The sequence below is a fragment of the Halomonas denitrificans genome, from assembly GCF_003056305.1.
Lineage (GTDB): Bacteria > Pseudomonadota > Gammaproteobacteria > Pseudomonadales > Halomonadaceae > Halomonas > Halomonas denitrificans.
Genome location: NZ_PYVX01000001.1, coordinates 1 through 113,162, shown reverse-complemented (window position 1 = coordinate 113,162; position 113,162 = coordinate 1). Strand labels below are relative to the sequence as shown.

The window sequence follows — 113,162 nt, the reverse complement described above, 5'->3', positions numbered from 1 at the left end:
CGGATCGCTGTCGACGCGCGCCTCGCCGTTTTCGAGCGCCACGTAGAAGCAGCTGCGCCGCCCGCTGTGGCAGGCCGGCCCGGTCTGGTCCACCTGCAGCAGCAGGGTGTCGCCGTCGCAGTCCAGGGCGGCGGCCTTGAGGTGCTGCTGCTGGCCGGAGCTTTCGCCCTTACGCCACAGCTTGCCTCGGGAGCGCGACCAGTAGCAGACCCGGCCGGTGCGCAGGGTCTCGTCCAGGGCCTCGCGGTTCATCCACGCCATCATCAGCACCTCGCCGCTGTCGTGCTGCTGGGCGATGGCGGGAATCAGGCCGTCGGCATTGAAGCCCACGGCGTCGAGGATCTCGGCCAGGGGGCGGCGGCTGTCGCGAGGGGCCCGCTCGAGGGCCTTGAAGGTCGTGCTCATGGGGACTCCGCGGAAACGGCGTGGGAGAGGCTCTGCCGGCAGGCGTCGCACTGGCCCAGCAGCTCGATGGTCTGGCGCTGGACCTCGAAGCCGAGCTCCCGGGCGCGTCGTGTCAGGTGATCGTTGACCTCGTCCAGATGGAGCTCCTCGACGCGGCCGCAGTGGCGGCAGATCAGCAGCTGGAAACCGTGGGCGTGCTCCGGGCAGGGGCAGGCCACGTAGGCGTTGAGCGACTCGATGCGGTGCACCAGTCCCTGGTCGATCAGGAACTCGAGGGCCCGGTAGACGGTGGGCGGACGCGCCGCCGCGTGTTCGGCCGCCAGTCGGTCGAGCAGCTCGTAGGCCTTGAGTCCGCCGCGGGTGGTAGCGATCAGTTCCAGCACGCGGCGGCGGATCGGCGTGAAGCGTGCGCCGCGCTGCTGGCACTGCTGCTCGGCCTGGCGGATCATGTCGCGTGGGTCGGTCATGGCACCCGGGGCGGTGGCTGGAGGAAGCGCATATTCTACGCGGCCGCCCGGTGAGGGGCCAGCCGGCGCCTCAGGCCGTCTCGCGAAGCTCGCTCGAGCGGGCGAAGTGGTGCTGCGAGAAGACGACGCGCTCCTCGGGGGACACGCCGTCAGGCTGGCGTTCGATCAGGTCGAGCCGAGAGCGTAGCCCCTCGCCGTTGGCCATCTGGATCGCCAGGCCCGGCCGGGCGTTGAGCTCCAGCAGCATGGGGCCGTGGGCGCGATCGAGCACCATGTCGGTGCCGAGATACCCCAGGCCCGTCATCTCGTAGCAGCCGGCGGCGAGCATCAGCAGGGTCTCCCAGCCGGGGATGTGCAGGCTGGCGAGCTCGTGGCCGGTGTCAGGGTGGTCGTGACGGGTGCGGTCGAACTGCACGCCGCGAATCGCCGTGCCGCTGGCGATGTCGATGCCCACCCCCACGGCGCCCTGGTGCAGGTTGGCCTTGCCGTCCGAGGCCGCCGTCGAGAGGCGCATCATCGCCATCACCGGGTAGCCCTTGAAGACGATGACCCGGATGTCGGGCACCCCCTCGTAGGTGTACTCGGCGAAGGAGTCGTCGAAGTTGATCAGCGCCTCGACCAGCGCCACGTCGGGCGAGCCGCCCAGCGAATAGAGCCCCGAGAGGATGTTGGAGACGTGGCGCTCCACGTCCTCGAGGCTCAGCCGGGCGCCGCTCGGCTTGATGTAGCGGTCGCCCTCGACCCGCTCGATGACCAGGATGCCCTTGCCGCCGCTGCCCTTGGCCGGCTTGATCACGAAGCCCGAGTGGCCGGCGAGCATCTGGCGGATGTGCTTGACGCCGAACTGGGTGGTCACGGTGCCGATCAGGGCCGGCGTGGTGATGCCGTACTTCTGGGCCAGCAGCTTGGTCTTGAGCTTGTCATCCACCAATGGGTAGAGCCGCCGGTTGTTGTAGCGGCCGATGTAGCGGATGTTGCGCCGGTTCATGCCGATGATGTCCTTGGCACGCAGGCGCGCGGGGGTCGTCCACATGCCTCAGTCCTCCGTGACTGGCTTAAAGCGGCGCAGCTCGAGCAGGCGGTAGCCGGTGTAGTTGCCGAGCAGCAGGATCAGACCCATCAGCATCAGCTGCACGCCGAGGAAGTTGAAGGTGATGTGGCGGATCCAGGGGTTGTTCATCGCCAGGTAGGCGAGCACCGCCGTCATCAGGCTGCCGCCACCCTGGATCAGCACCTGCTTGGGTCCTTCCTCCTCCCACAGGATCGACATCCGTTCTATGGTCCAGGAGAGGATGATCATCGGGAAGAAGGTGATGGTCAGGCCGGCGTTGAGCCCGAAGCGGTAGGAGAGCACCGAAAACACCGAGATGATGGCGATGACCGTGATGATCACCGCCGTCACTCGCGCCACCAGCAACAGGTTCAAGTACGACAGGTAGTTGCGGATTACCAGCCCCACGGCGACCACCATCAGGAAACCGACCAGGCCGGTGATCAGGGTGGTCTGGATGAAGGCCAGGGCGATCAGCACGGGCATGAAGGTGCCCGAGGTCTTGATGCCCACCAGCACCCGCAGCAGCACCACCACCAGCGCGCCGATCGGAATCAGCAGGATGGTCTGGAACAGCGCCTGCTCCTCGAGGGGCAGGCTGTGGATCGAGAAGTTGAGCAGGGTATCGTCGGCCAGCTGGCTGCGCACGGCGGCGGCGGCCGGCTGGTTGCGCGAGAGCATCGAGAAGTTGATGCGCGAGTTGGTACCGCCCTGGACCTCGAGCACCGCCTGGCCGGCGGATTCCCAGAGCAGCAGGTTGTCCGGCCGTCCCTGCTCGCCGGTGCGCGGGTCGAACAGCGCCCACTGGTCCTCCTCGAAGACCTGGATCCACGACGTCAGGTTCTGGCGGCGCCGGCCGTGGTCCAGCATCAGGCCGCTGACCTCGCGCGCCGGCACCCCGGCCTGGTTGAGCAGGCGCACCAGCAGCGGCGTGCGGTCGAACTGGGTCAGCAGCAGCCGCGCATTCTCGCCCTGACGCTCGTCGGTGAAGTCGTGGATCAGCTCGCGGGCGAAGGTGAAGTGGTCGGCGCTACGCGCCCAGGCGCGATCGATCACCTGGCTGGCCGCGGTGTCGTAGGGCGACTCCCACAGGATGTCGCGGCGCAGGGGAGGGGGCTCGCTCTGGGTGGTGCGCGCCTCCGGGGCCACCAGGGCCTGGACGCTGTAGTACAGCTGCTGGTCGCCGACGGCCTCGCGGGTGGACCACTCGGCGCGGCGTCCGCCTTCCTCCTCGAGGAACGCCAGGCCGTAGCCGGGCGAGGCGGTATGCTCGGTGAGGATGCGATAGCCCCGCTGGCTCGAGGGCAGCGCCATGTTGACCTTGGCCGGCCCGCCGTCGGCGGTGAAGTTGACCTGGGCCTCGATCTCCCAGACCTGGCGCAGTTCGCCCGGCGTCCAGGGCACCTCGAACTGCACGTGGCGATGGATGCTCAGGGCGGCGCCGGACACCAGCAGGAGGGTGACGATCAGATAGAAGGGCAGTCGTGACATGGATCTTCCTTGGGGGGAGACGGACGGTCCGGGTCAGGCCCGGACGAAGGCGTCAGCCCTCGGGGTTTGCGTCAGCATCGGTGGCTTCGTCGGCGCCGGCGTCCGCTGCCGGACGCCCACCCGGGAACTCGGGGCGCGCGTGGAGATACTGCTCGGCGACGTCGATGATGGCGATATCGAGCAGGAAGCGGCGGCCAAGCAGGACTGGATGATCGAGATGCGTGCGGTCGTTGAGGGTGAACTGCACCTTCTCGCGCAGCGGCCCGAGGGTCATCAGCAGGCTGATCACCGGCCGGGACTCCTCACCGGTGGCCTGGATGATGCGCACGCGGCGATCCACCGGCGCCTCGATCCACTCGCCGCGGACGTCCTCGACGACGATGTCGTCCTCATTGAGTCCCAGCTTGAAGCGCACCCAGTCTTCGCCATCGCGCTCGAAGCGCGTGATCTCGGTGGCCGAGAGCGAGGACGTCGTGGCGCCCGAGTCGATGCGCGCCTTGAGATAGGTGCCCACGTCGGGCAGGCCGATCCATTCGCTGCGCCCCAGGATCTCCTTGTTGTTGAGGCTGGTTTGTTCGGCGTCGGCGCACTGGCGGGTCGAGGCACGCGGCGCGTCATTCGGGCCGAGCCGTGCGACATCGCCGCGCAGTTGGCGCAGCAGGCTGCCGACCTCGCGCACGTCGGCGGTCAGCGCCTGCTGGTGGCGGAACTGGTGATCCAGGCGCGCTTCCTGGCGCGCATCGCAACGGGCGATCAGCGAATGCTCCAGCTGCGAGACGCGCGCCTCGAATTCCGCGCTGGTCACCGGAGGCGGTGACGGCGCACGTTCGGGAAGATAGGTGCAGCCACCGAACAGCAGGGAAGCGAGGGCGAGGGTGCCGGCAAGCGGCAGGCGTAGACGCATGGACAAGGCTCGAACAGCAGAGTGATGCATGATGATAAGGAGTCGCCGCCAACCTTGTCCAACGTCGACACGCGGCGACAGTATGGTTGCGCTCATTCCACAGGGTGACATCATTTAACATAATATACATTATGCGACTAGCCGGGTCCCCGAATCTGCCGCTCGCCAACGTGCTCTTCACGATCACCTCGATGGTGACCGGATGGCACCGTCGTCGTCGATCCGCTAGCCTGGGCTGTACCTGAAATCGAAACTGGATAGATCATGTACAAGATATTGCGCTTCCGCCTGCTCTTCCTGCTGCTTCTGCTACCGCTACTCGTCGGCTGCAGCAGCGTCGACGTCGAGCGCTACGCCGGGACCACGCCGCGGCTGGACATCGGCGAGTACTTCGACGGCGAGACCCGCGCCTGGGGCATGGTGCAGGACTACCGCGGCGAGGTGCAGCGCCGCTTCACGGTGGTGATCGACGGCACCCTCGAGGGCGACACCCTGACCCTGGACGAGCGCTTCATCTACCAGGATGGTGAGACGGATCGCCGGGTCTGGACCTTCGAGCGCCAGGACGATGCGACCTGGCTCGGCCGCGCCAATGACGTCGAGGGCCCCGTCGAGGCACGCCAGGCCGGCCACGCCTTCAACATGCGCTACCGCCTGCCCGTCGAGGTCTCGGGGCGCGAGCTCACCTTCACGATGGACGACTGGATGTACCTGCAGCCCGACGGACGGCTGATCAACCGCACGGCCATGAGCAAGTTCGGCGTGACGCTGGCCGAGATCACCATCGTCTTCGACCGCGCGCCCTGACGCCAACGCCCCCGGGACTGGGCCGGGGGCGTTGGCGTCTCGCTGGCAGGCGACGCGATCAGAGCGGGGTCTTGTCGTCCGGCTCGTTGGCCGGCGCGTAGGAGCCGTCCTCGCGGTGGACTTCCTTGCCGGTCAGGCCCGGCGTGAAGACGCAGGCCAGGTGCATGGTCTTGCTGGCCCGCAGCAGGTGCTCGTCGTGCTGGTCGAGGATGTAGATGTCGCCCGGCTTGATCGGCCAGATCTTGCCGTCGGCGAGGGTCTCTACCTCGCCTTCGCCCTCCATGCAGAACACCGCCTCGAAGTGATGCTTGTAATGGATATGAGTCTCTGTGCCCTCATGGATCCGGGTGATGTGGAACGAACAGTTGCCGCCATCGTCGGCCAGCGACAGGCGGGTGCTGTCCCAGTTGCCGTTCTCGGCCTTGACCAGGCGGTCGGACTTGCGGGCTTCCTCGAGATTGCGAACGATCATGAATACTCTCCAGTAATGTCGATGGCGAACCGGCCGAGTCCTCGGCCGGTCGAGGACCGGACCGCCCCTCCTCGTGATCGGGCGGTCCTGTCAGCGTATCAGCTCAGCGCTTCGCGCGCGCTGCTCTCGAGGATATCGAGGCCGCGGGCCAGCTCCTCGTCGGTGATGGTCAGCGGGCAGAGGCACTTGACCACCTCGCCGTCCTGGCCACTGGTCTCGATGACCAGGCCGTTCTCGAAGGCCTTGTGGGTGATCTTGTCGGCGATATCGCCGCTACCCACATCGATGCCGCGCATCAGACCGCGGCCGCGCTCGCTGGCCTCGAAGCCCATCTCGTTGAGCATGCCGGCGATGCGTTGGAAGCGCTTGGCGACCACCTCGCCCTTGCGCGCCACTTCCTTCTCGAAGGCGTCGTCGGACCAGTAGGTGCGCAGCGCGGCGGCGGCGGTGGTGAACGCCATCGCGAAGCCGCGGAAGGTGCCGTTGTATTGACCCGGCTTCCAGACGTCGAGCTCCGGGCGCATCAGCACCTGAGCGAACGGCAGCCCCAGGCCCGAGAGCGACTTGGAGTTGGTCACGATGTCCGGGGTGATGCCGGCGTGCTCGAAGCTGAAGAACTTGCCGGTACGCCCGCAGCCTGCCTGGATGTCGTCGGCGATCAGAAGGATGTCGTGGGCGCGGCAGATCTGCTCGAGACGCTTCAGCCACTCGAGGCCGGCGACGTTGATGCCGCCCTCCCCCTGCACGGTCTCGACGATCACCGCGGCCGGCACGTCCAGGCCGCCGGACTTGTCGCCGAGCAGCTTCTCGAAGTAGTCCAGGGTGTCGGCACTCTCGCCCATGTAGCCGTCGAACGGCAGGAAGCTGCCGCCGACCGTCGGCACGCCGCCGGTGGCCTCGCGGAACTTTCGGTTACCGGTGGTGGCCAGCGCGCCCATGGTCACGCCGTGGAAGCCGTTGGTGAAGGTGACGATGTTGTGGCGCCCCTTGGCGTTGCGCGCCAGGCGGATGGCCGCTTCGACGGCGTTGGTGCCGGTCGGCCCCGGGAACTGGACCTTGTAGTCGAGCCCGCGGGGCTTGAGGACGATCTCCTCGAGGGCTTCGAGGTAGTCACGCTTGGCGGCGGTCCAGAAGTCCAGGCCGTGGATGATGTTGTCCTCGGCCAGGTACTCGAGCAGCGCCTGCTTGATCTGCGGGTTGTTGTGGCCGTAGTTCAGCGTGCCGGCGCCGGCCAGGAAGTCGATGTACTCGCGGCCGTCTTCGGCGGTCAGGCGGGCGTTCTGCGCCTTGGTGAAGACCACCGGGAAGGAGCGAGAATAGGTCCGAACGTCGGATTCCATGCGTTCGAGAATCTGGGTCTGCATGTGCGACCTCCTGTGGGTCATGGGAAGGTGAAGAGGACATCTGACCGCGGATGCGGTCGGTAGAAACGCAGGGGCCCGGGCTGCCCGTCGGGCAGCCGGTCCCATGAGAAGCGGATGATCAGATGCGATCGGTCTGGAAGGGTCCGATGCGCACGAGGTTTTCCGGGTCGTGCTCGCCGCCGAGCTGGTCGGTGGAGAAGTACTCGCGGCTGTTGAGCGGGGCGTGCCAGCGATCGGCCAGCCGCCGGAACAGGCCCCAGGAGGCCTGGTTGTCGGGGGTGATGGTGGTCTCGAGGTGGTGCACCTCGGCCATTTCCGGGCGGGACATCACGGCTTCCACCAGGCGGCGCGCCAGGCCGGTGCCACGGGCCTTCTCACCCACCGCCACCTGCCAGAGGAAGTAGGTGTCGGGCGCATTGCTCTTGACGTAGCCGGAGACGAAACCGACCACCTCCCCTTCCTCGTTGGTGGCCAGGGCGCAGCTGTCGCGGAACTGGGTCGCCAGCAGCAGGTAGGCGTAGGCGGAATTGACGTCCAGCGGGGGGCAGGACTTGACCAGCTCGTAGATGCCCCAGCCGTCGTCGGGGTTGGGCTTGCGGATGAACAGCGGCGAGGCCTCGTGGCCGACCACGGCATCGGCCACGGTGGGCCGCGCCAGGTCGGCGGAGGGCGTGAAGGGTTCGGTGGTTGCGGTCATGTCGGTGGTTCGCTGTAGCGAATTTGAGCGGGATTATAACAGCGCCTTATTGCTAATTCAAAATCATGGTTATCCTGGCGCTCCATAACCATAAAATATCATTATGCCGAAGGGGCCAGGCCCGCCATGGCAGGCCTCGGCGCCCGAACGCCACGCCTTCAGAATAGCCCATGGCGAGGTCGGTATAGCGTTGAGGGGCCCCAACGCAAACGGGCCACCCCTGAGGGTGGCCCGTTGGTGACACAGCGTCGCCGATCGCGCTCAGCGGCGGGTCGGGGTGCGCATGGTGACGAACTCCTCGGCGCCGGTGGGATGGATGCCCACGGTGGCGTCGAAATCGGCCTTGGTGAGCCCCGCGCGCACGGCCACGGCGATCCCCTGGATCACCTCGCCGGCCTCCTCGCCCACCATGTGGGCGCCGACCACCACGTCGCTCGCCTCGTCGACGATCAGCTTCATCAGGCAACGCTCGCTGCTGCCCGAGAGGGTGTGCTTCATGGGGCGGAAGTCCGCCGTGTAGACCCGAATCTCGCCGCAGGCCTCGCGGGCCTCGGCCTCGGAGAGGCCCACGGTGCCGATGTTGGGGTGGCAGAACACCGCCGTGGGGATGTGGCGATAGTCCAGCGGGCCCGGCTCGCCCGGCTCGAAGTGATGACGGACCAGCTGCATCGCCTCGGCCAGCGCCACCGGCGTGAGCTCCGGGCCGCCGGTCACGTCGCCCAGCGCCAGGATCGACGGCACCGAGGTCTCGAAGCGCTCGTTGACGGCGAGGTGCCCACTCTCTGTGCGGGCCACGTCCAGCGCCTCGAGGCCGAGCCCCTCGAGATGCGGCCGCCGACCGGTCGCCGCCAGTACCGCGTCCACCTCGAGTGTTTCACCGCTGGTCAGGGTGACGCGCAGGCCGCCCTCGACCTTCTCGATCGCCTCGATGTTGGCGTCGAAGTGCAGGTTGACGCCCTTCTTGGCCATCTCGTCCCGGGTGAACTCGCGCACCTCCTGGTCGAAGCCGCGCAGGAAGAGATCGCCGCGATAGACCAGGTGCGCCTCGCTGCCGAGCCCGTTGAAGATGCTGGCGAACTCCACCGCGATGTAGCCGCCGCCGAGCACCAGGAAGCGCTCGGGGAAGGTCTCGAGATCGAAGACCTGGTTGGAGTCGACCGTAAGCTCCTTGCCGGGGAAGTCCGGGACCCAGGGCCAGCCACCGACGGCCACCAGGATCTTCTCGGCGCTGACAGTCTCGCCGCCGACCTCCACGTGATGGGTGTCCACCACCCGGGCCCGGGCGTTGATCAGGCGCACCCCGGCGTTGTCCAGCAGCCGCCCGTATATCCCGTTGAGCCGCTTGATCTCGCCGATCTTGTTGTCGCGCAGGGTCGCCCAGTCGAAGCGCGGGGCCTCGGCCAGGTGCCAGCCGAAGCCGCCGGCGTCCTCGAAGGCCTCGTGGAAGTGGGCCGCGTAGGAGTAGAGCTTCTTGGGCACGCAGCCGACGTTGACGCAGGTGCCCCCCAGGTAGCGATCCTCGGCCACGGCGACCCGGGCGCCGGTCGCCGCCGCGGTGCGGGCGGCGCGCACGCCGCCGGAACCGGCGCCGATCACGAAGAGGTCGTAGTCGTACTCGGACACAGTAGTCTCCTGATGGTCGTGTCGATCTGGTCGGGCGCGATCATACCAGTCGCGGCCTGGGCCAGGGAGGGCCGCTCCATTGACCCTGGCTATGCCGGTGATCAGAATGCGGACGTCCCATGGCCCGTTCTTCAGAGAAGCCCTCCCATGAAAACCGAAATGCAGCAGCTGCTCGAGCGCAACCGTGACTGGGCCGACAGCGTCCGTCGCCAGGATCCCGACTTCTTCGCCCGGCTGTCGCAGCAGCAGAATCCCGACTATCTGTGGATCGGCTGTTCCGACTCCCGGGTGCCGGCCAACCAGATCATCGACCTGCCGCCCGGCGAGGTCTTCGTCCATCGCAACGTGGCCAACCTGCTGCACCACAACGACATGAACGCCCTCTCGGTGGTCCAGTTCGCGGTCGACGTGCTCAAGGTGAAGCACATCATGATCGTCGGCCACTACGGCTGCGGTGGGGTCAAGGCGGCCGTGACCGGCGACGAGTGCGGCATGGTCGACTACTGGCTGCACTCGGTGCGCGAGCTCTACAGCCGCCATCGCGGCGACCTGGAGTCGCTGCCTCTCGGCGAGCAGGTCGATCGCATGTGCGAGCTCAATGTCCAGGCCCAGGTCAACAACCTGTGTCGTACCAAGATCATCCAGCGCGCCTGGCAGCGCGGCCAGCCGCTCGCCGTGCACGGCTGGGTCTACGGCCTGAGCGACGGTCGCGTCACCGATCTGGAGTGCAGCGTCTCGGGGCTCGACCAGGTCGCCACCCTCTACCACATCGGCCGCCTGACGCCGACCAGCGAGGACTGATGCATCGTTCGCCCGGCGGCCTCATTCGCCGGGCGCATGGCGCCTGTCAAAATTTCGATTGGGCAGGGGCCGCCGGGCTCTCTATGTTGTGGGCTGGACCTTAGCGGTCATGACACCAATAACAAGTCACCCGGCATGGAACGACACATGACTCTCAAGAAGACCCTGCTGGCGAGCGTGATCGGCGCCGCCATGACCACCGCCGTACTGCCCTCCGTGGCCACCGCCGAAACCAGCCTGCGCATGGCCTACGACGCCGACCCGGTGTCGCTGGACATCCACGAGCAGCTCTCCGGCGGCATCCTCCAGCTCTCCCACATGACCTTCGACCCGCTGGTGCGCTGGAACAAGGACCTCTCCTTCGAGCCGCGTCTGGCCACCGACTGGGAGCAGGTGGACGACACCACCATGCGCATGACCCTGCGCGATGACGTGACCTTCCACAGCGGCAATGCCTTCACCGCCGAGGACGTGGTCTGGACCATCGAGCGCCTCAAGCGCAGCCCGGACTTCAAGGCGATCTTCGAGCCGATCGCGAGCGTCACCGCCGTCGACGACACCACGGTGGAGATCACCACCACCAAGCCCTACCCGCTGCTGCTGAACCTGGCCACCTACGTCTTCCCGATGGACAGCGCCTTCTACAGCGGCACCGACGAGGACGGCGACCCCAAGGACGAGATCGTCAAGAACGGCAACTCCTTCGCCTCGAGCCATCTCTCCGGCACCGGCCCCTACGTGGTCACCGAACGCCAGCAGGGCGTGCGCATCGCCTTCGAACGCTTCGATGACTACTGGGACGAGGAGTCCCCGGGCAACGTCGACGAGATCGTCATGACCCCGATCAGCGAGAACGCCACCCGCGTGGCCGCCCTGCTCTCCGGCGACGTCGACTTCATCGCCCCGGTGCCGCCCAACGACCTGGATCGGGTGCGCGAGGACGAGGACGTCCAGCTGGTGACCATGTCGGGCACCCGCATCATCCTCTTCCACATGAACCAGGAGCGCGTCGAGGCCTTCCAGGACCCGCGGGTGCGCCAGGCCTTCGCCTACGCCATCAACCAGGAAGGCATCGCCGATCGCCTGATGAAGGGCTTCGCCACCCCGGCCGCCCAGTTCTCGCCGGAAGGCTACGCCGGCCATGTCGAGAGCCTCGAGCCGCGCTACGACCTGGAGAAGGCCAAGCAGCTGATGGCCGAGGCCGGCTTCGAGGACGGCTTCGAGATCACCATGATGGCGCCCAACAACCGCTACGTGAACGATGCCAAGATCGCCCAGGCGGTCGCCGCCATGCTGGCGCGCATCAACGTCACCGTGGATCTCAAGACGCTGCCCAAGGCCCAGTACTGGGGCGAGTACGACGATCGCGTCGCCGACATGATGATGATCGGCTGGCACTCCGATACCGAGGACTCGGCCAACTTCCACGAGTACCTGACCGCCTGCCCGGACGCCGACACCGGGGCCGGCCAGTACAACGCCGGCAACTACTGCAACCCGGAGCTCGACAAGCTGATCGCCGAGGCCAACCTCGAGGTCGACCTCGAGAAGCGTGCCGAGATGCTCCAGCAGGTCGAACAGGCGCTCTACGACGATGCCGCCTTCCTGCCGCTGCACTGGCAGGACCTGGCCTGGGCCTCGGCCGCCAACGTCGACATCGAGCCGATCCTCAACGTGATGAATTTCCCCTACCTCGGGGACCTGGTCATCCACGAAGAGTAACCCCCGCCGCGCGCCGGCCCCTCGCGGGCCGGCCCTTCGAAACCCTGACCCCTGTGGCGCGCTCGATGCTCGAGTGCGTCACCGCGTGTTGCACACGGGACGCCAGCCATGATCGCTTTCCTGATCAAGCGCCTCTACCATGCCCTGCTGGTGATGTTCGTCATCAGCATCATCGCCTTCGCCATCCAGGACAACCTGGGCGACCCCATCCAGCAGATGGTCGGCCAGTCGGTGCCCGAGAGCGAGCGCGAGGCCCTGCGCGAGGAGCTGGGGCTCAACGACCCCTTCCTGGTCCAGTACCTGCGGTTCGCCGGGAACGCCGTCCAGTTCGACTTCGGCTACTCCTACACCTTCAACCAGCCGACCACCGAGGTCATCATGCGCCACCTGCCGGCGACCCTCGAGCTGGTGGCGGCCAGTACCTTCCTGATCATCGCGCTGTCGGTCCCGATCGGCGTGTACAGCGCCATCCGGCCCCGGGCCTGGCTGTCGCGCTTCTTCATGGGGGTGTCGATCGTCGGCATCTCAATCCCGGTCTTCCTGACCGCCATCGTGCTGATCCAGATCTTCGCCATCGGGGTGAGCGTCTCGCCCTTCCCCGCCGATACCGGCTGGGGCGCCTGGCTCAATGAGGCGCTCTCCACCGACGGCGGCATGCCGGCCTACGGGCGCGGCGACCCGGTCAACGTCTTCGGCACCTGGGACACCAATTTCGCCTCGCTGACCGGGCTGACCTACCTGGTGCTGCCGGCGGTCTCGCTGGCCTCGATCATGCTGCCGCTGTTCATCCGCCTGATCCGCGCCGAGATGCTCGAGGTGCTGCAGTCCGAGTACGTGAAGTTCGCCCGCGCCAAGGGCATCTCGCTGCGCCGCATCTACTTCATCCATGCGCTGAAGAACACCATGCTGCCGGTGATCACCGTGGGCGGGGTGCAGATCGGCACCCTGGTGGCCTACACCATCCTCACCGAGACGGTCTTCCAGTGGCCGGGCATGGGGCTGATGTTCCTCAACGCCATCCAGCGCTCCGACGTGCCGCTGATCGTGACCTACCTGATGATCGTGGGCCTGATCTTCGTGATCACCAACACCCTGGTCGACCTCATCTACGGCCTGGTCAATCCCACCGTCAAACTGACAGGGAAGCCCGCATGACTACCACGAACTCTTCCATGGCAGCCGCGCCGGTGGCGAGCCGCTGGTCGCGTTTCCGCGGCTCCTACCTGCTCTACAGCTTCAAGCGCGACCCGGTCGCCCAGCTCAGCCTGCTGGTGTTCATCATGCTGGTCGGCGTCGCGGTGCTGGCCCCGTGGCTGGCGCCGATGGACCCCTACGACCTGGCGCAGATCGATATCCTCGCCTCGGAGCTGCCGCCCTTCTGGATCGACGGCAGCGATCCGGCCTACGTGATGGGCACCGACGCCCAGGGGCGCGACCTGCTCTCGACCATCCTCTATGGCGCCCGGGTGTCGCTGATCATCGGCTTCGGCGCCGTGGCGCTGCAGGCCCTGCTCGGCGTCAGCTTCGGCCTGCTCGCCGGCTACCTCGGCGGGCGCGTCGACGCCTTCCTGATGCGCCTGGCCGACATCCAGCTGTCGTTCTCTACCCTGATGGTGGCCATCGTTGTCGGCGCCCTGGTCAAGGCGGTCTTCGGCGGCGCCACCTACAGTGACTACGCGGTGCCGCTGCTGGTGCTGATCATCGGCCTGGCGGAGTGGCCGCAGTACGCGCGCACGGTGCGCGCCTCGGTGCTCGCCGAGCGCAGCAAGGAGTACGTCGACGCCGCCCGGGTGATGGGCTTCACCAGTCGGCGCATCATGTTCCGCCACATCCTGCCCAACACCCTGTCGCCGATCTTCGTCATCTCCACGGTGCAGGTGGCCAACGCCATCATCTCCGAGGCGGCGCTGTCGTTCCTGGGGCTCGGCATGCCGGAAACGCACCCGTCGCTGGGCTCGCTGATCAAGTCGGGCTTCGACTACATCCAGTCGGGCTCCTGGTGGATCACCCTGATCCCCGGGGCCGTGCTGGTCATCCTCGTGCTGGTGATCAACCTGCTCGGCGACTGGCTGCGCGACGTCCTCAATCCGCGACTCTACAAGGGCTGATTCCCATGGCACTCCTCGACGTAAACAACCTCGACGTGCGCTTCGCCCTGCGCCGCGGCGACGTGCAGGCCCTGCGAGACGTCTGCTTCAGCCTGGAGCGCGGCGAACGCCTCGGCATCGTGGGCGAGTCCGGCGCCGGCAAGTCGGTGGCGGCCTTCAGCCTGCTCAACCTGATCGCCAAGCCCGGCTACATCGCCGGCGGCAGCATCCGCTTCGATGGCCAGGAACTCACCGACATGAGCGACCGCGGCCTGCGTCACGTGCGCGGCCACCGCATGTCGATGATCTTCCAGGACCCGATGATGACCCTGAACCCGGTGCTGACCATCGGCGAGCAGATGGTCGAGTGCCTGAAGGCGCACCGGCGGATCTCCACCAGGGAGGCCCGGGCGATCTCGCTGCGCAAGCTCGAGCAGGTGCAGATCCCCTCCCCCGCGGCGCGCCTGGACCAGTATCCCCACGAGCTCTCCGGGGGCATGCGCCAACGGGTGATCATCGCCATCGCGCTGCTGCTCGACCCGGACATCATCATCGCCGACGAGCCGACCACGGCGCTGGACGTGACCATCCAGGCCGAGATCATGGCGCTGCTGCTCGAGCTCTGCGAGAAGCACAACGTCGGCCTGATCCTGATCACCCACGATCTCGGCGTGGTCAGCCAGGTCACCCAGCGCATGCTGGTGATGTACGCGGGCCGGGTGATCGAGCAGGGCCCGACCCGGGAGATCATCAACGATCCCCAGCACCCCTACACCCAGGGGCTGATCAATGCCCTGCCGCAGATGGCCACGCCCGGCGCGCGCCTCAACCAGATCCCCGGCAGCATGCCGTCGCTGGACAACCTGCCGAGCGGCTGCGCCTTCCATCCGCGCTGCGGCTTCGTCGAGCGCGCCGACGGCTCGACCCGCCACGCCTGCACCGACGACGTGCCCGACTTCGTGACTTCCGGCAACTGCCGGGTCGCCTGCCACATGGTCGCCGAGATGCTCGATCGCGAGCGCATCCCGGCCGAGGAGATCCGCTGATGAGTTCGACTGCCCACGCCACCGCCGCCGAGCCTGCCACCCCGCTGCTGGAGATTCGCGGCGTGGAGAAGCGCTTCTCGCTCTCCGGCGACTTCCTCGAGCAGCTCAAGTTCAAGGGCGGCAAGCTGGTCCGCGAGCAGAAGCACGTGCACGCCATCAACGGCGTCGACCTGGAGATCCAGCGCGGCGAGGCGCTCTGCGTGGTCGGCGAGTCCGGCTGCGGCAAGTCCACCGTGGCGCGCACCGTGATGGGGCTCCTCCATCCCAGCGCCGGCGAGATCCGCTACGACGGCGAGCGCATCGATGATCTCTCCCACCAGGCGCTGATGCCCTATCGCCGCCGCATGCAGATGATCTTCCAGAACCCCTATGCGTCGCTGAACCCGCGCATGACCATCCAGCAGACCCTGGAGGAGCCGATCCGCCTGCACCACCCGGACTGGTCGGCGCAGCGGGTCAAGGACCAGGTCGCCGAGGTGATGGACTCGGTGGGCATCGCCGCCGACTGGGGGGGCCGCTACGGCCACGAGTTCTCCGGCGGCCAGCGTCAGCGCATCGCCATCGCCCGGGCGCTGGCGGTGGACCCGGAGTTCATCGTCGCCGATGAGCCGATCTCGGCGCTGGACGTGTCGATCCAGGCCCAGGTGCTCAACCTGCTGATGGAGGCCCAGCAGCAGCGCAACCTGACCTACCTGTTCATCACCCACGACCTCGCCGTGGTGGAGCACTTCGGCACCCGGGTGGCGGTGATGTACCTGGGGCGGGTCTGCGAGGTGGCGCCCACGGCGACCCTCTTCGCCCGGCCGCGCCACCCCTACACCCAGGCGCTGATGTCGGCCATCCCGCGCCTCGAGGACGACCGTCCGCAGCACATCCGCCTGCAGGGCGAGGTGCCCACGCCGGTCAACCTGCCGTCGGGCTGCGTCTTCCACGGGCGCTGCCCCCACGCCAACGAGCGCTGTCGCAGCGAGATCCCGGCGCTGATCGCCACCGACGACGGCGGCCAGGTGGCCTGCCATGCCGTGGAGGAAGGGCGCATCGACTGATGCCCCGAGGGGTATGGCACAATGCCGGGTGTGACACCCGGCCCTGGCTCGAGGATCGACATGGAACTGCGCTGGCTGGAAGACTTCATTGTCCTGGCCCGGACCCAGCACTTCTCGCGGGCGGCGGAGGAGCAGAACGTCACCCAGCCGACCTTCTCGCGGCGCATCAAGCTGCTCGAGGAGGGCATGGGCACCACCCTGATCAACCGCCAGACCCTGCCGCTGACGCTGACGCCGGCCGGCGAGGAGTTCCTGGCGCTGAGCCTGGAGGTGACGCGCCGGGTCGCCGCGACCCGGCAGCGGCTGTCGCAGCTGGCCGAGGAGCAGGCCAGCCAGCTGCGCCTGGCCGCGCCCCAGAGCCTGCTGGCGCACTTCCTGCCGGCCTGGCTCGCCAGCTTCACCAACCCGCCGCCGCTGACTCCCTACCTGCGGGCTACCGGCTGGCTGGCCAGCGACTTCTTCGAGGCACTGGCCCGCGACGAGTGCGACCTGGTGCTCACCTACTGGCCGCGGGTCGAGGGGCCCCAGATGCCCGAGACCGACGGCCTCGAGCACTGCTGCCTCGACCGCGAACGCCTGGTGCCGGTGTCGCTGCCCGAGGCCGACGGTCGGCCCCGCTTCTCGCTGGCGGCGGGCCCGCGTGCCAGCCTGCCGCTGATCGCCTACCATCCCCGCGGGCTGACGGACATGGCGCTGCGCCGCCATCTCGAGAACATCCCCGGGGCGCCGGACTTCCGGGTGCTCCACGAGAGCATCCAGAGCGGTAACATCCGCGAGCTGGTCGGCCTGGGCTATGGGCTGGGCTGGCTGCCCGAGCGCGTGGTGCAGGAGACGCTGGACGCGGGCACCCTGGTGCGCGCCGGCGACGCCCGCTGGGACGTGCCGCTGGAGATCCGCCTCTATCGCCGGCGGGGCGTGGACCATGCCGCCATCGAGGCGCTCTGGGAGGCGCTGGCGACGGACAGTGAGTCGCGCCGTGCGCTCTGAGCGACGGTTGGCCTGATATCCTGTGACCCCGCCCCCACCCTTGTTCGCTGGCGCACGTGGAGCCCCTCATGGACGAGCCCTGGCAGATCGCCGACTTTCGCGCGCCCCCGGGGCTTGGCAATCGCCACGTCCAGACCCTGCTGCCGCGGGCCCTGCCCCGTGCCGCAGTGCAAACCCGCGGCGAGATCCTCGAGCTGCCCGACGGCGACTTCGTCGAGCTGGCCTGGGCCCGGCCGGCGCCGGTCGAGGCCGAGGCGCCCGTCATGGTGCTCTTCCATGGGCTGGAGGGCTCGCTCGACTCCCCCTATGCCCCGGCGCTGTTGAAGGTCGCCGCCGGACTCGGCTGGCGCGCCGTGCTGATGCACTTTCGCGGCTGCGGTGCGCACCCCAACCGCCTGCCGCGCGCCTATCACAGCGGTGACACCGCCGACGCGGCCTTCCTGATCGACCGGCTGGCGCAGCGCTATCCCCTCGCCCCGAAGGTCGCCGTGGGCGTCTCGCTGGGCGGCAACATGCTGGCCAAGCTGGTCGCGGAGCGGGGTGGCCCGGGATTCGACCTGGCCGGGGCCATCGTCATCAGCGCGCCCCTGGACCTCGCCGCCTGCGCCGACACCCTGAGCCGGGGCTTCTCCCGGCTCTACGAGCGCCACCTGCTCGCCTCGCTCAAGCGGAAGATGGCCGAGCGCCTGGCGCGCGAGAGGCTGCCGCTGGCGATTGGCCCTGGCGAACTCGCCGCGCTCGAGAGCCTGCGCGCCTACGACGATGCCGTGACCGCCCCGCTGCACGGCTTCGACGGCGCCGCCGACTACTACCGGCGGGCCTCGGCCGGCCCCCTGCTGGGTGACGTGATGCTGCCGATGCTGGTGCTGCACGCCGACGACGATCCCTTCATGCCGCCGGCGCTCTTCAGCCGCTTCCCGAGGCCCTCCCCCGCGGTGCGCGTGGAGCTCGCCCGCCACGGCGGGCACGTCGGCTTCGTCGAGTGGCGCGATGGCCGCCCCGCCTCGTGGCTCGCCAGGCGCGTCGCCCTCCAGCTCGCCGCCTGGCACGCCCCGCGCTCGGACCGGTGATGCCCCGGCCGGCGCGAGGCGCGGCGACGAGAAATGTCGCGACCTTAACCCATGTTGTCGCCGATGCCCGGCGAGGGTGCCTAGTCTGCTCCCATGGCGAGGCCGAGCCCAGCAGAGCTCCGCCTGGATTCATCCCACAGGAGGGAGCTCATGGACCTGTCGAACCAAGCGCCCATGCTGCCCGCGGAACTGCTCCAGGCGGTCGTCGCGCATGAAGACCGAGAAGCGCAACGCTACCGCTGGCGGGCACTGCGCTTCCTGACCTACCACCCCGGCCTCAGTAGGCTGATGGAGGCACTGGCCGACGAGAGCCGCGATCGACGCGAGGTGCTGATCGAGGCGCTGACGGGGGAGCGCCCGGCCGCGCCCGGCCAGGCCGCGGCGCCCGGGGAGTGCGCGAGTCCCGGCGCAGCGCACTTCTTCATCGTCGACGACGACACGGCACTCCTGGAGCTGAGCCGCAGCCTGCTGGAGGCGCGGCGAACGGCGCGTTTCTATGCGCGGCTGCGACGCGGGGGCGCGATCCCGGGCGTGGACGGGCTGCTTGGCGACTGCGTCACCCAGTGTCGGGCGCATGCCCGGCTGCTCGAGGAGACGCGCCGGGCGCTTCCCGTCCGCCGCCGCTCGCTGGGAAGCGTCGCGCGCGGCCGTCGATGCCGCCGGCGCATCGGCTGAGGGCATCGCCGGGCGCTCACGCGTTCGGGCTTGGGCATGGCGCTATAGTGAACAGGGGACGCAGGGTCGCGCTGGCCATCGTCCCGCCGTTCCCCTCACCCGCCGAGGTTCATGCATGCCCCCCGTCCCCTACTTCCAGGCCGCCATGGGCCGCTATGTCGCCCTGGGCGACGACGATCTCCGGCTGCTCCAGCGGCTCGAGCGGCACACCGCCGCGGCCGGCAAGGACCGGGTGCTGTGGGGACACGGGGAGCGGGTCCGGAACCTGTTCATCCTGCAGAGCGGCTGGGCCTGTACCGTGCGCGACACCGTCGAGGGAGAGCGCCAGATCATCGAGCTGCTGCTGCCGGGCGATATCATCGGCTTGCGGGAGTTCACCTTCCGGCGGCACGGCAGCGAGGCGCGGATGATCAGCGCGGGGAGCGTCAGCTCCTTCACCCACCGGAACATCGTGGATCTCGTCGCGGCCTCCGCCGCCCTGGCGGTCGCCCTGTTCGCCGCCATCGGGCGCCAGGAGGCGCTGCTCACCGAGCGCATGCTGGTGACGCTGCATCGCTCGGCTCGGGTCCAGGTCAGCCACTTCGTGCTCGAGACCTACCTGCGCCTGAGCAAGCTCCAGCCCGTCGACCCCGCTCGAATGCCCTTTCCCGTCTCGCAGCGCCTGCTGGGACAGATCCTCGGGCTCTCGCCCGTGCACATCAATCGCACCCTGTCGGCGCTGGAGCGCGACGGCGTGCTCGAGAAGCACCGCGCGCACGTCGTCATCCATGATCCCCGGCGCCTGCATGCCGAGGCGGATTTCGACGACGACTACTTGAGCGATCGCGTGGACGGGCTCGGCCGGCGCCTCGCGGAGTTGCGAGACGGCGCCGGTCCCTTCGGCCTCAGCCGATCGGGCAGTTGACCCCGGTGCCCTTCAGCCCGCAGTAGCCGTCGGGATGCTTGGCCAGGTACTGCTGGTGATACTCCTCGGCGTAGTAGAAGGCCTCGAGCGGCTCGATCTCGGTGGTGACGGGTCCCTTGCCGGCGCGTGACAGCGCCTCGCCGTAGGCCGCGCGGCTCTGCTCGGCGGCCTCCTGCTGCGCGTCGCCGGTGGTCAGGATGATCGAGCGGTACTGGGGGCCGATGTCGTTGCCCTGGCGATTGCCCTGGGTGGGATCGTGGGCCTCCCAGAACACCCGCAGCAGCGTCTCGAGGTCGACGACGCGAGGGTCGAAGACCACCCGCACCACCTCGGCGTGCCCGGTGCGGCCGCTGCAGGTCTCCTCGTAGGTCGGATTCGGGGTCACGCCCCCGGCATAGCCCACGGCGGTGACGTGAACGCCGGGCAGCTCCCAGAACAGCCGCTCGGCGCCCCAGAAGCAGCCCAGGCCCAGCACGATCTCCTCCAGGCCGTCGGGCCAGGGGGGACGCATGGCATGACCGTTGACCAGGTGGGTGCCGCTGATCGGCAGCGGCGTCTCGCGCCCGGCGGGCGCGTGAACGGGATGGAGTGGCATGGGATTCGCTCCTTGTCGGTGATCGTCCGCCGCCCTCGCGGCGTCGCGGGGGCGGGCGTCATGGCGCTTCTGCCGGGCGGGCCGCGGGCCGATCACGGCGACGGCGGTTTCCCCGGCAGGCTGAAGGTATAGATCATGTCCACCGCCTGGGCGGCGCCGGAGACCGCCTCGAGGTAGAGGTTGCGCCACAGCTTGTAGCGCAGGGTGAGCTCGGCGATGGGCGAGAACACCCCGACGCCGTAGCCGATGCTCAGCCGGTCGGTCAGGTTGCCGGTGACCACCACCTGGCTCTCCTCCCCGGTCCCGGCGGTCGAGAGGCTGAGGTCCTCGATGCCGAAGGCCTCGCCGACGGCCCCCACGGCGTTGCCGGTCTTGCCGATGGTCAGGCCGATCAGCGCCGAGGTCAGCACGCCGTCTCCACCGCCGCTGCTGTCCGGCGCGCGCCCGCGCAGCAGGTAGGAGAGCGCCCTGCCCTCGTTCATGGCCGGCTCCGAGAAGATCTTTAGGCTCGGCGCCGACGCCTCGCCGGTCACTCGCAGGCCGGCGATCACGTCGTCCTCGGTGGCGGCGGGGTTGCGGATCGCCTCGAAGTCGAGCCGCGGCTGTCCCGGCGGGCCGCTGAAGAAGATGATGCCTTCGCGGATGACCAGGTCCTGGCCATAGGCCAGGAAGCGGCCGTCGACCAGGCTGACGTCGCCGAACAGCTGGACCGGACCGCTCTGCTGTCGCACCTCGAGGTTGCCCACGAGTTCCGACTCCAGGCCGTAGGCCTCCAGCTGCATGTCCGGACCGAGCATCAGGGTGATCCGGATGTCGGTGGCCATGCCCGCCTTGGCCATGGCCTCGGCGGTGGATTCGCCGGGCTGGCGTTCCGCCAGGGCCTCGGCGGCGCGGCGGTCATCCTCCTCGGTGATGATCACCTCGTCGGGACTGGGCGCCTGCGCCGACTTGGGCACCTCGCCCACCTTGAGCCTCGCCCAGGGGATCGCGACGGTGCCGCGTACCTGCAGTCGTTCGGGGTCGGCGCGCACGCTCAGCTCCGGGGCCAGGCGCAGGCGCCCGAAGCTCGGCAGGGCCGCCAGCAGGGGGTCCTCGACGGCGCTCAGGTCGATGGCTGCCTGCCATCCGCCGTCGGCCGGCCAGCGGGCGTCGCCGTCGATGGTGAGACGCCCCTGCTCGGCGGCCAGGAAGCCGTCGAGGTCGGCCCGGTCGCCGGCCAGCTCGACGATGAGTTCGCCGTCCCGCACCTCCAGGGGCAGATCGAGGCCGCCGGCCCGCAGTCCGCTCAGGGCGAGCCGGCCGTCGAGTCGCGGTGCCTGCTGACTGCCGGTGATGCGGATGTCGCCGTCCAGGCCGCCTTCGAGGGTCTCCAGGCCGGCGACCAGCGGGCGATAGGGTGCCAGGCGCAGGTCATCGACGCGCAGCTGGCCGTCGAGCGTGCCCTCGCCCAGCGGATCGACGATGCCGAGCGCCAGGCGCACCTCCCCGGTGTCGGCCAGGCCGACGACCAGCGCGAGGTCCGCCCGGGCCTCGCTGGCTTCCACCGTCACGTCGAGGGTGGTGCCGGGTACGGCCCAGGGCTGGCCGTAGGCGTCCTCGCCGGTCACCTCGGCGCGGCTGTCGAGGTCGGCGTCTAGCCGCCAGCGCTCGCCCCCGCCCGACCAGCGGGCGGAGAGGGTGCCGGCGCTCTCGCCGTCGATGCGCCATCCGGAGGGCATCACGCTGTCGACCAGGTCCATCGGCAGGTCGCGGATCTCGAGGGCGGCGCGCCCGGCCTCGGCCGAGGCCTCGAGCGGCTCGACGAGGCAGACGTCGCCCCCCTGCCGGCGGTTCAGGCAGAAGGGCGATACCTTAGCCGAGCCGTCGGGCAGGTTGGCCTCGAAGGCCAGCGCCTCGGCGAGGCGGATGTCGCCGAAGTCGCTGTCGACCTCCAGCGGCGACAGGCTGCCCCGATACTGCTCCCGGGCACGGTCCAGCCCCCCCTCGAGGGTCAGGGCCAGCCGCGAGACCGGTAGCCCCTCGCCGCCGTCCATGGCCAGGCGCAGTCGATGCGCCGTCTGCTGTCCCTCGAGGTCCAGCGTCAGCGCGGCGATCCGCTGCCCGCCGGCGGCGATGTCGCGGGCGTCCAGGGTCACGTCGAGGTCGGGATCCTCGAGGCCGGCGACGCGTACCGCCAGCTCCAGGCGCGACAGCCGGTTGTCGTTGAAGGCGAGCTCGCGCCCGGCCAGGTCGAGCTCGAGCTGCGGCGCCTCGAGGCTGCCCTGGGCGATGAAGGTGCCGTCGAGGACGCCCTCGAGGCCGGGATAGAGGCTCTCCATGGCCGGCAGGGCGAGCTCGCCCTGCAGGTCCAGCGACGACGGGCTGACCGTGCCCGCGGCGTTCAACCGGTTGCGGCCCTGGGCGAAGTCGAGGGTCTCGAGTGTCCAGTTCATTTCGCTGTCGCCGGCCAGCGCCGCCTCGAGGGAGAGTGGCCGGTCGTCCAGCACGCCCTGAAGGTCGAGGGACGGCACCTCGACCCGCCAGCTGTCGGCGTCCTGGGCGAAGCTCACCTCGGCGCCGCCGCCCAGGCGCCCCTCGAGCCCCGCGACGAAGTTACCCGGATCGATGCCGTCCAGGGAGAGCGTGGCCGTGGCGTCGAGGCCCTCTTCCCAGTCGACCCGGCCGCGACTGACGATCACCCCGCCCTGCTGATTCAGGGTCAGCGGCGACCACGCGAACTGGCTCAGGTTGCCGCTGCCCGTCAGCGACAGGTCGGTGGGCGGCAGCGACGGGCCCGAGGCGGTCACGGCGAGCTCGGCCCGGTAGTCCACCAGGCTGCCGGAGAGCTGCAGCGAGAGCCCCTCGGCCCGCCAGGGCTTAGGCGGCGGCTCGGTCGGTGCGTCACCTGCAGGCGCCTCCTCCTGCGCGTCGTCCGACGCTGCCTCGGACGCCGGGTCCGGCGACGACGGCGCGCCCGGCAGTGGCCACTGCAGGACCTCGCTGTCAAGCGAGGCCTCGAAGGGCAGCGTCGGATCCAGGGCGTCGAGACGCGCCGTCAGACGTGCCGCGACCGGCCCCTCCAGGGCCAGGTCGATCTCGAGATCGGCGAGGCTGCCGGCGACGTCGAGGTCGATGCGCTCGCCGGCGAGCGCCGGCAGTCGCTCCGGCAGGTAGAGCTCCGCGTCCAGGCGCGCCTCGAGGGGATAGTCGTCCCTCAGGGCCAGCCGCGCCTGGAACTCGGCGTCGGCATCGGGGCTCGCCAGCCTCAGCGGGTCGATGCGGATCTCCTGATCACGGGCGCTCAGGCGCAGCCGCAGGCGCTCCACGCCGGCCTCGACGGCGCCCCGGACGGCGAAGTCCTCGACCAGCAGCTCCGGCACCTCCACCGCCAGCGGCAGGGTCACCTCGGGCAGCGCGCGGCGCGGCTGCTCCGCGAGCGGCAGGCCGGCCACGCCCTGAAGCTCGGCGGCGGCCTCGGCGGGCAGCGGCGAATTCACGGCGATGGCGGCATCGATGGCCGGGGCGGTGAGCCTCGGCCCCTCGTGGTCGGCCTCGCTCAGGGCGAGACGCGTGCCCGCCGAGAGCGGCAGGGTCAGTCGGGTGCCGGCGAGCCGCGTGGGCAGCAGGGTCAGGGTGCCCTGCTCGGCGCGCAGGGCACTGGTGAAGGAGTCCCAGGCGAGCCGCGTGCCGTCGGCGAGTCGCAGGTCGACATCGTTAAGCGACAGCTCGCGCAGCTCGAAGGGAAACGGCAGCTGGATCGGGCCGAGCGGCTCGCCGCCCGGGGCGCTCTCCTCGGGGGGCTCCGGGGCGGCGGGCGCCGTCTCGGTCAGGCGGACATCGGCGCCGTCCAGGGCAAGACGCTCGATGCAGAGCCGCCCCCTGAGCAGGCAGTCCTCGGACCAGGCGAGCTCCAGGCGCGACAGGGCGATGCGGGCCGGGCCCGCCTCCAGGCGCAGGTCCTTGAGCACCAGGCGATCCAGCGGCGCGCCCTCGACCGCGCCCAGCTCATAGAGGCCGCGCTTGGCGCCCTGCTCGAGCAGCAGGCCGGTGCCCCAGGGGGAGAGGGCCAGGCCCAGCAGCAGCAGCACGAGGCCGATGAGCCACAGGGGCAGAAGGATCAACAGGCGGGCCAGGGCCCAGGTCACGGCGCGCTTTCTCAAGACGTTGGCTCTCAGAATTCCGGTCCGATGGAGAAGTGGATGCGAAAGCTATCCTCGATATCGAAGGGGTGGGCGACGTCGAAGCGGATGGGACCGACCGGCGAGATCCAGCGCACGCCGAGGCCCGCGCCGGTCTTCAGGTCGCTCGGCCACCAGTCGGTGAAGGCATCGCCGGTGTCGATGAAGGTCGCCAGCCACCACTTGCCGGCCACCCGCCGCTGGGCCTCGAGGCCGACGGTCAGCAACTGCTCGCCGCCGACCAGCTCGCCCTCGCTGTTCTCGGGGGCGATGCTCTCGTAGGAGTAGCCGCGCACGCTGCGATCGCCGCCGGTGAAGAAGCGCAGCGACGGCGGGATGTCGGCGAAGTCGTCGGTGGTGATGCTGCCGAACCCGACCCGGCCGACGAAGCGGTTGTCATCGCCCAGCATGCGGATCCATTCGCTGTCGCCGGTGATGCGCAGGAACTCGGCCGCCGACCCCCAGGCCTCGCTGGAGTACTCGACCGCCAGCAGCTGGCGATCCCCCCAGGTGGGAAAGGCGGGGTTGCGGGTGCGGGTGCGCGTCCAGCTGATGCCGGGATAGAGCAGCAGGACCTCGTTGGAGACGCCGGCCTGGGTGAAGTCCTCGTAGGTGCCGCGCAGGTAGAGCGACTGCTCCCAGTCCCTGGCGAACGACCAGAAGTCGTCGGCCGCCCAGTCGCTGTCGAACTTCCAGCGCCGCGCGATCTCCACGGTGCTCTCGAGGGTCTGGGTATCCTCGTTGTCCTTGTTGCGCAGGCCGTACTGGAGGCGATAGCTGTCGCGTAGCGGGTTGTCCAGGGGCATGGTGTAGAGGCCGGAAAAGCGCTGCTCCGGCCCCGAGAGGTAGAGGTCGTGGTCGAGGCCGTGGCCGAAGCGATTGATCCAGGGCTGATCCCAGGAGAGGCGGATGCGGGGCCCCACGTCGGTGGCGTAGCCCAGGCCGACCTCGAACTGATGGCGATCCGCCGGCGTCACCGTGACGTCGATGGGGGCCTCGGCGGGACGCAGCAGCGTGCTGGCCGCGACCAGCGCCTCGGCCTCGATGCGCGGCGCCGGAGGCGCCGGCTCCCGGCCCTCGAGATCGAGGGCCTGCCACCAGCCGGCCTCCTCCTCGGGCAGCGCCAGTCGCTCGATGTCGCGATCGAGGCGCGGCCGCACGCTCAGCGAGGCGAACCACTCGGTCTGGCCCAGGCGCTCGTTGAGCCTGGCCACCTGGCTGGCCAGGTAGGGATCGCCGCGCTCGAAGGTCGCCAGGTTCTCGAGCCGTTGGGTCTCGATGTGGTGGCCCTGGAAGGTCACCTCGCCGAAGCGGTAGCGCGGGCCGCTGTCCAGCGCCAGATAGAGCCGGGCGCTCTGGGCATAGGGGCGCACTTCCATGCGCCGGTCGGTGAAGGCCCAGTCGAAGTAGCCGCGCTGCAGGGCGAGGTTGGCCAGGGTGCTGCGCAGGCTGTCGAAGGGCGCATGGCGCAGCCGGTCCCCCTTGGAGAGGGGGAAGGCATCGATGGCGTCGACGAAGGGCGGATCATCGGCGGCGTCGCCAGTCACCGAGAGCTCGAGGACCTCGATGCGCACCGGCGCGCCGGGATCGATGACCAGGGTCACCTCCTCGGGCGCCTCGGGGTCGTCGAAGCGCGTGCGAATATTGGGCGAGTAGTAGCCGTAGACCCGCAGGGCCTCGCTGCTGCGCCGCAACACCTCGCTCTTGAGGCGTTCGGGGCTGTACTGCGCGGCCTCGAGCTCGTCGAGATAGAGCCGGACGTTCTCGGCCAGCTCGTCCTCGACGCCCTCGATCGTTGCCTCGAGGGCCTGGGCGCCGGGTGCCAGGCCGAGACACAGCGTGGCCGCCGCGAGGCGCGTCATCGCGCGATTATCCATGGGCATCGATCCCTGACGGGGGGATGTCACTGGCGCAGGGCCTCGAGCTGGGCGCTCAGGGCGAGCTGGGACTGGCGCAGTTCGCGCAGTCCGGCGCTCATCTCGTCAAGCCCGCTCGCCAGCGCTTCCATTCGTTGGCGATCATCATCGCGTGATCCGCTCACGGCTTCAACTTGGCCGTCGAGCTCCGTCAGTCGTGCCTGCTGGGTCTCGAGGCGCTCCCGGAGTGTCGCCATGCCCTCGCTCAGGGCCTCGTGCCGCTCGGCCTGCCGCTTCCGGGCCTGCTCGAGGGTCGCCAGCCGCTCGCCCAGCGCCGCGCGCCCCTCCTCGCCGGCCCGCTCCAGGGCGTCCAGGGAGGTGCGGGTCGCGGCCAGGGTGGCGTCCCGGGTCTCGGCCTCCTCGTCGAGCGTGGCGAGGCGCGCCTGCTGGCGCTCCAGGCGCTCCTCGAGGGGCGCGAGTCGCTGCGCCCGTGCGCGCTCGAGGTCGCTCTTGAGTTCGGTCTCGAGCTCGCTGTCGAATTCCGACAGGCGGCGGTCGATGACCGCGTCGATCTCGGCTTCCAGGTTGGAAAGCTCGTCCAGGCGCGTCTGCAGGGCCTCGAGGGCCTCTCCCCTGCCCTCGTCGGCATCGAAGCGCGCGTGCACGTTGGAGAGCTCGCCGCTGACCCGGGAGAGCTCGGCCTGCAGGCGAGTCCGTTCCTGCCAGCCGGCCCAGGCGAGCGCCGCGCCGGCGGCGATCAGCAGCAGGATCAGCAGCCACAGCGGCCAGACCCGCGGGGGCGCGGGATAGCGGGCGCGCGGCGCCGAGAGGCTGGCATCCGGGTCCGGCACGATCGGTCGGGGGTGCCGGCGGTCATCCGGGTGCTCTGCCATGACGAACTCCTTCTCTCGGGGTGGTTGGCCGGGGCCGACGGCCCGGCGGCGCGCAATTGGCGGCCCCCGGGCCGAGTGCTATGATGCCGCGACAGCACCGACACATCGTCCTGATAGTGTAAGGTTTTTTGTCATCGGAACGCACGGTTCCCGGTCAACATCGACGAGGGAGTCTTGAATCCCGGCGTCCCGATGCCCACCATGAGGTGCTGTTACGACACCGCTGACGACAAGGAGAGACTCGATGGCATTTGAACTGCCCGCACTGCCGTACGACAAGAACGCTCTGGAACCGCACATCTCGGCCGAGACCCTCGAGTATCACTACGGCAAGCATCACCAGACCTACGTGAACAAGCTCAACGAGCTGACCGACGGCACCGCCGAGGCGGACAAGTCCCTGGAAGAGATCATCAAGTCTTCCTCCGGCGGCCTGTTCAACCAGGCGGCGCAGGTCTGGAACCACACCTTCTACTGGCACTGCCTCTCTCCCAACGGCGGCGGCGAGCCGACCGGTGCCCTGGCCGAGGCCATCAACGCCAAGTTCGGCTCCTTCGAGAAGTTCAAGGAGACCTTCAACGCCCAGGCGGCCGGCAACTTCGGCTCCGGCTGGACCTGGCTGATCAAGACCGCTGACGGCGGCGTCGACATCGTCAACACCAGCAACGCCGACACCCCCATCGCCCACGGCCAGACCCCGCTGCTGACCATCGACGTGTGGGAGCACGCCTACTACATCGACTATCGCAACGCGCGTCCGAAGTACCTCGAGAACGTGTGGAGCGTCCTCAACTGGGACTTCGTCGCCCAGAACTTCAGCTAAGCCCGGACGTCAGGTACGCCTGACCGTCAGCCAGGGCAGCGGCGCCTCGGCGCCGCCCGCTGAACGACAACGGCCCCGCCATTTGGCGGGGCCGTTGCGTTGCGTGTCGCAGGCGCAGGGCGGAGATGCGGGACGCGTCAGGGGTCGGCGCGGCGCCCGATCCCGCGATAGTGCAGGCCGCAGGCCGCGACGTGGGCCGGGTCGTAGATGTTGCGGCCGTCGAGCAGCAGCTTCTCGCCGAGCAGGTCGGTCAGCCGCGGCCAGTCGGGGTTCCAGTAGGCCTTCCACTCGGTGACCAGCATCAGCGCGTCGGCGTCCTCGCAGGCCGCCAGCGGGTCGGCGGTGAACACCTCAAGCAGCGGGTGCTCGCCGACCTCGGCGAGGACCGCGGGGATCGCCGCGGGGTCGTGGAGGCGCACCCGCACTCCCTGGGCCCAGAGGGCGCGCAGCAGCGTGAGCACCGGCGCCTGGTCGATGCGCGCCGTGCCGGGCTTGAAGGCCGCGCCCCAGATCGCCACCGTGCGGCCGCCCAGGCGGCCATGGAAGTGGGACCAGAGCTTGCGAAACAGCGTCTCCTTCTTGTGCTCGTTGATGTCGAGCACCTGGTCGAGCAGCGCCGAGTGGCGACCGCTCGCCGACTGGACGTGGGCCAGGCGCATCAGGTCGCGGGAGAAGTTGGGGCCGCCGAAGCCGCAGCCGGGATAGAGGTACTCGTAGCCGATGCGCGAATCGGCCCCCATGCCCTGGCGCACGTGCTCCACGTCCACGCCGAGGCTGTCGGCGAGCCCGGCGATCTCGTTCATGTAGCTGATGCGGGTCGCCAGCATGCCGTTGATGGCGAGCTTGGTGAGCTCCGCGGCGCGCCGCGGCATGCGCTGGATCACCTCGCGGCGACGGTTGAAGGCGCGCAGCAGTTCGCGCACCTGGCCCGCGGCCCGGTCGTCGTCGCAGCCGAGCAGCCAGCGCGAGGGCCGGGTGAAGGTCTCCCAGGCCCGCCCCTCCTCGAGCAGGTCGGCCAGCGCCACCGCGCGGCAGCCGTCCAGGCGCGCCTCCAGCTGCTCGGTCTCGCCGACCGGGAAGGTGGAGTTGTTGATCAGCACGGCCCCGGGACAGAGGCTCGCCATCCGCGTCTCCACGCAGGCGGCGGCATCCGGGCGCTGGTCCGGCGAGACGGCGAGCCACATCACGTCGAAGGGCTCGTCGTCGAGGTCGTGGTCGTCCTGGGCGAGGATCCGCAGGCTGCCCTGGGTCAGCCCCTCCTCGAGCCGGCCCATCAGCTCCGGCTCGCTCAACAGCCAGCGACTCTGCGCGAGGGCCGGCCAGTCGGCCGAGGCGTGGGGCAGCCAGGCCACGCGGTGGCCCACCCAGGAGAGCGCGGCCGCCGCGGTGGCCGCGGCCAGCTCGCTGCCGTGGATCAGAACCCGCATGGCATCACTCCTCGTCCGCGTAGCGCGAAAGCAGCTCGCGAAAGCCCTGCCCGTAGCGGGCATGGCGACGGCCGTAGGCGAGAATCGCCTCCAGGTAGCCGAGCTGATGGCCGCAGTCGTAGGTCTTGCCCTGCATGCGGAAGGCGTCGACCCCCTCCTCGCGGCGCAGGGTCTCGATGGCGTCGGTGAGCTGGATCTCGTTGCCGGCTCCGGGCGGCGTCTCGGCGAGCAGCGGGAAGATGCGCCCGGGCAGGACGTAGCGGCCGATCACCGCGAGGTCGGAGGGCGCCTCGTCCACCGGCGGCTTCTCGACCACGCCGGCGATCGGGCGCGACTCGCCGGGGCCCGGCAGCTCGCCGCCGGTATCGACGATGCCGTACTTGTGGACCAGCGCGTGGGGCACCTCCTCGACCATCAGCTGGCTGTGCCCGGTCTTCTCGAAGGAATCGATCATGCCGGCCAGGTCGTTGCGTGCGAGACCCTCGCCGTCGACCAGCACGTCGGGCAGCAGCACCGCGAACGGCTCGTCGTCGCCCACCACCGGGCGGGCACAGAGCACGGCGTGGCCGAGGCCCAGCGGCTCGGGCTGGCGCACGCTGATGATGTTGACGTCGGCCGGCACGATGGAGCGCAGCTCCTCGAGCAGATCGGTCTTGCCCTTGGCCTCGAGGCTCGCCTCGAGCTCGAAGTGCTTGTCGAAGTGGTTCTCGATGGCGCTCTTGGTGCCGTGGGTCACCAGCACGATATCGCGGATTCCCGCGGCCACGGCCTCCTGGACGACGTACTGGATCACCGGTCGATCGACGATGGTGATCATCTCCTTGGGAATGGCCTTGGAGGCCGGGAGACAGCGCGTGCCGAACCCGGCAACGGGAAGAACGGCCTTGTGGATCATGGTGCGGTCCCTGTCACGGTGGAGTGTGGCTCGCCGGAAAGCGTGGGAATGGCCTCCGGGGAGCGGGTACAATGGCCATGATACCGAACCCAGGCCGGCCTGACAGCGTGTCGGCTAGGCGACACCAGGGAGAGAATAGATGAGCGCAAGCCACCCGCAAGCGGGCAACGTCGACCAGGCGGAGATCGCCAAGTTCGAGGCCCTGGCCGACCGCTGGTGGGATCCGCACGGCGAATTCAAGCCGCTTCACGATATCAACCCCCTACGGCTGGACTTCATCGACGCCCGCTCGGGGCTGGCCGGCCGGCGCGTGCTGGACGTCGGCTGCGGCGGCGGCATCCTCGCCGAGGCCATGGCCCACCGCGGCGCCGAGGTCACCGGCATCGACCTGGGCGAGGCGCCGCTGGCCGTGGCCCGGCTGCACGCCCGGGACCAGGGCGTCGGCGTCGACTACCGCCACATCAGCGCCGAGGCGATGGCCGAGGCGCATCCCGGCGAGTTCGACGTGGTCACCTGCCTGGAGATGCTCGAGCACGTGCCCGACCCGGCCTCGGTGGTGCGCGCCTGCGCGGCGCTGGTGAAGCCCGGTGGCCAGGTGTTCTTCTCGACCCTGAACCGCACGCCCAAGGCCTATGCCCTGGCGGTGGTCGGTGCCGAGTACGTGATGCGCATGCTGCCCCGCGGCACCCACGACTACAGCCGCTTCATCCGCCCGTCGGAGCTGGCCGGCTGGTGCCGCGAGGCGGGCCTCGCCGTGCGCGAGCAGAACGGCCTGGTCTATCACCCGATCACGCGCCAATTTTCGCTCTCGACCCGCGATGTCTCGGTCAACTACCTGATGCACTGTCGCCGGGAGACGACGTGATGCCCAAAGTGCGCCCCGAGGCCCTGCTCTTCGACCTGGACGGCACCCTGGTGGACACCGCGCCGGACCTGGCCCGGGCGACCAATGCCCTGCGCGAGCATCACGGCCTGCCCGCCCTGCCCTATGCGACGATCCGCGCCCAGGTCTCCAACGGCGGCAGCGCCCTGGTGACCCTGGCGCTGGGCCTCGAGAAGCAGGCCCCGGGGCATGACGCGGCCCGCACCTTCCTGCTCGAGGCCTACGGCCAGGCGGTGGCCGAGGAGAGTCGCGTCTTCCCTCCGCTGGACCGTCTGCTGGACGCCTGGGCCGCGGGCGAGGGCCGCTGGGGCATCGTCACCAACAAGCCCCGCGCCTACGCCGCCCCCCTGGTCGAGGCCCTCGGTCTCGCCCCCGGGGTGTTGCTCTGTGCCGACGATCTGCCGGTCAAGAAACCCGATCCCGCCCCGCTCGTCGAGGCGGCGCGACGCCTCGCGGCCTCGCCCGTGCACTGCTGGTACATCGGCGATCACCTGCGTGACATGCAGGCGGCCCGGGCGGCCGGCATGGCCGCCGTGGCGGTGGGCTATGGCTACATCGAGGAAGAGGACGACTACCGGCGCTGGCCGGCCGACCTCTGGTTCGATACCGCCGAGGCGCTGGTCGCGGCGCTGCTGGAGGGAGAGTCCGAGGGCTAGCACGCCAGCCGCGCCCCAGACACGACGAAGCCCTCACGCCTGGCCGGCCACGCCGTGCCGGCGCGAGGGCTTCTTCTTGCTGGCCTCACCGTTCGGCCTGGCCCCTCAGGCCCCCTTGGGCGGCTGGGCGTCGAACTGCTCGCCGTTGTGGCCCCGGCTCTCCGGGCCCATCAGCCACAGGTAGGTGGGCATGATCGCCTCGGGGGTCCGCAGCGTCAGCGGGTCCTCGCCCGGATAGGCGGCCTTGCGCATGGCGGTGCGCGTCGCCCCGGGATTGAGGCTGTTGACCCGCAGCGTGCCCAGGTGCTCGACCTCGTCGGCCAGCACCTGGACGAAGCCCTCGGTGGCGAACTTGGAGACCGAGTAGGCCCCCCAGTAGGCGCGGCCGCGGCGCCCCACGCCCGACGAGGTGAACACCACCGAGGCGTCCGGCGAGCTCTTGAGCAGCGGCAGCAGCGCCTGGGTCATCCAGATCGGCCCGTTGATGTTGACCTGCATCACCTGCTCCCAGAGCTCGGGATTGTACTGCTCGAAGGGGGTGATGCGGCCGAGCATCCCAGCGTTGTGCAGGATGCCGTCGAGGCGGCCGAACTCCTTGTCCAGGGTCTCGGCCATGTCGTGATAGTCCTTGAGCACGGCCCCCTCGAAATTGAGCGGGAAGATCGCCGGCTGGGGACCGCCGGCGGCCTCGATCTCGTCGTAGACCTTCTCCAGCTTGGCGATGGTGCGCCCGAGCAGGATCACGGTGGCGCCATGTCCGGCGAAGGCCAGCGCCGCTTCCCGGCCGATGCCGTCGCCGGCACCGGTGACCAGGATGATGCGGCCGTCGAGCAGATTGGGCGCGGGCTGATAGTCGATCTTGCAGGTCATCTCGGTTCCTCAGTTGCCCGTCTGGCGCAGGAAGTCATCGGCCAGTCCGGCGGCGCTGCTGTCGGGGTACTCCTCGCGCACCCGCTCGAGCAGGGCCCGGCTCTCTTCCGGCCGCCCGCGGCGCGCCTCGAGCAGGCCCAGCTTGTAGAGGGCGTCGGGCACCTTGCTGCTCTCGGGGAAGTCCTCGAGCACCCGCCGGAAGGCCGCCTCGGCCGGCTCCAGGTTGGACTCGGCGGAGTGCAGCTCGCCCAGCCAGTAGTGGGCGTTGGCGGTCAGCCGCGCGTCGGGGTATTGGCGGACGAAGGCCTCGAAGGCGCTGATCGCCTCGCCGAACTCGCGGGCCTGGACGTGGCCGAAGGCGGCCTGATAGGCCTGCTGGGTGCCGGCCTCATCGCCGCGCGGCGATGGCGTCTCGGCCACCTCGCGGGCGCTCTGCTCGTCCACGGGCGGGGCGGCCTGGCCGACGCCGCTGCCCGCCGCCATCAGCCGATCCTCGATGTCGAGGTACTGCTGGCGGGTCTGGCGACGCAGCTGCTCGAGCTGGTGGCGCAGCTCTTCCACCTGGCCACGCAGCTGGCGGATCTCCTCCTGGTGCTGCTGCACCTGGTTGAAGATCACCAGGCTGCCGCCGGCCTCCTCGCGGGTCGCCGTCTGGCTGTAGAAGCCCCCTCCCCGCTGGTTCTCGGTGAGGTCCTCGATTACCGGCTGCTGTGCCGCAACGGTCAGCGGGAGCACCAGGGCTCCCGCGCCGCACAGTCTCTTCAGACCGTGTCTCATGACTATCTCCCTCGTCGTGTGGGCCTGGCTCAGTAGGCGAAGACCACCCGACGGTTCTGGGCGTAGGCCTGCTCGTTCGCGCCACGCGCGGCGGGCCGCTCCTCGCCGTAGCTCACCACCTCGACCTGGGAGGGGGAGACGCCCTGCACGTTGAGGTAGCGCTCCACGGAGCCGGCACGACGCTCGCCCAGGGCCAGGTTGTACTCGCGGGTGCCGCGCTCGTCGGTGTGGCCCTGCAGGATCACCGTGGCGCTGGGGTTGGCGCGCAGGAACTGGGCATGGGCGGTGAGCACCGGCTCGAACTCGCTGCGGATGGCGTCGCTGTCGTACTCGAAGTAGATGGTGCGGGTCGCCGGGATGCGGCCGTCGGCGTCGGTCATCTGGCCGGCGCGGTCGCCGTTGACGCCGCTACCCCCGGCGGTGCCGGTGGTGACGCCGCCGCTGCCGCCGGCGAGGCCGCCGTCCAGGTCGCCATCCTGGCTGCCGCCCGTGCTGGAACAACCGGCCACGACGGCCAGGGAAAGCGCGATCGCCAGGGTTCTGGCGTGGGACTTGAGCTGCATCGAGAAACTCCTTTTTGGGGACATCAGTTCAGAAACGGGGACCACGCGGGTTCGCGGACATCACCCTGTGCCGCCGGCAGCCGGAAGGAGGCGCGCCCGTCGGCGGACACGCCGCCCAGCACGCCGTTGCCGCCCTGCTGGGTGGCGAAGATTACCATGGTGCCGTTGGGCGCGACACTGGGGGATTCGTCCTGACGCGAGTCGGTCAGGGCCACCAGGCGGCCGCTCTCCAGATCCTGGCGCGCGACCTGGTAGCCGTTGCTGCCGCGGTGGATCAGGAAGATCGACTCGCCGTCCGGCGCGAAGCGGGCCCGGGCGTTGTAGTTGCCGGTGAAGGTGATGCGCTCGGCCTGGCCGCTGCCGAGCTCGAGGTGATAGATCTGGGGCCCGCCGCTGCGATCGGAGGTGAACACCAGGCTCTGGCCATCCGGCGACCAGGCGGGCTCGGTCTCGATGCTGGAGCCCGTGGTGACCCGCTCGAGGTTGCGCGAGCCGATGTCCATCACGTAGATGTCCGGCTGGCCGTCCTTGGAGAGCGACATCGCCAGGCGCCGGCCGTCCGGCGACCAGGTCGGGGCGCTGTTGAGCCCCTCGAAGGAGGTGGCCCGCACGCGGCGACCGGAGGCGATCTCCTGGATGTAGATGGCCGGGCGTCCGGTCTCGAAGGAGACGTAGGCCAGCTTGCTGCCGTCCGGCGACCAGGAGGGCGACATGATCGGCTCGTCGGAGGCCAGGACCTGCTGGCTGTTGCGCCCGTCGGCGTCGGCCACGTGCAGCGCATACTGGGTCTGATCGCCCAGGCCCGTGGAGGTCACGTAGGCGATGCGGGTCGAGAAGGCCCCGCGGATATCGGTGATCTCCTCGAAGATCTGGTCGCTGATGTAGTGGGCGGCGTCGCGCAGCCCCTGACGCCCGGCGGTCACGCTCTCGGCGAGCATCCGGCTGCCGCCGCTGACGTCCATCAGCTCGTACTCGATCCGGTAGTTCTCGCCCTCGCGGCTGACACGGCCCACCACCAGGTAGCGTACGTCCAGGGCGCGCCACTCGCCGTAGCGGACCTCGTCGCTCGAGGCGGGACGCGCGAACATGGCCTCGCGCTCGAGGGGTTCGAAGTAGCCGCTGCGCTCCAGGTCATCGGCGACGATCTGGGCGATGTCCTGGGGCATCTCCTCCCCGTCGGCCAGCGGCACCACGGCAATGGGCGTGGCCCGGTCGCTGCCACGGGTGATCTCGATGGTCAGGTCGGCCTGGGCCAGGCCGGTGACCAGCATCAGCATGGCGGCCAGCCAGGTACTCTTCAGAATCTTCATCAGCGGATATCCCCCGGTCTGAATCGCAGATTGAATTGACGGTAGTCGCGTTGCACCGCCGCCGGCAACTGGCGAAGCTCGGCGAAGGGGGCGGCGGCCTCCACGGCCTGGACCGCGGAGCGGTCGAAGGCCCCGTTACCACTGCTCTGACCGATGGAGGCGGCAAACAGCTCCCCCGACGGCCCGAGTCGTACCCTGACCTGGGCTGCGGCGCCCGGCGGCACGTTGGGCGGAATCACCCAGGCCTGCTCCACCGCGCGACGCACCAGGTTGATGAAACCGTTGGCAGCCTCGTTGGCCTGGCGGGCATTGGCGACGCTCTCGCTCTCGCCCTCGATGGCGCGATCCAGCCCCTGGCTCGCCGCCTCGGCGGCGCGGCGGGCGGCCTCCTCGGCCTGGCGCTGCCGTTCGGCCTCCGCCTCGGCCTGGCGCTGCCGTTCGGCTTCCGCCTCGGCCTGGCGCTGCCGTTCGGCCTCCGCCTCGGCCTGGCGCTGCCGCTCGGCTTCCGCCTCGGCCTGGCGCTGCCGTTCGGCTTCCGCCTCGGCCTGACGCTGCCGTTCGGCTTCCGCCTCGGCCTGGCGCTGCCGTTCGGCCTCCGCCTCGGCCTGGCGCTGCCGCTCGGCTTCCGCCTCGGCCTGGCGCTGCCGTTCGGCTTCCGCCTCGGCCTGACGCTGCCGTTCGGCTTCCGCCTCGCGGCGACGCTCCGCCTGGGCCTCCGCCTCGGCGGCGCGACGGGCGGCCTCCTCCTCCGCCTCGCGGCGGGCGGCCTCGCGGGCCTCGGCCTCGGCTTGGCGTTGCGCTTCGGCCTCAGCTTCGGCTTCGGCTTCGGCCTCAGCTTCGGCTTCTGCCTCGGCCCGGCGGGCGGCCTCCTCCTGCTCGGCCTGGCGTGCCGCCTGCTCCGCTTCCTCGGCTTCGGCGCGCTCGGCCTCCTCTTCCGCCTGGCGCGCGGCCGCCCGGGCCCGCGCCTCCTCGGCGCGCTGGGCCTGATCGGTGGTGGTCTCGGTGCTCACCAGGGTCGCCTGGACGATGTTGGTGCTCGGCGGCGCGACCTCCTCCTCGGGAAAGCGCAGCACGCTGGCCACGAGGATCGCCAGGTGCAGCCCGATGGCGAGCAGCAGCGGCAGGCCGTAGCCCACGCGTCGGTCATGTCTGGCCATGGGCGCTCCTCAACGGTCCCCGGGGGGCGGTTCCGAGATCAGCCCGACGTTGCTCACCCCGGCGGTCTGCAGGGTGCTCATCAGGGTCACCACCTGGCCGTAGGGCACGTTGCGGTCGCCGCGCACCATCACCGGGGTGCCCGGCTGGCGGTCGAGCAGGATGATCACCCGCTCGCTGACCTCGTCCAGGCTGACCGACGTCTCGTCGCCCCCCAGGGAGATGTAGTACTGGCCGTCCTTGTCCACCGAGACGACGATGGGGTCGCGATCCTCGGTCTCCTGGATCGGCTCGGAGGTGACCTGGGGCAGGTCGACCTGCACGCCCTGGGTGAGCATCGGGGCGGTGATCATGAAGATCACCAGCAGCACCAGCATGACGTCGATGAACGGCACGACGTTGATCTCGCCCATGGGGCGGCGGCGCCCGGCGCGATTGAAGGGTCCCAGCATGATGGCCTCTCCCTCAGTCGGCGCCGGCGTCGGTCCGGCCCTGCAGGTTGCGGTGCAGGATGGAGTGGAACTCCTCGGCGAAGTCCTCGTACTTGCCCAGCAGCCGGCCGGATTCGGCCGAGAGCCGGTTGTAGAAGATCACCGCGGGAATGGCGGCGAACAGGCCCATGGCGGTGGCGATCAGCGCCTCGGCGATCCAGGGCGCCACGGTGGCCAGCGTCGCCTGCTGGGCCAGGGAGAGCGACTGGAAGGAGCCCATGATGCCCCAGACGGTACCGAACAGCCCGATGTAGGGGCTCGCCGAGGCGACGGTGGCCAGGAACACCAGGTGCAGGTTCAGGCGGTCCTCCTCCCGGGACCAGGCCACGCGCATGCTGCGCTGGACGCCCTCGAGGATCGCCTGGGGGCTGCGGGTCTTGGCCAGCAGGCGGTTGAACTCGCGAAAGCCTGAGCGGAAGACGTGCTCGGCGCCCTGGGTCTCCTGCTCGGCCGGGGTCTCGCGGTAGAGCTCGTTGAGGTCGACGCCGGACCAGAAGCGGTCCTCGAAGCGGCGGTGCGCCTTGCGGGCCCGGCGCATCACGAAGGTGCGCTGGAAGATCACCACCCAGGAGAGCAGCGAGCCGATCATCAGGATCAGCATCACCGCCTGCACCACGCCGCTGGCGTTCATGATCAGGTGGGGAATGGACAGGGAGTCGTTCACGGGCATCCTCGTCGGTCTTGGTCGGTCATGAATGGGGAAAGCGTGGACTACTCGGGCGCCCGCTCGTGGGGCGCCATATCGAAATGCGCCCAGGCCTGGCGGGTCACCACCCGCCCCCGGGCGGTGCGCATCATCAGACCCTGCTGGATCAGGTAGGGTTCGATGACGTCCTCGATGGTGTCGCGCTCCTCGCCGATGGCCGCGGCCAGGGAGTCGATGCCCACCGGGCCGCCGTCGAACTTCTCGATCATCGCCAGCAGCAGGCGGCGGTCCATGTGATCCAGGCCGTGGTGGTCGACGTGCAGCATGTTCAGGGCCAGGTCGGCGATCTCGGCATCGACGCGTCCCTCGGCGCGCACCTGGGCGAAGTCGCGCACCCGGCGCAGCAGCCGGTTGGCGATGCGCGGGGTGCCCCGGGAACGGCGTGCGACCTCCCGGGCGCCGTCGCGATCATTCTCGACGCCCAGCAGGCCCGCCGAGCGGGCGACGATCTCGGTCAGCTCGTCGATGCTGTAGAACTCCAGGCGCTGCACGATCCCGAAGCGGTCGCGCAGCGGCGAGGTCAGAAGGCCCGCTCGGGTGGTCGCCCCCACCAGAGTGAAGGGCGGCAGGTCGAGCTTGATCGAGCGTGCCGCCGGCCCCTCGCCGATGACGATGTCGAGCTGGAAGTCCTCCATGGCGGGATAGAGGATCTCCTCGACCACCGGCGAGAGGCGGTGGATCTCGTCGATGAAGAGCACGTCGCCGGGCTGCAGGTTGGTGAGCATGGCGGCGAGGTCGCCGGCCCGCTCGAGCACCGGCCCGGAGGTCGACTTGAGGCCTACGCCCATCTCGGCGGCGATGATGTTGGCCAGCGTCGTCTTGCCGAGCCCCGGCGGGCCGAAGACCAGGGTGTGGTCGAGGCTCTCGTCGCGGCCGCGGGCGGCGCTGATGAAGATCTCGAGCTGCTCGCGGACTCGGGGCTGGCCGATGTAGTCGGCCAGGCGCTTGGGGCGGATGGCGTGGTCGACGCTGCCCTCGCCTTCGCCCTCCCGGGCGTCGGCGGCGATCAGGCGGTCACTCTCGAGCATGGCGGCGATCCGGTGTCAGGTGGAGAAACGGCGATGGCATCGGCTCACCCCGCCAGGCGGCGGCTCAGCGCCGCCTTGATCATGGCCTCGGTGGACTCGGCCTCCTCGAGGCCGACCAGCATGCGCGCGGCCTCGGCGGGCTTGTAGCCCAGGCTGACCAGCGCCGCCTCGGCGTCGGCGACGGGATCCGCCGTGGCGACCGGCGCGCTGCCGGGCGTGCCCTCCATCCCCACGGCCAGCTCGCCGGGCTGCTGCCAGTGGGGAAAGCGGTCGCGCATCTCGATGATCAGCCGCTCGGCGGTCTTCTTGCCGACGCCGGGCAGGCGGGTCAGCGCCTTGGCGTCGTCGTCCATCACGCAGCGGATGAAGGCATCCTCGTCCATGCCGGAGAGGATGCCGAGGGCGAGCTTGGGGCCGATGCCGTTGACCTTGATCAGGGCGCGGAACAGCGCGCGCTCCTGCTCGCGGGCGAAGCCGTAGAGCAGATGGGCGTCGTCGCGGATGGTCAGGTGGGTATAGAGCGATACCGGCTCGCCGGTGCCGGGCATGGCCACCAGGGTGGTCATGGAGGCTTCCAGTTCGTAGCCGACGCCGGCCACGTCCACCACCATCCAGGGTGGCTGTTTCTCGAGCAGGGTGCCTCGCAGGCGTCCGATCATGGAAATGGTCTATCCCTTGGGGTTGGAGTCCTGAGCGGCCCGGGAGCCGTCACCGGGCCACTATACTGTTCGCCCGGGTGCCTTGCCAGTCCGCGAGAACAGCGTTCGACAAGGCCCGGGCGTCGCCTTGTGGCGACGCGTTCAGGGGCGGAAATCCCGCCAGGTGCCGCTCTTGCGGCGGCCGCGATGGCCGCCGAAGCTGCCCTTGTTGAGTAGCCCCAGCCGCGCATGGGCATGGGTCAGCGCGATGGCCAGGGCGTCGGCGGCGTCGGCCTGGGGCGTGGCCGAGAGGCCCAGGATCGCCGTCACCATGTGCTGCACCTGGGCCTTGTCGGCGGCGCCGCCGCCGGTGACCGCCTGCTTGATCTGCCGCGGGCCGTACTCGCTGACCGGCAGGCCGTGGTTGGCCGCGCAGACGATCGCCGAGCCGCGGGCCTGGCCGAGCTTCAGCGCGGAGTCGGCGTTCTTCGACATGAACACCTGCTCGATGGCGAACTCGCCAGGGGCGTGCACGGCGATCAGCTCGCTGACCCCGGCGTAGACCTGGGCCAGCCGCTGGGCCAGGTCGTCGGCCTGGATGCGGATGCAGCCGCTGGCCACGTAGCGCGGCGTGGGGGTGGTGACGTCCAGCACCCCGTAGCCGGTGATCCGCGAGCCGGGATCGATGCCGAGGATCAGCATGACGCGCCCGCTGCACGAGCTCGGTGCGCCATACCTGTGAGGGCGAGCGTCGGGGGCAAGGCGAAGCGAGGGTCTTTTGCCCATGGATGGCAAAAGTAGCGCCCATGGATGGGTTCACAGCGCCCTCGCGATGGTGCGGCACCCCGGGGCTTGTCGCCGAAAAAGCTCATCATTCTCCTCGATCTCTCGATAGCGTGCCGCTCGTCCGTGATGGCATCGTCGCCGGAGTCGCCGGATCAAGAGCGCGCTGGTGCCCTGCCTTACTCCTGCAGCTCGTCCATGATGGCATCGTCGAAGTCCGCGTTGGTGTAAACATTCTGCACATCGTCCAGATCCTCGAGCCGGTCGACCAGCTGGAGGATGCGTCGCCCGAGGTCGACATCGTCGATGCGGGTATAGGTGTCGGGGAAGAGCCCGACGTCGCTGGCCTCGGGGGCGATGCCCGCCTCGATCAGGGCGTCCTTGACCGCGCCGAAGCGATCCGGGGTGGTCACCACCTCGAGCCGGCCGTCCTCGAGGGTCTCGATCTCCTCGGGCTCTGCGGCGAGCGTGGCCTCCATGGCGGCCTCCTCCTCGAAGCCTTCCGGCAGCGTCAGGCGGCCCTGCTTGTGGAACAGGAAGGCCACCGAGCCAGAGGTGCCGAGGTTGCCGCCGTGCTTGTTGAAGGCATGTCGCACCTCGGAGACAGTCCGGTTGCGATTATCGGTCATCGCCTCGACCAGCACCGCAACGCCCTCGGGGCCGTAGCCCTCGTAGACGACCTCCTCCATGTCGTCGCCGTCGGTGTTACCGGCGCCGCGATCCACCGCCCGCTGGACGGTGTCCTTGGGCATGTTGCTGGCCAGCGCCTTGTCGATGGCGGCGCGCAGGCGCGGGTTGTCCTCGGGCTCGCCCCCGCCCTGGCGGGCGGCGACCGTGAGCTCGCGGATCAGCTTGTTGAAGATCTTGCCCCGCTTGGCGTCCTGGGCCGCCTTGCGGTGCTTGATGTTGGACCATTTGCTATGGCCGGCCATGACAACCTCCTCTGGTGGCTCTAACTCTGCTCGAGGCCGTGCCGGCGACAGGGCGATGAGGAGCCTTCCCTGCGGCGCTCTCACATCCTGCGCCGCTAGCAGGGCCGGAGCGGGCCATCCATGGCCCGCCCGTTCGGAGCAGTGCTCCTCACCCCTGGCGTAGGACCTCCTCGTCGCCCTGCCCCCGGCGCCTCTCGTGTCGGGTAGAAGCGCGATTCCCTTCTCAAGGTTGCGAGACGCCACCGGCGCCTTGGGGCGCCGGTGGGATGGTGCTGGGTGGGGCGATGCGGCTTACTCGCCGGCGCCCTCGGCCTTGGCCTTCTGGCGCAGGCGGATGTTGAGCTCCTTGAGCTGCTCGCCGCTCACCTCGCCCGGCGCCTCGGTCAGCAGGCAGGATGCGCTCTGGGTCTTCGGGAAGGCGATCACCTCGCGGATGGTCCTGGCGCCGCTCATCAGCATCACCAGGCGGTCGAGGCCGAAGGCCAGGCCGCCGTGGGGCGGTGCGCCGTACTGCAGGGCGTCGAGCAGGAAGCCGAACTTCTCGCGGGCCTCCTCCTGGTCGATGCCGAGCACCTCGAGCACGGTCTGCTGCATCGCCTGGTCGTGGATACGGATCGAGCCGCCGCCGAGCTCGGTGCCGTTAAGCACCATGTCGTAAGCGCGCGAGAGCGCCCCGGCCGGGTGGGACTTGAGGGTCTCGACGTCGCAGGACGGCGCGGTGAACGGGTGGTGCAGCGCCTGCAGGCGCGCGTTGCCGTCCTCCTCGAACATCGGGAAGTCGACCACCCACAGCGGTGACCACTCGGCGGTGTAGAGGTCCAGGTCCTCGCCCAGGCGAACGCGCAGCGCGCCCAGGGCCTCGTTGACGATGCGTGCCTTGTCCGCGCCGAAGAAGATGATGTCGCCATCCTCGGCCCCGACGCGATCGAGCAGCGTCTCGACCACGCCTTCCATGAACTTGACGATCGGCGACTGCAGGCCCTCGAGGCCCTTGGCGCGCTCGTTGACCTTGATCCAGGCCAGGCCGCGGGCGCCGTAGATGCCGACGAACTTGGTGTACTCGTCGATCTCCTTGCGCGACAGCTTGGCGCCGCCGGTCACCTTGAGGGCGGCCACGCGGCCGTCGTCGGCGTTGGCCGGGCCGGAGAAGACCTTGAAGTCGACGTCCTTCATCAGGTCGTCGACGTCGGTGAGCTCGAGCGGGATGCGCAGGTCCGGCTTGTCGGAACCGAAGCGGCTCATCGCCTCGGCGTAGGGCATGCGCGGGAACTCCGGCAGCTCGACATCCAGCACCTGCTTAAACAGCCGGCGGATCATCGACTCGGTGATCCCCATGATGTCCTCCTCGTCGACGAAGGAGGCCTCGATGTCGATCTGGGTGAACTCCGGCTGGCGGTCGGCGCGCAGGTCCTCGTCGCGGAAGCACTTGGCGATCTGGTAGTAGCGGTCGAAGCCGGACACCATCAGCAGCTGCTTGAAGAGCTGCGGCGACTGCGGCAGGGCGAAGAAGCTGCCCGGATGGGTGCGGCTCGGCACCAGGTAGTCGCGGGCGCCCTCGGGGGTGGCGCGGGTCAGGATCGGGGTCTCGATGTCGAGGAAGCCCTGCTCCTCGAGGAAGGCGCGCACGCTGTGGGAGATCCTGGAGCGCAGGCGCAGCTTGTCGATCATCTCCGGGCGGCGCAGGTCGATGTAGCGGTGCTTGAGGCGCACCTCCTCGCCCACCTTGCCGTGCTCGTCGAGCTGGAACGGCGGCGTGGCGGCGGTGTTGAGGACCTCGACCTCCTTGGCCAGCACCTCGATCAGCCCGGTGGGCATGTTCGGGTTCTGGGTGCCTTCCGGGCGCAGCCGGATCCGGCCCTGGATGCGCAGCACGTACTCGCTGCGGGCGCGGTCGGCATTGGCGAAGGCCTCGGCGGTGTCGGGGTCGACCACGACCTGGGCGATGCCGTCACGATCGCGCATGTCGAGGAAGATGACGCCCCCGTGGTCACGGCGGCGATGGACCCAGCCGCACAGGGTGACCGTCTGGTCCACCAGGGTCTCGTTGAGCTGGCCGCAATAATGGCTGCGCATGTCGTATCCTGTTCCGTTACGTGAAGTGGTGAAAAGGCAGCGCGGGCGGCTCAGGCGACCGCTCCGTCCTTGCCGGTTGCCGCGGCGGTCTGGCCGCCCTCGCTGCCGCCGGCCAGGTTCTTCTTGCTGCCGGTCTTGAAATCGGTCTCGTACCAGCCGCCGCCGGCCAGGCGGAAGCCCGCCGCCGAGATCAGCCGGTTGAGCTCGGCGGCCTCGCAGGCCGGGCAGTCCGTCAGTGGCGCGGCGCTGATCTTCTGCAGCTTCTCCAGGCGGTGGCCGCAGGCCTTGCACTCGTATTCGTAGATGGGCATGGTTTGCTCACTCCCGATATCTGTCATGTCCCATGGGGCAAGCGCTTGCCGGGCATTCGCCGGGGCGCGCTGGCGCGGTACGATATAGGGCCGGCCCGCGGATAATCCAAGCCTGCCTCGAAAGCCGGGTATTATAGCCTGCCGCGCCCGGCCAGGCCCAGCCCCGGCGGGACGCGACATCCGATGCGGCCGACTCGACAAGGAACCTGCCATGAAAGCCGTCATTCTCGACGCCGCCAGCCTCGGACCGGGCATCGACCTGGCCCCGATCCGCGAGCAACTCGACGCCCTGGACGTGCATCAGCACACCGCCCGCGAGCAGATCGCCGCGCGTCTCGCCGAAGCCGAGGTGGCCATCGTCAACAAGGTGGTGCTCGACGCCGACACCCTGGCCGCGCTACCCGAACTGAAGCTGATCTGCGTGCTGGCCACCGGCACCAACAACATCGACACGGCCGCCGCCGAGCGCCTCGGCATCGCCGTGCGCAACGTCACCGCCTACGGCACCGCCAGCGTGGCCCAGCACACCCTGATGCTGATGCTCGCCCTGGCCACCCGCCTGCCCCGCTACCAGCGCGACGTGGCCGAGGGCCGCTGGGGCGAGAGCCCCTTCTTCTGCCTGATGGATCACACCACCCTGCAGCTCGAGGGCAAGCGGCTGGTGATCGTCGGCCAGGGGGAGCTGGGCTCCAAGGTGGCCCGCCTCGCCCAGGCCTTCGGCATGCACGTCGACTTCGCGGCCCGGCCCGGCAACGAGGCCCACGACAGCCGTCCGGGCCTGGGCGCGCTCGCCCCCGAGGCGGACGTGATCAGCCTGCACTGCCCGCTCACCGAGGCCACCCGCCACCTGGTCGACGCCGACCTGCTGGCGACCCTCAAGCCCGGGGCGCTGCTGATCAACTGCGCCCGGGGCGGCATCATCGACGAGGAGGCCGCCCTCGCGGCCCTGCGCGAGGGCAGCCTCGGCGGGCTGGCGGTCGACGTGCTGCCCACCGAGCCGCCCCGTGACGGCCACCCGCTGCTCGACGCCCTGGAAGAGCCGCTCAACCTGATCGTCACCCCCCACAATGCCTGGATCACCCCCGAGGCACGCCAGCGCATCGTGACCCTGACCGCCGACCACCTGCGCCACTGGCAGGCCGACTGATTGCAAGAGGACGACATGCTGCACAATTTCGGGTCCATCAACCTCGATCACTTCTATCGCGTATCCCATCTGGTGAGACCCGGCGAGACCCTGGCCAGCCGCGACTACCGCGTCGGCCTCGGCGGCAAGGGGGCCAACCAGTCCCTGGCCATGGCCCGCGCCGGCGGCCGGGTCAGTCACTGGGGGCGCCTGAACCACCGCGATGCCTGGGCCCGCGAACTGCTCGGTGAGGCCGGCGTGGAGGTCGCCGGCATCGCGCTGGTGGACGCGCCCAGCGGCCATGCCGTCATCCAGGTGGATGACCGGGGCGAGAACGCCATCATCCTCTTTCCCGGCGCCAACCACGGCTTCGACGCCGACGACCTCGCGCGCCGCCTCGACGCCGCGCGCCCCGGCGACTGGCTGCTGGCCCAGAACGAGACCAACGCCCTGCCCCAGGTGCTCGAGCAGGCCGCCGAGCGCGGGCTGCGGGTCGCCTTCAACCCCGCGCCCATGGCCGCCGAGGTGCTGTCGCTGCCGCTAGAGCGTTGCGCCCTGCTGTTCGTCAACCGCGGTGAGGCCGCCTGGCTGGCCGGCGTCGACGAGGATGCCGCCCCCGAGGCGCTGCTCGACGCCCTGGCGCGGCGCCTGCCGGAGACCGAGACCGTGCTGACCCTGGGCGGCGACGGCGCCTGGTTCCAGAGCGGCGACGAGCGCCACTTCCAGCCGGCGCTGCCGGTGACCCCGCGGGACACCACCGCGGCCGGCGACACCTTCATCGGCTACTACATGACGGCGCTCCAGGAGGGCCAGGCCGTCACCGACTGCCTGCGGCTCGCCGCCACGGCTGCCGCCCTGGGCGTGCAGGTCGAGGGAGCCGCCGAGAGCATCCCCGCCCGCGATGCGGTCGAGCGCGCCCTGCGCGACGGTCCCGTGGCGCGCTGAGAGACAAGGAGCCTGACGTGACGCATCCGATCATCTTCGACACCGACCCGGGCATCGACGACGCCCAGGCCATCGCTATCGCCCTGCGCCATCCCGAGATCGAGCTGCTGGGCATGACCACCACCTACGGCAACGTCGACGTGGAAACGGCCACTCATAACGCCCTGCTGCTGGCCGAGCTCGCCGGGCAGCGGATCCCCGTCGCCCAGGGGGCGGCGCAGCCGATGGTCAAGGAGCGCCATCCGCCCCCCGCCCATATCCACGGTGCCAACGGCCTGGGCGACATCGCCCTGCCGCCGGTCCAGGGCCGCGCCGAGGGCGTGAGTGCCGCGCAGTTCATCGTCGACACCGTGAATGCCCGGCCCGGCGAGGTCACCCTGGTGGCCGTCGGGCCGGTGGGCAACCTGGCCGCCGCCCTGCAGCTCGACCCGGGCATCATCGACCGGGTGAAGCGCGTGGTGATCATGGGCGGCTCGATCCGCGAGGGCGGCAACGTCAGCCCCGTGGCCGAGGCCAACATGTTCAACGACCCGGACGCCGCCGCCCGGGTACTGACCGCCGGCTGGCCGCTGACGCTGGTCGGCCTCGACGTCACCCACCGCTGCGTGCTGACCGACGCCCATATGGCGCGCATCGAGGCGGGCCAGGGAGCGCTTGGCCAGGTGCTGGCGGGCAGCTTCGGCTTCTATCGCGACTTCTACCGCGAGGCGCTGGGCATCGACGGCTGCTGCCCCCACGACAGCTGCGCCCTGGCCTGGCTGCTGCGCCCGGAGCTCTTCACCACGGCGCGCGGCCACCTGACCGTGGCCACCGAGGGCGACGCCGAGGGCCAGACGATCTTCGCCCCCGAGGGGCGCGGCTTCATCGAGGCGCGCTGGTCGCGCACGCCGCTGGTGGACGTCTGCCTGGGGGTCGACGGCGCGGCCGTCAGCGACTGGATCGCCGACACCCTGGCCTGAATCCCGCGCCCCGGCGGCCGCCGGGGCGCGTCGTCCTGCTCCACCGGGCTCGCCTGCCCCGCGAGCCCGCGTTCGTCGCCGAGGGGATTGCCGGCCTAGCCGGTGTGGAAGTCGTCCGGGGCATGGGCCTCGATCACCTCGAATTCCACGTGGGTGACCCGAGCCCCGTCCGGCCCCTTCCAGAGCCATTCGGAGAGGCGCTTGACCGCCTCGCGCTCACCGCACATCAGCACCTCCACCCGGCCGTCCGGCAGGTTGATCGCATGGCCGGTGATCCCGGCCTTGAGGGCCTGTTCCTGGGCCGCCCGGCGAAACCACACCCCCTGCACCTTGCCGGTCACCAGCGCCTTCGCGCAGCACGTGTCCATGGTCGTCTCCTGATGGTCGCGATGGGATGTCTCTCTTTCTACCAGCCCGGCCCGCGTCGCGGCCAGTCCCTTGGGGCGTGCCGCCCGCGGCGCCGTGGCCCACCGACGGCGGCGTCTCGCGCGCCCGCCCACTTCCCGTCACGAGGCCGATGCCCTAGGCTTGGAGGTATCCCCGGACGCCTTTCGGCCACAAGCCGACCGCGGCCGAGGATCGCCCTACCCGGGTAGCCATCACCACAACAATCATCCTCACGAGGGAGACACGTCATGCCGGTCTTCGACCACCCCGAGTTCGATCATCATCAGCAGATCGTCTTCGGCAGCGACGAGGCGAGCGGCCTGCGCGCCATCATCGCCATCCACGACACTACCCGCGGCCCCGCCCTGGGCGGCCTGCGCATCTTCCCCTACGAAAGCGACGCCGAGGCCCTCACCGACGTGCTGCGCCTCTCCCGCGGCATGACCTACAAGTCGGCCCTGGCCGACCTGCCCCTGGGCGGCGGCAAGGCGGTGATCATCGCCGACCCCCGTCGCGACAAGACCCCCGAGCTGCTGCGCGCCATGGGCCGCCTGGTCGACTCCCTGGGCGGCGCCTACATCACCGCCGAGGACTCTGGCTCCGGCGAGGACGACATGCGCTGGATCGCCGAGGCCACCGACCACGTGGGCGGCCTGCCGCGCCACGGCCAGGCCTCCGGCGACCCCTCGCCGTTCACGGCCTGGGGCGTGTTCTGCGCCCTGAAGAGCGCCGTGCGCCATCGCCTCGGGCGTGACGACCTCAGCGGCCTGCGCGTCGCCGTGCAGGGGGTCGGCCACGTCGGCGCCCACCTGGCCCGCCACCTGCACGAGGCCGGGGCCCGGCTGGTGCTGACCGACGTCGACGGCGAGGCGCTGGCCCGCCTCGCCGAGGCGCTCGGCGCCGAGACGGTGGCGCCGGAGGCGATCGTTGATGCCGAGGTCGACGTCTTCGCCCCCTGCGCCCTGGGCGCCGCCCTGTCGGCGGAGGTGGTCGAGCGGTTGAAGGCCAAGGTGGTCTGCGGCGCCGCCAACAACCAGCTTGCCACCCCCGAGATGGCAAAGCGCCTGCAGGCCCGCGGCATCCTTTACACCCCGGACTACGTGGCCAACGCCGGCGGGGTGATCGAGATCGCCTGGCAGCGGCGCGACGACTATGCCCGCGAGGCCGTCATGGCGCATATCGAGGGCATCGGCACGACCCTCGACGAGATCTTCGCGCGGGCCGAGCGCGAGGGGCAGAGCCCGGCGATCGTCGCCGACGACCTGGCCCGGGAGCGTTTCCGCCCCGCCGGCTGAGGCGGGACCGGCGTTACGGAGCGCCGCGGGCCGGACGCGGCCCAACGCAGAAGGCCGGCAAGATGCCGGCCTTCTGCGTTCCTGACTGCCTCGCCTCTCTCGAGGCCCCGCGCCCGTCAGGGCTCCTCGAGCTCGTGGCGTTCGAGCAGCTCATGGCGCACCAGTACCGCGGAGTTGCGCGGCACCACCGTCTTTCCCCGGGCCAGCAGGTGGCACTTGGTGAAGGCGGCCCCGAACAGCAGGATCAGCGAGCTGTAGTAGACCCACAGCAGGATCATCACCACCGACCCCGCGGCGCCGTAGGTCGAGGCGGTGGCCGTGTAGGCCAGGTAGATGGCGATGCCCCAGCGACCGATGGCGAACAGCACCGCGGTGACGGCCGCGCCGACCAGCACGTCCTGCCAGCGCAGCACCACGTCCGGCAGCACCTTGAAGATGGTGGCGAAGAGCGCGGCGATCACCGCCAGCGAGACCAGGAACTCGGCGATCGTGGTCAGAAGACCGACGAACGGCAGCAGGTCGTCTCCCGCCTGGAGCGCGGCCCGCACCGCCACCCCGATCACCAGCGAGACCAGCAGGATGAAGCCGATCGCCAGCACCACGGCCAGCGACAGCAGGCGGTTCTGGATGAACTTGAGGGCGCTGTTGCCGCTGGGCCGCGCCGTGACGCCCCAGAGGGTATTGAGCGAGAACTGCATCTGGGCGAAGACGGTGGTCGCACCGACCAGCAGCGCCCCCACCCCGAGCAGCGTCGGCCAGAGCCCGGACTCCTGGATGCGCGACTGGGCGACCGCCTGCTCGATGGCGGCGGCGGCGTCGTGGCCCATGGTCGCCTGGAGCTGGGCGACGATCTGGCCCTGGGCGGCCTCCTCGCCGAGCACCACGCCGATCACCGTGACCGCGATGATCATGGTGGGGGCCAGGGAAAAGAGGGTGTAGAAGGCCAGCGAGCCGGCATAGCTGAAGGCGTTGCGCTCCAGCCAGAGCCTGACCGCGTCCTGCACCACGTTCCACCAGAAGCGCACCGCCTGGAGGGTGCTCGTCACGTTTGGCTTGATCACTGCGTTCCCCGTGCTGGACTCTTTTGGTTAAGCATACCCGAATGGATACCGTCACGCCGAGGCACCGGGCGATTGCAGGGCCACACGGGGCTGACCATAATGGCCTCGCCCAGCCCATCCGCCTCTCCCGCCAGGAGCCTTCATGACCGCACGACCGGACGACAGCGCTGCCGACTTCGACTGTCTGGTGTTCATCGGCCGCTTCCAGCCGCCCCACCTGGGGCACCTGGCGGTGATCCGCGAGGCGCTGCGCCAGGCGCGCCAGGTCATCGTGCTGGTGGGCTCCGCCTGGCAGGCGCGCTCGCTGCGCAATCCCTGGCGCTACGAGGAGCGCCTGCGCATGCTTCGCAGCGCCTTCGAGGAGGAGGAGAACGAACGCCTGAAGGTCGTGCCGCTGCTCGACGCCCTCTACAACAACGACGTCTGGGTGCGCGACGTGCAGCGCAAGGTGCGCGATATCGCGAGCCCCACGCATGCGCGGCTGCCGCGCATCGGCCTGATCGGCGCCAGTCGTGGCCAGTCCAGCTATTACCTGGCGCTGTTCCCCCAGTGGGAGTCGGTGAGCGTGCCGCTGGTGGAGGGCATCTCGGCGAGCCGGATCCGCGAGCGGCTGTTCCGCTCGGCAGGCTCGGCGGAGGACTACCTGAGCACCCATGCGGCCCACGACCTGCCCCCCGGCGTGGTGGCCCGGGTCCGCACCTTCCTCGAGGAGGCGACCTACGGCCAGCTGGTCGAGGAGCAGCGCCTGCTCGACCAGTACCGCCAGGCCTGGGCCCAGGCCCCCTACCCGCCCATCTTCGTCACCGTCAACGCGGTGGTGGTGCAGTCCGGCCACGTGCTGCTGGTCCGGCGCACCGCCGCACCGGGCAAGGGGCTCTATGCGTTGCCCGGCGGCTTCATCAGCCCCCACGAACGGCTGATGGACGCCTGCCTGCGGGAGCTTCGCGAGCGCGTGCGCCTCAAGGTGCCGGAGGCGGTGCTCAAGGGCTCGCTACGCGGCCAGCGGCTGTTCGACGAGCCGCACCGCAGCTGGCGCGGCCGCACCCTGGCCGAGGCCTTCTACTTCGCCCTGCGCCCCGAGCAGCAGCTGCCCCAGCTCAAGCCGGTCAAGGGCGGCGATCACGCCCGCTGGGTGCCGCTCGCCGACCTCGACCCCGAGAGCCTGTTCGAGGATCACTTCTTCATCATCCAGGACTTCCTGGGGCTGCCCGCCGACTTCGGCGGGCGCTGACGGTCGCCGGCGAGCCGGGTTGCCATGTAAAAAGGTCGGAGGTGGGCCTTCAGGCCTGAAGGAAATCCCTGGGCAACTTCATCATCTGCCGCCACAGCTTCTCGACGCCGGGCTTGTGGACCAGCGAGCAGCGGTAGAGACGAATCTCCAGCGGCACGTCCCACTGCTCGTCGCCGGCCCGCACCAGGCGCCCGTCCTTGAGCTCCTGGCGGATGCAGAAGTCGGGAATCCAGGCCGTGCCCATGCCCTGCATCACCATCCCCTTGAGGCCCTCGGCCATGGCGGTCTCGTAGACGGTACGCAGGCGCATGCGCACCGGGTCGTTCTTGAGCAGCATGCGCACGGTGCGCCCCAGGAAGGCGCCCTGGGTATAGGCCAGGTAAGGAATCGATTCCTGGCCTTCGAGAGTGAAGCGCGGCTGGCCCTGCTCGTCGGGCAGGCAGACCGGCAGCATCTTCACCTGGCCGATGGAAAACGAGGGAAAGACCTCGGCGTCCAGCTGCATGCTGGCGTAGGGGTCGTAGTAGGCCAGCATCAGGTCGCAGTTGCCCTCGCGCAGCACGTGGATCGCGTCGCCCACGTTCATGGCGACCAGCCGGGTGGGCAGCTCCCCGAGGCCCTGCTGCAGGCGCGAGATCCACTGCGGGTAGAAACTCAGGGCCAGGGAGTGGGCGGCGACGATGTCCAGCGCCTCGTTGGCCATGGCCAGGCCGCGCAGGTGGCCGAGGCTCTCGTTGAGCTGCTCGACGATGTTGCGTGCGGTGACCAGGAACAGCTGCCCTTCCGGGGTGAGGTCCACCGGCGTGGTGGAGCGGTCGACCAGGGTCACGCCCACCGCCTGTTCCAGGGAGCGGATGCGCCGGCTGAAGGCCGGCTGGGTGACGTGCCGCTGGCGGGCGGAGGCCGAGAAGCTGCGCGTACTGGCCAGGGCGACGAAGTCTTCCAGCCATTTGGTCTCGAGGTTCACCAGGATTCCCCAGGATAGCGTAATGACTGCCCCCCGGCGGGGAGCTTGTGAAGCCCGCTAATGTACCCCAGCCGGGAGCGCGACCCAAGCCGGCTACTGGATCGGCGAGAGCAGATAGGCCGCCCGGGAGAGCAGCTTGCGCCACAGCGGGCGGCGGGTGAGCTCCTCGAGCGTGACGCGCCGGCAGTCGCCGAAGTCGCGCTCGAGCATCTGGTGCACCTCGGCGGCGAAGCGCCGGTCGGGCACCACCGCGGTGATCTCGAAGTTGAGCCGGAAGGAACGGTTGTCGAGGTTGACCGTGCCGACGCTGGCGGCGACATCATCGATCAGCATCACCTTCTGGTGCAGGAAACCGGGCTGGTAGCGGTAGACCTTGACCCCGGCGCGCAGCATGTCGGGCAGGAAGGAGAACGCCGAGAGGAAGACCAGCAGGTGATCGGGGCGCTCCGGCATCATGATGCGCACGTCGACGCCGCGCATCGCCGCCAGGCGCAGGGCATCCTGCACCCCCTGGTCGGGCACGAAGTAGGGGCTGGTCACCCAGAGCCGCTCGTGGGCGCTGTGGATCGCGTGCTGCACCAGCAGGCTCGCCGTCTCCAGGTGATCCGCCGGCCCCGAGGGCACGATCACCACGCTCTGGCTCTCGGCCTCGTCGTCCTGACCGTCGCCGGCATAGGGCACGGGGGTCCAGGTGAGCGAGATCATCTCGCCGGTGGCCCAGTGCCAGTCCTCCCAGAAGGCCTCCTGCAGGCCCAGCACGCTGGGGCCGCTGAGCTTCAGGTGGGTGTCGCGCCAGTGGCCGAGGCGCGGGTTCTCGCCCAGGTATTCGGTGCCGACGTTGAAGCCGCCGATCCAGCCGGCGCGGCCGTCCACCACCAGCACCTTGCGGTGATTGCGGAAGTTGAGCTGGAAACGATGCTTCAGTCCCCGTGAGGAGCGAAAGGCGCTCACCTCGACGCCGGCCAGGCGCAGGTCGCGCAGGTAGCGCTCCGGCAGGCTGTGCGAGCCGATCTCGTCGAACAGGAAGCAGACCCGCACGCCCCGCTCGGCGGCGAGCTGCAGGCGCTGCTTGAGCGCCACGCCCAGGGCGTCATCGCGGACGATGAAGAACTGGATGAGGATGTACTCCTCGGCGGCGTCGATGCCGGCGAACAGGCTCTCGAAGGTGGCCTCGCCGTCGATCAGCAGCTCGGCGCGGTTGCCTCTGGTGAGCGGCATCAGGGCGAGCTGTTCCACCGCGCGAATGTCGGCATTGCTGGCGGATGAGAGGTAGGGTTCGAAGCGGTCCCGGTAGCGGTCCAGCTGGCGGCGCAGCACGCTGTCGCGCTCGCCCCGGGCCAGGACATAGCCGTAGAAGCGCGGCCGGCCGAAGATCCAGTAGGCCGGCACCGCCAGGTAGGGCATGGTCAGAAGCGAGATGATCCAGGCGATGGCGCCCTGGGAGGTGCGCGACGACATCAGGGCCAGCACGGCCGAGAGGATGCCCAGCACGTACGTTAGAAAGATCGCCAGGCCGATCAGCCAAGAGGTCATGGTCGACTCCCCGTTCCGTGGGACGACGGCGTGGCCGCCCTAAAACACCGTGTCCTGTTGCCGTACCCTCCCAGCATACCGTCAACGACGACGGCCCCACCAGATGGCGGGGCCGCAGAAAGCCGTTGCTGGAACACGCCGCAGCAAGGGGCGCCGGCGACAGGTCGTAGCGGGGGGCCTACGCCAGGGATGGCGTCGGTAGCGCCCAGGGAGGGGTTCACAGCGCCCCCGCGTAGACCTGTGGCCGGCACTGTCCATTCGAGACGCCAGCCTCGAACGTCACTAGCGCGTCAGGCGCGCTCGGCGATGATCTCCTTCCACTTGGCCGGACCGGTCTGGTGCACGGAGGTGCCCTGGCTGTCGACCGCCACCGTCACAGGCATGTCCTCGACCTCGAATTCGTAGATCGCCTCCATGCCGAGGTCCTCGAAGCCGACCACGCGGGCCTGCTTGATCGCCTGGGCGACCAGGTAGGCGGAGCCGCCCACGGCCATCAGGTAGACGGCCTCGTTGTCGCGGATCGCCTCGATGGCCGCCTCGCCCCGCTCGGCCTTGCCGACCATGCCCAGCAGGCCGGTCTCCTCGAGCATGGTGCGGGTGAACTTGTCCATGCGCGTGGCGGTGGTGGGACCGGCCGGGCCGACTACCTCGTCACGCACCGGATCCACCGGGCCCACGTAGTAGATGAAGCGACCCTGCATGTCCACGGGCAGCGGCTCGCCCTTGGCGATCATGTCGACCATGCGCTTGTGGGCGGCGTCGCGGCCGGTGAGCAGCTTGCCGTTGAGCAGCAGGGTGTCGCCGGGCTGCCAGGTCTTGACCTCCTCCGGCGTCACGCGGTCGAGGTCGACGCGCTTGACGTTGTCGCCCGCCTCGCGGGTGATCTCCGGCCAGTCCTCGAGCTTCGGTGCGGGCAGCGCCGCGGGGCCGGAGCCGTCGAGGGTGAAGTGGGCGTGGCGGGTGGCGGCGCAGTTGGGGATGATCGCCACCGGCTTGTTGGCGGCGTGGGTCGGGTAGTCCTTGACCTTGATGTCGAGCACCGTGGTCAGCCCGCCCAGCCCCTGGGCGCCGATGCCGCTCCGGTTGACCTTGTCGAACAGCTCCAGGCGCAGCTCCTCGGCCCGGTTGGCCGGGCCGCGTGCCTGCAGGTCCTGGATGTCGATGGGATCGAGCAGCGCCTCCTTGGCGATCTCCATGGCCTTCTCGGCGGTGCCGCCGATGCCGATGCCGAGCATGCCCGGCGGGCACCAGCCGGCGCCCATCTTGGGCAGCTGCTCCATCACCCAGTCGACCACGCTGTCCGAGGGGTTGAGCATGGCGAACTTGGACTTGGCCTCGCTGCCGCCGCCCTTGGCCGCCACGTGCACCTCGACGGTGTCGCCGGGCACCAGCTTGTGGTGGATCACCGCCGGGGTGTTGTCCTTGGTGTTGGCGCGCTTGCCGTCCGGGTCGGCCAGCACCGAGGCGCGCAGCACGTTGTCCGGCAGCTGGTAGGCGCGGCGCACGCCCTCGTTGATCATGTCGTCGAGGCTCATGTCGGCCTCGAAGCGCACGTTCATGCCCACGTGCACGAAGACCGTGACGATGCCGGTGTCCTGGCAGATCGGGCGCTTGCCGAAGGCACACATCCGCGAATTGATCAGGATCTGGGCGATCGCATCCTTGGCCGCCGGGTTCTCCTCCCGCTCGTAGGCCGCGGCCATGGCGTCGATGAAGTCCTTCGGGTGGTAGTAGGAGATGTACTGCAGGGCATCGGCGACGCTCTGGATCAGATCGTCCTGGCGAATCACGGTCATGGTCAAGGAGCTCCTTGGCGTTGTCGGCATGCCCGCCTGCGCCGGAAAGCGGCGCCACGTCGGGCCTGAACGGCGGGCATTATACCCTACCCTCCGTCCTGTCGACATTCTCCCCAAAGGTCTGATTCGTTGTAGTCAGCGATGCTAGGTAACGGTATAAATATGATAGCTACACAGGGCCAGGCTGACAGGCCGGGCAGAAGTAGAGCCGTCGCGAGGCCACCGCGGTGCGCACGATCGTTGTCCCGCAGGCGTGGCACGGCAGGCCGTCACGCTCGAACACGGCAAAGCGCCAGCGACGCCGTGAGGCACCCCGGGCCCGATCGGCCGCCGCCCAGTCGGGACGGTTGGTGACCCCGGCCTCCTCGTAGGCCTGGCGCGTCACCGCGAGGAGGCTCTCGGCCAGGTGCGTCAGCCCCTCCTCCTCCAGGGACTGGGGACGGATGCGGTGATGGAGCCCGGCGAAGAACAGGATCTCGGAGCGCAGGTAGTTGCCGATGCCGGCGAACAGCGACTGGTCGAGCAGCAGCCCGCCGAGGCCCCGGCGGCGAAAGCGAGGCTCGAGCAGCCGCGCCGCGGCCTGCTCCACCGTGACCCCGTGGGTCAGCAGGTCAGGGCCAAGTCGTGACAGGAACGGGTGCTCGTCGAGCCGCCCGGCCTCCCAGAGCGAGACGTCCGAGGCGCTGTAGAGGCTCGCCGCCCTCCCCTCGGCCACCAGGCGCACCCGCAGCGAGCGGCCGGTGTCGGGCTCGCGCTCGGCGTCGTGCAGCTTCCAGACGCCATAGAGCTGGTTGTGTGAGTAGAGCACCCGGCCGTCGTCGAAGCGGGTCAGCAGCGCCTTGCCCCAGCTGTCCACGGCGCTGACCTCGCGCCCGATCAGCGAGGCGGCCTGCCCCGCCAGCTCGGGAAAGGCGAACCAGGCGTCCTCCAGCCGCCGTCCGGCGAGCTGGCGATGCACGCGATCGGCCGCGCGACGGATCTCGGGGCCTTCAGGCATCGTCTCCCCTCCCGGTTACCGTCAGGCCGAGCCCAGCATCAGCTGGCGCTCCTTGAGCACGTGCAGGCGATCGCGCAGCCGCGCGGCCTCCTCGAACTCGAGGTTCTGCGCCGCCTCGTGCATGCCGTCCTCGACCTTGGCGATCTCCTTGAGCAGCGCCTGGGGCGACAGCTCGGCGGGATCGTAGACGGCCTCGGGCTCGGCGACCTTGCGCTCGCCACGGCGCCCCTTGCCCTTCTTGCCGGGGGCCTGGGCGGCCTCCATGATGTCGGCCACCGAGCGGGTCACGGTGGTCGGCGTGATGCCGTGGGCCTCGTTGTGGGCGATCTGCTTGGTGCGCCGGCGCTCGGTCTCCTCCATGGCGCGACGCATGGAGTCGGTGACCCGGTCGCCGTAGAGGATCGCCTTGCCGTGGGCGTTGCGCGCGGCGCGGCCGATGGTCTGGATCAGCGAGCGCTCGTTGCGCAGGAAGCCCTCCTTGTCGGCATCGAGGATCGCCACCAGCGAGACCTCGGGAATGTCGAGGCCCTCGCGCAGCAGGTTGATCCCCACCAGGACGTCGAACTTGCCGAGCCGCAGGTCGCGGATGATCTCGACCCGCTCCACGGTGTCGATGTCGGAGTGCAGGTAGCGCACCCGCACGTCGTGCTCGTCCAGGTACTCGGTGAGGTCCTCGGCCATGCGCTTGGTCAGGGTGGTGACCAGCACCCGCTCGCCTACCTCGGTGCGCGCGCGGATCTCGGAGAGCAGGTCGTCGACCTGGGTGGTGGCCGGGCGCACCTCGATCTCCGGGTCGAGCAGGCCGGTGGGCCGCACCACCTGCTCGACCACCTGGCCTGCGTGCTCGGCCTCGTAGGGGCCTGGGGTGGCCGAGACGAAGATCGTCTGCGGGCAGATGCGCTCCCACTCCTCGAACTTCATCGGCCGGTTGTCGAGCGCCGAGGGCAGGCGGAAGCCGTACTCGACGAGGGTCTCCTTGCGCGAGCGGTCGCCCTTGTACATGCCGCCTACCTGGGGAACGCTGACGTGGGACTCGTCGATGAACAGCAGCGCGTCGGCCGGCAGGTAGTCGAAGAAGGTCGGCGGCGGCGCACCCGGATCGCGCCCCGAGAGGTAGCGCGAGTAGTTCTCGATGCCGTTGCAGTAGCCGAGCTCCAGCATCATCTCGATGTCGTAGAGGGTGCGCTGTTCCAGGCGCTGGGCCTCGACCAGCTTCTCCTGCTTGCGCAGCTGGTCAAGGCGAGTGACCAGCTCAGCCTTGATCTCCTCGATGGCGCCGAGGATGGTCTCCCGCGGCGTCACGTAGTGCGACTTGGGGTAGATGGTCATGCGCGGCACCTTGCCTCGCACCTCGCCGGTGAGCGGATCGAAGAGGCTGATGGTATCGATCTCGTCATCGAAGAGCTCGACGCGCACCGCCTCGTCCTCGGCATCGGCCGGGAAGATGTCGATCACGTCGCCGCGCACCCGGTAGGTGCCGCGCTTGAAGTCCAGGTCGTTGCGCGTGTACTGCAGCTCCGCCAGGCGGCGCAGGAAGGCGCGCTGGTCGATCAGCTCGCCGCGGGTGAAGTGCAGGCGCATCTTCAGGTACTGGTCCGGGTCGCCCAGGCCGTAGATCGCCGAGACCGAGACCACGATGATGGCGTCGCGGCGCTCCAGCAGCGCCTTGGTGGCGGAGAGGCGCATCTGCTCGATGTGATCGTTGATCGAGGCATCCTTCTCGATGAAGGTGTCCGACGACGGCACGTAGGCCTCGGGCTGGTAGTAGTCGTAGTAGGAGACGAAGTACTCCACGGCGTTGTCGGGGAAGAACGCCTTGAACTCGCCGTAGAGCTGCGCCGCCAGGGTCTTGTTGGGCGCCATCACGATGGTCGGGCGCTGCAGACGCTCGACCACGTTGGCCATGGTGAAGGTCTTGCCCGAACCGGTCACGCCGAGCAGCGTCTGGTGGGCCAGCCCCGACTCGAGCCCGCCGATCAGGCCCTGGATGGCCGCGGGCTGGTCGCCGGCCGGCTGGAACTTGGACTGCAGACGAAAGGGCTTGCTCATGACGGCTCCGATGACGGTCCGGACGCCGTCGCGGCGCCCGAGAAGGAAACGACGCCGGGCGCGGGGTCAGGCGTCGGCGCGGGTTGGGGTGCTCTGGTCGGCGAGACGGGTGGAGACCTCCACGGTGGCGGTGGTCATCAGCCGATGAATCGGGCACTTGTCGCTGATCTCCTCGAGCCGCGCCCGCTGCTCGACGTCCTCGATGCCGTGGAAGGCCATCGCCACGTCGAGGCGATAGGTCCCGTGGCGCTCCTGGCTGTCGTCGCGGTTGACCGTGACGCTCACCCCCGACAGCGGCCACTGCTTGCGCCGGGCGTACATCATGGCGGTGATCGCCTTGCAGGCGCCCAGGGAGAGATCGAAGTAGTCGTGGGGATCCGGGGCGCTGTTCTCGCCACCATAGGCCTCGGGCACGTCGACGAAGAGCTCCTCGAACCCGTCCAGTTCGACCCGCTGGCGATAGACATGGTTGCGCTCGCTGACGACTTCAATGGTCTTTCTCACGCCGACACTCCTGTCACGTTGTACGGCCTCGCATCACTGCGGGGTCACTTCACCTCGATGCCGAGCTTCAGGGCCTTGACCGCCTGGATCAGCGCCTCGCGGCGGGCCTTGCCCTCGACTTCCGCGCCGTGGCGGCCGACCTCGACACTCTCGACGCCGTCGAGCATCATCAGGGCGGTGGTGATGCGGTTGACCTGGTCGGCGTTCTCGACGCCCTGAAAGCTCAATGACTGCTGGGCCATGCTCGGCTCCTGAGACGAATGAAGGGTGAGTGGGAGCAGGCCACGAGTCTAGCATGCCTCCCGAGCACCGGGCAGCGCTTGCAATGCCGCCCCGTCGCCCGCATCTAGCGCAGCATCATGCCCGACACCGAATCACGAGGAGCCCCGCAGATGAAGGATTGGATCGCTGCCACCGGCGGCCGGCAGGAGGCCGGCGACCGGGTGACGTTCGAGACGCCCGCGGCGCCCCGCCTCGCCCTGGAGAGCACGGTGATGACGCCACTGGCCCACCTGGGCATGCTCGACGTCGAGGGCCCGGATGCCGAGCGTTTCCTGCAGGGCCAGACCAGCGCCCAGGTATCGCTGGCCGACGGCACCTTCGCCCCGCTGACCTGCTTCTGCACCCCCAAGGGGCGTATGCTGGCCAACGCCCAGCTGATGCGTGTCGCCCCGGATCACTACCGCCTGATCATGCACGCGAGCCTGGTGGCGTCGCTTGCCGAGCACCTGGCGAAGTTTGCCGCCTTCTACAAGACCGAGCTGCGGACCCGTGACGATCTCGCGCTGCTCGGCCTGATCGGCCGCGAGGCCCCGGCGCTCGCCGAGGTGCGCTTCGACGCCGCGGCACCGCGCGCCTGGCACCAGAGCGGCGACCCGGCGGTCCAGCTGCTGGCCCACCCAGGGCCGCGCCCTCGCCTGCTGGTATGCCTGCCTGCCGAGCGCGTCGCGGCGGAGTGGTCGCGGCTCGCGGAGCACGCCACGCCGGTCGACAACGCCGTGTGGCGGCTGCACGACATCCAGGCCGGACTCGCCTGGCTCGATGCCGATCAGCGCGATACCTACCTGCCGCAGATGATCAACTGGGAGGCGCTGGGCGGCATCAGCTTCAAGAAGGGCTGCTACACCGGCCAGGAGGTAGTCGCCCGCGCCCACTTCCGCGGCCAGGTCAAGAAGCGCCTGGTGCGGGCCCAGCTCGACGGCGGCCTGCTGCCGGAACCCGGCAGCGCCATCGAGGACGCCAACGACAAGCGCCTCGGTGAGGTGCTGTGGGCCGAGCTCGACGCCTACGGCGAGGCCGAGGTGCTGGCGGTGATGAGCACCAAGGAGCCCGCCCTGCCCCTGCGCTGCGCCGGCCAGAAGCTGAAGCTGCTGAAGCTGCCCTACTCGGTGGAGCGGCTGGACCCGGAAACGCTGGCGGTCAAGTAGCCAGCCCGAACAGGCGGCGCGCGGTGGCGGTGCTCGCCGCCGCCACCCGCTCCTCCGACTGGCCGCGAAGCTCGGCCACCCGGCGGCACACCTCGGCGACCCGCGCCGGCTCGTTGCGCTCGCCCTGGTGGCCGGCCAGCGGCATGTCGGGGCTGTCGGTCTCCAGCACGTAGCCGTCGTCCGGCAGCGAGGCCACGGCGCGGTGCACCCTCCTGGCGCGCTCGAAGGTCGTCGCCCCGCCGAGCCCCAGGGTGAAGCCGAGATCGAGGAACCGCTTGGCCTGCTCGGGCGAGCCGGCGAAGGAGTGGATCAACCCGCCCGCGGGGAGCGCCAGCTGACGCAGCCGCTTGGCGACCCGGTCGTTGGCCTGCACGCAGTGGATCACCACCGGCAGCGCCTTCTCCTTGGCCAGGCGCAGCTGGGCGTCGAACAGGCGCCACTGGGCGTCGAGAGTCTCGTCGAAGCGGGCGTCGATGCCGCACTCGCCGATCGCCACGAGCTCCGGATGCTCCTCCACCCACTGCGCCAGCGCCTCGACGTCGTCCGGGGCGTGCTCGTCCATGAAGTAGGGATGCAGCCCCAGGCAGACGCCGACGTCCTCGCGCTTGCCCAGCGCCAGCACCCGCCCCCAGTGTCGCCGGGTCGTGCCGGGCACCACGAAATGCGTGACGCCCACCGCCCTGGCCCGCTCGAACACCGCCTCACGGTCGGCATCGAAGTCGGGGAAGTCCAGGTGGCAGTGGGCGTCGATCAGCATAGGGGCAAGCTACAAGGAGCAAGGAGCAAGGAGCAAGGAGCAAGCTACCTCTGCTGCCTTGCTCAAAGCGAGGGGCGCCGGGGACAGGCCGAAGAGGAGGACATTTGCCATGGATGGCAAATGTAGCGCCCAGGGAGGGGTTCACAGCGCCTCCTCGATGGTCCGGCACCCCGGGGCCTGGCCCCGGATCAGCCCCGACCGGGACTGCACTGGCACTAGCGCAGTCAGTGCTCACGCGTCGGCTGGAAGCGGATCTCCGGCCAGCGCTCCTGGGTCATCTGCAGGTTGACCCGGGTCGGGGCGATATAGGTCAGGTAACCGCCGCCGTCGATGGCGAGGTTCTGGCTGGCCTTGCGCTTGAACTCCTCGAGCTTCTTGGCGTCGTCCGAGTAGACCCAGCGTGCGGTGTTGACGTTCACGCCCTCGTAGACGGCCTCGACCTTGTACTCCTCCTTCAGGCGGTGGGCGACCACGTCGAACTGCAGGGTACCCACGGCGCCGAGGATCAGGTCGTTGTTGTCCATCGGCATGAAGACCTGCGTCGCGCCCTCCTCGGAGAGCTGCTGGAGGCCCTTCTGCAGCGCCTTCATCTTCAGCGGGTCCTTGAGGCGCACGCGCTTGAAGAGCTCCGGGGCGAAGTGCGGGATGCCGGTGAAGCGCATGTCCTCGCCCTGGGTGAAGGTGTCGCCGATCTGGATGGTTCCGTGGTTGTGCAGGCCGATGATGTCGCCGGGCCACGCCTCCTCCACCTGGGAGCGATCCGCGGCCATGAAGGTCAGGGCGTCGGCGATCTTGACGTCCTTGCCGATGCGCACGTGGCGCATCTTCATGTTCTTCTCGTACTTGCCCGAGCAGACCCGCAGGAAGGCGATGCGGTCGCGGTGGTTCGGGTCCATGTTCGCCTGGATCTTGAAGACGAAGCCGGTGAAGCGTCCGTCGTCCGACTCCACCGTGCGGGTGTCGGTCTCCCGCGGCTGGGGCGGCGGCGCATACTCGACGAAGCCGTCGAGCATCTCGCGCACCCCGAAGTTGCCCATGGCGGTACCGAAGTAGACCGGCGTCAGCTCACCGCGGCGATACGCCTCGAGGTCGAAGGCGTGGGAGGCCCCGCGCACCAGCTCGACCTCCATGCGCAGCTCCTCGGCCTGGTCCTCGCCGAGCACCGCGTCCACCTCGGGGTTGTCGAGCCCCTCGATGCGCTTGTCCTCGGGGATGCGGTTGCCCTGGCCCTGGGTGTAGAGGTGGATGGTGTCGTTGTAGAGGTGGTAGACACCCTTGAAGTGACGCCCCATGCCGATCGGCCAGGTCATGGGCGCGCACTGGATGTTGAGCACCTCCTCGACCTCGTCCATCACCTCGACGGGGTCGCGGATATCGCGGTCCATCTTGTTGACGAAGGTGAGGATCGGCGTGGTGCGCAGGCGACACACCTCCATCAGCTTGATGGTGCGGGCCTCGACGCCCTTGGCGCCGTCGATCACCATCAGCGCCGAGTCCACCGCGGTCAGGGTGCGGTAGGTGTCCTCGGAGAAGTCCTCGTGGCCCGGCGTGTCGAGCAGGTTGACGATGCGCCCGCCGTAGGGGAACTGCATCACCGAGGTGGTCACGGAGATGCCCCGCTCCTGCTCCATCTTCATCCAGTCGGAGGTGGCGTGGCGGTCGTCGCGCTTGCTCTTGACGGAACCGGCCAGCTGGATGGCGTTTCCGAACAGCAGCATCTTCTCGGTGATGGTGGTCTTGCCGGCGTCGGGGTGCGAGATGATCGCGAAGGTGCGGCGCAGCGCGGCTTCATGGGCGAGGGTCGAGTTGGACATTGCGTCTCGTCGCTGATTGGTGCAGGGCCGGCCGGCGTCATGACGCCGGCCGACGCGTGTCGGTGTCTATCGATGCGTGTGGGGCGCGATTGTACCGTCAGGCACGGAGTCTGTCGCCGGTCGTGGCCAGCCCGGACGCCCACCGACCCTCGGGACGGGCGGTGCCATCCCGGCATGTCCCGACAGCCGGTCCCGAAGGTCATCGGCACATAATGGGCGTTTTATTGCACAAATATCACCTGCCTGCCCAGATATGGGTAATTTACTGCGCAATAAATGGCGCCTGCGCTAAACTATGCGCAATAGATTGCACACACACCTCGGCAGACAAGGGCCCCACATGCAGCTGACCATCCAGATCCACCATCGGGGGCAGTGGCACGATGCGGCCCTGCTGGAGATCCCGACCCCGGAACGCGGCACGGCCGGTCCCGCCCGGCTGGGCTACCTGCAGGAGCACGCCCTGGCCTGGATGTCCCGCGACGACGAGCACGCCTGCAGCCTGACCCTGCCGGTCGAGCTGATGATGCGCCATCACGGCGAGCGCTGGTTCGGCTTCCTGGAGGACATCATGCCGGCCGGGGCGAGCCGGCGTTACTGGATCGACCACCTCGGCATCCAGGACCTGACGCCCGGCGAGCAGGACAGCGAGCTGCTGCACCGGGGCACCATCGCCCCGGTCGGCAACCTGCGCATCCGCGAGGCCGTGCCGCCCCGCCCCCCGGGCGGCACGCTGGAGACGCTGCGCTTCCCGCTGGGGGACGTCATCGAGCGGCATACCGACTTCCTGGAGTACGCCCAACAGATGGGCGCCGCCAGCGGCGGGGCCACCGGTGCCGGCGGCGAGGCGCCCAAGCTGCTGGTGCGGCGCACGCCGGACGACCAGGTCTGGATCGACACCTGGCAGGACGACCCGACGACCCTAGACCCACACTTCCTGGTCAAGTTTCCCCGTGGCCAGCGCGGGGCCGACGACTGCGACATCCTGCGCGCCGAGTACCACTACTACCGGGAGCTTGCCGATCTTGGCATCGACAGCGTGCCGCTCGAGGGCCTGGCGCTGACCGAGGGCGAGCGCTATCCCTCGCTGTGGCTGCCGCGCTTCGACGTGGCGGCGCGCGACGGCCGGCTCTGCCGCTTCGGCCTGGAGTCCGTCTATGCGCTGCTCGGCGTGGCCCCGGGCACGCACCTGCGCCATGGGGCGGTCGTCGAGCGGCTGGTCACCCTGCTCGAGGCGCAGTATCGGGTCCGGGAGCTGGACGAGCCCTTCGACCGGGAAGCCTTCGTGATCGAGTGGGTGAAGCGCGACCTGCTGAACGTGGCCTTCGGCAACTCGGACAACCATGGGCGCAACGCCGCCCTGCTCAAGCGTCCGGAGGGCATCTGGCACGCCCCGGTCTACGACTTCGCCCCCATGAAGGCCGACCCCGAGGGCGTCACGCGCACGACCCAGTGGGGCGCGCCGCTCGAGCAGGGCGGCGAGTACGACTGGCCCGCCATCGCCCGCTCGCTGGGCGCGCTGGTCCCGCCGGATCGCCTGATGGCGGAACTGGAGGCCCTCGCCGGCCGCCTGAAGGGCCTGGACCAGCGCCTGGCCGCACGCGGCGTGCCCGAGAGGATCCTCGGCCGTCCCGCGGTGGGGCTTGGCCATCTCGATCAACGACTCCAGCGCTGGGGGCTGATCTCATGAAACGCGACGCCATGACCCCGGAGGCCCGGGAGGCCGCCCTGCTGGAGCAGCTGCGCCGGCTGCTGCGCGGGGAACAAAGCGAGGGCCAGGTGCTGCGCCACCTGCGCCGGGAAGTGCTGGGCATGTCCCAGGGCGACTATGCGGCCCTGGTGGGCATCAGCCGCCGCACCCTCTCCGACATCGAGCGCGACGCCGGCAACGCCTCCATGGCCAGCATGGACCGCGTCTTTCGCCCCCTGGGGCTGCGGGTCGGCCTGCTGCCGCGCCAGCCCGCCCTGCTGGCAAGGCTGGTCGAGGACGACGCCACCCGAGGGCCGCGATCCGGCTAGCGGAGGCTGCGCTCGATGATCTGCAGGGTCCGGTCGTCGAGGCCGAGGGCCTCGAGGGGATCGGCCACGCCGACGTGCTCGAGCCAGCGCAGCTGCAGGCGATAGGCCTCCCCCTCCAGGCGGCCCCGCGAGCGTGCCTCGGCGCCGGCCGGGGGAACGCCGGGACGGGCGCCGTCGGACCGAGCCTCCTCTGACGCCTCATCATGAGGCTCGGCCTCCCGGAAGCGGACCCGATGCACCTGGAAGTGGTGGACGAGCTCGTGGAGCAGATAGCTCTGGTCGAGCCGGGTCGCGAGATCCAGGGCGGCATCCAGATAGATGCGGGCCTCGCGAGGGTCGTAGGCGCCCTTGATACGAACGCCGAGGGGCTCCCGGAAGTCGGGGAAGCAGCGCTGCTGCAGCGCGGGCTGGCGCTCGAACCCCACCCCGGGCAGCTCGGGAGCCGGATCATCGCTCTGTTCTGCGAGCCAGGCGCTCTGCTCACGCAGCAGCTGGCCGAGGGCCTGGGCCGAGACGCCGCCGGCCGGCACGCCCGCCGCGGCCATCGGCACCACCAGCGCCAGCAGCGCCAGCAGCAGCAGGAGTGTCTGCACGCGCCCTTCCCAAAGCCTTGGAAGGCGTGCCGACCGGACCGCCGGGCGCGTCACCGAGACGCGGGAGCAACGAGTGAGGGAGATCGACATGGCCTGGCTCCCGGCGGGAGGGGGATAGGCCGCGGCGTGCTCGGCGTTTCGCGGCCGCCACCTGGCCAGTCTAGCCGCCGGGGGCCACCATCGCCCGCCACGGGCATGGCCAGACGGCGCTCTGGGCGTCATCCTGTCGGGACGACGACATACACCCAACGACGCACGAGGAGCGAGGATGTCGGCACGCGACGAGGCGCGGATCAGCTTTCGGGACGCCGACGAGGCGGGACGCTGGCACGCCGTCAACGACGGCGTGATGGGCGGCGTCTCCCAGGGCCGCCTGCAGGCCGAGGGGGACCTCGGAGTCTTCACGGGACGGCTGTCCCTCGAGCATGGCGGCGGCTTCGCCTCGATACGTCGGGCGCCGGTCGACGAGGCACGGGAACAGACACCGGGCGGGCCTCGCAGCGCCTCCCTGGAACGGGCCCTGGGCCAGGCCCGCGGGGTGCGCCTGCGGGTGCGCGGTGACGGCCGCCCCTACCAGCTGCGCCTGCGCAGCGAGCGACTCGTCGAGGGCGCGGCCTATCGCGCCCGGTTCGCCACCACGGGAGAGTGGCAGACCATCGACCTCCCCTGGGACGCGTTCGAGGCGGTGTTTCGCGGCCGGCGGCTGGAAGATGCCCCGCCGCTCGCGCCGGACGCGATCCGCCAGCTCGGCTTCCTGATCGCCGATCGCCGCGAGGGGCCGTTTCGCCTGGAGATCGCGACCCTCGAGGCGCTGCCATGAGTTCGCAGCGCACGCCGCGACCCACCCTCACGCTGGTCTACGACGGCGAGTGCCCGCTGTGCCGGCAATTCGTGCGCCTGCAGCGGCTGCGTCGCGACGTCGGCGACCTGGCGCTGATCGATGCCCGCCAGGAGAGCGACGCCCGACGCGAGCTCTCCGAGCAGGGCATCGACCTGGACGAGGGGGTCGCGCTGCGCATCGGCGAGCACTGGGTGCACGGCAGCGAGGCCCTGCATCGCCTGGCGCTGATGAGCACCGGCAGCGGCCTCTTCAACCGCCTGATGGCGAGGCTCTTCGCCTCACCGGAGCGCACCGCCCGCCTCTATCCCTGGCTGCGCCGCGGCCGCGCCCTCCTGCTGCGCCTGCTGGGGCGCGAGTCCATCAACAACCTGCGACGCCGGTGAACCGGCGGCGTCACCGGGGCAGGCCCTACCAGGGGAGCGTATCGCCGTTGCTGTGCCAGAAGCCGCCGCTGGTCTCGAGCGTCAGCGCCGCGATGCGCGCCGCGATGCCCTCGGCGGCCTCCTCCGGGCTGATCAGGCCACCGAAATTGACCATGCGCGTCTGCACGTAGCCCGGATGGAGCTGGGCCACGGCGATGCCGCGCGGCGCCAGGTCCACCGCCAGCGACTTGCCGAAGGCGTTCAGCGCCGCCTTGGAGGCCCGGTAGCCGTAGCGCCCACCGGAGTCGTTGTCGGCGATCGAGCCCATGCGGCTGGTGATGTTGGCGATCTTGGCCCCGTCGCCGAGCCGGGGCAGCAGGGCCTCGGTGACCCGCAGCGGGGCGTAGGCGTTGACCTCCATCTGCGCGCGGATGGCCTCGAAGTCGAGCTCGCCCAGCGCCTCGTCGTGGAGCATGCCGGCGTTGTTGATCAGAAGGTCGAGCGGCTGCTCCCCGAGCACCTCGGCGAGGCGCGCGACATCCGCCTCGCGGGTCACGTCGATGCCGTCGATGATCCGGTCGGCCACCTCGGCGAGTTCCTCGGAGCCGGCGCGGCAGACGCCGATCACCTGCCAGCCCGCCCGGTGGTAGTGGCGCGCCAGCGCCAAGCCGACGCCGCGATTGGCGCCGGTGATCAGTACGGTGGTAGCCATGTGGTCTCCTTCATTGGCCGTTCGTCCGGTTAGCGGCCGTCCGCGTCGGGGACGGCTGGAGCGTGTCGCGCTGCCCTTTAGGTGCGGGACCCCGCCGCGATTTCAAGGGGCGATTTCAAGGGGCACTGTCTGGCCTACACTGGTGGCCAACGGCCCCGCTGGCGGCGCGGCCCCGTTGCGAGGAGTCGGCATGGAACCCAATCATCGCTTCAACGTGATCTACGTGCTGATCGCCGTGATGCTCTTCCTGACCTTCCAGAACGTCTACCGCAACTGGCAGACCACCGATCCCATCCCCTACTCGGAATTCACCCGGCTGCTGGAGGAGGGCCGCATCGCCGACGTGCAGATCGGCGACGATCGCCTCACCGGCACCTTCACCTCGCCCCAGCCCGACGGCCGGACCGCCTTCACCACCAACCGGGTCGACCCCGGCCTGGCCGAGCGGCTGGCCCAGTACGACATCACCTTCGACGGCCGCCCGGCGAGCCCCTTCCTGACCGTGCTGCTGTCGTGGTTCTTTCCACTGGTGCTGCTCTTCGTCATCTGGTCCTTCCTGATCCGCCGCATGACCGGTGGCGGCGGGATCGGCGGCATGATGTCGATCGGCAAGTCCAAGGCCAAGGTCTACGTGGAGACCTCGACCAAGGTGACCTTCGAGGATGTCGCCGGGGTGGACGAGGCCAAGCACGAGCTGCAGGAGGTGGTGGCCTTCCTGCGCGATCCACAGCGCTACGGCCGGCTCGGCGCGCATATCCCCAAGGGCATCCTGCTGGTCGGCCCGCCCGGCACCGGCAAGACGCTGCTGGCCCGGGCCGTGGCCGGCGAGGCCGGCGTGCCCTTCTTCTCGATCTCCGGGTCGGAGTTCGTCGAGATGTTCGTCGGCGTCGGCGCCGCCCGGGTGCGCGACCTCTTCGAGCAGGCCGCCAAGGCCAAGCCCTGCATCATCTTCATCGACGAGCTGGACGCCCTGGGCCGGGCCCGCATCCCGGGCGCCATGGGCGGCCAGGACGAGAAGGAGCAGACGCTCAACCAGCTGCTCTCGGAACTCGATGGCTTCGACCCCTCCACCGGGATCGTGCTGCTGGCCGCCACCAACCGGCCGGAGATCCTCGATCCCGCCCTGCTGCGCGCCGGCCGCTTCGACCGCCAGGTGCTGGTGGATCGCCCCGAGCGCCACGGGCGGCTGCAGATCCTGCGGGTGCACATCGGCAAGATCCACGCCCTGGCCCCGGACGTCGACCTCGACCATATCGCCTCGCTGACCCCGGGCTTCACCGGCGCCGACCTCGCCAACCTGGTCAACGAGGCGGCGCTGCTGGCCACCCGCCGCGACAGCGAGATGGTGGCCATGGCGGACTTCACCGACGCCATCGAGCGCATCGTCGCCGGCCTCGAGAAGAAGAGCCGGCTGCTCAATGCCCACGAGCGCGCGGTGGTCGCCCACCACGAGATGGGCCATGCCCTGGTGGCCGCCTCCCTGCCGGGCATGGACCCGGTGCACAAGGTCTCGATCATCCCGCGCGGCGTCGGCGCGCTGGGCTACACCATCCAGCGTCCCACCGAGGATCGCTTCCTGCAGAGCGAGAGCGACCTGAAGTATCGCATGGCGGTGCTGATGGGCGGCCGTGCGGCCGAGGAGCTGATCTTCGCGGAGGTCTCCACCGGCGCCGCCGACGACCTGGCCAAGGCCAGCGAGATCGCCCGGGACATGGCGAGTCGCTTCGGCATGGCCGACGGGACCGGCCAGGTGGTCTACCAGCGGGAGCGCCAGGCCTTCCTGGGCGAGCAGAGTGTCCTCGGTCAGCCCCGCGACTACGCCGAGGCCACCGCCCGGGAGATCGACCTGGCGGTGCGCCAGCTGGTCGACGAGGCCTACGCCCTGGCCCGGGAGACGCTCACCGCGCGGCGCGACGACCTCGAGGCCGGCGCCGCCCTGCTGCTCGAGCGCGAGACACTGACCGCCGCGGAATACCCGCCGATGGCGCCCTCGCCCCCCGAGGCGACCTCCTAGCAGGCGGAGCCTCATGCGGGGGCACGGCGACCGCTCGTGGGGCGCCACCGCCGGCCTTTGGCAAGCCTTAAGACATCCTTAAGAAAGTGCCGCGATACTCCGCCCGCCTGCGCCGGACGCCGACGGCGCGAGCGGGCGCGTTTCCGGTTGCGAGCTGACTATTCGCACCCTATCATTCGCGCTCTCTGCTCACCCTCTCCCCCGGGAACCTCCACTCCGATGTCGATGCTACCCCGACCGCACCACAGGCTCCGGCACCCTGCCCGACTGCCTGGTCTTCTCGTGCTCGTGTTCTTGGCCCTGCTGGCCGCCCCGCTGGCCCAGGCTTCCGCCGGCCCTCTCGCGCTCACCCACTCGCTCTCCGGCTTCACCGCCGTGACGCTGTTCCTGCTCGCCTACGTGCTGGTGATGGCCGAGGAGCAGCTGCACATGCGCAAGTCCAAGCCGGTGCTGATCGCCGCCGGCCTGATCTGGACGCTGATCGGCTGGGTCTACGTGCAGGCGGGCCTGCCCGACGCCGCCGAGGAGGCCTTCCGGGAGACGCTTCTGGAGTACAGCGAGCTGCTGCTCTTCCTGCTGGTGGCGATGACCTACATCAACGCCATGGAGGAGCGCCGCGTCTTCGACGCGCTGCGCGCCTGGATGGTGCGGCGGGGCTTCAGCTACCGCTCGCTGTTCTGGATCACCGGCGTGCTGGCCTTCGCCATCTCGGCCATCGCCAACAACCTGACCACGGCGATGCTGATGTGTGCCGTGGTGCTCAAGGTCGCCGAGGGCGACAAGCGCTTCATCGGCCTGTGCTGCGTCAACATCGTCATCGCCTCCAACGCCGGCGGCACCTTCAGCCCCTTCGGCGACATCACCACCCTGATGGTCTGGCAGGCCGGCATGGTGAAGTTCGACCAGTTCTTCGCCCTGCTGGTGCCGGCGCTGGTCAATTACCTGCTGCCGGCGGTGATCATGAGCCTGTTCATCAAGAACCGGAAGCCCGACGCCCTGGAGGAGAACGTCTGGCTCAAGCGGGGTGCCCGCCGCATCATCGCCCTGTTCCTGTTCACCGTGGCCAACGCCGTGGCCTGCCATACCCTGCTCAACCTGCCGCCGGTGCTCGGCATGATGACCGGCCTCGGCCTGCTGCAGTTCTTCGGGTACTACCTGCGGCGCAGCCTGCCGATGTCGCTGGAGCGCAAGCGCACCCGCTACGCCCAGCGCGGCGACTGGAAGAAGCTCGAGCAGCTCGGCAGCGTGGTGCCCTTCGACGTCTTCACGCGGATCGCCCGCTCCGAGTGGGACACCCTGCTGTTCTTCTACGGTGTAGTGATGTGCGTCGGCGGCCTCGGCTTCATGGGCTACCTGGCGCTGCTCTCCGAGACGCTCTACACCGGCTGGGACCCGGTCTGGGCCAACATCGTGCTGGGCGTGGTCTCGGCCGTGGTCGACAACATCCCGGTGATGTTCGCCGTGCTCTCGATGGAGCCGGCCATGTCGCTCGGCAACTGGCTGCTGATCACCCTCACCGCCGGCGTCGGCGGCAGCCTGCTCTCGGTAGGCTCCGCCGCCGGAGTGGCGCTGATGGGCCAGGCGCGGGGCAACTACACCTTCGCCACCCACCTGCGCTGGGCACCGGTCATCGCCCTGGGCTACGCGGCGAGCATCGCCGTGCACCTCTGGATGAACGCCGAGGGCTTCCTGCCCCTCGGCTGAGCCAGCCGCGCTGGGCGCGAGGAGGCCTTAAGAAACCGGTAAGGAAGCCGTGAAACGCTGATGCCATCAGGGGCCGCGACGGCGGCCCCGCCTGGCCATCACGACACGGAGCCTCCCATGACGACCCTCTCCCCCTCCCCGATCCAGCCGGTCGCGCTCAACGCCCGGCCGACCATCGTGACCCCCGAGTCGCTGATCCTCGATGCGACGAGCCCGGCCATGATGGTGCTCACCGACTTCGCGCGCACCGCCCCCCAGACGATCCAGGCCGATCGACCCGTCGACGAGGCCCACCAGAAGATGATCAGCGGCGGTGTCCGCCTGCTGCTGGTGGTCGACGAACGGGGACGCTGCAGCGGCGTGCTGCCCGCCCGCGAGGTGATCGGCGGTCGCCTGATCACGCTGGCCATGCAGCAGCACGGCATCGACCGGGGCGACGTCACTGTCGGCATGATCCAGACCCCGCTGCACAAGACCCCGACGCTCACCCTGGAGACGCTGGCCGAGCTGAGCCTCGAGGATCTGGTGCAGTCGCTGAAGCGCTTCGGTGATCAGCACCTGCTGGTCACCGAACACGCCCCGCGCCACAGAGAGCGCATCCGCGGGGTGATCTCGGCGGCCGACATCGCCCGCGTGCTGGGCTATCGCCCGGGCGGGCTGGCCGAGGCGAGAAGCTTCGCCGACATCTGCAAGGTGGTGCTCGGCCGTGAGCTGTGACGCCGGGCGCGCATGATCTCGACTGGCCCGTTCTGGTCGGAAGGGGCCAGCCGGATCGCCACCTTACGGCCGCCTGCCGGCACGAGGACCAGGGGGCGTCGCGTCAGGCGGGGAGCGAGCCGGGCGCACCCAGGGGGAGATCCCCGAGATCGGACAGGTCATCGAGGATCACGGTGCCTTCATACCCTCGCACGTCGCGCAGAAGCTCGGCGCCGACGACCCGGCCGCGGATCCGTTCCGCCTCGAGGGTGTCGCCCACCCGTGGCATCTGATCCGCTTCCAGGCAGTGCAGCAGGTAGCTGCCCGGGGTGTAGCTGACGACGAGAAGTTGCATGGGAGGGCCCTCCCTCGGTGAGACTTCGGAGTGAGTCTTGACCATGGCGAGAGGCCTGTCACTGAAGAAACGCTGTGCGCAAATGGCGTCGATCCAAGCCATTGATCGTGCAGGCCTGGCCAGACGTGTCGCCGATCGCTTGCCAGGAGATCGCGGCACGCAGGCGATAGAACGCGGCGGTGACGCGGGCCAGGGGGCGAGCGGGAACTCGGCTATGCTGGGGGGATGTCCCGCGGCCAAGGAGGCACCGTGCGCATTACCCACCTGGCGGCCTACACCGGCGAGCTTCACTACGACGGCAGCGCCTATGCCTTCGCCGGCGGACGCACCTACCGGCGGTTCACCAGCACCGTGGTGGTGCTCACCACCGACCAGGGCCTGACCGGCGTCGGCGAGGTGTGCCCCTGCGGCCCGAGCTACATGCCCGCCTTCGCCGGCGGCCTGCCCGCCTGCCTGGAGGAACTCGCCCCTCACGTGATCGGCGAGGATCCCTGCCACGTCTCGCGCCTCGCCGGGATCATGGACCGGGCGCTCAACGGCCATGCCTACGCCAAGGCCGCCATCGATCTCGCCTGCTGGGACCTGCTGGGCCAGGCGGCGGGGCTGCCCGTTCACGTGCTGCTGGGCGGGCGACTCGTGGAGGCGATGCCGCTGCATCGCATCGTGCCGCTGGCCGAGCCGGAGGCCATGGCACGCTCGATGGAGACCTACCGCGCGGCGGGCTTTCGCCACTTCCAGATCAAGCTGGGCCACGCGGTGGAGGACGATATCGCGATGCTGCGCACGCTTGCCGAGGGCCGCAAGCCGGGCGAGGTGTGGGTGGGGGACGTCAATGGGGCCTGGCGCCGCGACCAGGCGGCGCGCTTCTCCCGCTCGCTTGCCGATCTGGACCTGATCCTGGAGCAGCCCTGCGCCAGCTACGAGGAGTGCCTGTCGTTTCGACGGCGCTCGCACCACCCCGTCAAGCTCGACGAGAGCCTGACCAGCCTCGCGGACGTCCAGCGGGCACTGCGCGACGATGCCATGGACGCCATGGCGCTGAAGGTCAGCAAGTTCGGTGGCCTCACGCCCTCCCGGGTCATCCGCGACCTCTGCGTCGCCGCCGGCATCCCGATGACCATCGAGGACGCCTGGGGCAGCGGCATCGCCACCGCCGCCTATGCCCAGCTGGCGGCCAGCACCCCCGCCCACTGCCTGCTCAATACCACCGACCTGCACCGCTACAACACCACCCAGCTTGCCCAGGGCGCCCCGGCGGTGACGGACGGCACCATGAGCGTGAACGACCGGCCGGGCCTCGGCGTCACGCCGGATTTCGACCGGCTCACGGGCCCGATCCTCGCCCACGGCTGAGCCGCGCCCGCGGTTGTCGTCAGCCGCGCGCCGGCGCCTCCTCGCCGTGTTCGTCAGCGCGACCGAACCGTTCGCGCAGCCGCTCGAGGTAGCTCAGCAGCACCGGGATCACGGCCAGCACCAGCAGGGTCGAGAAGGCGAGGCCGAAGGCGATGGAGACGGCCATGGGGATCAGGAACTGCGCCTGCAGCGAGGTCTCGAAGAGCAGCGGCAGAAGCCCGCCGATGGTGGTCAGCGAGGTGAGCAGCACGGCGCGCACCCGCTGCACCACCGCCTCGTTGAGGGCGGCGTCGATGGCGAGCCCCTTGTGGCGCTGATGGCGGTAGAAGGCCACCAGGATGATGGCGTTGTTGACCACGATGCCCGAGAGCCCGAAGAGCCCGAACAGCGACAGCATGGTCAGGTTGAGGCCCAGCGCCCAGTGGCCCAGCAGCGCCCCGACCAGCGCCAGCGGGATGATCGTCATGACGATCAGCGGCAGGCTCCAGGAGGCGAAGACCCAGGCCAGCACCACGTACATCAGCCCCAGGCCGATCAGCAGACCGGTGCGCATGTCGGCGAAGGTCTCGCGCTGGTCGGCGGCGCGTCCCTCGAAGCTGTAGCGGAGCCGGTGGGTGCTGGCGAGCATCGGCAGCACCTCCTCGGAGAGGGCGTCCAGCACCCGCTCGGCGTTGGTGATCTCGCCGTCGAGCTCGGCGGTCACCTCCACCGCCAGGCGGCCGTCGGCATGGCGCAGCGCCTCGAAGCCCTGGCGATGGTCGAGCACCATGACCTGGTCCAGCGGCACGAAGCGCCCCTGTGGGGTGCGCACCGTCAGGCGCGACAGCGTCGAGAGTCGCTCGCGCTGCTCCCGGGGCAGCATCACCCGCACCTCGATCTCGTCGGCGCCGTCCTGGTAGATCTGCACCAGGCGGCCGTCGAAGGCCGCCCGGAGCTGTCGGCCCAGCTCGAGGGTGGTCAGCCCCAGGGCCTCGCCGTGGGGGCTCACCCGGTAGAGGAGCTGCTCGCGCCCCCAGGGCATGTCGTCCTCGGTATCCAGCACACCGGGCAGCTCGCGCAGCGAGCGGGAGAGCGATTCCGCGGCGGCCTTGAGGTCCTCCGCCGACTCGCCGGTCAGGCGGATGTTGACGTCCTTGCCGGGCGGGCCCGCCGCGCGCTCGTTGATGGTCAGGTTCTCCAGGCCCGCCGGCTCGTCCATCCGCGCGCGCCAGGCGCGGATGAACTCGGCGTTGCGCACGTCGCGATCGTCCGAAGGGGTGAGCTCTATCATCATCGAGCCGACGTTGTCGCCGTTGCGTCCCTGCTCGCCGCTCGAGATGGTGGCCCCATGGCGCGTCACGGCGTGCTGGACGAGCCCGCCGCCGAGCGCCGCCTCGGTCTCGTCCAGGGCGGCCTGCATCTGCTCCAGCAGCGTATCGACGGTGCCGCGATCGGTGCCGGCCACGAAGCTGGCGTTGGCATAGAGGATGTTGGGCTCGGGCGTCGGGAAGAAGTTGAACTCCAGGCGCCCCCCGACCAACAGGCCGACGGTGAAGAGCACCACCGCGAGCGCCGAGGCGAGCGTGGCGCCGCGGTGGCGCAGGGTCAGCGCCGAGAAGCGCCGGAAGGGCCCCTCGCGAAAGCGCTCGAAGGCCGTCTCGAAGCGTTCCCGAGGCCGCGACAGCAGGTGGCGCCGCGGCGTCTTGCCCGGCACGAAGGCGTTGCGCAGGTGGGCCGGCAGCACCACGAAGCACTCCAGCAGCGAGGCGATGAGCACGCAGATCATCACCACCGGGATATCGCCGAGGATGTTGCCGATCACCCCGCCCACCAGCAGCAGCGGCATGAAGGCGGCCACCGTGGTCAGCGACGAGGCGATGACCGGCCACAGCATGCGCCGAGCGGCTCCCTCGGAGGCGTGGCGGGCGGCCTCGCCGCCGCGAAAGTGGGCGTCGGCGTCCTCGCCGACCACGATGGCGTCGTCGACGATCACCCCCAGCGCCATGATCAGCGCGAACAGCGAGATCATGTTGATCGACCCGCCGATCACCCAGAACACCGCCATGGCCGCCAGGAAGGCGGTGGGAATGCCGATGGCCACCCACAGCGCCACCCGGGCGGGCAGGAAGAAGTAGAGCAGCAGCAGCACCAGCGCGAGCCCGCCCAGGCCGTTGCTGATCAGCAGCCAAATGCGCTCGGCGATCAGCTGCCAGGTCTCGTCGTGCACCTCGAGCTCCACCGAGGGCGGCAGCTGGGGGCGGGTCTCGTCGAGCCAGCGATTGAGCACCTCGGCAGCGGCCAGCGAGTTGCCGTTCTCGCTTCGCTGCAGCATCAGCTCCACCGCCGGTTGGCCGTCGCGACTCAGGGTCACCGAGGGCTCGCGGGCCTCCTGGCGGATGGTGGCGATGTCGCCCAGGCGCAGCTGCACCCGTTCGCCGCTGAGCACCGGCAGGTCGGCGAAGGCCAGGGCGTCGCGGCGCTGCTCCACGGCGCGCAGCTCGCGGGTGCTGTCCTGCTGGCCGAGCAGCCCCGCCGGCAGGTCTCGGGACATCGCCTCGATGCGCTCGGCGATCTCGCCGAGGCCGAGCTGCAGCCCCTGCAGCCGCTCGGCCGGGACCTCGATGCTGATCTGCTGGTCGGGCAGGCCGCTGATCTCCACCCGGTCGATGCCCGCCTGGAGCAACTGGTCCTCGAAGCGGTTGGCCAGGTGGCGAAGCTCCCGGGGCGTGACCTCGCCGTGCACCAGCAGCCGGGCCACCGGCTCGTAGCGCGCCGCCCGGGCGACCTGGGGCTCCTCGGCGTCCACCGGCAGATTGGTGAACTCGTCGACCTGCTGGCGGACGTCGTCCAGCGCCAGGATGGGATCGGTGCCCTCGTGGAACTCCAGGGTGATGCTCGAGACGCCCTGGGCCGAGGTGGAGGTCATGCGCTTCAGGCCATCGATGCTGCGCAGGCGCTGCTCGAAGGGGATGGTGATGCCCTGCTCGATGTCCTCCGCCGAGGCGCCGCTCCACACCGTGCGCACGCTGACCACGTCCAGGGCGAAGGTGGGGAAGAACTGGATGTTCATGCGCGAGATGCCGAGCGCCCCGCCGAGCAGCATCACCAGCATCACCAGGTTGGCGGCGACCCGGTGGTGGACGAAGAAGCCGATCAGGCCGCGCCGACGGCTCACGAGGACGCCTCCGGGTCGCCTTCGCGCGCCTCGTCGACGCCTTCCGGCGGCTCATTGGCGCTCTCGACCAAAAGCCCCTGCATGGCGTTGGGCAGGTGGGTGACGATCACCCGGTCGCCGTCGACCAGCGCCTCGCCGCTGACCAGCGCCCAGCGCTCGCTGTCGCGGATCACATCGCCGTGGAGGGTTACGGCCAGGCGCTGCATGCGGTTCGCCTCGTCCATCCGGTAGAGGGCGTCGTTGCCGTAGAGGGCGCTGTAGGGTACCGCCAGGCTCTCCGGCACCCGCGGGCGCTCGAGGGACACGGCCGCGAGGCTGCCGGGACGCAGCCGCTCGCCCCCCGCCACGAGGCGCAGGATCGCCTCGGTGCCGGCGGGGTCGCCCTCGCCGGCGAGCCCCTCCAGCGCGAAGCGAGCGCCCTGCCCGTCGCTGGCCACCAGGCGCTGCCCCCGGGACAGCGCCTCGAGGAGCTCGTCCTGATGGCGCCGGGGGATGCGCGCGCGAAGCTCCAGCCCCCGCACCGGATAGACGCTGAGCAGCTCGCTCTGCGCCGCGACCCGATCGCCCGGGGCGACCCGGATGCGCGTGACGATGCCGTCGAAGGGCGCCTCGACCCGGCTGCGCGCGGCATCGCGACGCGCCGCGGCCAGGGCGGCCCGGGCCCGGGCCAGCCCCGCCTCCAGCGACTGCAGGCGCGCCGGATGCTCGGCGATCGCCCGCTCCCGGGCCGCCACCGTCACCCGGGCGCGGGCCAGCTCGTTGCGCGCCGTGTCGAGATCCGACTGGGAGGCCAGGTTGCGGTCCCGGAGCGAGCGGGTGCGCTCCAGCTGGCGACGGGCGTTGTCGACCAGCTCGCGCTCGCGGGCCAGCGCCTCGCGGTCGCTTGCGTGGCGCACCCGCTCGTTCTCCACCTGGGCCTCGCGATCCGCCACCTCGGCCTCGGCCTGCCGCAGGGGCGGCAGCACGTCGGCGTCGTCCATCGCCACCAGCCGCTCGCCCTCGGCGACGCGCTGCCCCTCGCGGACCGGCCGCTCGGCGATGCGTCCGGCCAGGGGCGCGGTGACGGTGAGCAGGTCGGGGGCGACGATCTCGCCGTAGAGCGGCAGCACCGGGGCCTGGGGCGCCAGCGTCGCGGCGAGGGTCTCGACCCGCCAGCGACGCTCCTCGGGGGTCACGCTGGGGCTCTCCGGCCGGGTCGCGCGCAGCCACAGGAAGGCCGCCACGCCGAGGGCCAGGATCAACAGGGGGAGCAGGCGTCTGAGCATCGGGCAGGGTTCCACCGGGCATATCAACAGCCCACAATATACAGTCATCGACCGGGGATTGTCGGCGACGAGGCGACACTCGACCGCAGTCCGCCACGCCGGCGGCGCGCCCCGCCCGGCCCCGGATCGGGTATCATCGGCCCCCATTCGCCTCGCGGAGTCGCCATGCAAGCCGCCCTTCCCCTGCCGCTCTCCACCCCCAACCGCAACCTGGTGCGGCTGACGATCGTGCGCGGCATCACCTGGACCGGCTTTCTCGCCGCCATCATCATCGGCATCGAGCTGCTGGGCTTCTCGCTGCAGGTGCCCGCGGTGATCGCGGTGATCGTCACCATGGGGGGGATCAACATCGCCACCTGGTGGCGGCTGGGGCGACCCCGGGCGGTGACCCACCAGGAGTACCTCGGCCACCTGATGATCGACGTGACGGGGCTGACGCTGCTCTTCTACTTCACCGGCGGCGCCCACAACCCCTTCATCAACTACTACCTGGTGCCGGTGACCATCGCCGCGGCCACCCTGCCCTGGCGCCACGCCTGGCTGATCGCCGCGGCCTCCATGGCCGCCTACACCTTCCTGATGGTGGTCTACCAGCCGCTGCCGCAGCTCGCCCAAGGCGACGGCACCTCCACTGTCGGCCTGCACAAGCTGGGCATGTGGATGAACTTCGGGCTCTCGGCGGGGCTCGTCACCTTCTTCATCTTCAAGATGGCCCATGCCCTGCGCAGCCGGGACCAGGCGCTGTCGCGCACCCGCGAGGCGGCGCTGCGCAACGAGCAGGTGCTGGCGGTGGCCACCCAGGCGGCGGGCACCGCCCATGAGCTCGGCACGCCGCTCTCCACCATGGCGGTGCTGCTCGCCGAGATGCGCGAGGAGGCCCGGGACGACCCCGAGCTGACCCGGGACCTGGAGCTGCTGCGCCAGCAGGTCGACACCTGCAAGTCGCGGCTGCGCCACCTGGTGCAGAGCGCCGATCGGCGGCGCATGGCCGAACCCGAGGTCTGCGACGCCCAGGCGTGGCTGGCCGGCGTGGTGCAGCGCTGGCTGGTGCTGCGTCCCGACGTCAGCCACCGCCTGGAGGTCGCCGAGCGCCGCGACCCGCCCCGGCTGGCGGTGGACGCCACCCTCGACCAGGCGCTGACCAACCTGCTCAACAACGCCGCCGACGCCAACCCCGACGACATCGTCATCCGCCTGGAGTGGAACGGCGACGAGGTGATCATCGACATCCGCGACCACGGGCCGGGCGTGGCGATGTCCATCGCCGACCAGCTGGGCGAGACCTTCGTCTCCACCAAGAGCAAGGGGCTCGGCATCGGCCTCTTCCTGACCCACGCCACCATCAACCGCTTCGGCGGCGGCGTGAGCCTGTACAATCACCCCGACGGCGGCACCCTCACCGAGGTGATCCTGCCGCGCAGCCAGACGACGACCTGACGGCTCCGGGATTTCCCCGACCCTGCGAGGACGACATGCAAGAGACCGCCGAACGCCTGCTGATCATCGACGACGACGAGATGTTCTGCCATGTGCTCGACCGGGCGCTGACGCGCCGCGGCTTCGAGGTGATGGTGGCCCACGACGCCGCCCAGGCGCTCTCCCTGGCGCGGCGTCACCAGCCCCAGCTGGCCACCCTGGACCTCAAGCTGGAGAACGAGTCGGGGCTCAAGCTGCTGCCCGAGCTGCTGGAGCTGGTGCCCGCGTGCCGGGTGATCGTGCTGACGGGCTACTCGAGCATCGCCACCGCGGTGGAGGCGATCAAGCTCGGCGCGGTGAACTACCTCTGCAAGCCGGCCGATGCCGACGAGGTGCTCGCCGCCCTGTCACGGGAGGAGGGCGACCCGGAACGGGAGGTGGCCGAGCACCCCCCGTCGATCAACCGCATCACCTGGGAGCACATCCAGAAGGTGCTCCAGGAGCACGACGGCAACATCTCCGCCACGGCCAGGGCGCTGGGCATGCACCGCCGCACCCTGCAGCGCAAGCTGCAGAAGCGCCCGGTCAGGCGCTGAGGCGGCCAGGGGGCTCGGCCGCTCCCGACGAACGAACAACCCCGAGGTCATGGCCTCGGGGCTGGCTTGTGACTCGGCGCTTGCCGCTCGCCGCCGTTACTGGGCGGTCCAGCCCAGGTCGATGTTCCAGCTCGCCCCGGTGACGGCGCCGGCCTGATCCGAGGCCAGGTAGGCGACCAGGGACGCCACCTCGCTGGGCTCGATCAGCCGTTTCACGGCGGCGTTCTTGAGCATGATGTTCTCGATCACCTCCTGCTCCTCCATGCCGTGCATCCGCGCCTGGTCGGCGATCTGGTTGTCGACCAGCGGCGTCTTGACGTAGGCCGGGCAGATGGCGTTGGCGGTGATGCCCTGGCCACCGCCCTCCAGTGCCGCGGTCTTGGTCAGGCCGATCATGCCGTGCTTTGCGCTGATGTAGGCGGCCTTGCCCGGCGAGGCCACCTGGGCGTGCACCGAGGCGATGTTGATGACGCGGCCCCAGCCGCTCTCGCGCATGCTCGGCCACACCGCCTGGGTCAGCAGGAAGGGGGCGGTCAGCATCAGGTCGATGATCTGGCGCCACTTCGCCTCGGGGAACGTCTCGATGGGCGAGACGTGCTGGATGCCCGCGTTGTTGACCAGGATGTCCACGCGACCGAAGCGCTTGATCGCCTCCGCGGCCGCCGCCCGGCAGGCCTCGCCGTCGGTCAGGTCGGCCTGGAAGAAGGCCGCGCCGGCCCGCTCGGCGACCTCCCGACCGGCGGGATTGAAGTCCACGGCCAGCACCTGATGACCCAGCTCGCAGAAGTGGCGAACCACGGCCTCGCCGATGCCGCTGCTGGTGCCGGTGACCAGGGCGACGCGGGGGGTGGAAGCGTTGGCGGTCATGCGTGACTCCTCTTGATCGGATCGTCCGGGAACGTCGGGGCGATCCCGACGGCGCCCCGGGCCCGCTGATGGTGGTGTTGTGGTTGTCGTCGCGCGCATGGGGGTGGCGCTGCGCCCCCAGCATAAGGCTAATGACGCAGTGCGTCATCCATCAGGGCGCGGGCTCGGCGGGCGTCATGACCCGCTCCATCAGCTGCTGCGCCAGCCGGCTGGCCGCCTGGCGGGAGTCGAGGTCGGAGAGGTCCGTGAGCAGCGCACAGCGCCAGCAGCCTTCGGGTACGAGCGAGTCATCGTTCTCGGCGTGGCCCTCCTCGTCGCCCTCCCCCACCGGCTCCCAGGCGAAGGGGTAGCGCCCCGAGGGCAGGTCCAGGGTCAGGCGCGGCGCATCGGCCGGCTCGCCGGGCGGCGCGGCCTCGTCGTCGTCGACCACCAGCACCAGCGACAGCGAGACGGGCGTGACCAGGGCGCCGAGCAGGCCGTGGCGACCGTCGGGGAGCGGATGGGGCTGGAAGCAGAGCGCATCCACGGCGAGACGCGGATTGAAGTGGGGCTCGGCCTTGGCGGCCTTCAGGTAACGGCGGGTCCAGGCCTCGGCCAGGCGTCCCAGCCGCGCGTACTGCGCGGCACTCAATGCCTGCATGGTGTCCTCCGGTTCGGCGAGGCCGCCAGTATAGTCGCCGCGCCAGGCGTCTCCCACCGGGGCTCGTCACTCGGCTCGCCGCCCCCGACCGTTCGGCAGCGCCCCGGCGAGCTGCTAGCATGAAGCCGTTCGCCCCCGCCACGCCCCGCCAAGGAGCCGCCATGACCCCCGCCCAGCGCCTGGAGATCGCCGTCGATATCGCCCACGAGGCCGGCCAGATGATCGTCGCCGCCCGCGAGGGTCAGGCCTTCGGCCAGCGCTACAAGCACGGCCACGAGCTGGTCACCGATGCCGACGTCGAGGTGGACACGCACATCGGCGAGCGCCTCCAGGCCCACTTCGCCGACGAGGCGCGCCTCAGCGAGGAGCTGGCCCCCGATCGCGAGGCGCTCTCCAAGCGCCAGGCGCTGTGGGTGGTGGACCCCATCGACGGCACGGTCAACTTCGCCCACGGCCTGCGTCACGTGGCGGTCTCCATCGCCTGGTCCAGTGCGGACCGCACGCGCCTCGGCGTCGTGCACGCCCCCTTCCTCGGCGAGACCTTCACCGCCCTGGACGGCCAGGGCGCCTGGTGCAACGGCGAGCCGATCCGCGCCGGCCACACCGACCGCCTGAGCCGCTGCCTGGTCGGTACCGGCTTTCCCTACCGTCGCGACAGCCGCCCGCCGCTGATGCGTCGCCTCACCGCGGTGCTCGGCCACTGCCAGGACATCCGGCGCAACGGCTCGGCCGCCCTCGACCTGTGCGACGTGGCCTGCGGCCGGCTGGACGCCTACTACGAGAGCGTCTCGCCCTGGGACTGCGCCGCGGGCTGGCTGATCGCCCGCGAGGCCGGCGCCCGTACCGGGCATCTCTACCCCGTCCCGCCGGGCATCCCGGAGGGGCTCTACGGCGAGAACCTGCTGGTCACCACCCCCGAGCTCCACGACGCCCTGGGCGACCTGCTGCGCCGCGCCGACGCCGGCGAGATCGACCTCTGACCCGACCCACGCCACGCGTCATGGACGCGATAGCGCGCCGCCATCGCCGCCCAAGGCGGCGACTATTGGCGAAAGGCCACGCGCTCCTTCACAATATGGCTCCTCCTATCCCATCATCCATTGCCACGCACCCCGCCGTGCCAGGAGCCGCTTCATGTTCGTCGTCATCTTCGGCCGTCCCGCCTGCCCCTTCTGCGTCCGCGCCAAGTCGCTGGCCGAGCGGCTCGAGAGCGCCGGCGCCATCGAAGGCCACCGCTACGTCGACATCCAGGTCGAGGGCATCACCAAGGCCGACCTGGAGAAGACCATCGGACAGCCGGTGCACACCGTGCCGCAGATCTTCGTCGACCAGACCCACGTCGGCGGCTTCACCGAGTTCGATCAGTTCGTGCGCGACAACGCCCTGCTGGCTACTGAAAAAGCCTGATTTGTAAGGATTTTCCCAAGTCCTTACCTTCAACTTTAGCAGCAATCGAAAGGGGGTTCTATCAGCCCCCTTCTTCTCGTGCCTGTAAAAAACCCTACTTGATCACATTCCGATGCACTGCCTAACTATTCTGGATTTTGTACGTCCTTCTGTACCACCTACCCAGATCACAAAAAGTGACGCCAGAAAGCGACGTATCCACCCCCTGGCAAACGGAATGCCTCAACAGCCTCAAAACTTGTCAGGCCACCCTTGATCTGGATTTTTCAAGCACCCCCCATCGATACGGATACGGGTCTGGATAAGCAGACGAGCAGATTTTGAGCTTTTGGGATAGTAAGAAAAGACAGCTCATGCATAGGGTTTAACTATGCAATCGCATACTCTTTATAGAATTTTTATATGATTTTGAAATTTTCACCTTTAGAGCTTGCCAGTCACGCACACAACCACGAGTCACAGCTTTAGCCCTTCAAGGCACGCTGAACGGTTGAGACACCACAGCCAGCAAGGTCAGCCGTCTTCCGAATACTAAAGCCCTTCTCTCGCAGTTCTCGAATCTTCTGGTGCAAAGCCTGATCAACAGGGCGGCCTTGGTAGACTCCCTGAGCCTTAGCCCTCGCGATACCTTCAGCCTGTCTCCTACGGCGGTCGTCATAGTCTTTACGAGCTACAGCGGCCAACATATCCAGCAACATGGCGTTTACCGCATCCAGCATCCGACCAGTGAAGTCATCGCTGGCGCTTACTGTCATGGCTGTGTGACTGGTAGGTAGATCGAGGGACACCACACGAATCCCCGCACTCTGAATGGCGACCTTAAGCTTGTCCCAGTCGCTCTTGGTTAGTCGTGTCAGGCGGTCTACCTGCTCGATCAGGAGAATGTCTCCGGCCTGTGCATCATCAATCAGGCGTGCAAGCTCTGTACGATCAGCCTTGGTGCCACTGGCGTTCTCGATATACCAGGAGGCCACCTTCGCCCCCTTGTCCTTGGCAAAGGCTTCAAGTGCCTCACGGGCACGACTGGCGTTCTGGTCTTCGGTGGATGCTCGAAGATACGCACGAATGAAAGTCATTCCGACACACTCCCTGTGATTCGTATTCATTAGGATGTGGTCATTATTAGCGTGGTCGTTTGTGTCATTTTCAGAAGACGACTGCACCAGGTGACGGGGCGCAACGCCAGGTGTGAAGGCGGCTCCTGACAGCCCGGTATCAGCAGTCGCCTTCACCAACCTCGACTATGCTCAGTACTCCTATGCACCACAGGCGGGTCGGGGCATGGCATCAGACACCTCACCGATTGCCGAGCACGGCGTGGCCACTCTATCCGATGAAGCCTGGACACAGGCCCGGCACCGAACGGCCATCATCGGACCACTGGCAGCGCTTGAGGTAGTCGGGCATGAGGCCGCCGACGCTGCCGCTCAAGCGCTGGGCCTGTCCCGGCGGCAGGTGTATGTCCTGATCCGCCGCGCCCGGCAAGGTAGTGGCCTCGTGACGGACCTGGCTCCCGGCCGATCCGGCGGTGGCAAGGGCAAGGGGCGGCTGCCGGAGTCGATCGAACGCATCATCCGTGAACTGCTGCACAAGCGCTTCCTGACCAAGCAGAAGCGCAGCCTAGCGGCGTTCCACCGGGACGTCGCGCAGGCGTGTAAAGCGCAGAAGCTAAGGGTGCCAGCGCGGAACACCGTGGCTCGGCGGATCGCCGACCTCGATCCGCTCAAGACTACTCGCCGCCGTGAAGGCCGGGAGGCGTCCCGCGACCTGCAAGGTGTCGGTGGCGTACCTCCCGCCGTAACCTCGCCGCTGGAGCAGGTGCAGATCGACCACACAGTCATCGACCTGATCGTGGTGGATGAGCGCGACCGGCAACCGATTGGCAGGCCTCACCTGACCATCGCCATCGACGTGTTCACCCGCTGCGTGCTCGGCATGGTAGCCACGCTGGAAGCACCGTCCGCCGTCTCGGTTGGCCTGTGCCTCGCGCACGTCGCCTGCGACAAGCGCCCCTGGCTGGAGGGGATGGACGTGGAGATGGACTGGCCGATGAGCGGTAAGCCCAAGCAGCTTTATCTGGACAACGCGGCCGAGTTCAAGAGCGAGGCCCTGCGCCGTGGCTGCGAGCAGCATGGCATCCAGTTAAACTACCGCCCGCCCAGGCAGCCGCACTACGGCGGGATCGTGGAACGCATCATCGGCACGGCGATGCAGATGATCCATGACGAGCTGCCAGGGACGACCTTCTCCAACCCCGGCCAGCGCGGGGAGTACGACGCCGAGAACAAGGCCGTCCTGACACTGCGCGAGCTGGAGCGCTGGCTTGCGTTGGCGGTCGGTACCTATCATGGCTCGGTGCACAACAGCCTGCTCCAACCGCCGGCCGCGTGCTGGACCGAGGCGGTGACACGTGTCGGCATGCCGGTCGTCGTCACTCGCTCTACAGCGTTTCTGGTCGATTTCCTGCCGGTGATCCGCCGCACGCTGACGCGGACCGGCTTCGTCATTGACCACATCCACTACTATGCCGATGCGCTCAAGCCGTGGATTGCCCGGCGCGACCGCTTGCCCGTATTCCTGATCCGGCGCGACCCGCGCGACATCAGCCGCATCTGGGTATTGGAGCCGGAAGGCCAACACTACCTGGAGATCCCCTACCGCACCCTGTCCCATCCAGCCGTCACGCTCTGGGAGCAACGCCAGGCGTTGGCGCGGCTGCGTCAGTTGGGACGCGAACAGGTCGATGAATCGGCCCTGTTCCGCATGATCGAGCAGATGCGCGACATCGTGACCACTGCACAGAAGGCTACGCGCAAGGCGCGGCGCGATGCGGATCGACGCCAGCACCTCAAGGCGTCGGCTCCGCCTGGCAAGCCCATTCCGCCGGACACGGACAGGGCGGACTTGCAGACGGAGAGCCAGCCGCCGGCCAAACCGTTCGACCAGGTTGAGGAGTGGTAGCCGTGGACGAGTATCCCATTATCGACTTCTCCCACCTGCTGCCGGCGGCACAGGGATTGGCTCGACTGCCAGCGGACGAACGCATCCAGCGCATTCGCGCCGACCGCTGGATCGGCTATCCGCGCGCAGTGGAAGCACTGAATCGGCTGGAAACCCTGTATGCGTGGCCGAACAAACAGCGCATGCCCAACCTGCTGCTGGTCGGTCCAACCAACAACGGCAAGTCGATGATCATCGAGAAATTCCGGCGCGCACATCCAGCCAGCACCGATGCTGATCAGGAGCACATGCCGGTGCTGGTCGTGCAGATGCCGTCCGAGCCGTCAGTGATCCGCTTTTATGTGGCGCTGCTTGCCGCGATGGGCGCGCCATTGCGCCCACGCTCCCGGCTGCCAGAAATGGAGCAACTGGCGTTGGCGTTGCTGCGCAAGGTCGGTGTGCGCCTGCTGGTCATCGACGAGCTACACAACGTCCTGGCCGGCAACAGCGTGAACCGGCGGGAATTCCTCAACCTGCTGCGTTTCCTCGGCAACGAGCTGCGTATCCCGCTGGTCGGGGTCGGCACGCGCGACGCCTATCTGGCCATCCGCTCTGACGACCAGTTGGAGAACCGGTTCGAGCCCATGATGCTGCCGTTGTGGGAGGCCGACGACGCTTGCTGCTCATTGCTGGCCAGCTTCGCCGCGTCGCTCCCGCTGCGGCGGCACTCACCGATTGCCACGCCGGACATGGCGCGCTATCTGCTCACCCGCTGTGAGGGCACCATCGGCGAACTGGCGCACCTGCTGATGGCGGCAGCGGTCGCCGCCGTGGAGAGCGGCGAGGAGGCCATCAGCCATCGCACGCTCAGCATGGCCGATTACACAGGCCCCGGTGAGCGGCGACGCCAGTTCGAGCGGGAACTGATGTGAAGCCCGTACCACGCTGGCCGCTGCATCCGGCCCCCGTGGAGGGAGAGGCCCTATCGTCATGGCTCCACCGTGTCGCGGCGTGCTACCAGATGGACGCGCGCGACCTGCTGGCACACGATCTCGGCCACGGCCAGGTCGATGACCTGGACACCGCACCGCCGCTGTCGCTGCTGACGGTGCTCTCCCAGCGCAGCGGCATCGAGTTGGACCGGCTGCGCTGCATGACCATCGTCGGCTGGGTACCGTGGCTGCTGGACAGCCTCGACGACCAGATTCCGACTGCCCTGGAAACCTATGCGTTCCAGTGCTCGGTGCTGCTACCGAGACACAAGCGTAAAATCAGAACAGTCGCACGTTGGCGGGCCTGGCTACCCCGTCAGCCGGTTGACCGAGCCTGCCCGATCTGCCTGAACGATCCGGCGGATCAAGCCATATTGCTCGCCTGGAAGCTGCCCTTGATGCTGAGCTGCCCGCAGCATGGCTGCTGGCTGGAGTCCTATTGGGGAGTACCTGGGCGGTTTCTCAGGTGGGAGAACACCGACCCTTCACCTCGCGCAGCCAGCGAAGCGATTACGGCGATGGACCGGCGCACCTGGCAGGCGATGACAACGGGCTACGTTGAGCTGCCGCGCCGACGCATCCACGCCGGCCTCTGGTTTCGGATGCTACGCACGCTGCTCGATGAGCTGAACACCCCGCTCTCGACGTGCGGAACCTACGCGGGATATATCCGCCATGTCTGGGAAGGCTGCGGGTATCCGGTGCGCGCTGGACAAAGTCTATGGCGACCGTATGAAACCCTGGACCCGGCAGTGCGGTTACAGATGCTGGAAGCGGCGGCAACGGCAATCCACTTGAACGAGTCGAGGGTGATAAGCCCACCTGGGGAGCATGCAAAGTTATTTTGGTCGGAGCCGCAAACCGGGTTCACCAACGGCCTGCCCGTGAAGGAGCGGAAGCAGGAGCCCATCGACTACGGGCAGGAGGTGGTCAAGGTTATCACCGAAGCCGTCGCCGAAGCCCGGCACAATCCCGAGACAGCCCGCTCACTGTTCGCGCTGGCAGCCTATGGGAAGCGAGACCCAGAGTCTCTGGAGCGTCTGCGCGACGAGTTTGCCAAGGAGGGTATTCCGCCGGAATTCTTGTCACATTATGAGCCCGATGGACCCTTTACATGTCGTAAAATAAGTGACTGGTTAAGTGACGAATTTTGACGGTCAACGCTTTCTGGCACAGACTGTCACATAATCGATCGTTTATGTGACAGGAAGCATATGCTCATTGGCTACATGCGGGTGTCGAAAGCCGACGGGTCCCAGGCCACCCATCTCCAACGCGATGCGCTGATTGAGGCGGGGGTCGATCCGGCGCATATCTATGAAGACCAGGCCTCCGGCAAGCGGGAAGACCGCCCAGGGCTAGCGAACTGCCTCAAGGCCCTTCGGTCAGAAGACACGCTGGTGGTATGGAAGCTGGATCGACTCGGGCGCGACCTGCGCCATCTGATCAATACCGTGCATGAGCTCACCGGCCGCGGTGTGGGCCTGAAGGTCTTGACGGGGCATGGGGCAGCCATCGACACGACAACCGCTGCGGGAAAGCTGGTGTTCGGGATCTTTGCCGCTTTATCGGAATTCGAGCGTGAACTGATTTCCGAGCGGACGCAGGCTGGCTTGGCGTCAGCGCGCGCGCGCGGGCGGCATGGCGGTCGTCCTTTCAAGATGACCCCGGCCAAGTTGCGCCTCGCATGCGCGGCCATGGGAAAACCGGAAACCAAGGTGCGAGATCTTTGTGCTGAACTCGGGATTACGCGGCAGACGCTATACCGGTTCGTCGGACCGAAAGGTGAATTGCGAGCCGATGGTGAAAAATTGCTTGCCCGTCACAAGCGAGGAAACTGAGGCGTGTGGGGCAGAGAGTTTCGCGCCCGAGGAGGTAGTAGACCTAGATGACTGGTCAAGTTATCCAAAACTTACCGCGCCCGTTCAAATCGATTCGAAAGGAAAACCGTCGGGGGTGATACGGCCCCCGAATGCCGCCTTCCATCAGTGGTGCCACGAAGACGGCGGTGAGGGGAGCATCGTACAGGTCGATGGCGTTACGCGATGTATTGCTCCGTGGTTATTACCGTGCCGTAAGCGAATGCCAAGGCTGCCATCATGGCGGCGTGGACCTGAGATGCTGGCACTGCCATGCCATCGAATTCAAGATCTTGCGTGGCGCAAGCATCGTGGACGATCGTCGTCTTATAGCCGAAGTCCGAAGCCGCACGGCTGGTCGCATCGATGCACATATGGCTCATGGCGCCGATGACCACGACTTCTTCGATATCGTGTCGATCCAGTAGCTCCTTCAGGCCGGTCTCAAGAAATGAGTTGGGAAAATGCTTCAATAGCACCGTTTCCGAGTCAAGAGGAGCGACAATGGGATGGATCGCCACTCCTTGCGTACCGGGAGTGAAGAAGGGAATATCCGAATCGGCGGACTCATGTCGAACATAGACGACGAGGTCCTTTGCCGATCGAGCCTGCTCGATGACCTTGGCTGCATTCTTTGCTGCCGTTTCAATACCTTCCAGCGGTAGCTTGCCTGTGGAAAAATATTCGTTTTGGATATCGACGACAATGATTGCGCGGTTACTCATGTGACCAATCCTCTTTCGGTGGTGTTTACCAGACGCCTTGGTGCCATTCGCCTTCCGTGCCAGAGTATTTATGCTCTGGCCAGGACTGCGGTGAGCGGGCGAGAACGCCTCCAGTGCGCTGATAGGGAGAAACGGGCCGCCATGAAGGTGGCGGCCCTTGGGATCAGAAGGAGATGACCTCGCCGTCAGCCGGGATCACGACATGATCCTCGATGCCCTCTTCCTGCACATAGTCGGCCAGTTCGTCACGGCTTAGCGTCATGTGGTTCACGGCGTCCATATGCACCGCGATGATGGTGGCATTCGGGGCCGCCTGATGGGTACGCAACGTATCTTCCTGGCCCATGATGATGGGGTCACCTTCGAAACCGGTCATCTCGGCGGCGCCGGTATTCAGCACGATCACCTCGGGGTTGTAGCGCTCCAGTGCCCGTTCGACTTCGTCGCGCCAGACGGTATCGCCGACCACATAGGTGGTCTTCTGTCCCGGCGCCTCGAAGACCACGCCCATGACATCGCCGAGTGCTTGTGCCAGGTCGGGGATGGCATAGAGGGTATCGGAGCCGTGCTGACCACCCGTCTTGTGGAGCTGCACCCCGCCGAACTCGGCGTCACCATCGAGGATGCGCACATCGCTGAAGCCCTGGGAGCGAATCAGCTCGGCATCGGCGGCATTCTGGGCGAACAGGGGAATTTCCTTCGGCAGCAGCTCCTGCGCGGCGGCGTCCCAGTGGTCGAGGTGGGTGTGGGTGACGATCACAGCGTCCGCGTCGTCAATCACCTCCTCTGCCGGCATTGGCAGCCCAACCAGCGGATTGCGCAACTCGCTGCGGTAGGTGTCCTCGAAGCCCGGATAGGCGCCCTGCTCGGCCAGCATTGGGTCGATCAGGAAGGTGGTATCCCCATAGGTGATCTTCACCGTGGCATTGCGGATCTGCTGCACTTGCTGCGTTGTCTCCTGAGACATCGAGTCCGCGGAGGCAATGCCGGCGATGAGGGTCGTGGTCAGGGCCAGGGAACTGGCGAGGGTCTTGATCAGCATCTGGATGCTCCTCCATTACGTTGCTGGGGTGATGGCAAGCAGTCTAGAGGGACCCGGCTGAGCTAGAAATTGGCCTAAAAGACAATAATCGAAACTTTCGGGCCAGCGTGATATGGTCAAGCAATACGAACCTCAGGAGTCGCGCCTTGTCGCTGCCCAGCGTCGGATTGATCCTTCACCCGAATATCAGTCCCTTCCATTTCTCGGTGCCCTATACGGTGTTCGGGATGGCCCTGCCCGATCGCCCACTGTTCGATCTGTCCATAGTGGCGCCGGAGGGAAGGCCGCTGGAAACCGAGCGGGCGATGACGGTACGGCCCGACGGCGGCCTGGAACTGCTGGACAGGGTGGATATCGCGGTGGTGCCTGGCTGGCATGACCTGAATGAAGCACCGCCTCCAGAGTTGGCCGAAGCGCTCGTCCGCTGTCATGAGCGGGGCGCCCATGTGGTGGGGCTCTGTTACGGGACCTATGCCCTGGCTTACGCCGGGCTGCTGGACGGCAGACGGGCGTCGACTCACTGGATGGCCGAACAAGACTTCAGTGGCCGCTTTCCCAGAGTCAAACTGGACACCAATGCGCTCTACGTGGAGGAGGATCGTCTGGTAACGTCGGCCGGTACCGCTGCCGGCCTGGATTGTTGCTTATTCCTGGTACGCGAATATTACGGCGCGCAGGTTGCCAACAAGGTGGCCCGTGTCATGGTGGTCCCACCGCATCGAGAGGGTGGGCAGGCGCAGTTCATTGAGCAGCCGGTTGCCACCTCCACCCAGGACGCCCATATCAACCGCCTGCTCGACTACCTGCGAGAACACCTGGCGGAATCACACACCATCGACGAGCTCGCTGCCCGGACCGCCATGAGCCGGCGTACCTTCACGCGCCATTTCCACAAGGCCACTGGCATGACGGTGGTGGCGTGGCTGGTGAGCGAGCGGTTACGGCGTGGACGCGAGCTGTTGGAAACCACGTCCTTGTCGGTAGAAGCGATCGCGGAAAGGATCGGTTTCCATACGGCCACGTCGTTCCGGCAGCATTTCAGGCAGCGCCATCAGGTTAGCCCTCGCGACTGGCGCAAGACCTTCGGCGAAACCGCCTAACTATCGTCGGGCCTACCTTTCCCTCCTCCGCCGTTGACCCGTATTCATGGTTTCACCGGTTCAACCGATAGAAGCCACCAGCGAACCCATCGCGTCTCGGGAGCAAGCGCTTGGCTTAGGCAACAGGGTAATGCAACCGACTCCTGACACTCCGTGCGGTCGCCTTCTGAAAATGACAGTTTGGGTTGTCAAACACATATTATGAACACGAATACGACCTCCTCTGCCCTGTGCCCACTCAGGTATACCTAACCAGCACGCTCTAATCTCTTGACATCGATAGCCGTCTCACTGTTCATTCAACCCATCTCAGGCCGCTAGCGGACCTTCGTAATCTCAAGCTGGTGGGACTAGACCCTAGCTACTACCTGCGCTGTAAAAAGCTGACATCTCATGTCGTCAATGTCCTACATCGGCGGATAAATGCATTGTCCTACGCTTTTTCAGGGTGCTGCCGGAAGATTCACGGCTCTCAGTCGTCTTGTAGCTCGCGGCGTCCATGCTTTCAGGGATCGCTTATGCCAAGGATGGCTAATCTAAAATATTGAGTAATGAATGTTCAGCTAAGCTGGGTGGCTGGCTAGAGACAAGAATAAAAACTGACGAGCTTTGTCGGCAATCTCTTACAGCGAATGTGGCTTTTTGTTACTACACTTAACGCTGCAGTCTTGCTGGTAGATCTCCATTCGCAGAGATAAGCCCAGTGTTTCGACGTAGGAGCAAATATGCAAAAAATACTATTGATTTTAGTTCTCATCGCCTTCACTACCTCTGCTTTTGGTCATAGCGGGGGGTGCCGGAAGGACAGTCCACAAGGTCAGTGCTGCCACGCTGGTTCTCAGCCGTATCACTGTCATTGATAGCTAGTAGGTGACACCCATTTTCTATAAGAGTTGCTGGGCATCGCTGTCTGGCAACTCAATAATTAGTAAAATTAGTCTCAAGAAGGCTGGATAAAGCTTTCATCTTATAGCATCTGTCTGACCTCCTCCACATAATCGGTTCTACCACAATGTGAGATTTCCGCTACGTTTACCCTGATAGCAGGAGATCTTGCGATGAAGCGTAGCCCTCATACTGAAGAACAGATCATCACCACCTTCACGTTCCATGAACGTGGTGTGTCGGTGGTCAAGCGAGGCCCGGCGTGTAAAAGTTCCGGCATACTCAAATCAACTACAGTTGTTATTTTGATGCAATAGTGCTACTGGGCGCCTTGATCAAACTATGTAGGCTCAGAGCTGAAGAACAATGAGGACGGATCCTTATGCGCAGTAAGGTCTTTTCAAGATGTCTGGCGTTTACTTTAGTTGTATTAGCTGGACAAGCCATTGGCCAAGATAACTCTATCAAAGTCTACCCGCCGGATGACTTGTACACTAAGGTAACAGGTAATCCTAGGCTTGGAACGCTATTCATCACTGGCGAAATCACCACAGACCTGGCCGGAGAGATCGCAAAGATTGTGGAGGATTTGAGACTTGACGGTGGCAGCGTAGTCCTGAACTCTCCTGGCGGAAACCTGCTGGCAGGCATTGAGCTTGGACAAGTTATCCGAAGTAGTGGGCTTTCCACTAACGTAGGTCGGGATGGTGGTAGTCCAGTAGATAAGTTGCCTGGGCAATGCTTTAGCTCTTGTGTGATGGCCTATGTAGGAGGCCTTTTCCGCACGCTAGAGGAGGGCTCTAAGCTTGGTGTGCATCGCTTTTCTTCCGAGGTGAAGAGCGATTCCGATCTGGATGTGGCGCAAATTTTGTCGGCAGCTATCACCAACCACCTGACGGCTATGGGGGTTTCATCTGAACTTTTCGAGCGCATGGTTATGGCCAGCAAGGACGAGATATACGTTCTTGGACGCGAAGAGAGTCAGAGCCTGAACTTGGTTACAGGTGGTAGCATGATCCCAGAGTGGTCGATGGAAATTGTAGAAGGAGGATATTATCTGCGCGGCTCCCAGGATTCTTGGTGGGGTGAAGGGCGCAACATGCTTTTATGCGTAGATGATAACATATTACTGACAACGATGTACCAGGCTGGCGCGAATGCTTCCACAATACTTGAGAGTACAGTTAAACACTCGCTCCGAGTTGACGGTGAGTTCATCGATTTAGGCAACCCTCTGAAATGGGAGGTCGCTGGTGGGAGTTACGTGACCGGACTATTTCGTCTGGATGCATACCTGAAGATGCGAATCCAGTCGTCCGAAAGCTTCGGTCATGCAGCGCATCCTCATAATCCTGAAATTTTCTGGGGATACACAGTAGAAACCAAAGGTGGTAAACAGATGATACGGGATTTCATGAGCAACTGTCGCTGACAATACAGAGAGCAATCAGGTTTGGTTGGAACCGTAGAGGAGTTATTGAGTGGCACTTAAAACGGCACCTATGAATATCAAGACCACGCCGACAGTGGCAAGTTCAGTACCGTTAACGTGAATATCTGAAAATGTTTGCTTTACTTCATCCGAGGCTTTTTCAGCAGCATCGGTAAAATTTTTGATCGCACTCTCAAATTTCTCATGGTCTTCTTTGACCATGCCCATTATTACTTCTTGATTTTCTGACAATTTTTTTATGTCTTCTTTCAAAGTAAGAAGTGATGGTTCATCAACATTGTGCACAACGGTTTGACGAAGTTGAGCAATAGTTCCCCCTTCAACAAGAACACTTTCCATAACATCAACGCTTGCCCTCTTTTTCTCCTCTTTTAATGGAAGCAGAGCTTTTAATTCCTTAAGCCGGTTCCCCATAGCAGCGTCCAGACCCTCTGCACCAAAATACTTCCTTGTCTGGTGGATGGAGCTTAGGGTAATGAGTACGCCCCATAACTCCAAAAAAAGGCCAGCCAAGTTAGCATCAAGAGCTATAAGTATCCCTAGAGATAAACATAAAGCAGCAATCAAATGCCCAATCGGATTTTTAATTATATCTCGGACCAATTCCATAATCACGGCCAAATATATTTTCCCATTGTTACTTCGCTATTGTCGTTTTGAACTTCCCCACGCCACGACTGCACAAGTTATAATGTAGCCATCCTTGGCAAAACTTTCCCTCAAGATCACGGATGCCGCGAGCTACAAGACGACCAAAGGTCGAGAAACTTCCGACAGCATCGGCTTGAAGCTTAGGCCAACGCGAGTATCTATCTATGTAGGAGATTGACGACAGATCATGTCAGCTTTTCATGACCCAGGTAACGGTACGGGCCTTGTTGCATCAGCTTGAGTCCCTGACCGCGCGACAGCGGCCAAGGGATTATGAGATTTGCCCGGAGCAGCACAGAGCTGCTCACAGCCTGTTAAATCAGCACCTTAGGGCATCCAAAATCGCCATTCTGACAGGTTCTGGCAAGCTTCTGTAGACAAGGTGTAGACACCGACTGGCCTTTTCCCGCCCTTCTGCTAAGTTATATTAGTCGAAAGGAATTCAATTGGTGATCAAGGATGATCAAGTCAGCCCTTCTGCTTCTCGTCGCGAGCATGCTGCCCGCTCTCGCCAATGCCCAGGTCTACAAATGCGAGATCGGCGATGACACGCTATACCAGCAACAGCCATGCCCTGGTGCTGAGGTCCCCATCACTGGCGGTTCCATCACCACCTATGAAGCACCTAACTACCAACCTCTGCGCCGTACAGCGCCTAGACCGTCTCGATCGGCTCAACCCCAACCATCGAGCTCGTATCAGTCCAACATCGATCGACGTAACGCACGAGTTCAGGCGCGAGCTCGAGGAGAAATCGTGCCCGGTATGACCCAAGGCCAGCTCTACGCGATGCTTGGTGAGCCTAGTTCTAAAACCGAAGTCAGTCGCTCCGATGGTAAACGTTGCGAAAGATGGTCTTGGTTCAACCCCAGATTTTCTGAAAAAGATTATTACAGCTCAACTGTATGCGATGGTAAAGTAGTAAGATAGCCTAACCAACAAATGATTTGGAAATACCATATGCAACTACATTACTACTTAATATCTGGAATAGCCCTATCATATTTGATTCACATTCTTATAACAAAAAAACTAAACCCCGAACTAACTTTCAAACCAAGCGAACCATTTTACAAAAATTTCTGGTTTGTTTTTTCTTGCGTAGCTCCTTTATCAATTGGAGTGTGGTACGCCGGACAGCACATCCAGAAAGAAGATGTAACGATAAGCTCTTTTTACCTGCTATTGAACTTTATTTTTGAAGAAAATATTAAAGGTGGATTAGGCTTCCTATCCCTCTCACTTCTTCTAGGGGTTATGGTTGCTAGGCTTCATGCAAGCAAACAAAATGCAGAAAGAATCAATATGTCGGTCAAAACGACTACATTTTCAAACGCATTCAGCCATAGAAAAGAGTTTATTGAAACCGCTTCTCAGAATCAAAATATCAGAAATGTTAAGCACAACCAGATGCATAGCTATTTTTTCTCCGATGCCTTTGAAGGTAACTTTAGAGCCCCCTCAATCAGAAAAGATATGGAAGGAATTATCGAGGCAGTAACCAATGTTGAAAAGGCCATAAAAAAAACCTCATTAGAAAATATTGAGCATATCAAAATCTTAGAAGGAGAGATTATTTGCTTGGCAAAAAAAGTCTCCGCACTTGGTCAAAAAATGGGAGGAAGTCTTTTTACCATATCAACTCAAGTTAACTTAAAAACAAGTGACGAGGAAGAGCATGGAGAAAGAATCACCACTCTTATTAATGGATCGCAAAAAAACTTCCAGCAAATAACAAACATTACAAACGGGGGAGTTATATCGATAAAAAACTTTATTTATCACTCAGCATCCTTCATCCCCGAAATAGACAGAGAATATTCATATATTTTATTTTGCTGCTGTCGCTACCTCTCTTTAGCGTCAGGGATATTAAGTCTCGTCAACTCCTCTACAGAAAACTCAGGCATCGGAAATATAGGTCTATCAGAAAAAGATAAAAACAAGGCACTTGAACTAATCGCAATTTCCCTTAAAGAAAACATTACCCCGATAAAAGACGGTGGAAAAGGGACTGAGATTATATTTCAAGACTTGAACTCACAGAGTAACGATCTTAAAAAACTTCTTAGAGAAATATAGACACAATCCTCTAGCCACTTTTAGCTCAAGGCGACCTCCTATCTCTGGAGCCTCCCGTCCTGGTACCACCTTGCCGCTGCCTTTCTGGCTAATCGGTATCCGTTCCTGTCTGCTTGAACGTCTTCCACGCCTTATCGATCTCCGGGCTCATCTGTCCGTACCATCATCCTGATAGGCAGTTGTCTCGTCCTTGACCAAACATTAGACGTATCTTGACCATTCCATCACCGCCGGGATTTGCAATGCTTTCAGAAAAGTGCCTCCCGACACAGGACAAAGAAGGAAGCTGACGGGGTTTGGCAGGATGGCAGCATAGTTGGACTCGAACCAACGACAAATTAGCCATGAGCCATGAGCCAACAGGCATCAGTTACCTCCCGAAACCACCCCCCACCGCTAGAGCCGGACCATTCAAAAATCAAGGCGATTTCACGCAACCGGGCCAGGTTAGACCAGCACTTCAAACAGTATCTTTTACGCTTTCTTCTTTCTGCATCTCGTCGATATACTTACGAACAGTCGGCTGGGAGATTCCATATTTTTCTCCAATCGCCTTCCTTGTCATTTCCGCCTTGTAGTCTTGGTACACAGCAAGCATCAACTCATACTTTGTCCTATCGCCGTTACCAACCTTCGTTTTCTTCTCAGGTAGATCAATCATGATGCTGGTATCGAACTCCACTTCACAGCAAAGAGCTTCTTGAATCTCTTGAGCAATTGCCATGGTGGGTAGCACTGTCACAGTGGCAACCTCCTGATCATAACCATCCCTCATCCCGGTGCGTAGAATGTGCTGTGCCATTGGCTCGATAAAGCGCTCATGCTCAATAGCCGCTAACTATGCTCATTTAAAGCTTTAGAGCCGCCCCTCATCAGAGAGCCTTTCTATTAGATGTTAAAGTGTGTACTTGTAGGCGTTTCCGGTAGGTTACTGCTTGTACCATTCTTTGGTGAATTCATAGTCTGAGAATGGTTGGAAGCCTTCACGATGAGTATTTAATCTGTACCAGTCAATCAAGGAATCCTTCTGTTCTTCCTCTGTTCCCACGAAGTAATACAGGGGATGCACGTAAATCAGATATTCAAGCTTACTGTCCTTCTCTACGTGGAATATGTCCTTGTTTTGAACAATCTGGTGGACATACTGGCGAGACACACCAAGACGCCTGGCTAGTTCAGAGATTGAAATAGCAATGATGTTTCGCTCAACAATGCTATGACAGACTTTACGAACTAGATTTGTTTTGTCGTATGCTTGTTTGGTTGACTTACTAGAGCCGTGATATCCGACTGTGTTAGCTGTGATCCTGATTGCTTCAAGATTGTCAATAAATGTTCTGGATAAATCGTTCATGTGTCCTCTTGATTTTATTCATGCAGCCTTGTCCTTCTGTGAGTTCCCTGTCTCTTGGTAGAGTCCCATCAACACATCAGGCCAGCTACCAGGGAGAGGAGCACCGTGCTTACCGATGAAATCCATAGCGTTAGGCTTCTCGGGAAGGTCATCAAGTCCAAGCTCAGATTTGATAAACTCTTCAGGGTCGAAGTCCTCAATAGGGGGTACACCAAGGAACTTAGCTTTCAGCCTTCCCTTTTCTTCGTCTTCTAGGAAAGTCTCAGTACCACCACGAGAGAATGCTTCAGGGTCTACTACTACTTCAGACCAAAGGTGTATATGGTGGAACTCTCCTTTGTTCTCTAAGACCACTTCAACAATCTCTTCATCATCGATGAACCCACCAAACTCGTCTGTGTGTGATTTCCAAGCAACTTCAAGATGTGGAAGCATCAGTTCAAGAGTCTTCACATAACGCTGTGCTTGTCTCTTCTCAACCTTGAAACAATCCATGATGTTCGTCGTACTAAAGTACACCAAGGTTGAGAGGCACCACACCAGCTTCCCAACACTCAGGCTGTCAGCGTTGTTGTACTCTTCCCACAGACTCACCAGCCACGCCTTACGCCTCGGGTCATCATGCTTGTAGGGGCATACAGGGGCAGGGCCTCGGTCATAGTGGTCTAGTCTTGCGAAGCCTTCAATAACGTCTACTACTCCGCTAGGGTACTGTTCCAGCTTTCGGTACCCTTGGTGGTGCTGGATCACCGTGTTCTCGATACGTTTCGCTGGCCTTCCACGACGCTTCTTGGGCCTGACTGAATTAACGTCGCATTTATTAATAGAAGAATCTTCAACAAGAACTTCTTCAAAACCTTCCTCTAGCTTCTGGAACTTCCAAGGGTCCATCGTGGCTTCAAGGTGGGGCATGTCCTTTGGATGCTGGACACCTTCCACGACACTGATACCAGCCTTGGCAATGCCCCTTAGTGAAAGCTTTGAATTAACGTCGCATTTATTAATAGAAGAATCTTGGAAGGTGAAATCTTCAGTCTCATTGTAGTCAGTCATTAGTATCTCCTTTGCTTCAGTGTTCCATTAGCTCTCCTCCTCCAGATGGAAGTGAAAGGTAGTGGTTTAAGTGTCTTGTTGCTGAGTACGGGGAATCGGTCGCTGTCACAGGGACAGACTCAAAAATAGGGAATTTTCCCTTAGAAAAAGAAGTGGTACTTGTCCCCCTTTTTCTGAGAAGGTTTTAGAAGTCACTCCAACGCAAAAACAGAACATAAGAGAATCCCACAGCCTTTGGGAATTTCCCAAGCCGTGTGGATGTCTGCTAGTGGTGGTGCTTCTTTACCTTACTCTCAACTACATTAGACCATGTTTCTAGATTCTGTGTCAACGGGTAGTGAGAACTTTTATCATTCCTTCACCAACACAACAAGCGAAGCGAGCAAGTCCGAGCACCTTGAAAAGTCGTGTACAGTGCATGGCGCGTAGCCCAAGGGCTTGTACAGTGTGGGAACATACCGTAGGTTTCAGGCTGTCGCCTTGTTGTGTTGGGTATAAGGGTACTTACAAGTGACACTTGAACCAACAAGGAGGCAACAGCCGACCAGCCCTCAACACCTTGAGAATGCTCTAACCTCTTCCCCAGTGATCTTGGGCGGTAGCCCCTCTGTGTGGGGAGGAACTTTAGAGAGGGTATTTCTGCTCTTACTAAAAGAGGCAGATAGAACACCAAAGTTCTGAACCCCGCGTGGTACGGGGCTTTCATCGTTCTCGCTGGGGGTAACTTTTTACACCCCCCTTGATTGGTGGATAAATTCACTCACTGTTGGGTAAATATGCCGTAACTCCTTGATGTACTCAGCACCTGTGCTTGGATTCTAACTCACTGTTATAGCGTAAATTAGTGCGTTCCATTTCTTTCAGCATGCTTTCTACGCTATAGGCTTTCTAGGGGTGGGGAGATACGTAACTAGAGAGCTAACCACCTATCTTCCTAGCTTTCTAGCTTTCTAGCCAGGTATTAACAACACTGTCCAAAGAATATTGACCAATCCTCAAACGCCATGTAATGATGCTTTCTAACCAACATGGGGGATGAATCAGTGATGAGTAAAGAGACGTACCAACAGAGCCGCGACAAAGTAGATGAATTCCTCCACGAACCTACTTCCCAGGATACTCAGAAGGTTCAGACCCTACTTCAAATCATCGAGACACAGGACCAGAGAATTGAAGATATGCAGCCAGTCTATGACAAGGCCACGAATGCCATTGAGCTAGCTGGTCATCTCTATGAGAAAGCATTGTGTGGGGATGAAGAGGCTTGGGAACGGTACAAGGGTCTTCTGAGTGCCCTTCTCCTGCTGGGCTTGTGCCACGAAGATGATAGAGCGCAACTTAGCATGACGTTGAGATAAGCAAGAGATAGGCAGACCAGGGACAGGAAGTGAATCAGTTTGGTGTCTTATAGTGTTGGGAATAAGGGGTACTTCCAAGTGACACTTAAAATACTGAAACAACACAAGGAAGCGAAGCGAACAAATCCAAGCACCTTGAGAATGCTCTAACATCTCCCCCTCTGTGTGTGGTCAATCTCACTTTTACACCAGTGGTGGAGAAGTCTCCAAGGTAGGTGTTGGTATTGGTTGTGTGTGTCGGAGTCTTCGACTCCTTGGAAAGCTCTTCTAGGTGCCTTTTACAGCCTTCTAAGGCGTTTGCAGGGGTAGGGAGTACCATCGCCTAGGGTCACCTTAAAACGCCTGAAACAGCCCTAGAAAACCTATAGAGTTCTTATTCGCCAGATGTCGTCGTTTGGTGATGAAGACTTTGGCACCTAACTCCCTACAATCAGTGGTATTTAGAAAGGCACAAAAAAGCCCCTAGAGGAACTATCCCTAGAGGCCCTTAACATTTACTTCAGAATCGTGATAACTTGGGTAAGATTATTACCACATGAGAACCGTACTTCAGTTCCTTTGTCTGTGTACTGGGCTATTCCTCCTCTATCCCGACAGTAGTCCAAGGCAACATCGTAAGAATGCCTTGCATCTTGAACAGGGATGGAGAGTGTAGCTAAAAGAAGAAATGTATTCATAGATCACCCTTTAGTGTTATAGCTTCAACGACAGGCACCAAGGTCTTAGGAGAAAGTGACTTCCCATACCTGTCATAAGTAATAGTTCCTGTAGTGTGACCCAACAAAGAAGCAACCAATGAGACATCAATCCCTTTATTCTTCAGGATGGTTGCCGTCAGATGCCTGAAAGAGTGGTAAGTAACTTTCCCCTCTATATCCAGGTTCTTGATGGTGCTACTAAACCATTGTGATGGTTGAGCTGAAAAACCTGTTCTCCTTGAATACCTAAGCATTGGGAACAACCGATCTTTAACAGAGGAAACATAATCAAGAAAGCCTAGTTCAATAAGCTTGCTGTGGACAGGCACAATCCTTTCACTGCTGACATTCTTCAACTTTTGGTATTCCTTGCCTTCCCTAAAATGGATGCAAGGAATATTCTGAAAAGTAACAATATCTTCTTTATGGAGTTGACAGAGCTCGCCTAATCGAGCCCCTGTATAAACACCAAGGTAAGTCAGCCAATACCTATCAGCACGTATATTCTCTTGGTTCTCAACGTAATCAAAAAGCTTTCCAATATCTTCTGGTGAAAATATATCTTTGTAGGATGATGCCCTCACCTTCTGTTGAACCTTCAGACCTTTGAAAGGGTTTCTATCAAAATATCCTTCTTGAACACCAAAGTTGAACACTGAATTCAATGCACGAATATAGTTATTGAACGTAGTGACAGTGATAGTCTGTTTTCCAGCATTCCTTTTTATGATGCTCTTAACAGACATTTTCTTTTCTTCTATCAGCTTGTTGAAACGTGGTGGTAACTGTAGAACAGTATCCCTGAAAGCTCTTGCATCTTCCTTGGTGTAAGCCTCTATTGGCTTCTCACCGACTATTTTAGCAAGCAACCGACAAGTGAATTCCTTTTCCCAAATGGTCTTAGGTCTTGAACCTAACCTTTCATGGTGCTTCTTACAGTCTTCAAGAACCTTGGTGAGCATTGGTCCTGATACGCCTTCGATACCCTGTAGCGTCTGCATGGCCTCTAGATAGGCTTCAGGAAGCTTCCTGTTGGCTTCTCTTATAGAGGTGGTCCGCAGGCTCTTACGTATCTCCCCCCTCCCCAGCGCCTTTCTGTGACGTTCAGGAACAGCAATACGAAAGTAGTAGATACCGTGCCGAGATTTCAGAAGGTAAGCCATTTTTGTGTCCCATCCTGTATCAGTTTCATGTACAGAACTGGGAAAGCCCTTTACAAACAGCTTATTAAGCACATCACCAGGGCATCACCAAGGCCGACCTGGAGAAGACCATCGGCCAGCCGGTGCACACCGTGCCGCAGATCTTCGTCGACCAGACCCACGTCGGCGGCTTCACCGAGTTCGATCAGTACGTGCGCGACAACGCCCTGCTGACGGCTAGCGTCTGACACGCGCCCCCGCGCGCCGTCACCGACGCCGCCACCCTCCCAGGGGTGGCGGCGTTTGCGTTGTGGGGCCCGTCCCCCGGGCCTGCGTCTTTCCCGCGTTGAATCGGCGCGAGTCCTCGCTGCCTATACTGCGGGCGCACACCACACGAAGAACGGGACACACGCACGGGGCATCACGACGGGGGAACGGCACGATGCAACGGGAAGAGTTCGTCCAGCAGCTGTGGCTGGACTACGTCCATCACCATCCTGACGTCGGCGGCCTGCGGCTGTGGCCGGTGGAGACGCCGGCGGAATACCTGGCGATGCTGACCCTGAATCATGGCCCCTGGGCCATGGAGTCGCTGATCCCGACCCTGGTGCGCTTCGGCTATCGTCCCCAGCAGCGCTACGGCATGGCCGACCGCGGCCTGCTCGCCACCCTGCTCAGCGCCCCGGACGACGGCGGCTGGATCCTGCTCGCCGAGCTGCAGCTGGGCACCCTGTCGCGCCAGCCCCGGGAGCGCCTGAAGACGCTGGTCGAAGGCGCCGACCCGCGGGAGGCGCGCAGCCAGGCGCTGCTCTGTCACGGCCGCGCCTGGCCGATGCCCGACTGGGACACCTACCGGCTGCTGCAGGGCGCTCATCCCCTGGCCGGCTGGCTCGCGGTGATGGGGCCGCGGGTCCACCACGTCGGCTTCGACTGCCAGCGGCTGGGCCAGGACATCCAGACCCTCGACGGCCAGCTGCAGCAGGCCGGCCTTACCGGCAGCGACGATCGCCTCCACGGCCTCTTCCCCGTCTCACCACTGCTCGACTACCGCTTCTACGCCACCCGCTCGCAGCGCCTGGCCTTCGCCGAGGGCGACGAGCACCGCATCGGCCTGGGTGGCCTGGCGCTGGTGCAGAAGCAGGTCAGCGCCAACCAGGAGCGCGCCGCCGAACTGCTGCTGCCCCACCACACCCGCTGCGAACTCACCTGAGCCGGATCATCCACAGAATCTGTGGATAACGCTGTGCATCACCCCGGGGAAAGCCCCGAGGGCCCGGATGAGCGGGGCCCGGCAGCGCCGTGGTCAGTTTTTCGGCAGCCCGCGGGACGCCCAACGACGACGGCCCGGACGCAAGGTCCGGGCCGTCGCATCGCAGGCGTCCTCGGCTGAGGCGCGGCGGCGGATCACGCCTCGAAGGTCATCTCCGGCACGTGCTCCGGCACCACCAGCTTGCCGGCGGTCAGCTCCTTGATCTCCTCGACGGAGACGCCCGGGGCGCGCTCCTTGAGGTGGAAGGCGCCGTCCTTGATCTCGAGGTAGGCGAGGTCGGTGAGCACGCGGTTGATGCAGCCCGCGCCGGTCAGCGGCAGGTTGCACGACTCCAGCAGCTTGGACTCGCCGTGCTTGGAGGCGTGGGTCATGGTGCAGATGATGTTCTCGGCGCCGGCCACCAGGTCCATGGCGCCGCCCATGCCCTTGATCAGCTTGCCCGGGATCATCCAGGAGGCGATGTTGCCGTTCTGGTCGACCTCGAAGGCGCCGAGCACCGTCAGGTCGACGTGGCCGCCGCGGATCATCGCGAAGGACTCGGCGGAGGAGAAGATCGCCGCGCCCGGCCGGGCGGTGACGGTCTGCTTGCCGGCGTTGATCATGTCCGGGTCGACCTCCTCCTCGGTGGGGAAGCGCCCCATGCCGAGCAGGCCGTTCTCGGACTGCAGCATCACGTCGATGCCGTCGGGGATGTAGTTGGCCACCAGGGTCGGGATGCCGATGCCCAGGTTGACGTAGAAGCCGTCTTCGAGTTCGCGCGCCACGCGCTGTGCCATCTGTTCGCGGGTGAGTGCCATCGTGCTGCCTCTTGTAGGTCGGGAAAAGCGGGAAAAGCGCCGGCGATCGCCGGTGGTCACGTGGGGGGGCGCGTCAGCCCTCGCGCACGGTGCGCTTCTCGATGCGCTTCTCGAAGGTGCCCTGGATGATGCGGTCGACGTAGATGCCCGGGGTGTGGATCTGGTCCGGCTGAAGCTCACCCGGCTCGACGATCTCCTCGACCTCGACCACGGTGATCTTGCCCGCGGTGGCGGCCATCGGGTTGAAGTTCTGGGCGGTGTCGCGATAGACGACGTTGCCGTAGCGGTCGGCCTTCCAGCCCTTGATGATGGCGAAGTCGCCGACCACCGACTCTTCGAGGATATAGTGGCGGCCGTTGAACTCGCGCACCTCCTTGCCCTCGCCGATCGGCGTGCCGTAGCCGGTGGCGGTGTAGAAGGCGGGAATGCCGGCGCCGCCGGCGCGCATCTTCTCGGCCAGGGTGCCCTGGGGGGTCAGCACCACCTCGATCTCCTCGTTGAGCATCTGCTGCTCGAAGAGGGCGTTCTCGCCGACGTAGGAGGCATGGATCTTGCGGATCTGCTTGTCTTCCAGCAGCAGCCCCAGGCCGAAGCCATCCACGCCGCAGTTGTTGGACCACACCGTCAGGTCCTTCACGCCGCGACGCTTGATCTCGGCGATCAGGTTCTCGGGGATGCCGCAGAGACCGAAACCGCCCGCGATCACGGTCATGCCGCTCTCGATGCCGTCCATTGCCTCTTCGTAGGAAGTCACACGCTTGTCGAATCCGGCCATCGTGGCGCCTCGCGTTGTTGTGGAGAGTGGGGGAATGGGTGAAACAGCGAACTCGGGGAGTCCGTTGGCAGAGTGTCAGGCCAGTGTTGCCCCTGCCAATATATTTGTTAAGTTTGTTTTATTTATTGATTGATATGATTGCCTCATAAATTGGACCTTGGTAGCACACCATGACCGTCAAGCAACTGCGCGCCTTCCTCGCCGTGGCGCGAACGCTGAGCTTCACCCAGGCCTGCGAGCACATGCACCTCTCCCAGCCGGCGCTGAGCCTGGCGATCAAGGGGCTCGAGGAGAGCCTGGGCGGCCGCCTGCTGATCCGCAGCACCCGCAGCGTGCGCCTCACCCCGGAGGGGGAGTCGCTGGTGCCGCTGGCCAAGCGGCTGATCGCCGAGTGGGACAACACCGAGGAGCTGCTGCGCCAGCGCTTCACCCTGCAGCTCGGGCGACTGGCGGTGGCGACCATGCCGTCGTTCGCCAGCAACCTGCTGCCGCCGGCGCTGCGGGTCTTTCGCCAGCGCCACCCCAAGGTCAACGTCACGGTCCACGACGTGATCAACGAGCAGGTGATCGAGATGGTGCGCGCTCGCCAGGTCGAGCTGGGGCTGGTGTTCGAGCCCGAGGCCACAGGCAGCCTCTCCTTCGCGCCGCTGTTCCGCGACCGCTTCGTCGCCGTGGTGCCGGCCGACTCGCGCCTGGCCGAGCGGCCGAGCCTCGACTGGGCGACCCTGATGACCCGGGACTTCATCACCCTTCAGCGCCCCTCCATGGTGCGCCGGCTGCTCGAGCAGGCCCTGGAGGGCCGCGGGCTGGTGCTGCCGGCGAGCTTCGAGTGCCATCAGCTCGCCACCGTGGGCCGCATGGTATCGAGCGGCCTGGGGGTCAGCGCCGTGCCATCGCTGTGCATCGACCAGATGCAGGAGCTCGGCGCCGTCTGCGTGCCGCTGGAGGATCCGATCGTCGAGCGCGACGTCGGCGTGCTGACCTGGAACCGCCATGAGCTCTCGATCGCCGCCCTGGCCCTGCAGCGGGTGCTGGCCGAGACCATTCGCACCCCGGGGCTTGCGTCTCGTCGCTGAGCCCTTCAGCTGGGCAGCGTGCGGCCGATCCATTAGCATGAACGCCTCGTGAATCCCGTCAAGGAGACCGGCATGTCGACCCTCAGAGGGTTCGTGAGCCTCCTGCTGCTGAGCCTGACCACCCTGACCTGGGGGATCCCGCTGATCCTGCTGACGCTGGTCAAGCTGGTGACCCCGGGGCGCCGCTGGCGTCGCCGGGTGCTGACGGCCCTCAACTGGGTCGCCCTCAACTGGATGGGCAGCAACCTGTGGTGGATGCGCCGCTGGCTGCGTCCGCCCCTGGAGCTGCAGCTGCCCGACTGCCTCTCCCGGGACCGCTGGTGGCTGGTGCTCTCCAACCACCGCAGCTGGACCGACATCTTCCTGCTCTTCTTCGCCTTCCACCGGCGCATTCCCATGCCGCACTTCTTCGTCAAGCGGCAGCTGATCTGGATCCCCATCGTCGGGCTGGCCTTCTGGGCCATGGAGTTTCCCATGCTGCGTCGCCTGACCCGGGAGCAGCGCGAGCGCCACCCCCACCTGGCGCGGCGCGATCGCGAGGCCACCGAGCGCATGTGCCGCCACGCCAGGGAGCGGCCGATCGCCATCTACAACTTCGTCGAGGGCACCCGCTTCACCCCCGCCAAGCACGCGGCCCAGGGCGCCCCCTACCGCCATCTACTCCGGCCGCGTGCCGGCGGCATCGCCCAGGTGGTGAGCCTGCTCGGCGACCGGCTCGGCGGCATCCTCGACGTCACCCTGCACTACGACAACCCCGCACCGAGCTTCTGGGGCTTCCTCTGCGGCCGCGAGGGCCGCGTGGTGCTGGAGGCGCGGCGTCTGGAGGTGCCCGCCTGGATGCTCGAGGGCGACTATCACGACAACACGGACTACAAGGAACGCTTCCAGTCATGGCTCAACGCCCTGTGGCAGGACAAGGATCGCCGTCTCGACGCCCACCGCTGATCTGGCTGCTGATCGCCCTGACGGTGCTGCTGGCCGGCTGTGCCGGCCACAGCCGGGATGGCGGTAACGGCCGCGGCATCGCCGGCGAGTGGATCACCATCCAGCGCGGCGACACCCTGGGGCAGATCGCCCGCCGGGCCGACGTGCCATTAGTGCGCCTGAAGCGCTTCAACCCCGGCGTGGACGCCCGTCGCCTGGCGGTGGGCCAACGCCTGATGGTCCCCTCCCGCCGCGAGCGGGCACCCTCCGGCGGCCCCTATCGCTACCAGATCCGCCCGGGCGACACCTTCAGCGCCATCGGCCGGCGCTTCGGCACGACGCCGGAACGCATCCGCGCGGGCAACCCCGGCATCGAGCCCACCGAGCTCAGGGTCGGCCAGCTGATCCAGGTGCCGCTCAGCGGCGGCCCGACCCGCACGGCCGCCTCGAATGCCGCCAGCCCGAGCCCGTCCGCCCGGCCGGCCCGCAAGCAGCTGCCGGATCCCGGCGGCCTGCCCGCCTCGGCGCGTCGCTGGCCCTGGCCGCTGGACGACTATCGGGTGGCCCGCCCCTTCGGTACCGACCAGCGCGGCGCCCTGCAGCCGATGCTGCTGGCCACCGCGCCGGGCAGTCGCGCCAAGGCGGTGGCGGATGGCGAGGTGCGCTTCGCCGACAGCATGCGCCAACTCGGTCAGGTGGTGATCGTCCACCATGCCGACAACCTGCAGAGCGTCTATGCCCTCTGCAAGCGACCGCTGGTGGACAGCGGCCAGCGCGTCTCGCGCGGCACCCCGGTCTGCGAGGTCGGCCGCCACGACGGCGGGCCGCGCCTGCTCTTCGACATGCGCCACGGCGGCAAGCCCGTGGACCCCGCGCGGGTGCTGCGCTGAGCCCGGCCGGGCGGCGCGCGCCCCGGGCGTCACGCCATCGTCAAGGCCGCGTCGCGGGGCTGTCATGAACGTCGCCCATCCTCGGCGGTGTCAGGCCCGGTCGGGCCCGCCACCGTACGAGGAGCACCATGCGCATCTGCCTGGTCAGCGATACCTGGTTCCCCGATATCAACGGCGTCGCCCATACCCTCGGCCGCCTGAGTGCCGAGCTGCATCGACGCGGGGTGACGCTGCAGCTGGTGCGCCCGCGCCCCGCCGGGCCGGTGGCCCCGCGCCCCGAGGGCATCGCCTCGGAACTGCGCGTTCGCGGCCTGGCCCTGCCCGGCTATCGCGAGGTGCGCATCGGCCTGCCGACCGGACGCGCCCTCCAGCGCCTGTGGCGACAACAGCGCCCCCAGGCGATCTACCTCGCCACCCAGGGCCCGCTGGGCTGGTCGGCGCTGCGCATCGCCCGCCGGCTGGGCATTCCGGTGATCAGCGGCTGGCACACCAACTTCGACCACTACTGCCGCGACTACGGCCTGCCCTGGCTGGCACCGCTGGTGCTGCGCCGCCTGCGGCACTTCCATAACCGCACCGCGGCGACCCTGGTGCCGACCCATGCCCAGGCCCGCGAGCTCGGCGCGCAGGGCTTCGCCAACGTGCGCGTGATGGCGCGGGGCATCGACGGCGAGGCCTTCTCGCCGAGCCATCGCGACCCGGCGCTGCGCGCCGCCTGGGGCAGCGACGCCCACCGCCCGGTGGCCCTCTACGTGGGGCGCCTGGCGCCGGAGAAGAACCTGGCCCTGCTGCGCGACACCTTCACGGCGATGCTCGAGGCGCGCCCCGACCTGAGCCTGGTGGTGGTCGGCGACGGCCCCGGGCGCGCGGCCCTGGAGCGCGCCCTGCCCCAGGCCCACTTCACCGGCTTCATCGACCCCGAGAGCCTGATCCGCCACTACGCCAGCGCCGACCTCTTCGTCTTCCCCTCGCTCTCCGAGACCTGGGGCAACGTGGTGCTCGAGGCGATGGCCAGCGGCCTGGCGGTGGTGGCCTTTCGCCACGCTGCCGGCGCCGAGCTGATCGATCACGACCACAACGGCCTCGCCCTCGCGCCCGACGACCCGGCCGGCTTCCAGGCGGCGGCGGTCGCCCTGTGCCAGCAGCCGGCCCGCTATGCCCGGCTCGGGCGGGCGGCGCGCGACCGCGCCCTGGCCTATCGCTGGCCGGCGATCGCGGACACCTTCCTCTCCACCCTCACCCAGCCGCTGGAGGTCGACGATGAAGCCGCTCCCCCCTGCCGTGTTTGATCGCCTGGACCTCATCGAGTGGCAGCTCTGCCGCCGCCTGGTCGGCTGCAACGTCCACCGCCCCTGGCTGCTGCTGCTGCGCCTGGCCAGCCGGCTGGGCGACTGGCCGCTGTGGGTCGGGCTGATCCTCGCCCAGCCGCTGCTCGATCCCGTGCAGGGCGGACGCCGGCTGCTCGAATACACCGCCACCGCCCTGCTGGCCATCGCCGTCTACCGGGTGCTGAAGACGCGCCTGTGCCGCGAGCGTCCCTTCATCACCTTCACCGGGATCATCCGCTGCGGGGAACCCGCCCGGGACCGCTACAGCTTCCCCAGCGGGCACACCATGCACGCGGTGCTCTTCTGCGAGCTGACCGCCGTGCACGCCGCCTGGCTGCTCCCCTGGCTTGTGCCCATCGCGCTGCTGATCGCCATCTCCCGGGTGGGGCTCGGGCTTCACTACTTGAGCGACGTGCTCGCCGGCGCCCTGCTCGGCACGGGCTTCGCCCTGCTCAGCCTGGCGCTGTTCGGCTGAGGGACCGCCCCGGGCCAGGCGGCCTGCCGCGCTGGCCCGGGGCTCGGCGGGATGGCATCCTGAGCCGATGATCCGAATGCCCCCCTGCTCCGACGAGACCCTGCTCGAGTCGCCGCCCCTGGCGCGCTTCGCCGGCCTGCTGGGCGAGCCCGCCGCCACCGAGGCGCTGACGCGGCTCGATCGCGAGCTCGACTGGCAGCGACCGACCCTGCGCCTCTTCGGGCGCGAGCACCCGATCCCCCGCCACCAGGTCTGGATGGGCAGCCCCGAGGCGCGCTACCGCTACTCGGGGCGCGACTTCTGCCCCGAGGCCTGGCATCCCGCCGTCGCGGCCGTTCGCGATGCCGTGGTCGAGCGCCTGGCCGCCGCCGGCCAGCCGGCGCGCTTCAACAGCGTGCTGCTCAATCGCTACGCCGACGGCGAGGAGCGCATGGGCTGGCACAGCGACGACGAGCCCGAGCTCGGCGTCGACCCGCTGATCGCGGCGGTCAGCCTGGGCGCCGAGCGACCGCTGCGCTTTCGCTGGAAGCAGCGTGAGGCCACGGCGTTCAACGCCTGGCTGCCCCATGACAGCCTGCTCGTGATGGGGCCCGGGGTGCAGCGCCGCCTGCAGCACGCGCTGCTGCCGCGTCGCCTCCAGGGCCTGCGCATCAGCCTGACCTTCCGCTGGGTGCACCCGCCCGCCCCGACTGATCGCCGCTTCCTGCTCCCCATCCACTAATGCCCATGGCCTACGCAAAACGGCCACCCCGTTCGGGATGGTCGTCATGTGGTGCCGATGATAGATAACGGTATAAAGCCGTCAACGGTCGATCAGCCGCGGTAGTAGCCCGGGGCGACGAAGGGCATCTTGCTGACCGTCATCGGCAGGCGCTTGCCGCGCACCTCGGCATATACGGTGGTGCCGATCTCGGCGGCCTCGATGGCCACGTAGCCCATGGCCACCGGCCGACCGACACTGGGACCGAAGCCACCGGAGGTCACGCGCCCCAGGTGGCCGCCCTCGGCATCGAAGAGCTCGGTGCCCTCGCGCACCGGCGCGCGACCCTCGCCGAGCAGCCCCACCCGCTTGCGGTGGTGATCCTTCTCGGCCACCTGGTGCAGGATCAGGTCGGCGCCGGGGAAGCCGCCGGCCCGCTCGCCGCCGCGCCGGCGCGGCTTGCCGATGGCCCAGATCAGGCCGCCCTCGACCGGCGTGGTCTCGGTGTCGATGTCGTGGCCGTAGAGGCAGAGCCCGGCCTCCAGGCGCAGCGAGTCCCGCGCGCCCAGGCCGATCGCCTCGACCTCATCCTCGGCCAGCAGGCGACGCGCCAGGGCCTCGGTGTCCTCGGCCGCCACCGAGATCTCGAAGCCGTCCTCGCCGGTGTAGCCGCTGCGGCTGGCCCAGACCTCGATGCCGTCGATGGTGAAGCGGCCATGCTGCATGAAGACCATCTCGCAGGCCTCGGGACACAGCCGCTGCATCACGCTGGCGGCCTGGGGGCCCTGCAACGCCAGCAGGCCGCGGTCGACCACCTCTACCTCGTGATCCGGCAGCCCCCGGCGCAGGTGAGCGATGTCCTGCTCACGGCAGGCGGCATTGACCACCAGGTAGAGGTGATCGCCGGCATTGACCACCATCAGGTCGTCGAGGATGCCGCCCTCCTCGGAGGTGAACAGCGCATAGCGCTGGGTGCCCTCGGCGAGGCCGACGATATCGGCCGGCACCAGGGTCTCCAGCGCCTCGGCCGGGTTGGGGCCGCGCAGCAGCACCTGGCCCATGTGGGAGACATCGAAGAGCCCGGCAGCCTTCCGGGTATGCTCGTGCTCGCGTTTCACCCCCAGCGGATACTGCACGGGCATGTCGTAGCCGGCGAAGGGCACCATCTTGGCGCCCAGCTCCACGTGCAGGGCGTGCAGGGGGGTATGCTTGAGTTCACTCATGTCGTCGTCTCTCGTGACGAGGGGCCAATGCAAGAGAGGTGCCCCTCGGGGCACCTCTCCTGGCTTGCGCATCCCTCAGGATTTGTCGTGGTCCAGCTCCTCGCCCGGCAGGATATCCTTGCCGTCGAAGTAGTCACGGGCCAGCTTGAAGACCACCGGCGACAGCAGCGCCAGGGCGATCAGGTTGGGGATGGCCATCATGGCGTTGAAGGTGTCGGCCATCAGCCAGATGAAGCCCAGCTGCGCCATGGCACCCAGCGGAATCGCCAGCACGAACAGCACCCGGTAGAGCATGATCGAGCGGGTACCGAACAGGAACTGGAAGCACTTCTCGCCATAGAAGGACCAGCCGAGGATGGTGGTGAAGGCGAACACCGCCAGGGCCAGCGACACGATCTGGTTGCCCATGCCCGGCAGGGCCGCATCGAAGGAGAGCGCGGTCAGCGACGCCCCGGCCTCACCGGTCTGCCAGACACCAGCGGTCAGGATGACCAGGGCGGTGATGGTGCAGACGATGATGGTATCGATGAAGGTCCCCAGCATGGCGATCAGGCCCTGGCGCACCGGGTTCTTGGTCTGCGCCGCGGCGTGGGCGATGGGCGCACTGCCCAGGCCCGCCTCGTTGGAGAAGATGCCGCGTGCCACGCCGAAGCGGATCGCCGCCATCACCGCCGCACCGGCGAAGCCGCCGACGGCCGCATGGGGGTTGAAGGCATAGGTGAAGATCATGCCGAAGGCCGCGCCGATCTGGTCGGCGTTGACGACCAGCACGATCAGGCCGGCGAGCACGTAGAGGATGCCCATGATCGGCACCAGCTTGCCCGCCACCTTGGCGATGCGCTTGATGCCGCCCAGGATCACCGCGCCGGCCAGCACCATGATCACCACGCCGGTGATCCAGTGCGGCACGCCGAAGGTGGAATCCAGGGCGTCGGCCACCGAGTTGGACTGCACGGTGTTGCCGATACCGAAGGCCGCCACGGCGCCGAAGAAGGCGAAGGCGCCGCCGAGCCACAGCCACTTCTTGCCCAGACCGTTCTTGATGTAGAACATCGGCCCGCCGATGTGGTAGCCGGTGCTGTCGGTTTCCCGATAGCGCACGGCCAGCACCGCCTCGGCGAACTTGGTGGCCATGCCGACCAGAGCCGTGATCCACATCCAGAAGACCGCGCCCGGGCCACCCAGCGCGATGGCCGTGGCCACCCCGGCGATGTTGCCGGTGCCGATGGTGGCCGACAGGGCGGTCATCAGGGCGTTGAACGGCGAGATCTCGCCGTCGTCATGCTTCTCGGCTGCCTTGCCGGGTTCCGGCTTCTTGTCGCGACCGGCCCACATCAGCTTGAAGCCGGTACCGAGCTTGCGGATCGGCATCAGCTTGAGGCCCAGCTGCAGATAGAGACCCACCCCCAGCAGCAGGATGAGCATCAGGGGCCCCCACACCACGCCGTTGATGGCGCCGAATATACTGTTCAAGGTTTCCACGCGAATCTCCCTATTGTCTTCTTCACGCTTGTTGTTGTGATCTGCCGCTGGTGACGACCCGCCAGGCATGTCCGATGCCCGCCTTCCCCCTCTTGGCAGACGAGCGAACCGAAAAGACGAAACCGCATGGTCAGGTCGCTCTTCGACGAAAGATCGACAGGACGAACGCCTTCACGATAGCGGATCATGCCGCTGCTGCACCAGTCCGACGACCCGGGGGAAGCCCCTCGCCCGTCACCGGCCAGCAACCGACCATACCAGCCACAGGTTTCCGATCGGAAACGCGGCAAGCGTACTGTCGGTGTCGCCACGAGGCAAGAGGAGGTCGATCACTGGACGAACCCGACGTCTCCGACCACCCTAGTGAACGGGTCGAGGCGCGGTCGACCGCCCGCGTTACCCTCCGCAGGACTCGCCAAACGCCGCCAAGGGCGTTAGCATTCGCGGATCCGAAAACCTTTTTCGTATAGGAAATCATGATGAGCTCTATCCCCGCCAACCTGCGCTATGCCGAAAGCCACGAATGGGTCCTGGACAACGGCGATGGCAGCGTGACCATCGGCATCACCGACCATGCCCAGGAGGCGCTGGGCGACGTGGTCTTC

At 66.8% G+C, this 113,162-nt stretch carries 106 protein-coding genes and 1 pseudogene (1 of these 107 running past the window's edge); 49 read left to right on the top strand and 58 right to left on the bottom strand.

Annotation, left to right across the window (positions count from 1 at the left end; all coding sequences use genetic code 11):
- From hisI to C9F13_RS00490, 5 genes are all read right to left on the bottom strand, one after another.
- Positions 1-405, bottom strand: partial view of a phosphoribosyl-AMP cyclohydrolase gene (gene hisI, locus C9F13_RS00510; protein WP_108444295.1) — the 5' portion only. 36 nt of this gene lie to the left of the window's left edge; only the first 405 of its 441 coding nucleotides appear in the window; it begins with the start codon at positions 403-405; its stop codon lies off the left edge, out of view.
- Positions 402-872, bottom strand: a complete 471-nt coding sequence (locus tag C9F13_RS00505; RefSeq protein ID WP_108444294.1) for a Fur family transcriptional regulator — start codon at positions 870-872, stop codon at positions 402-404. The genes hisI and C9F13_RS00505 overlap by 4 nt, the downstream gene beginning before the upstream one ends.
- Before the next feature lie 70 nt (positions 873-942).
- Entirely contained in the window at positions 943-1,905 is a 963-nt protein-coding gene (locus C9F13_RS00500; RefSeq protein ID WP_108444293.1) for an alpha-L-glutamate ligase-like protein, read from the bottom strand.
- Between the two features lie 3 nt (positions 1,906-1,908).
- The gene (locus C9F13_RS00495) at positions 1,909-3,414 is read right to left on the bottom strand and encodes a UUP1 family membrane protein (RefSeq protein WP_108444292.1); all 1,506 of its coding nucleotides are present in this window, start codon (positions 3,412-3,414) and stop codon (positions 1,909-1,911) included.
- A gap of 52 nt (positions 3,415-3,466) precedes the next feature.
- Positions 3,467-4,318, bottom strand: coding sequence for an ATP-dependent zinc protease family protein (locus C9F13_RS00490; protein WP_108444291.1), 852 nt, complete (start codon positions 4,316-4,318; stop codon positions 3,467-3,469).
- A gap of 264 nt (positions 4,319-4,582) precedes the next feature.
- Here C9F13_RS00490 and C9F13_RS00485 point away from each other — a divergent pair, with 264 nt between their 5' ends.
- Entirely contained in the window at positions 4,583-5,125 is a 543-nt protein-coding gene (locus C9F13_RS00485) for a DUF3833 domain-containing protein (RefSeq protein WP_108444290.1), read from the top strand.
- Positions 5,126-5,183: 58 nt separating this feature from the next.
- Here the strand turns inward: C9F13_RS00485 and C9F13_RS00480 are convergent, their stop codons facing one another.
- From C9F13_RS00480 to gorA, 4 genes are all read right to left on the bottom strand, one after another.
- Complete coding sequence (locus C9F13_RS00480; protein ID WP_108444289.1) at positions 5,184-5,597, bottom strand: ectoine synthase; 414 nt, start codon at positions 5,595-5,597, stop codon at positions 5,184-5,186.
- A 98-nt stretch (positions 5,598-5,695) separates the two neighbouring features.
- Positions 5,696-6,961 carry a diaminobutyrate--2-oxoglutarate transaminase gene (gene ectB, locus C9F13_RS00475; RefSeq protein ID WP_108444288.1) on the bottom strand — a complete coding sequence of 422 codons (1,266 nt, stop codon included), beginning with the start codon at positions 6,959-6,961 and terminating at the stop codon, positions 5,696-5,698.
- Positions 6,962-7,079: 118 nt separating this feature from the next.
- A complete protein-coding gene (gene ectA / locus C9F13_RS00470) occupies positions 7,080-7,658 on the bottom strand; it encodes a diaminobutyrate acetyltransferase (RefSeq protein WP_108444287.1) in 579 nt (192 codons plus the stop codon).
- Between the two features lie 261 nt (positions 7,659-7,919).
- Complete coding sequence (gene gorA, locus C9F13_RS00465; protein WP_108444286.1) at positions 7,920-9,281, bottom strand: glutathione-disulfide reductase; 1,362 nt, start codon at positions 9,279-9,281, stop codon at positions 7,920-7,922.
- Between the two features lie 147 nt (positions 9,282-9,428).
- On the opposite strand from gorA, the gene can reads away from it, so the two are divergent.
- The 10 genes from can to C9F13_RS00420 all read left to right on the top strand — a co-directional run bounded on the left by can (position 9,429) and on the right by C9F13_RS00420 (position 19,619).
- Positions 9,429-10,082: a carbonate dehydratase gene (can, locus tag C9F13_RS00460; protein ID WP_108444285.1), complete on the top strand. Its 654-nt coding sequence runs from the start codon at positions 9,429-9,431 to the stop codon at positions 10,080-10,082.
- Between the two features lie 147 nt (positions 10,083-10,229).
- Positions 10,230-11,804, top strand: a complete 1,575-nt coding sequence (locus tag C9F13_RS00455) for an ABC transporter substrate-binding protein (protein ID WP_108444284.1) — start codon at positions 10,230-10,232, stop codon at positions 11,802-11,804.
- A 108-nt stretch (positions 11,805-11,912) separates the two neighbouring features.
- Positions 11,913-12,959, top strand: a complete 1,047-nt coding sequence (locus tag C9F13_RS00450; RefSeq protein WP_108444283.1) for an ABC transporter permease — start codon at positions 11,913-11,915, stop codon at positions 12,957-12,959.
- Entirely contained in the window at positions 12,956-13,912 is a 957-nt protein-coding gene (locus C9F13_RS00445; protein ID WP_108444282.1) for an ABC transporter permease, read from the top strand. Before C9F13_RS00450 ends, C9F13_RS00445 begins: the two co-directional genes overlap by 4 nt.
- A 5-nt stretch (positions 13,913-13,917) precedes the next feature.
- Positions 13,918-14,937, top strand: a complete 1,020-nt coding sequence (locus C9F13_RS00440; RefSeq protein WP_108444281.1) for an ABC transporter ATP-binding protein — start codon at positions 13,918-13,920, stop codon at positions 14,935-14,937.
- Complete coding sequence (locus tag C9F13_RS00435) at positions 14,937-15,983, top strand: ABC transporter ATP-binding protein (protein WP_108444280.1); 1,047 nt, start codon at positions 14,937-14,939, stop codon at positions 15,981-15,983. Before C9F13_RS00440 ends, C9F13_RS00435 begins: the two co-directional genes overlap by 1 nt.
- 60 nt (positions 15,984-16,043) lie before the next feature.
- On the top strand, positions 16,044-16,970 hold the full coding sequence (locus C9F13_RS00430; RefSeq protein ID WP_108444279.1) for a LysR family transcriptional regulator: 927 nt from the start codon (positions 16,044-16,046) through the stop codon (positions 16,968-16,970).
- A 68-nt stretch (positions 16,971-17,038) separates the two neighbouring features.
- The gene (locus C9F13_RS00425; RefSeq protein WP_108444278.1) at positions 17,039-18,040 is read left to right on the top strand and encodes a hydrolase; all 1,002 of its coding nucleotides are present in this window, start codon (positions 17,039-17,041) and stop codon (positions 18,038-18,040) included.
- A gap of 150 nt (positions 18,041-18,190) precedes the next feature.
- Positions 18,191-18,715 carry a hypothetical protein gene (locus C9F13_RS17565; protein ID WP_170121118.1) on the top strand — a complete coding sequence of 175 codons (525 nt, stop codon included), beginning with the start codon at positions 18,191-18,193 and terminating at the stop codon, positions 18,713-18,715.
- Positions 18,716-18,830: 115 nt separating this feature from the next.
- The gene (locus C9F13_RS00420; RefSeq protein ID WP_170121117.1) at positions 18,831-19,619 is read left to right on the top strand and encodes a Crp/Fnr family transcriptional regulator; all 789 of its coding nucleotides are present in this window, start codon (positions 18,831-18,833) and stop codon (positions 19,617-19,619) included.
- Here C9F13_RS00420 and msrA read toward each other — a convergent pair.
- The 4 genes from msrA to C9F13_RS00400 form a co-directional block, all read right to left on the bottom strand.
- Positions 19,600-20,214, bottom strand: a complete 615-nt coding sequence (msrA, locus tag C9F13_RS00415) for a peptide-methionine (S)-S-oxide reductase MsrA (protein ID WP_108444276.1) — start codon at positions 20,212-20,214, stop codon at positions 19,600-19,602. The two genes, C9F13_RS00420 and msrA, sit on opposite strands and share 20 nt — an antisense overlap.
- A 92-nt stretch (positions 20,215-20,306) precedes the next feature.
- On the bottom strand, positions 20,307-24,353 hold the full coding sequence (gene tamB / locus C9F13_RS00410) for an autotransporter assembly complex protein TamB (RefSeq protein ID WP_108444275.1): 4,047 nt from the start codon (positions 24,351-24,353) through the stop codon (positions 20,307-20,309).
- Between the two features lie 11 nt (positions 24,354-24,364).
- Positions 24,365-26,248 carry an autotransporter assembly complex protein TamA gene (locus C9F13_RS00405; RefSeq protein WP_108444274.1) on the bottom strand — a complete coding sequence of 628 codons (1,884 nt, stop codon included), beginning with the start codon at positions 26,246-26,248 and terminating at the stop codon, positions 24,365-24,367.
- Positions 26,249-26,274: 26 nt separating this feature from the next.
- Entirely contained in the window at positions 26,275-27,120 is an 846-nt protein-coding gene (locus C9F13_RS00400) for a hypothetical protein (RefSeq protein ID WP_108444273.1), read from the bottom strand.
- 244 nt (positions 27,121-27,364) lie between these two features.
- Between C9F13_RS00400 and C9F13_RS00395 the strand changes: the two genes are divergently transcribed.
- Positions 27,365-27,943 (top strand): superoxide dismutase, encoded by a 579-nt coding sequence (locus tag C9F13_RS00395; RefSeq protein ID WP_108444272.1) that lies wholly within the window; start codon positions 27,365-27,367, stop codon positions 27,941-27,943.
- Between the two features lie 137 nt (positions 27,944-28,080).
- Here C9F13_RS00395 and C9F13_RS00390 read toward each other — a convergent pair whose 3' ends face one another.
- The gene (locus C9F13_RS00390; RefSeq protein WP_108444271.1) at positions 28,081-29,370 is read right to left on the bottom strand and encodes a nucleotide sugar dehydrogenase; all 1,290 of its coding nucleotides are present in this window, start codon (positions 29,368-29,370) and stop codon (positions 28,081-28,083) included.
- A gap of 4 nt (positions 29,371-29,374) precedes the next feature.
- Complete coding sequence (gene galU, locus C9F13_RS00385) at positions 29,375-30,265, bottom strand: UTP--glucose-1-phosphate uridylyltransferase GalU (RefSeq protein WP_108444270.1); 891 nt, start codon at positions 30,263-30,265, stop codon at positions 29,375-29,377.
- Positions 30,266-30,404: 139 nt separating this feature from the next.
- On the opposite strand from galU, the gene ubiG reads away from it, so the two are divergent.
- Positions 30,405-31,130, top strand: a complete 726-nt coding sequence (ubiG, locus tag C9F13_RS00380; RefSeq protein WP_108444269.1) for a bifunctional 2-polyprenyl-6-hydroxyphenol methylase/3-demethylubiquinol 3-O-methyltransferase UbiG — start codon at positions 30,405-30,407, stop codon at positions 31,128-31,130.
- Positions 31,130-31,804 (top strand): HAD-IA family hydrolase, encoded by a 675-nt coding sequence (locus C9F13_RS00375; RefSeq protein ID WP_108444268.1) that lies wholly within the window; start codon positions 31,130-31,132, stop codon positions 31,802-31,804. Before ubiG ends, C9F13_RS00375 begins: the two co-directional genes overlap by 1 nt.
- 105 nt (positions 31,805-31,909) lie before the next feature.
- On the opposite strand, the gene C9F13_RS00370 is transcribed toward C9F13_RS00375, so the two are convergent.
- The 13 genes from C9F13_RS00370 to C9F13_RS00310 form a co-directional block, all read right to left on the bottom strand.
- A complete protein-coding gene (locus tag C9F13_RS00370; protein WP_108444267.1) occupies positions 31,910-32,674 on the bottom strand; it encodes a YciK family oxidoreductase in 765 nt (254 codons plus the stop codon).
- Positions 32,675-32,683: 9 nt separating this feature from the next.
- Positions 32,684-33,451: a tol-pal system protein YbgF gene (ybgF, locus tag C9F13_RS00365; protein ID WP_108444266.1), complete on the bottom strand. Its 768-nt coding sequence runs from the start codon at positions 33,449-33,451 to the stop codon at positions 32,684-32,686.
- Between the two features lie 29 nt (positions 33,452-33,480).
- A complete protein-coding gene (gene pal, locus C9F13_RS00360; protein WP_108444265.1) occupies positions 33,481-34,014 on the bottom strand; it encodes a peptidoglycan-associated lipoprotein Pal in 534 nt (177 codons plus the stop codon).
- 23 nt (positions 34,015-34,037) lie between these two features.
- A complete protein-coding gene (tolB, locus tag C9F13_RS00355; protein ID WP_108444264.1) occupies positions 34,038-35,324 on the bottom strand; it encodes a Tol-Pal system beta propeller repeat protein TolB in 1,287 nt (428 codons plus the stop codon).
- Positions 35,324-36,481 (bottom strand): cell envelope integrity protein TolA, encoded by a 1,158-nt coding sequence (tolA, locus tag C9F13_RS00350; RefSeq protein WP_108444263.1) that lies wholly within the window; start codon positions 36,479-36,481, stop codon positions 35,324-35,326. Before tolA ends, tolB begins: the two co-directional genes overlap by 1 nt.
- Positions 36,482-36,490: 9 nt before the next feature.
- On the bottom strand, positions 36,491-36,931 hold the full coding sequence (tolR, locus tag C9F13_RS00345) for a protein TolR (RefSeq protein WP_108444262.1): 441 nt from the start codon (positions 36,929-36,931) through the stop codon (positions 36,491-36,493).
- Between the two features lie 13 nt (positions 36,932-36,944).
- Entirely contained in the window at positions 36,945-37,634 is a 690-nt protein-coding gene (gene tolQ / locus C9F13_RS00340) for a protein TolQ (protein WP_108445295.1), read from the bottom strand.
- 47 nt (positions 37,635-37,681) lie between these two features.
- Positions 37,682-38,704 carry a Holliday junction branch migration DNA helicase RuvB gene (gene ruvB / locus C9F13_RS00335; RefSeq protein WP_108444261.1) on the bottom strand — a complete coding sequence of 341 codons (1,023 nt, stop codon included), beginning with the start codon at positions 38,702-38,704 and terminating at the stop codon, positions 37,682-37,684.
- Between the two features lie 44 nt (positions 38,705-38,748).
- Positions 38,749-39,363: a Holliday junction branch migration protein RuvA gene (gene ruvA, locus C9F13_RS00330; RefSeq protein WP_108444260.1), complete on the bottom strand. Its 615-nt coding sequence runs from the start codon at positions 39,361-39,363 to the stop codon at positions 38,749-38,751.
- Positions 39,364-39,504: 141 nt separating this feature from the next.
- Positions 39,505-40,044, bottom strand: coding sequence for a crossover junction endodeoxyribonuclease RuvC (gene ruvC, locus C9F13_RS00325; protein ID WP_108444259.1), 540 nt, complete (start codon positions 40,042-40,044; stop codon positions 39,505-39,507).
- A gap of 260 nt (positions 40,045-40,304) precedes the next feature.
- Positions 40,305-41,057, bottom strand: a complete 753-nt coding sequence (locus tag C9F13_RS00320; protein ID WP_108444258.1) for a YebC/PmpR family DNA-binding transcriptional regulator — start codon at positions 41,055-41,057, stop codon at positions 40,305-40,307.
- Between the two features lie 291 nt (positions 41,058-41,348).
- Entirely contained in the window at positions 41,349-43,130 is a 1,782-nt protein-coding gene (aspS, locus tag C9F13_RS00315; RefSeq protein ID WP_108444257.1) for an aspartate--tRNA ligase, read from the bottom strand.
- Between the two features lie 50 nt (positions 43,131-43,180).
- Complete coding sequence (locus C9F13_RS00310; protein WP_108444256.1) at positions 43,181-43,441, bottom strand: FmdB family zinc ribbon protein; 261 nt, start codon at positions 43,439-43,441, stop codon at positions 43,181-43,183.
- Between the two features lie 211 nt (positions 43,442-43,652).
- Here C9F13_RS00310 and C9F13_RS00305 point away from each other — a divergent pair, with 211 nt between their 5' ends.
- From C9F13_RS00305 to C9F13_RS00295, 3 genes are read left to right on the top strand one after another with little or no spacing between them, the layout of a single operon-like run.
- Positions 43,653-44,588: a D-2-hydroxyacid dehydrogenase gene (locus C9F13_RS00305; RefSeq protein WP_108444255.1), complete on the top strand. Its 936-nt coding sequence runs from the start codon at positions 43,653-43,655 to the stop codon at positions 44,586-44,588.
- A 15-nt stretch (positions 44,589-44,603) separates the two neighbouring features.
- Positions 44,604-45,512 carry a ribokinase gene (locus C9F13_RS00300; protein WP_108444254.1) on the top strand — a complete coding sequence of 303 codons (909 nt, stop codon included), beginning with the start codon at positions 44,604-44,606 and terminating at the stop codon, positions 45,510-45,512.
- A gap of 17 nt (positions 45,513-45,529) precedes the next feature.
- A complete protein-coding gene (locus C9F13_RS00295) occupies positions 45,530-46,471 on the top strand; it encodes a nucleoside hydrolase (RefSeq protein ID WP_108444253.1) in 942 nt (313 codons plus the stop codon).
- Positions 46,472-46,566: 95 nt separating this feature from the next.
- Here C9F13_RS00295 and C9F13_RS00290 read toward each other — a convergent pair whose 3' ends face one another.
- Entirely contained in the window at positions 46,567-46,839 is a 273-nt protein-coding gene (locus C9F13_RS00290) for an acylphosphatase (RefSeq protein ID WP_108444252.1), read from the bottom strand.
- 267 nt (positions 46,840-47,106) lie between these two features.
- On the opposite strand from C9F13_RS00290, the gene C9F13_RS00285 reads away from it, so the two are divergent.
- Positions 47,107-48,153 carry a Glu/Leu/Phe/Val family dehydrogenase gene (locus C9F13_RS00285; RefSeq protein WP_108444251.1) on the top strand — a complete coding sequence of 349 codons (1,047 nt, stop codon included), beginning with the start codon at positions 47,107-47,109 and terminating at the stop codon, positions 48,151-48,153.
- A 116-nt stretch (positions 48,154-48,269) separates the two neighbouring features.
- Here the strand turns inward: C9F13_RS00285 and C9F13_RS00280 are convergent, their stop codons facing one another.
- Positions 48,270-49,199 (bottom strand): YihY/virulence factor BrkB family protein, encoded by a 930-nt coding sequence (locus tag C9F13_RS00280; RefSeq protein ID WP_108445294.1) that lies wholly within the window; start codon positions 49,197-49,199, stop codon positions 48,270-48,272.
- 157 nt (positions 49,200-49,356) lie between these two features.
- On the opposite strand from C9F13_RS00280, the gene C9F13_RS00275 reads away from it, so the two are divergent.
- A complete protein-coding gene (locus C9F13_RS00275; RefSeq protein WP_108444250.1) occupies positions 49,357-50,445 on the top strand; it encodes a bifunctional nicotinamide-nucleotide adenylyltransferase/Nudix hydroxylase in 1,089 nt (362 codons plus the stop codon).
- Positions 50,446-50,494: 49 nt separating this feature from the next.
- On the opposite strand, the gene C9F13_RS00270 is transcribed toward C9F13_RS00275, so the two are convergent.
- The 7 genes from C9F13_RS00270 to C9F13_RS00240 form a co-directional block, all read right to left on the bottom strand.
- Positions 50,495-51,412: a LysR substrate-binding domain-containing protein gene (locus C9F13_RS00270; RefSeq protein ID WP_108444249.1), complete on the bottom strand. Its 918-nt coding sequence runs from the start codon at positions 51,410-51,412 to the stop codon at positions 50,495-50,497.
- A 93-nt stretch (positions 51,413-51,505) separates the two neighbouring features.
- Complete coding sequence (cls, locus tag C9F13_RS00265; protein WP_108444248.1) at positions 51,506-52,945, bottom strand: cardiolipin synthase; 1,440 nt, start codon at positions 52,943-52,945, stop codon at positions 51,506-51,508.
- Positions 52,946-53,235: 290 nt separating this feature from the next.
- A complete protein-coding gene (locus tag C9F13_RS00260) occupies positions 53,236-54,741 on the bottom strand; it encodes a fumarate hydratase (protein WP_108444247.1) in 1,506 nt (501 codons plus the stop codon).
- Positions 54,742-54,910: 169 nt separating this feature from the next.
- Positions 54,911-55,738, bottom strand: a complete 828-nt coding sequence (gene nei / locus C9F13_RS00255; protein ID WP_108444246.1) for an endonuclease VIII — start codon at positions 55,736-55,738, stop codon at positions 54,911-54,913.
- Positions 55,739-55,759: 21 nt separating this feature from the next.
- Positions 55,760-57,787, bottom strand: a complete 2,028-nt coding sequence (uvrB, locus tag C9F13_RS00250) for an excinuclease ABC subunit UvrB (RefSeq protein WP_108444245.1) — start codon at positions 57,785-57,787, stop codon at positions 55,760-55,762.
- A gap of 66 nt (positions 57,788-57,853) precedes the next feature.
- Positions 57,854-58,291, bottom strand: coding sequence for an OsmC family protein (locus tag C9F13_RS00245; protein ID WP_108444244.1), 438 nt, complete (start codon positions 58,289-58,291; stop codon positions 57,854-57,856).
- 44 nt (positions 58,292-58,335) lie between these two features.
- Positions 58,336-58,533 carry a hypothetical protein gene (locus C9F13_RS00240; RefSeq protein ID WP_108444243.1) on the bottom strand — a complete coding sequence of 66 codons (198 nt, stop codon included), beginning with the start codon at positions 58,531-58,533 and terminating at the stop codon, positions 58,336-58,338.
- A 150-nt stretch (positions 58,534-58,683) separates the two neighbouring features.
- On the opposite strand from C9F13_RS00240, the gene ygfZ reads away from it, so the two are divergent.
- The gene (ygfZ, locus tag C9F13_RS00235; protein ID WP_108444242.1) at positions 58,684-59,718 is read left to right on the top strand and encodes a CAF17-like 4Fe-4S cluster assembly/insertion protein YgfZ; all 1,035 of its coding nucleotides are present in this window, start codon (positions 58,684-58,686) and stop codon (positions 59,716-59,718) included.
- Here ygfZ and C9F13_RS00230 read toward each other — a convergent pair.
- Complete coding sequence (locus C9F13_RS00230) at positions 59,711-60,475, bottom strand: TatD family hydrolase (RefSeq protein WP_108444241.1); 765 nt, start codon at positions 60,473-60,475, stop codon at positions 59,711-59,713. The genes ygfZ and C9F13_RS00230 overlap by 8 nt on opposite strands.
- 224 nt (positions 60,476-60,699) lie before the next feature.
- On the bottom strand, positions 60,700-62,289 hold the full coding sequence (gene prfC / locus C9F13_RS00225; protein WP_108444240.1) for a peptide chain release factor 3: 1,590 nt from the start codon (positions 62,287-62,289) through the stop codon (positions 60,700-60,702).
- A gap of 340 nt (positions 62,290-62,629) precedes the next feature.
- Between prfC and C9F13_RS00220 the strand changes: the two genes are divergently transcribed.
- Positions 62,630-63,979, top strand: coding sequence for a type II toxin-antitoxin system HipA family toxin (locus C9F13_RS00220; protein WP_108444239.1), 1,350 nt, complete (start codon positions 62,630-62,632; stop codon positions 63,977-63,979).
- A complete protein-coding gene (locus C9F13_RS00215) occupies positions 63,976-64,308 on the top strand; it encodes a helix-turn-helix transcriptional regulator (RefSeq protein WP_108444238.1) in 333 nt (110 codons plus the stop codon). Before C9F13_RS00220 ends, C9F13_RS00215 begins: the two co-directional genes overlap by 4 nt.
- On the opposite strand, the gene C9F13_RS00210 is transcribed toward C9F13_RS00215, so the two are convergent.
- Complete coding sequence (locus tag C9F13_RS00210) at positions 64,305-64,901, bottom strand: hypothetical protein (RefSeq protein WP_108444237.1); 597 nt, start codon at positions 64,899-64,901, stop codon at positions 64,305-64,307. The genes C9F13_RS00215 and C9F13_RS00210 overlap by 4 nt on opposite strands.
- Before the next feature lie 268 nt (positions 64,902-65,169).
- Here C9F13_RS00210 and C9F13_RS00205 point away from each other — a divergent pair, with 268 nt between their 5' ends.
- Entirely contained in the window at positions 65,170-65,721 is a 552-nt protein-coding gene (locus C9F13_RS00205; RefSeq protein ID WP_108444236.1) for a CIA30 family protein, read from the top strand.
- Positions 65,718-66,125, top strand: a complete 408-nt coding sequence (locus C9F13_RS00200; protein WP_108444235.1) for a DCC1-like thiol-disulfide oxidoreductase family protein — start codon at positions 65,718-65,720, stop codon at positions 66,123-66,125. The genes C9F13_RS00205 and C9F13_RS00200 overlap by 4 nt, the downstream gene beginning before the upstream one ends.
- A gap of 25 nt (positions 66,126-66,150) precedes the next feature.
- Here C9F13_RS00200 and C9F13_RS00195 read toward each other — a convergent pair whose 3' ends face one another.
- Positions 66,151-66,816, bottom strand: coding sequence for an SDR family oxidoreductase (locus C9F13_RS00195; RefSeq protein ID WP_108444234.1), 666 nt, complete (start codon positions 66,814-66,816; stop codon positions 66,151-66,153).
- 190 nt (positions 66,817-67,006) lie between these two features.
- Between C9F13_RS00195 and ftsH the strand changes: the two genes are divergently transcribed.
- From ftsH to C9F13_RS00180, 3 genes are all read left to right on the top strand, one after another.
- Positions 67,007-68,830, top strand: coding sequence for an ATP-dependent zinc metalloprotease FtsH (gene ftsH / locus C9F13_RS00190; protein ID WP_108444233.1), 1,824 nt, complete (start codon positions 67,007-67,009; stop codon positions 68,828-68,830).
- Positions 68,831-69,055: 225 nt separating this feature from the next.
- Positions 69,056-70,534 carry a sodium:proton antiporter NhaD gene (nhaD, locus tag C9F13_RS00185; RefSeq protein WP_108445293.1) on the top strand — a complete coding sequence of 493 codons (1,479 nt, stop codon included), beginning with the start codon at positions 69,056-69,058 and terminating at the stop codon, positions 70,532-70,534.
- A gap of 117 nt (positions 70,535-70,651) precedes the next feature.
- A complete protein-coding gene (locus C9F13_RS00180) occupies positions 70,652-71,251 on the top strand; it encodes a CBS domain-containing protein (RefSeq protein ID WP_157955125.1) in 600 nt (199 codons plus the stop codon).
- Positions 71,252-71,354: 103 nt separating this feature from the next.
- On the opposite strand, the gene C9F13_RS00175 is transcribed toward C9F13_RS00180, so the two are convergent.
- Entirely contained in the window at positions 71,355-71,585 is a 231-nt protein-coding gene (locus C9F13_RS00175; protein WP_108444231.1) for a hypothetical protein, read from the bottom strand.
- Positions 71,586-71,834: 249 nt separating this feature from the next.
- Here C9F13_RS00175 and C9F13_RS00170 point away from each other — a divergent pair, with 249 nt between their 5' ends.
- Complete coding sequence (locus tag C9F13_RS00170; RefSeq protein WP_108444230.1) at positions 71,835-72,938, top strand: mandelate racemase/muconate lactonizing enzyme family protein; 1,104 nt, start codon at positions 71,835-71,837, stop codon at positions 72,936-72,938.
- A gap of 19 nt (positions 72,939-72,957) precedes the next feature.
- Here C9F13_RS00170 and C9F13_RS00165 read toward each other — a convergent pair whose 3' ends face one another.
- Positions 72,958-76,092, bottom strand: coding sequence for an efflux RND transporter permease subunit (locus C9F13_RS00165; protein WP_108444229.1), 3,135 nt, complete (start codon positions 76,090-76,092; stop codon positions 72,958-72,960).
- A complete protein-coding gene (locus C9F13_RS00160; protein ID WP_108444228.1) occupies positions 76,089-77,357 on the bottom strand; it encodes an efflux RND transporter periplasmic adaptor subunit in 1,269 nt (422 codons plus the stop codon). Before C9F13_RS00160 ends, C9F13_RS00165 begins: the two co-directional genes overlap by 4 nt.
- Positions 77,358-77,522: 165 nt before the next feature.
- On the opposite strand from C9F13_RS00160, the gene C9F13_RS00155 reads away from it, so the two are divergent.
- Positions 77,523-78,794 (top strand): ATP-binding protein, encoded by a 1,272-nt coding sequence (locus tag C9F13_RS00155; protein WP_108444227.1) that lies wholly within the window; start codon positions 77,523-77,525, stop codon positions 78,792-78,794.
- 35 nt (positions 78,795-78,829) lie between these two features.
- Positions 78,830-79,369 carry a response regulator transcription factor gene (locus C9F13_RS00150; RefSeq protein ID WP_108444226.1) on the top strand — a complete coding sequence of 180 codons (540 nt, stop codon included), beginning with the start codon at positions 78,830-78,832 and terminating at the stop codon, positions 79,367-79,369.
- 96 nt (positions 79,370-79,465) lie between these two features.
- On the opposite strand, the gene C9F13_RS00145 is transcribed toward C9F13_RS00150, so the two are convergent.
- Together C9F13_RS00145 and hybE are read right to left on the bottom strand one after the other, a co-directional pair.
- A complete protein-coding gene (locus tag C9F13_RS00145; RefSeq protein ID WP_108444225.1) occupies positions 79,466-80,236 on the bottom strand; it encodes a 3-hydroxybutyrate dehydrogenase in 771 nt (256 codons plus the stop codon).
- A gap of 151 nt (positions 80,237-80,387) precedes the next feature.
- Positions 80,388-80,876, bottom strand: coding sequence for a [NiFe]-hydrogenase assembly chaperone HybE (gene hybE / locus C9F13_RS00140; protein ID WP_157955124.1), 489 nt, complete (start codon positions 80,874-80,876; stop codon positions 80,388-80,390).
- A 161-nt stretch (positions 80,877-81,037) separates the two neighbouring features.
- On the opposite strand from hybE, the gene C9F13_RS00135 reads away from it, so the two are divergent.
- Entirely contained in the window at positions 81,038-81,856 is an 819-nt protein-coding gene (locus tag C9F13_RS00135; RefSeq protein ID WP_108444223.1) for an inositol monophosphatase family protein, read from the top strand.
- A 154-nt stretch (positions 81,857-82,010) separates the two neighbouring features.
- Positions 82,011-82,283 carry a GrxA family glutaredoxin gene (locus tag C9F13_RS00130; protein WP_108444222.1) on the top strand — a complete coding sequence of 91 codons (273 nt, stop codon included), beginning with the start codon at positions 82,011-82,013 and terminating at the stop codon, positions 82,281-82,283.
- Positions 82,284-82,747: 464 nt separating this feature from the next.
- Here C9F13_RS00130 and C9F13_RS00125 read toward each other — a convergent pair whose 3' ends face one another.
- Entirely contained in the window at positions 82,748-83,359 is a 612-nt protein-coding gene (locus C9F13_RS00125) for a recombinase family protein (protein WP_108444221.1), read from the bottom strand.
- A 205-nt stretch (positions 83,360-83,564) separates the two neighbouring features.
- On the opposite strand from C9F13_RS00125, the gene C9F13_RS00115 reads away from it, so the two are divergent.
- The 4 genes from C9F13_RS00115 to C9F13_RS00100 are packed head-to-tail and all read left to right on the top strand — an operon-like array spanning position 83,565 to position 88,056.
- Positions 83,565-85,244, top strand: coding sequence for a Mu transposase C-terminal domain-containing protein (locus C9F13_RS00115; protein WP_108444220.1), 1,680 nt, complete (start codon positions 83,565-83,567; stop codon positions 85,242-85,244).
- 2 nt (positions 85,245-85,246) lie between these two features.
- Complete coding sequence (locus C9F13_RS00110; protein ID WP_108444219.1) at positions 85,247-86,155, top strand: TniB family NTP-binding protein; 909 nt, start codon at positions 85,247-85,249, stop codon at positions 86,153-86,155.
- Positions 86,152-87,369 carry a TniQ family protein gene (locus tag C9F13_RS00105; protein WP_108444218.1) on the top strand — a complete coding sequence of 406 codons (1,218 nt, stop codon included), beginning with the start codon at positions 86,152-86,154 and terminating at the stop codon, positions 87,367-87,369. The genes C9F13_RS00110 and C9F13_RS00105 overlap by 4 nt, the downstream gene beginning before the upstream one ends.
- A 60-nt stretch (positions 87,370-87,429) precedes the next feature.
- Complete coding sequence (locus C9F13_RS00100) at positions 87,430-88,056, top strand: recombinase family protein (protein ID WP_108444217.1); 627 nt, start codon at positions 87,430-87,432, stop codon at positions 88,054-88,056.
- Between the two features lie 197 nt (positions 88,057-88,253).
- Here the strand turns inward: C9F13_RS00100 and C9F13_RS00095 are convergent, their stop codons facing one another.
- Both C9F13_RS00095 and C9F13_RS00090 read right to left on the bottom strand, forming a co-directional pair.
- Positions 88,254-88,799: a cysteine hydrolase family protein gene (locus C9F13_RS00095; RefSeq protein WP_108444216.1), complete on the bottom strand. Its 546-nt coding sequence runs from the start codon at positions 88,797-88,799 to the stop codon at positions 88,254-88,256.
- A gap of 163 nt (positions 88,800-88,962) precedes the next feature.
- On the bottom strand, positions 88,963-89,841 hold the full coding sequence (locus tag C9F13_RS00090) for an MBL fold metallo-hydrolase (protein ID WP_108444215.1): 879 nt from the start codon (positions 89,839-89,841) through the stop codon (positions 88,963-88,965).
- A gap of 146 nt (positions 89,842-89,987) precedes the next feature.
- Between C9F13_RS00090 and C9F13_RS00085 the strand changes: the two genes are divergently transcribed.
- Both C9F13_RS00085 and C9F13_RS17340 read left to right on the top strand, forming a co-directional pair.
- Entirely contained in the window at positions 89,988-90,941 is a 954-nt protein-coding gene (locus tag C9F13_RS00085; protein WP_108444214.1) for a GlxA family transcriptional regulator, read from the top strand.
- Between the two features lie 1,267 nt (positions 90,942-92,208).
- Positions 92,209-93,258: a COG3904 family protein gene (locus tag C9F13_RS17340; RefSeq protein ID WP_157955123.1), complete on the top strand. Its 1,050-nt coding sequence runs from the start codon at positions 92,209-92,211 to the stop codon at positions 93,256-93,258.
- A 42-nt stretch (positions 93,259-93,300) separates the two neighbouring features.
- Here C9F13_RS17340 and C9F13_RS17335 read toward each other — a convergent pair whose 3' ends face one another.
- Positions 93,301-93,900: a hypothetical protein gene (locus C9F13_RS17335; protein ID WP_157955122.1), complete on the bottom strand. Its 600-nt coding sequence runs from the start codon at positions 93,898-93,900 to the stop codon at positions 93,301-93,303.
- A 990-nt stretch (positions 93,901-94,890) separates the two neighbouring features.
- On the opposite strand from C9F13_RS17335, the gene C9F13_RS17330 reads away from it, so the two are divergent.
- Positions 94,891-96,012: a hypothetical protein gene (locus C9F13_RS17330; protein WP_157955121.1), complete on the top strand. Its 1,122-nt coding sequence runs from the start codon at positions 94,891-94,893 to the stop codon at positions 96,010-96,012.
- A 460-nt stretch (positions 96,013-96,472) separates the two neighbouring features.
- On the opposite strand, the gene C9F13_RS00080 is transcribed toward C9F13_RS17330, so the two are convergent.
- The 3 genes from C9F13_RS00080 to C9F13_RS17320 form a co-directional block, all read right to left on the bottom strand.
- The gene (locus tag C9F13_RS00080; protein ID WP_157955120.1) at positions 96,473-96,754 is read right to left on the bottom strand and encodes a helix-turn-helix domain-containing protein; all 282 of its coding nucleotides are present in this window, start codon (positions 96,752-96,754) and stop codon (positions 96,473-96,475) included.
- Between the two features lie 186 nt (positions 96,755-96,940).
- Complete coding sequence (locus C9F13_RS17325) at positions 96,941-97,366, bottom strand: helix-turn-helix domain-containing protein (protein WP_157955119.1); 426 nt, start codon at positions 97,364-97,366, stop codon at positions 96,941-96,943.
- An 18-nt stretch (positions 97,367-97,384) separates the two neighbouring features.
- Complete coding sequence (locus C9F13_RS17320; protein WP_157955118.1) at positions 97,385-98,419, bottom strand: hypothetical protein; 1,035 nt, start codon at positions 98,417-98,419, stop codon at positions 97,385-97,387.
- A gap of 1,046 nt (positions 98,420-99,465) precedes the next feature.
- Here C9F13_RS17320 and C9F13_RS00075 point away from each other — a divergent pair.
- On the top strand, positions 99,466-99,777 hold the full coding sequence (locus C9F13_RS00075; RefSeq protein ID WP_108444212.1) for a hypothetical protein: 312 nt from the start codon (positions 99,466-99,468) through the stop codon (positions 99,775-99,777).
- 673 nt (positions 99,778-100,450) lie between these two features.
- Here the strand turns inward: C9F13_RS00075 and C9F13_RS00070 are convergent.
- Positions 100,451-101,638, bottom strand: a complete 1,188-nt coding sequence (locus C9F13_RS00070) for a site-specific integrase (RefSeq protein WP_108444211.1) — start codon at positions 101,636-101,638, stop codon at positions 100,451-100,453.
- Positions 101,639-101,715: 77 nt separating this feature from the next.
- Here C9F13_RS00070 and C9F13_RS00065 point away from each other — a divergent pair.
- Together C9F13_RS00065 and C9F13_RS00060 are read left to right on the top strand one after the other, a co-directional pair.
- Positions 101,716-101,865: pseudogene (locus tag C9F13_RS00065) on the top strand (thioredoxin domain-containing protein); the annotation flags it as partial.
- 194 nt (positions 101,866-102,059) lie between these two features.
- The gene (locus C9F13_RS00060; protein ID WP_108444210.1) at positions 102,060-102,827 is read left to right on the top strand and encodes a VOC family protein; all 768 of its coding nucleotides are present in this window, start codon (positions 102,060-102,062) and stop codon (positions 102,825-102,827) included.
- A gap of 194 nt (positions 102,828-103,021) precedes the next feature.
- Here the strand turns inward: C9F13_RS00060 and C9F13_RS00055 are convergent, their stop codons facing one another.
- Positions 103,022-103,684, bottom strand: coding sequence for a CoA transferase subunit B (locus C9F13_RS00055; protein WP_108444209.1), 663 nt, complete (start codon positions 103,682-103,684; stop codon positions 103,022-103,024).
- A gap of 73 nt (positions 103,685-103,757) precedes the next feature.
- A complete protein-coding gene (locus C9F13_RS00050; protein WP_108444208.1) occupies positions 103,758-104,459 on the bottom strand; it encodes a CoA transferase subunit A in 702 nt (233 codons plus the stop codon).
- A gap of 170 nt (positions 104,460-104,629) precedes the next feature.
- On the opposite strand from C9F13_RS00050, the gene C9F13_RS00045 reads away from it, so the two are divergent.
- From C9F13_RS00045 to C9F13_RS00020, 6 genes are all read left to right on the top strand, one after another.
- On the top strand, positions 104,630-105,535 hold the full coding sequence (locus C9F13_RS00045; protein ID WP_108444207.1) for a LysR family transcriptional regulator: 906 nt from the start codon (positions 104,630-104,632) through the stop codon (positions 105,533-105,535).
- A gap of 72 nt (positions 105,536-105,607) precedes the next feature.
- Entirely contained in the window at positions 105,608-106,480 is an 873-nt protein-coding gene (locus tag C9F13_RS00040) for an acyltransferase (RefSeq protein ID WP_108444206.1), read from the top strand.
- On the top strand, positions 106,426-107,349 hold the full coding sequence (locus tag C9F13_RS00035; protein ID WP_108444205.1) for a M23 family metallopeptidase: 924 nt from the start codon (positions 106,426-106,428) through the stop codon (positions 107,347-107,349). The genes C9F13_RS00040 and C9F13_RS00035 overlap by 55 nt, the downstream gene beginning before the upstream one ends.
- Positions 107,350-107,477: 128 nt before the next feature.
- On the top strand, positions 107,478-108,638 hold the full coding sequence (locus C9F13_RS00030; protein ID WP_108444204.1) for a glycosyltransferase family 4 protein: 1,161 nt from the start codon (positions 107,478-107,480) through the stop codon (positions 108,636-108,638).
- Entirely contained in the window at positions 108,610-109,152 is a 543-nt protein-coding gene (locus C9F13_RS00025) for a phosphatase PAP2 family protein (RefSeq protein WP_108444203.1), read from the top strand. Before C9F13_RS00030 ends, C9F13_RS00025 begins: the two co-directional genes overlap by 29 nt.
- A 76-nt stretch (positions 109,153-109,228) precedes the next feature.
- Complete coding sequence (locus C9F13_RS00020; RefSeq protein WP_108444202.1) at positions 109,229-109,873, top strand: alpha-ketoglutarate-dependent dioxygenase AlkB family protein; 645 nt, start codon at positions 109,229-109,231, stop codon at positions 109,871-109,873.
- Positions 109,874-109,965: 92 nt separating this feature from the next.
- Here the strand turns inward: C9F13_RS00020 and gcvT are convergent, their stop codons facing one another.
- Both gcvT and C9F13_RS00010 read right to left on the bottom strand, forming a co-directional pair.
- Entirely contained in the window at positions 109,966-111,075 is a 1,110-nt protein-coding gene (gene gcvT / locus C9F13_RS00015; RefSeq protein WP_108444201.1) for a glycine cleavage system aminomethyltransferase GcvT, read from the bottom strand.
- A gap of 75 nt (positions 111,076-111,150) precedes the next feature.
- Positions 111,151-112,557 carry an alanine/glycine:cation symporter family protein gene (locus C9F13_RS00010; RefSeq protein WP_108444200.1) on the bottom strand — a complete coding sequence of 469 codons (1,407 nt, stop codon included), beginning with the start codon at positions 112,555-112,557 and terminating at the stop codon, positions 111,151-111,153.
- 479 nt (positions 112,558-113,036) lie between these two features.
- On the opposite strand from C9F13_RS00010, the gene C9F13_RS00005 reads away from it, so the two are divergent.
- A partial coding sequence (locus tag C9F13_RS00005) for a glycine cleavage system protein H (protein WP_394797531.1) occupies positions 113,037-113,162 on the top strand: 126 nt, incomplete at its 3' end.

Bases quoted from the DNA above. Each gene is read 5' to 3' on its own strand.
- ybgF (WP_108444266.1), bottom strand. From the start codon at position 33,451: ATGAGACACGGTCTGAAGAGACTGTGCGGCGCGGGAGCCCTGGTGCTC.
- C9F13_RS00115 (WP_108444220.1), top strand. From the start codon at position 83,565: ATGGCATCAGACACCTCACCGATTGCCGAGCACGGCGTGGCCACTCTA.
- aspS (WP_108444257.1), bottom strand. From the start codon at position 43,130: ATGCGCAGCCATTATTGCGGCCAGCTCAACGAGACCCTGGTGGACCAG.
- C9F13_RS00435 (WP_108444280.1), top strand. From the start codon at position 14,937: ATGAGTTCGACTGCCCACGCCACCGCCGCCGAGCCTGCCACCCCGCTG.
- C9F13_RS00180 (WP_157955125.1), top strand. From the start codon at position 70,652: ATGACGACCCTCTCCCCCTCCCCGATCCAGCCGGTCGCGCTCAACGCC.
- C9F13_RS00070 (WP_108444211.1), bottom strand. From the start codon at position 101,638: ATGGCTTACCTTCTGAAATCTCGGCACGGTATCTACTACTTTCGTATT.
- C9F13_RS00155 (WP_108444227.1), top strand. From the start codon at position 77,523: ATGCAAGCCGCCCTTCCCCTGCCGCTCTCCACCCCCAACCGCAACCTG.
- nei (WP_108444246.1), bottom strand. From the start codon at position 55,738: ATGCCTGAAGGCCCCGAGATCCGTCGCGCGGCCGATCGCGTGCATCGC.
- C9F13_RS00505 (WP_108444294.1), bottom strand. From the start codon at position 872: ATGACCGACCCACGCGACATGATCCGCCAGGCCGAGCAGCAGTGCCAG.
- tolA (WP_108444263.1), bottom strand. From the start codon at position 36,481: ATGGCCAGACATGACCGACGCGTGGGCTACGGCCTGCCGCTGCTGCTC.
- C9F13_RS00090 (WP_108444215.1), bottom strand. From the start codon at position 89,841: ATGCTGATCAAGACCCTCGCCAGTTCCCTGGCCCTGACCACGACCCTC.
- C9F13_RS00200 (WP_108444235.1), top strand. From the start codon at position 65,718: ATGAGTTCGCAGCGCACGCCGCGACCCACCCTCACGCTGGTCTACGAC.
- C9F13_RS00310 (WP_108444256.1), bottom strand. From the start codon at position 43,441: ATGCCCATCTACGAATACGAGTGCAAGGCCTGCGGCCACCGCCTGGAG.
- C9F13_RS00450 (WP_108444283.1), top strand. From the start codon at position 11,913: ATGATCGCTTTCCTGATCAAGCGCCTCTACCATGCCCTGCTGGTGATG.
- C9F13_RS00420 (WP_170121117.1), top strand. From the start codon at position 18,831: ATGCCCCCCGTCCCCTACTTCCAGGCCGCCATGGGCCGCTATGTCGCC.
- C9F13_RS00240 (WP_108444243.1), bottom strand. From the start codon at position 58,533: ATGGCCCAGCAGTCATTGAGCTTTCAGGGCGTCGAGAACGCCGACCAG.
- nhaD (WP_108445293.1), top strand. From the start codon at position 69,056: ATGCTACCCCGACCGCACCACAGGCTCCGGCACCCTGCCCGACTGCCT.
- C9F13_RS17565 (WP_170121118.1), top strand. From the start codon at position 18,191: ATGGACCTGTCGAACCAAGCGCCCATGCTGCCCGCGGAACTGCTCCAG.
- C9F13_RS17320 (WP_157955118.1), bottom strand. From the start codon at position 98,419: ATGACTGACTACAATGAGACTGAAGATTTCACCTTCCAAGATTCTTCT.
- ruvC (WP_108444259.1), bottom strand. From the start codon at position 40,044: ATGCTGATCCTCGGCATCGATCCCGGCTCGCGGATCACCGGCTACGGG.
- C9F13_RS00275 (WP_108444250.1), top strand. From the start codon at position 49,357: ATGACCGCACGACCGGACGACAGCGCTGCCGACTTCGACTGTCTGGTG.
- C9F13_RS00320 (WP_108444258.1), bottom strand. From the start codon at position 41,057: ATGGCCGGCCATAGCAAATGGTCCAACATCAAGCACCGCAAGGCGGCC.
- C9F13_RS00040 (WP_108444206.1), top strand. From the start codon at position 105,608: ATGTCGACCCTCAGAGGGTTCGTGAGCCTCCTGCTGCTGAGCCTGACC.
- ygfZ (WP_108444242.1), top strand. From the start codon at position 58,684: ATGAAGGATTGGATCGCTGCCACCGGCGGCCGGCAGGAGGCCGGCGAC.
- C9F13_RS00145 (WP_108444225.1), bottom strand. From the start codon at position 80,236: ATGACCGCCAACGCTTCCACCCCCCGCGTCGCCCTGGTCACCGGCACC.
- cls (WP_108444248.1), bottom strand. From the start codon at position 52,945: ATGACCTCTTGGCTGATCGGCCTGGCGATCTTTCTAACGTACGTGCTG.
- C9F13_RS00055 (WP_108444209.1), bottom strand. From the start codon at position 103,684: ATGGCACTCACCCGCGAACAGATGGCACAGCGCGTGGCGCGCGAACTC.
- C9F13_RS00445 (WP_108444282.1), top strand. From the start codon at position 12,956: ATGACTACCACGAACTCTTCCATGGCAGCCGCGCCGGTGGCGAGCCGC.
- galU (WP_108444270.1), bottom strand. From the start codon at position 30,265: ATGATCCACAAGGCCGTTCTTCCCGTTGCCGGGTTCGGCACGCGCTGT.
- ubiG (WP_108444269.1), top strand. From the start codon at position 30,405: ATGAGCGCAAGCCACCCGCAAGCGGGCAACGTCGACCAGGCGGAGATC.
- msrA (WP_108444276.1), bottom strand. From the start codon at position 20,214: ATGCCACTCCATCCCGTTCACGCGCCCGCCGGGCGCGAGACGCCGCTG.
- C9F13_RS00030 (WP_108444204.1), top strand. From the start codon at position 107,478: ATGCGCATCTGCCTGGTCAGCGATACCTGGTTCCCCGATATCAACGGC.
- C9F13_RS00390 (WP_108444271.1), bottom strand. From the start codon at position 29,370: ATGCGGGTTCTGATCCACGGCAGCGAGCTGGCCGCGGCCACCGCGGCG.
- C9F13_RS00050 (WP_108444208.1), bottom strand. From the start codon at position 104,459: ATGGCCGGATTCGACAAGCGTGTGACTTCCTACGAAGAGGCAATGGAC.
- ectB (WP_108444288.1), bottom strand. From the start codon at position 6,961: ATGCAGACCCAGATTCTCGAACGCATGGAATCCGACGTTCGGACCTAT.
- C9F13_RS00215 (WP_108444238.1), top strand. From the start codon at position 63,976: ATGAAACGCGACGCCATGACCCCGGAGGCCCGGGAGGCCGCCCTGCTG.
- C9F13_RS00305 (WP_108444255.1), top strand. From the start codon at position 43,653: ATGAAAGCCGTCATTCTCGACGCCGCCAGCCTCGGACCGGGCATCGAC.
- C9F13_RS00020 (WP_108444202.1), top strand. From the start codon at position 109,229: ATGCCCCCCTGCTCCGACGAGACCCTGCTCGAGTCGCCGCCCCTGGCG.
- C9F13_RS00060 (WP_108444210.1), top strand. From the start codon at position 102,060: ATGCAACGGGAAGAGTTCGTCCAGCAGCTGTGGCTGGACTACGTCCAT.
- C9F13_RS00300 (WP_108444254.1), top strand. From the start codon at position 44,604: ATGCTGCACAATTTCGGGTCCATCAACCTCGATCACTTCTATCGCGTA.
- C9F13_RS00230 (WP_108444241.1), bottom strand. From the start codon at position 60,475: ATGCTGATCGACGCCCACTGCCACCTGGACTTCCCCGACTTCGATGCC.
- C9F13_RS00285 (WP_108444251.1), top strand. From the start codon at position 47,107: ATGCCGGTCTTCGACCACCCCGAGTTCGATCATCATCAGCAGATCGTC.
- hybE (WP_157955124.1), bottom strand. From the start codon at position 80,876: ATGCAGGCATTGAGTGCCGCGCAGTACGCGCGGCTGGGACGCCTGGCC.
- C9F13_RS00100 (WP_108444217.1), top strand. From the start codon at position 87,430: ATGCTCATTGGCTACATGCGGGTGTCGAAAGCCGACGGGTCCCAGGCC.
- prfC (WP_108444240.1), bottom strand. From the start codon at position 62,289: ATGTCCAACTCGACCCTCGCCCATGAAGCCGCGCTGCGCCGCACCTTC.
- C9F13_RS00160 (WP_108444228.1), bottom strand. From the start codon at position 77,357: ATGCTCAGACGCCTGCTCCCCCTGTTGATCCTGGCCCTCGGCGTGGCG.
- C9F13_RS00395 (WP_108444272.1), top strand. From the start codon at position 27,365: ATGGCATTTGAACTGCCCGCACTGCCGTACGACAAGAACGCTCTGGAA.
- C9F13_RS00495 (WP_108444292.1), bottom strand. From the start codon at position 3,414: ATGTCACGACTGCCCTTCTATCTGATCGTCACCCTCCTGCTGGTGTCC.
- C9F13_RS00405 (WP_108444274.1), bottom strand. From the start codon at position 26,248: ATGGATAATCGCGCGATGACGCGCCTCGCGGCGGCCACGCTGTGTCTC.
- gcvT (WP_108444201.1), bottom strand. From the start codon at position 111,075: ATGAGTGAACTCAAGCATACCCCCCTGCACGCCCTGCACGTGGAGCTG.
- tolR (WP_108444262.1), bottom strand. From the start codon at position 36,931: ATGCTGGGACCCTTCAATCGCGCCGGGCGCCGCCGCCCCATGGGCGAG.
- C9F13_RS00035 (WP_108444205.1), top strand. From the start codon at position 106,426: ATGGCTCAACGCCCTGTGGCAGGACAAGGATCGCCGTCTCGACGCCCA.
- ruvB (WP_108444261.1), bottom strand. From the start codon at position 38,704: ATGCTCGAGAGTGACCGCCTGATCGCCGCCGACGCCCGGGAGGGCGAA.
- C9F13_RS00125 (WP_108444221.1), bottom strand. From the start codon at position 83,359: ATGACTTTCATTCGTGCGTATCTTCGAGCATCCACCGAAGACCAGAAC.
- ectA (WP_108444287.1), bottom strand. From the start codon at position 7,658: ATGACCGCAACCACCGAACCCTTCACGCCCTCCGCCGACCTGGCGCGG.
- tolB (WP_108444264.1), bottom strand. From the start codon at position 35,324: ATGAAGATTCTGAAGAGTACCTGGCTGGCCGCCATGCTGATGCTGGTC.
- C9F13_RS00220 (WP_108444239.1), top strand. From the start codon at position 62,630: ATGCAGCTGACCATCCAGATCCACCATCGGGGGCAGTGGCACGATGCG.
- C9F13_RS00455 (WP_108444284.1), top strand. From the start codon at position 10,230: ATGACTCTCAAGAAGACCCTGCTGGCGAGCGTGATCGGCGCCGCCATG.
- can (WP_108444285.1), top strand. From the start codon at position 9,429: ATGAAAACCGAAATGCAGCAGCTGCTCGAGCGCAACCGTGACTGGGCC.
- C9F13_RS00205 (WP_108444236.1), top strand. From the start codon at position 65,170: ATGTCGGCACGCGACGAGGCGCGGATCAGCTTTCGGGACGCCGACGAG.
- C9F13_RS00485 (WP_108444290.1), top strand. From the start codon at position 4,583: ATGTACAAGATATTGCGCTTCCGCCTGCTCTTCCTGCTGCTTCTGCTA.
- ruvA (WP_108444260.1), bottom strand. From the start codon at position 39,363: ATGATCGGACGCCTGCGAGGCACCCTGCTCGAGAAACAGCCACCCTGG.
- C9F13_RS00260 (WP_108444247.1), bottom strand. From the start codon at position 54,741: ATGACCGTGATTCGCCAGGACGATCTGATCCAGAGCGTCGCCGATGCC.
- C9F13_RS00430 (WP_108444279.1), top strand. From the start codon at position 16,044: ATGGAACTGCGCTGGCTGGAAGACTTCATTGTCCTGGCCCGGACCCAG.
- ftsH (WP_108444233.1), top strand. From the start codon at position 67,007: ATGGAACCCAATCATCGCTTCAACGTGATCTACGTGCTGATCGCCGTG.
- C9F13_RS00130 (WP_108444222.1), top strand. From the start codon at position 82,011: ATGTTCGTCGTCATCTTCGGCCGTCCCGCCTGCCCCTTCTGCGTCCGC.
- C9F13_RS00175 (WP_108444231.1), bottom strand. From the start codon at position 71,585: ATGCAACTTCTCGTCGTCAGCTACACCCCGGGCAGCTACCTGCTGCAC.
- C9F13_RS00025 (WP_108444203.1), top strand. From the start codon at position 108,610: ATGAAGCCGCTCCCCCCTGCCGTGTTTGATCGCCTGGACCTCATCGAG.
- C9F13_RS00440 (WP_108444281.1), top strand. From the start codon at position 13,918: ATGGCACTCCTCGACGTAAACAACCTCGACGTGCGCTTCGCCCTGCGC.
- uvrB (WP_108444245.1), bottom strand. From the start codon at position 57,787: ATGAGCAAGCCCTTTCGTCTGCAGTCCAAGTTCCAGCCGGCCGGCGAC.
- C9F13_RS00425 (WP_108444278.1), top strand. From the start codon at position 17,039: ATGGACGAGCCCTGGCAGATCGCCGACTTTCGCGCGCCCCCGGGGCTT.
- pal (WP_108444265.1), bottom strand. From the start codon at position 34,014: ATGCAGCTCAAGTCCCACGCCAGAACCCTGGCGATCGCGCTTTCCCTG.
- C9F13_RS00400 (WP_108444273.1), bottom strand. From the start codon at position 27,120: ATGGCAGAGCACCCGGATGACCGCCGGCACCCCCGACCGATCGTGCCG.
- C9F13_RS00195 (WP_108444234.1), bottom strand. From the start codon at position 66,816: ATGGCTACCACCGTACTGATCACCGGCGCCAATCGCGGCGTCGGCTTG.
- C9F13_RS17340 (WP_157955123.1), top strand. From the start codon at position 92,209: ATGCGCAGTAAGGTCTTTTCAAGATGTCTGGCGTTTACTTTAGTTGTA.
- C9F13_RS00135 (WP_108444223.1), top strand. From the start codon at position 81,038: ATGACCCCCGCCCAGCGCCTGGAGATCGCCGTCGATATCGCCCACGAG.
- C9F13_RS00370 (WP_108444267.1), bottom strand. From the start codon at position 32,674: ATGACCTGCAAGATCGACTATCAGCCCGCGCCCAATCTGCTCGACGGC.
- C9F13_RS00500 (WP_108444293.1), bottom strand. From the start codon at position 1,905: ATGTGGACGACCCCCGCGCGCCTGCGTGCCAAGGACATCATCGGCATG.
- C9F13_RS00150 (WP_108444226.1), top strand. From the start codon at position 78,830: ATGCAAGAGACCGCCGAACGCCTGCTGATCATCGACGACGACGAGATG.
- C9F13_RS00045 (WP_108444207.1), top strand. From the start codon at position 104,630: ATGACCGTCAAGCAACTGCGCGCCTTCCTCGCCGTGGCGCGAACGCTG.
- C9F13_RS00095 (WP_108444216.1), bottom strand. From the start codon at position 88,799: ATGAGTAACCGCGCAATCATTGTCGTCGATATCCAAAACGAATATTTT.
- C9F13_RS00375 (WP_108444268.1), top strand. From the start codon at position 31,130: ATGCCCAAAGTGCGCCCCGAGGCCCTGCTCTTCGACCTGGACGGCACC.
- C9F13_RS00490 (WP_108444291.1), bottom strand. From the start codon at position 4,318: ATGCGTCTACGCCTGCCGCTTGCCGGCACCCTCGCCCTCGCTTCCCTG.
- C9F13_RS17330 (WP_157955121.1), top strand. From the start codon at position 94,891: ATGCAACTACATTACTACTTAATATCTGGAATAGCCCTATCATATTTG.
- C9F13_RS00290 (WP_108444252.1), bottom strand. From the start codon at position 46,839: ATGGACACGTGCTGCGCGAAGGCGCTGGTGACCGGCAAGGTGCAGGGG.
- C9F13_RS00075 (WP_108444212.1), top strand. From the start codon at position 99,466: ATGAGTAAAGAGACGTACCAACAGAGCCGCGACAAAGTAGATGAATTC.
- C9F13_RS17325 (WP_157955119.1), bottom strand. From the start codon at position 97,366: ATGAACGATTTATCCAGAACATTTATTGACAATCTTGAAGCAATCAGG.
- C9F13_RS00480 (WP_108444289.1), bottom strand. From the start codon at position 5,597: ATGATCGTTCGCAATCTCGAGGAAGCCCGCAAGTCCGACCGCCTGGTC.